Origin of the sequence: Herbiconiux liangxiaofengii, from assembly GCF_041927335.1 — a bacterium.
GTDB classification, from domain to species: domain Bacteria; phylum Actinomycetota; class Actinomycetes; order Actinomycetales; family Microbacteriaceae; genus Herbiconiux; species Herbiconiux liangxiaofengii.
In genome coordinates this window covers 111911-195652 of sequence record NZ_JBHFHD010000014.1, presented here as the reverse complement: position 1 = coordinate 195652, position 83742 = coordinate 111911, and the positions used below count along the sequence as shown (strand labels likewise).

72 protein-coding genes and 1 pseudogene (1 of these 73 running past the window's edge) are annotated in these 83742 nt (G+C 67.3%); 48 read left to right on the top strand and 25 right to left on the bottom strand.

The features are described from left to right. Nucleotides 1-2018, bottom strand: a pseudogene (locus ACEXOR_RS15365) (hypothetical protein); the annotation flags it as partial. A gap of 351 nt (nucleotides 2019-2369) precedes the next feature. Here ACEXOR_RS15365 and ACEXOR_RS15360 point away from each other — a divergent pair. Both ACEXOR_RS15360 and ACEXOR_RS15355 read left to right on the top strand, forming a co-directional pair. Continuing rightward, the gene (locus ACEXOR_RS15360; RefSeq protein ID WP_374850593.1) at nucleotides 2370-3794 is read left to right on the top strand and encodes a helix-turn-helix transcriptional regulator; all 1425 of its coding nucleotides are present in this window, start codon (nucleotides 2370-2372) and stop codon (nucleotides 3792-3794) included. Between the two features lie 155 nt (nucleotides 3795-3949). Continuing rightward, entirely contained in the window at nucleotides 3950-4444 is a 495-nt protein-coding gene (locus ACEXOR_RS15355) for a hypothetical protein (RefSeq protein WP_374850592.1), read from the top strand. A 121-nt stretch (nucleotides 4445-4565) separates the two neighbouring features. On the opposite strand, the gene ACEXOR_RS15350 is transcribed toward ACEXOR_RS15355, so the two are convergent. Together ACEXOR_RS15350 and ACEXOR_RS15345 are read right to left on the bottom strand one after the other, a co-directional pair. Continuing rightward, nucleotides 4566-6128 carry a GMC family oxidoreductase gene (locus tag ACEXOR_RS15350; protein ID WP_374850591.1) on the bottom strand — a complete coding sequence of 521 codons (1563 nt, stop codon included), beginning with the start codon at nucleotides 6126-6128 and terminating at the stop codon, nucleotides 4566-4568. Next, a complete protein-coding gene (locus ACEXOR_RS15345) occupies nucleotides 6125-7798 on the bottom strand; it encodes an alpha/beta hydrolase (RefSeq protein ID WP_374850597.1) in 1674 nt (557 codons plus the stop codon). Before ACEXOR_RS15345 ends, ACEXOR_RS15350 begins: the two co-directional genes overlap by 4 nt. Nucleotides 7799-7981: 183 nt before the next feature. Between ACEXOR_RS15345 and ACEXOR_RS15340 the strand changes: the two genes are divergently transcribed. After that, nucleotides 7982-8761 carry a lysophospholipid acyltransferase family protein gene (locus ACEXOR_RS15340; protein WP_374850590.1) on the top strand — a complete coding sequence of 260 codons (780 nt, stop codon included), beginning with the start codon at nucleotides 7982-7984 and terminating at the stop codon, nucleotides 8759-8761. A gap of 574 nt (nucleotides 8762-9335) precedes the next feature. Continuing rightward, complete coding sequence (locus tag ACEXOR_RS15335; RefSeq protein WP_374850588.1) at nucleotides 9336-10091, top strand: hypothetical protein; 756 nt, start codon at nucleotides 9336-9338, stop codon at nucleotides 10089-10091. A 130-nt stretch (nucleotides 10092-10221) separates the two neighbouring features. On the opposite strand, the gene ACEXOR_RS15330 is transcribed toward ACEXOR_RS15335, so the two are convergent. Both ACEXOR_RS15330 and ACEXOR_RS15325 read right to left on the bottom strand, forming a co-directional pair. After that, nucleotides 10222-11943, bottom strand: coding sequence for an ABC1 kinase family protein (locus ACEXOR_RS15330; protein ID WP_374850587.1), 1722 nt, complete (start codon nucleotides 11941-11943; stop codon nucleotides 10222-10224). A gap of 5 nt (nucleotides 11944-11948) precedes the next feature. Next, complete coding sequence (locus ACEXOR_RS15325; RefSeq protein ID WP_374850586.1) at nucleotides 11949-12506, bottom strand: PadR family transcriptional regulator; 558 nt, start codon at nucleotides 12504-12506, stop codon at nucleotides 11949-11951. A gap of 263 nt (nucleotides 12507-12769) precedes the next feature. On the opposite strand from ACEXOR_RS15325, the gene ACEXOR_RS15320 reads away from it, so the two are divergent. From ACEXOR_RS15320 to ACEXOR_RS15285, 8 genes are all read left to right on the top strand, one after another. Further along, nucleotides 12770-13705, top strand: coding sequence for an ABC transporter permease (locus tag ACEXOR_RS15320; RefSeq protein WP_374850585.1), 936 nt, complete (start codon nucleotides 12770-12772; stop codon nucleotides 13703-13705). Beyond that, nucleotides 13705-14487: an ABC transporter permease gene (locus ACEXOR_RS15315; protein ID WP_374850583.1), complete on the top strand. Its 783-nt coding sequence runs from the start codon at nucleotides 13705-13707 to the stop codon at nucleotides 14485-14487. The genes ACEXOR_RS15320 and ACEXOR_RS15315 overlap by 1 nt, the downstream gene beginning before the upstream one ends. A gap of 84 nt (nucleotides 14488-14571) precedes the next feature. Then, a complete protein-coding gene (locus ACEXOR_RS15310; RefSeq protein WP_374850582.1) occupies nucleotides 14572-15645 on the top strand; it encodes an ABC transporter substrate-binding protein in 1074 nt (357 codons plus the stop codon). Between the two features lie 37 nt (nucleotides 15646-15682). After that, complete coding sequence (locus ACEXOR_RS15305) at nucleotides 15683-16855, top strand: ABC transporter ATP-binding protein (RefSeq protein WP_374850581.1); 1173 nt, start codon at nucleotides 15683-15685, stop codon at nucleotides 16853-16855. After that, nucleotides 16852-17664, top strand: coding sequence for a carbon-nitrogen hydrolase family protein (locus ACEXOR_RS15300; protein ID WP_374850580.1), 813 nt, complete (start codon nucleotides 16852-16854; stop codon nucleotides 17662-17664). The genes ACEXOR_RS15305 and ACEXOR_RS15300 overlap by 4 nt, the downstream gene beginning before the upstream one ends. A 2-nt stretch (nucleotides 17665-17666) precedes the next feature. Beyond that, nucleotides 17667-18338 carry an RraA family protein gene (locus tag ACEXOR_RS15295; RefSeq protein ID WP_374850579.1) on the top strand — a complete coding sequence of 224 codons (672 nt, stop codon included), beginning with the start codon at nucleotides 17667-17669 and terminating at the stop codon, nucleotides 18336-18338. 53 nt (nucleotides 18339-18391) lie between these two features. After that, nucleotides 18392-19114: a 3-keto-5-aminohexanoate cleavage protein gene (locus tag ACEXOR_RS15290; protein WP_374850578.1), complete on the top strand. Its 723-nt coding sequence runs from the start codon at nucleotides 18392-18394 to the stop codon at nucleotides 19112-19114. A 36-nt stretch (nucleotides 19115-19150) separates the two neighbouring features. Beyond that, complete coding sequence (locus ACEXOR_RS15285) at nucleotides 19151-19654, top strand: Lrp/AsnC family transcriptional regulator (RefSeq protein ID WP_374850577.1); 504 nt, start codon at nucleotides 19151-19153, stop codon at nucleotides 19652-19654. Here ACEXOR_RS15285 and ACEXOR_RS15280 read toward each other — a convergent pair. Beyond that, nucleotides 19638-20153 carry an Lrp/AsnC family transcriptional regulator gene (locus ACEXOR_RS15280; protein WP_374850576.1) on the bottom strand — a complete coding sequence of 172 codons (516 nt, stop codon included), beginning with the start codon at nucleotides 20151-20153 and terminating at the stop codon, nucleotides 19638-19640. The genes ACEXOR_RS15285 and ACEXOR_RS15280 overlap by 17 nt on opposite strands. A 112-nt stretch (nucleotides 20154-20265) precedes the next feature. Here ACEXOR_RS15280 and ACEXOR_RS15275 point away from each other — a divergent pair, with 112 nt between their 5' ends. The 3 genes from ACEXOR_RS15275 to ACEXOR_RS15265 are packed head-to-tail and all read left to right on the top strand — an operon-like array spanning nucleotide 20266 to nucleotide 27925. Further along, nucleotides 20266-20973 (top strand): hypothetical protein, encoded by a 708-nt coding sequence (locus ACEXOR_RS15275; protein WP_374850575.1) that lies wholly within the window; start codon nucleotides 20266-20268, stop codon nucleotides 20971-20973. After that, nucleotides 20970-27476: an RHS repeat-associated core domain-containing protein gene (locus ACEXOR_RS15270; protein WP_374850574.1), complete on the top strand. Its 6507-nt coding sequence runs from the start codon at nucleotides 20970-20972 to the stop codon at nucleotides 27474-27476. The genes ACEXOR_RS15275 and ACEXOR_RS15270 overlap by 4 nt, the downstream gene beginning before the upstream one ends. After that, nucleotides 27470-27925: a hypothetical protein gene (locus tag ACEXOR_RS15265; protein ID WP_374850573.1), complete on the top strand. Its 456-nt coding sequence runs from the start codon at nucleotides 27470-27472 to the stop codon at nucleotides 27923-27925. The genes ACEXOR_RS15270 and ACEXOR_RS15265 overlap by 7 nt, the downstream gene beginning before the upstream one ends. A 275-nt stretch (nucleotides 27926-28200) precedes the next feature. Here the strand turns inward: ACEXOR_RS15265 and ACEXOR_RS15260 are convergent, their stop codons facing one another. Together ACEXOR_RS15260 and ACEXOR_RS15255 are read right to left on the bottom strand one after the other, a co-directional pair. Beyond that, complete coding sequence (locus ACEXOR_RS15260) at nucleotides 28201-33909, bottom strand: fibronectin type III domain-containing protein (RefSeq protein WP_374850572.1); 5709 nt, start codon at nucleotides 33907-33909, stop codon at nucleotides 28201-28203. 174 nt (nucleotides 33910-34083) lie between these two features. Further along, a complete protein-coding gene (locus tag ACEXOR_RS15255; RefSeq protein WP_374850571.1) occupies nucleotides 34084-35826 on the bottom strand; it encodes a DUF4407 domain-containing protein in 1743 nt (580 codons plus the stop codon). A gap of 182 nt (nucleotides 35827-36008) precedes the next feature. Here ACEXOR_RS15255 and ACEXOR_RS15250 point away from each other — a divergent pair, with 182 nt between their 5' ends. The 4 genes from ACEXOR_RS15250 to ACEXOR_RS15235 all read left to right on the top strand — a co-directional run bounded on the left by ACEXOR_RS15250 (nucleotide 36009) and on the right by ACEXOR_RS15235 (nucleotide 39086). Further along, complete coding sequence (locus ACEXOR_RS15250) at nucleotides 36009-36611, top strand: helix-turn-helix domain-containing protein (protein ID WP_374850570.1); 603 nt, start codon at nucleotides 36009-36011, stop codon at nucleotides 36609-36611. Beyond that, nucleotides 36608-37153 carry a DUF6036 family nucleotidyltransferase gene (locus tag ACEXOR_RS15245; protein ID WP_374850569.1) on the top strand — a complete coding sequence of 182 codons (546 nt, stop codon included), beginning with the start codon at nucleotides 36608-36610 and terminating at the stop codon, nucleotides 37151-37153. The genes ACEXOR_RS15250 and ACEXOR_RS15245 overlap by 4 nt, the downstream gene beginning before the upstream one ends. 114 nt (nucleotides 37154-37267) lie before the next feature. Continuing rightward, nucleotides 37268-38383 carry an LLM class flavin-dependent oxidoreductase gene (locus ACEXOR_RS15240; RefSeq protein ID WP_374850568.1) on the top strand — a complete coding sequence of 372 codons (1116 nt, stop codon included), beginning with the start codon at nucleotides 37268-37270 and terminating at the stop codon, nucleotides 38381-38383. Next, nucleotides 38376-39086, top strand: a complete 711-nt coding sequence (locus tag ACEXOR_RS15235) for an NADPH-dependent F420 reductase (RefSeq protein WP_374850566.1) — start codon at nucleotides 38376-38378, stop codon at nucleotides 39084-39086. Before ACEXOR_RS15240 ends, ACEXOR_RS15235 begins: the two co-directional genes overlap by 8 nt. A 28-nt stretch (nucleotides 39087-39114) precedes the next feature. Here ACEXOR_RS15235 and ACEXOR_RS15230 read toward each other — a convergent pair whose 3' ends face one another. Both ACEXOR_RS15230 and ACEXOR_RS15225 read right to left on the bottom strand, forming a co-directional pair. Then, nucleotides 39115-40758, bottom strand: a complete 1644-nt coding sequence (locus ACEXOR_RS15230) for a hypothetical protein (protein ID WP_374850565.1) — start codon at nucleotides 40756-40758, stop codon at nucleotides 39115-39117. Between the two features lie 105 nt (nucleotides 40759-40863). Next, nucleotides 40864-41574 carry an NYN domain-containing protein gene (locus tag ACEXOR_RS15225; RefSeq protein ID WP_374850564.1) on the bottom strand — a complete coding sequence of 237 codons (711 nt, stop codon included), beginning with the start codon at nucleotides 41572-41574 and terminating at the stop codon, nucleotides 40864-40866. 342 nt (nucleotides 41575-41916) lie between these two features. Here ACEXOR_RS15225 and ACEXOR_RS15220 point away from each other — a divergent pair, with 342 nt between their 5' ends. From ACEXOR_RS15220 to ACEXOR_RS15210, 3 genes are all read left to right on the top strand, one after another. Further along, on the top strand, nucleotides 41917-42876 hold the full coding sequence (locus ACEXOR_RS15220) for an alpha/beta fold hydrolase (RefSeq protein ID WP_374850563.1): 960 nt from the start codon (nucleotides 41917-41919) through the stop codon (nucleotides 42874-42876). 85 nt (nucleotides 42877-42961) lie between these two features. After that, nucleotides 42962-43222 (top strand): hypothetical protein, encoded by a 261-nt coding sequence (locus ACEXOR_RS15215; RefSeq protein ID WP_374850562.1) that lies wholly within the window; start codon nucleotides 42962-42964, stop codon nucleotides 43220-43222. Nucleotides 43223-43255: 33 nt separating this feature from the next. Next, entirely contained in the window at nucleotides 43256-43480 is a 225-nt protein-coding gene (locus ACEXOR_RS15210) for a hypothetical protein (RefSeq protein ID WP_374850560.1), read from the top strand. A 5-nt stretch (nucleotides 43481-43485) separates the two neighbouring features. On the opposite strand, the gene ACEXOR_RS15205 is transcribed toward ACEXOR_RS15210, so the two are convergent. Continuing rightward, nucleotides 43486-43845, bottom strand: coding sequence for a DoxX family protein (locus ACEXOR_RS15205; protein ID WP_374850559.1), 360 nt, complete (start codon nucleotides 43843-43845; stop codon nucleotides 43486-43488). A 101-nt stretch (nucleotides 43846-43946) separates the two neighbouring features. Here ACEXOR_RS15205 and ACEXOR_RS15200 point away from each other — a divergent pair, with 101 nt between their 5' ends. The 7 genes from ACEXOR_RS15200 (at nucleotide 43947) to ACEXOR_RS15170 (ending at nucleotide 47172) form a co-directional block, all read left to right on the top strand. After that, nucleotides 43947-44348 (top strand): winged helix-turn-helix transcriptional regulator, encoded by a 402-nt coding sequence (locus ACEXOR_RS15200; RefSeq protein WP_374850558.1) that lies wholly within the window; start codon nucleotides 43947-43949, stop codon nucleotides 44346-44348. Between the two features lie 10 nt (nucleotides 44349-44358). Next, the gene (locus ACEXOR_RS15195) at nucleotides 44359-44568 is read left to right on the top strand and encodes a hypothetical protein (protein WP_374850557.1); all 210 of its coding nucleotides are present in this window, start codon (nucleotides 44359-44361) and stop codon (nucleotides 44566-44568) included. Nucleotides 44569-44655: 87 nt separating this feature from the next. Further along, the gene (locus ACEXOR_RS15190) at nucleotides 44656-45147 is read left to right on the top strand and encodes an immunity protein CdiI family protein (protein WP_374850555.1); all 492 of its coding nucleotides are present in this window, start codon (nucleotides 44656-44658) and stop codon (nucleotides 45145-45147) included. A gap of 123 nt (nucleotides 45148-45270) precedes the next feature. Further along, a complete protein-coding gene (locus ACEXOR_RS15185) occupies nucleotides 45271-45396 on the top strand; it encodes a hypothetical protein (RefSeq protein ID WP_374850554.1) in 126 nt (41 codons plus the stop codon). A gap of 171 nt (nucleotides 45397-45567) precedes the next feature. Further along, nucleotides 45568-45708, top strand: coding sequence for a hypothetical protein (locus ACEXOR_RS15180; RefSeq protein ID WP_374850553.1), 141 nt, complete (start codon nucleotides 45568-45570; stop codon nucleotides 45706-45708). A 171-nt stretch (nucleotides 45709-45879) separates the two neighbouring features. Next, entirely contained in the window at nucleotides 45880-46080 is a 201-nt protein-coding gene (locus ACEXOR_RS15175) for a hypothetical protein (protein ID WP_374850552.1), read from the top strand. Nucleotides 46081-46812: 732 nt separating this feature from the next. Beyond that, nucleotides 46813-47172 (top strand): hypothetical protein, encoded by a 360-nt coding sequence (locus ACEXOR_RS15170; RefSeq protein WP_374850550.1) that lies wholly within the window; start codon nucleotides 46813-46815, stop codon nucleotides 47170-47172. 823 nt (nucleotides 47173-47995) lie between these two features. On the opposite strand, the gene ACEXOR_RS15165 is transcribed toward ACEXOR_RS15170, so the two are convergent. From ACEXOR_RS15165 to ACEXOR_RS15150, 4 genes are all read right to left on the bottom strand, one after another. Further along, on the bottom strand, nucleotides 47996-49186 hold the full coding sequence (locus ACEXOR_RS15165) for a hypothetical protein (protein ID WP_374850549.1): 1191 nt from the start codon (nucleotides 49184-49186) through the stop codon (nucleotides 47996-47998). Between the two features lie 16 nt (nucleotides 49187-49202). Further along, on the bottom strand, nucleotides 49203-51434 hold the full coding sequence (locus ACEXOR_RS15160; protein WP_374850548.1) for an ATP-binding protein: 2232 nt from the start codon (nucleotides 51432-51434) through the stop codon (nucleotides 49203-49205). 3 nt (nucleotides 51435-51437) lie between these two features. Then, nucleotides 51438-52610: a hypothetical protein gene (locus ACEXOR_RS15155; RefSeq protein WP_374850547.1), complete on the bottom strand. Its 1173-nt coding sequence runs from the start codon at nucleotides 52608-52610 to the stop codon at nucleotides 51438-51440. Nucleotides 52611-52769: 159 nt separating this feature from the next. Then, nucleotides 52770-54149 carry a DNA cytosine methyltransferase gene (locus ACEXOR_RS15150; protein ID WP_374850546.1) on the bottom strand — a complete coding sequence of 460 codons (1380 nt, stop codon included), beginning with the start codon at nucleotides 54147-54149 and terminating at the stop codon, nucleotides 52770-52772. Between the two features lie 90 nt (nucleotides 54150-54239). Between ACEXOR_RS15150 and ACEXOR_RS15145 the strand changes: the two genes are divergently transcribed. Further along, a complete protein-coding gene (locus ACEXOR_RS15145) occupies nucleotides 54240-55256 on the top strand; it encodes a hypothetical protein (protein WP_374850545.1) in 1017 nt (338 codons plus the stop codon). Between the two features lie 682 nt (nucleotides 55257-55938). On the opposite strand, the gene ACEXOR_RS15135 is transcribed toward ACEXOR_RS15145, so the two are convergent. Both ACEXOR_RS15135 and ACEXOR_RS15130 read right to left on the bottom strand, forming a co-directional pair. Next, on the bottom strand, nucleotides 55939-57741 hold the full coding sequence (locus tag ACEXOR_RS15135; RefSeq protein ID WP_374850543.1) for a DNA/RNA helicase domain-containing protein: 1803 nt from the start codon (nucleotides 57739-57741) through the stop codon (nucleotides 55939-55941). Continuing rightward, complete coding sequence (locus tag ACEXOR_RS15130) at nucleotides 57728-58051, bottom strand: nucleotide pyrophosphohydrolase (RefSeq protein ID WP_374850542.1); 324 nt, start codon at nucleotides 58049-58051, stop codon at nucleotides 57728-57730. The genes ACEXOR_RS15135 and ACEXOR_RS15130 overlap by 14 nt, the downstream gene beginning before the upstream one ends. Nucleotides 58052-58258: 207 nt before the next feature. Between ACEXOR_RS15130 and ACEXOR_RS15125 the strand changes: the two genes are divergently transcribed. The 5 genes from ACEXOR_RS15125 to ACEXOR_RS15105 all read left to right on the top strand — a co-directional run bounded on the left by ACEXOR_RS15125 (nucleotide 58259) and on the right by ACEXOR_RS15105 (nucleotide 65723). Then, the gene (locus tag ACEXOR_RS15125) at nucleotides 58259-58816 is read left to right on the top strand and encodes a hypothetical protein (RefSeq protein ID WP_374850541.1); all 558 of its coding nucleotides are present in this window, start codon (nucleotides 58259-58261) and stop codon (nucleotides 58814-58816) included. 46 nt (nucleotides 58817-58862) lie between these two features. Next, the gene (locus ACEXOR_RS15120) at nucleotides 58863-59501 is read left to right on the top strand and encodes a hypothetical protein (RefSeq protein ID WP_374850540.1); all 639 of its coding nucleotides are present in this window, start codon (nucleotides 58863-58865) and stop codon (nucleotides 59499-59501) included. Nucleotides 59502-59696: 195 nt separating this feature from the next. Continuing rightward, nucleotides 59697-60353 (top strand): hypothetical protein, encoded by a 657-nt coding sequence (locus ACEXOR_RS15115; protein WP_374850539.1) that lies wholly within the window; start codon nucleotides 59697-59699, stop codon nucleotides 60351-60353. 212 nt (nucleotides 60354-60565) lie between these two features. Next, a complete protein-coding gene (locus ACEXOR_RS15110; RefSeq protein ID WP_374850538.1) occupies nucleotides 60566-61963 on the top strand; it encodes an HNH endonuclease signature motif containing protein in 1398 nt (465 codons plus the stop codon). Between the two features lie 418 nt (nucleotides 61964-62381). Next, on the top strand, nucleotides 62382-65723 hold the full coding sequence (locus ACEXOR_RS15105; protein WP_374850537.1) for a cell wall-binding repeat-containing protein: 3342 nt from the start codon (nucleotides 62382-62384) through the stop codon (nucleotides 65721-65723). Between the two features lie 20 nt (nucleotides 65724-65743). Here ACEXOR_RS15105 and ACEXOR_RS15100 read toward each other — a convergent pair whose 3' ends face one another. Next, complete coding sequence (locus ACEXOR_RS15100) at nucleotides 65744-66475, bottom strand: SDR family oxidoreductase (RefSeq protein ID WP_374850536.1); 732 nt, start codon at nucleotides 66473-66475, stop codon at nucleotides 65744-65746. Between the two features lie 126 nt (nucleotides 66476-66601). On the opposite strand from ACEXOR_RS15100, the gene ACEXOR_RS15095 reads away from it, so the two are divergent. Both ACEXOR_RS15095 and ACEXOR_RS15090 read left to right on the top strand, forming a co-directional pair. Next, nucleotides 66602-67021 (top strand): MerR family transcriptional regulator, encoded by a 420-nt coding sequence (locus ACEXOR_RS15095; protein ID WP_374850535.1) that lies wholly within the window; start codon nucleotides 66602-66604, stop codon nucleotides 67019-67021. Between the two features lie 91 nt (nucleotides 67022-67112). Further along, nucleotides 67113-69026 (top strand): cell wall-binding repeat-containing protein, encoded by a 1914-nt coding sequence (locus ACEXOR_RS15090; protein WP_374850534.1) that lies wholly within the window; start codon nucleotides 67113-67115, stop codon nucleotides 69024-69026. A gap of 11 nt (nucleotides 69027-69037) precedes the next feature. On the opposite strand, the gene ACEXOR_RS15085 is transcribed toward ACEXOR_RS15090, so the two are convergent. Beyond that, entirely contained in the window at nucleotides 69038-69619 is a 582-nt protein-coding gene (locus ACEXOR_RS15085; protein ID WP_374850533.1) for a TetR/AcrR family transcriptional regulator, read from the bottom strand. 82 nt (nucleotides 69620-69701) lie between these two features. Between ACEXOR_RS15085 and ACEXOR_RS15080 the strand changes: the two genes are divergently transcribed. The 3 genes from ACEXOR_RS15080 (at nucleotide 69702) to ACEXOR_RS15070 (ending at nucleotide 71279) form a co-directional block, all read left to right on the top strand. Beyond that, nucleotides 69702-70583, top strand: a complete 882-nt coding sequence (locus ACEXOR_RS15080) for an SDR family oxidoreductase (RefSeq protein ID WP_374850532.1) — start codon at nucleotides 69702-69704, stop codon at nucleotides 70581-70583. A gap of 107 nt (nucleotides 70584-70690) precedes the next feature. Continuing rightward, a complete protein-coding gene (locus tag ACEXOR_RS15075) occupies nucleotides 70691-70972 on the top strand; it encodes a type II toxin-antitoxin system RelE/ParE family toxin (protein WP_374850531.1) in 282 nt (93 codons plus the stop codon). A gap of 10 nt (nucleotides 70973-70982) precedes the next feature. Beyond that, the gene (locus ACEXOR_RS15070; protein WP_374850530.1) at nucleotides 70983-71279 is read left to right on the top strand and encodes a HigA family addiction module antitoxin; all 297 of its coding nucleotides are present in this window, start codon (nucleotides 70983-70985) and stop codon (nucleotides 71277-71279) included. Nucleotides 71280-71313: 34 nt separating this feature from the next. Here ACEXOR_RS15070 and ACEXOR_RS15065 read toward each other — a convergent pair whose 3' ends face one another. Further along, the gene (locus ACEXOR_RS15065) at nucleotides 71314-72564 is read right to left on the bottom strand and encodes an MFS transporter (RefSeq protein WP_374850529.1); all 1251 of its coding nucleotides are present in this window, start codon (nucleotides 72562-72564) and stop codon (nucleotides 71314-71316) included. 126 nt (nucleotides 72565-72690) lie between these two features. Between ACEXOR_RS15065 and ACEXOR_RS15060 the strand changes: the two genes are divergently transcribed. Next, a complete protein-coding gene (locus ACEXOR_RS15060; RefSeq protein WP_374850528.1) occupies nucleotides 72691-74100 on the top strand; it encodes a hypothetical protein in 1410 nt (469 codons plus the stop codon). Between the two features lie 7 nt (nucleotides 74101-74107). On the opposite strand, the gene ACEXOR_RS15055 is transcribed toward ACEXOR_RS15060, so the two are convergent. From ACEXOR_RS15055 to ACEXOR_RS15040, 4 genes are read right to left on the bottom strand one after another with little or no spacing between them, the layout of a single operon-like run. Continuing rightward, nucleotides 74108-74521 (bottom strand): twin-arginine translocase TatA/TatE family subunit, encoded by a 414-nt coding sequence (locus tag ACEXOR_RS15055; RefSeq protein WP_374850527.1) that lies wholly within the window; start codon nucleotides 74519-74521, stop codon nucleotides 74108-74110. Between the two features lie 24 nt (nucleotides 74522-74545). Next, the gene (gene tatC, locus ACEXOR_RS15050) at nucleotides 74546-75316 is read right to left on the bottom strand and encodes a twin-arginine translocase subunit TatC (protein ID WP_374850526.1); all 771 of its coding nucleotides are present in this window, start codon (nucleotides 75314-75316) and stop codon (nucleotides 74546-74548) included. Continuing rightward, complete coding sequence (locus ACEXOR_RS15045; protein WP_374850525.1) at nucleotides 75313-75510, bottom strand: twin-arginine translocase TatA/TatE family subunit; 198 nt, start codon at nucleotides 75508-75510, stop codon at nucleotides 75313-75315. The genes tatC and ACEXOR_RS15045 overlap by 4 nt, the downstream gene beginning before the upstream one ends. Nucleotides 75511-75548: 38 nt before the next feature. Continuing rightward, entirely contained in the window at nucleotides 75549-76553 is a 1005-nt protein-coding gene (locus tag ACEXOR_RS15040; RefSeq protein ID WP_374850524.1) for an intradiol ring-cleavage dioxygenase, read from the bottom strand. A 274-nt stretch (nucleotides 76554-76827) separates the two neighbouring features. Between ACEXOR_RS15040 and ACEXOR_RS15035 the strand changes: the two genes are divergently transcribed. The 7 genes from ACEXOR_RS15035 (at nucleotide 76828) to ACEXOR_RS15005 (ending at nucleotide 82976) form a co-directional block, all read left to right on the top strand. Continuing rightward, complete coding sequence (locus tag ACEXOR_RS15035; RefSeq protein WP_374850523.1) at nucleotides 76828-77949, top strand: ABC transporter substrate-binding protein; 1122 nt, start codon at nucleotides 76828-76830, stop codon at nucleotides 77947-77949. A 106-nt stretch (nucleotides 77950-78055) separates the two neighbouring features. After that, a complete protein-coding gene (locus ACEXOR_RS15030) occupies nucleotides 78056-78862 on the top strand; it encodes an ABC transporter permease (protein ID WP_374850522.1) in 807 nt (268 codons plus the stop codon). Continuing rightward, complete coding sequence (locus ACEXOR_RS15025; RefSeq protein WP_374850521.1) at nucleotides 78859-79689, top strand: ABC transporter permease; 831 nt, start codon at nucleotides 78859-78861, stop codon at nucleotides 79687-79689. Before ACEXOR_RS15030 ends, ACEXOR_RS15025 begins: the two co-directional genes overlap by 4 nt. Further along, a complete protein-coding gene (locus ACEXOR_RS15020) occupies nucleotides 79686-80522 on the top strand; it encodes an ABC transporter ATP-binding protein (RefSeq protein WP_374850519.1) in 837 nt (278 codons plus the stop codon). The genes ACEXOR_RS15025 and ACEXOR_RS15020 overlap by 4 nt, the downstream gene beginning before the upstream one ends. Nucleotides 80523-80560: 38 nt before the next feature. Continuing rightward, complete coding sequence (folE, locus tag ACEXOR_RS15015; RefSeq protein ID WP_374850518.1) at nucleotides 80561-81157, top strand: GTP cyclohydrolase I; 597 nt, start codon at nucleotides 80561-80563, stop codon at nucleotides 81155-81157. Then, on the top strand, nucleotides 81154-81972 hold the full coding sequence (locus ACEXOR_RS15010; RefSeq protein WP_374850516.1) for a creatininase family protein: 819 nt from the start codon (nucleotides 81154-81156) through the stop codon (nucleotides 81970-81972). Before folE ends, ACEXOR_RS15010 begins: the two co-directional genes overlap by 4 nt. Then, entirely contained in the window at nucleotides 81969-82976 is a 1008-nt protein-coding gene (locus tag ACEXOR_RS15005; protein WP_374850515.1) for a LacI family DNA-binding transcriptional regulator, read from the top strand. The genes ACEXOR_RS15010 and ACEXOR_RS15005 overlap by 4 nt, the downstream gene beginning before the upstream one ends. Nucleotides 82977-83004: 28 nt before the next feature. On the opposite strand, the gene ACEXOR_RS15000 is transcribed toward ACEXOR_RS15005, so the two are convergent. Beyond that, nucleotides 83005-83742, bottom strand: partial view of an IclR family transcriptional regulator gene (locus tag ACEXOR_RS15000; protein WP_374850514.1) — the 3' portion only. The gene runs 120 nt beyond the window's last position; only the last 738 of its 858 coding nucleotides appear in the window; its start codon lies off the right edge, out of view — the gene reads right to left on this strand; it ends in the stop codon at nucleotides 83005-83007.

Genomic DNA, 83742 nt, shown 5'->3' with positions numbered 1-83742 from the left:
GTCGAGTCCTTCACGTCAGTCGCGTCGTGCGAGTCCGTCGAGTCCTTCACGTCAGTCGCGTCGTGCGAGTCCGTCGAGTCCTTGGAGTCTGTGGAGTCCTTCACGTCGGTCGCGTCGTGCGAATCCGTGGAATCCTTCGAATCGGTCGGGTCCTTAACATCCGTCGCGTCATGCGAATCCGTCGAGTCCTTGGAATCGGTCGAGTCCTTGACATCCGTCGCGTCATGCGAATCCGTCGAGTCCTTGGAATCGGTCGAGTCCTTCACATCGGTCGCGTCATGCGAATCAGTCGAGTCCTTCACGTCAGTGGAATCCTTGACGTCCGTCGCATCGTGCGAATCCGTGGAGTCCTTCGAGTCAGTGGAATCCTTCACATCCGTCGCATCGTGCGAATCGGTCGAGTCCTTCACGTCAGTCGCATCGTGCGAGTCCGTGGAGTCCTTCGAATCAGTCGAGTCCTTCACGTCAGTCGCGTCGTGCGAGTCCGTCGAGTCCTTCACGTCAGTCGCGTCGTGCGAGTCCGTCGAGTCCTTGGAGTCTGTGGAGTCCTTCACGTCGGTCGCGTCGTGCGAATCCGTGGAATCCTTCGAATCGGTCGGGTCCTTAACATCCGTCGCGTCATGCGAATCCGTCGAGTCCTTGGAATCGGTCGAGTCCTTGACATCCGTCGCGTCATGCGAATCCGTCGAGTCCTTGGAATCGGTCGAGTCCTTCACATCGGTCGCGTCATGCGAATCAGTCGAGTCCTTCACGTCAGTGGAATCCTTGACGTCCGTCGCATCGTGCGAATCCGTGGAGTCCTTCGAGTCAGTGGAATCCTTCACATCCGTCGCATCGTGCGAATCGGTCGAGTCCTTCACGTCAGTCGCATCGTGCGAATCCGTGGAGTCCTTGGAATCGGTCGAGTCCTTGGAGTCAGTGGAGTCCTTCACGTCGGTTGCGTCGTGCGAATCCGTCGAGTCCTTCACGTCCGTGGCGTCGTGCGAGTCCGTGGAGTCCTTCGAGTCAGTCGAATCCTTCACATCCGTCGCATCGTGCGAGTCGGTCGAGTCCTTGGAGTCTGTGGAGTCCTTCACGTCGGTCGCGTCGCGCGAATCCGTGGAGTCCTTCGAATCAGTCGAATCCTTCACATCCGTGGCGTCGTGCGAATCCGTGGAATCCGTGGAATCCTTCGAATCCTTCACATCCGTGGCGTCATGCGAATCCGTGGAATCCTTCGAATCAGTGGAGTCCTTCACGTCCGTGGCGTCGTGCGAATCCGTCGAGTCCTTCGAATCAGTCGAGTCCTTCACGTCCGTCGCGTCATGCGAATCCGTGGAGTCCTTCGTGTCCGTCGAGTCCTTCACATCAGTGGCGTCGTAGGAGTCGGTCGAGTCCTTGGAGTCGCTGGCATCCAAAGAGTCCTTCGAGTCCGCGGCATCCTTGGAGTCCGTGGCGTCCTTCGAGTCCGCGGCATCCTTGGAGTCGGTAGCGTCCCACGAATCCTTCGAGTCCGCCGCATCCTTCGAGTCCGCGGCGTCCTTCGAGTCCGCGGCATCCTTGGAGTCGGTCGCATCCCACGACGCGTCAGTGGCGTCCTTCGAGTCCGCGGAGTCCGTGGCGTCGTGCGCGTCGGACGCGTCGGTGGTGGTGGTCGTCGTCGAGACGGCCGGGCCGGCCGGCGCCGCATCGGCGGGTGCCGCCGGGGCTTCCGGGGCCTGGGCCGGAGCGGAGTCGGCCGCCGGGGCGTCCTGGGCCGGGTTGGAGTCAGCCACCGATTCGGAGGATGAGCCCTCGGCGGATCCGCCCGTCGGCGTCTCATCCGACGACGGAGCAGAAGCAGGAGCACCTGCAGCAGAAGCCGAACCCGCATCCGCCGAGCTGGCCGGCGCCGCGATCGGCGCGGCATCCGTTCCCTCGGCCGCGAAGGCAGCCGTCGGCCCGCTGGCCAGTGCCAACGCGCAGGCGGCGACAACAGCCCCCCACTTGAGTGTGCGCATCCGGTCGTTCGGCGCACCGCGTTCGTTTCGTCGCTTCATGTCGTTCCTCCCACAGGGATCGGTTCAGCCCGAAGCGCGCGTGATTGCCGCGCAGGGGCATTGGCTCGTCATCGGGCACTCGATGTAGCGGAAGCGGTCAGCAGCTAGCTGTCGGACACGCGAACCGGTGTGGAACGCGTGACCCCGCCGAGGCGGACATCGGATTCAGGTCAGGTTGAGATTCCCGCCCGAACTCCACTCGTCGAATGGGCCCGAAGGCAGGGATCGCTCACGACATTGCTGCGATTGGCCGATTACGGCACGGTGCTCCCTGGGTGATTACACAGGGGAGATGGCGGGTGACTACTATCCGCATAAGATGACCAACGGGTGGGGATCGGGGATGACGACGTGACACGTGATGAGGTGCTCGAGCGCCTCGGCGAGCTCACCCTTCAGGGGGTGGTGCGGCGGCGCGCGGGTGATCTGTCGGCCGCCGTCGAATCGGTGCGCACCTGTCATCGACTGCTCGACAGCCTCGACGACGCCGACGTCTTCGAACTCGGCCCCGACCTGGTGGCCATGCGTGGCGAGTGGGCGCTCACCGCCACTCTCGAGGGTGACGAAGGTCTCGCTCTTCGAGGCTGGGAACGGCACTGGGACCAGGCCGAGCGATTCGACCTGGCCGAGCACCGCGGCATGGCCGCGGCATCCGTCGCCCTGGTTCACGCCTTCAACGGCGACCGCCTCTACGCCACCATGTGGCTCGAGCGGGCGGATGCGTGGCCGAGCCCCGAGTCGACGCCGCTCGCCGCCGTGGCCCGGGCCACCCTCGCGCTCGACGAGCTCGACTTCGAGCAGGCCGAGCAGCAGCTGGCGGATGCCGAAGCCCTCGCGACCTCGGAACGGTGGGCGGCGCTGGCATTCGTGGAGGCCAGGCTCGCATCGATGCTCGGTAAAGAGGGGTCGGGCACCGCACGTCTCCGCGCGACCTGCCTCGCCCACTACCCCAAGCAGTGGTCGGGGGGCGCGAACTGGCAGTTGATCGATGCCGCCACGCAGCTGCTCGACCGGGTGAACGCGCGGGCGGCCGGGGCGCCGCGGGGTGGCTCGGCGTGCTCATCGGTGACCGCCTACGCCGACCTCGCGCTGGCGCTCCGGGCCATCGACGACGGCGACGTCGAGCGGGCGCGCACGATCGCGGCGGCCGATCTGGACCGGCCGACCGCGTCGCTGCGCACGACCGCGGGGATGCGACTGGTGCTCGCCGCGACGGCCGGGCTCGACGGGGCGACGACGGATGCGGCCGGCTCGAGCGCCGGGTCGTCGGGTGCGCCGGCTCCGGTCAGCCCGGGTGCAGCTGGAACCCCACCGACGTCGCGCCCGAAAGACGTGTCGACAACCACAGCCCCGCAGGCGGTGCTGGCCGCGGCGAGCACCGCGGGTGCGGTGCTGGCGGCCACCGAGTTGGCCGAGGCGGCGTTGGAGACCGTCCGATCGGAACGCCTCTACTACCTGCTGCCGCTCTTCCCGCAGGAGATCGTCCGGTCCAGGGCCGCTCAGCACGACGATCTGCTGCCCTACCTCTCTCGCACCCTCGACCCGGAAGCCGACCAGACTCCCCTGACCAAGCGCGAACGCGAGGTGCTCTGGTACCTCGCACAGGGTTACCGCTTCGAGCAGATCGCGGCGGCCGAGTACATCTCGGTGAACACCGTGAAGAGCCACGCGAAGAAGCTCTACCGTCGGCTGGGCGTGAACGACCGTTCGGCAGCCGCGCGATACGGCGAGGCCAACCCGTCGGAGACACTGGCGCCGAGCGCTGAAGAGCACTGAGCCACGCGAGCCTGCCTGCCTGCCTGCCTGCCTGCCTGCCTGAGCAATTCGTACTCAACCCCGTCCGATTTGATCGACAGCTGTAGTTTCTATCGATAGTGTATGTCGCGATGACCGGGTGCCATGCGGCCCTGGCGGAGCGATTGGAGACGCCGATGGCCGATTGGCCGAACTGGGCAGGCGACCTTCCCACCTGGATCACGACCGTTGCGGTGGCGATCGCCGCCATCCAGTACCTCCACGAGCGCAGGCGTCGGCGTCAGGAGGCCGAGCGGGAGGCACGGCAGCAGGCCACGAACCTCACGGCGTGGACGGTGACCGACGCGGGCGAGCTCCGGCACTACGGCGTGCGCCTGTCGAACACGTCGGGATCCACCTTCCACGACGTGCACATCGAGACTGTGATGCACGGGTCGCCCGTGCGGGGCCCGATCAGGCTCTTGATCGTGCCGCCCGGCGACTACTACATCGGGCTGGCCGAGAAGAATGCGCCGTACCCGTGGCAGTTCGCCCGAGCGGTCGAGGAGCACGACGGCGCACTGCGCCCGTACATGCAGACCGACCAGTACCGCGTGACGTCGATGCGCTTCAGCGACAACCTCAACCAGACCTGGGTCACCGACGACCGGGCCGTGCTCGTCGCCCTCTGACCGCCCCCGCCGCCCGGCCCGCGGCGCGGCTTCGCGCACGCGTGGCGACCGCCGAGCCCGTAGGCGGGTCGGACTGCGTTCCGCGTGCGGCAAGCCCGCGGGCGCGGCGCGGCGGCAGGCCTCAGCTCGCGGTCGTCGTCGTCGTTCCTAGGAAGCGGTCGGCCGTGCGCAGCGCCATGGCCATGATGGTGAGCGCCGGGTTGGCGATGAGGGAGCTGGCGAAGGTGGAGTTGTCGCTGATCCAGAGGTTCGGGATGTCATGCGACCGCCCGTCAGGGTCGACCACCGACCGACCCGGGTCATCGCCCATGCGGCAGGTGCCCACGGTGTGGGCCGTTCGCGCCAGCACCCGGGTGCTGGTCGCCCCGGCCGCCTCCACGATCGACGTCATCACGGCGATCGCGTGCTCGTCGATCGCCTTCTCGTTCTCGCCGGCCGAGAACAGGATGCGGGCCTCCGGCATGCCGAACTCGTCGAGTTCCGACGACAGTTCCAGGTAGTTGTCGTCTGAGGGCAGGCACTCCGCATTGATGCCGACGCCGGCCGAGTAGGGGTACTGGTCGAGGGCGGCCATGAGGTCGGCCCCCCAGAGTCCGCCGCCGCGGGTGAGCGAGGTGGCGAAGGTGAGGGGCATCACACCGAGGCTCTGCATGAGGTAGCCCCCGGCGAAGCCGGCATCCGCCGGTCTCACCATGTCTTCGCTGATGATGGACGAGGGGTAGCCGCGGTAGCCGCGCATCTCGGTGTCGAAGGTGCCCCAGACCTGGGTGGCGCCGTGGGCCATGAAGTTCTTGCCCACCTGGCCGCTGCTGTTGGCGAGGCCGGTGTGCAGCAGCAGACGCGGCGTCTCGATGCCACCACCGCTGAGAACGAGGTTGGCACAGCGTTGACGGTGGTCGACGCCGTTCTGGCGGTAGACGACCGCGGTGACCTTGCCGCTCGCGTCGGTCTCGATGCCGTGCACCATCGCACCCGCCCGGATCTCAGCACCCGAGGCCACAGCCGCGGGCAGGTATGTGGTGTCCATGCTGGCCTTCGCGGCGGTGCGGCAGCCTTGGTGGCAGTTGCCGCACGAGACGCAGGCCTGCCGATGGCCGGCGTGTGGCTGGTGGCGGTCGCGCGTGATGACGGCGGCGGGGGCGTCGGTGGCTCGGATGCCGACGGCTTCACAGCCGCGCATCATCATGTCGGACGAGGCGTTGCGGAGGGTGGCCGGGTAGTCGTAGCGCCGAGCCGGATCCCACGGGTAGTCGGCGGGGCCGGAGACGCCGATCGCCCTCTCGGCGGTGCGGATGTACGCGGTGAGCTCGTCGAAGTTCACTGGCCAGTCCTCGCCGCGGCCCGAGTCGGACTTGAGCCGGATGTCGGCGCGCTGTGGCCGGGGGGTGAACGCTCCCCAGTGCAGGGTGGAACCGCCGACGCCTCGGCCGCTGTTGTTCTGGCCGAAGGCGGTGGGGTCGGTGCCGCCGCTGAGACGCTCCGACATCCAGTTGATCTCGACCGCCTCGGTCTCGTCGGGCGTGTAGTGGTGGGGCTCGAAATGGGGGCCGGCCTCGAGGGCCACGACCCGAAGGCCCCGGGCGGCCAGGGCCGCGAGGAGCGGCGCTCCACCGGCACCCGTGCCCACGACCACGGCGTCGACCACGTCGTTCTCGCGGTGCTGCTGCATTCCCGTCACGTTCATTCCTCCGCCCCTCCCTCGTTGCCGGCTGACGCACGCGTCGCGCCTGCCGAACCACCCACGCGGTCGGCCGACGCGTCGCCGCCTGTGCGAAGACCCGCCGCGGACGCGGAGTGCGCGGAGGGCGCGCCGGCGGAGGGCGCGCCGTGGGAGGGGGCGCCGTGGGAGGGGGCGCCGTGGGAGGGGGCGCCGTGGGAGGGGGCGCCGTGGGAGGGGGCGTGAGACAGCATCGACCCCGCGTCGCCTCCCGGCGCCCCGCTCGAGCCGAGGTCGACAGCCGCGTGCCGGGCCCGGCCGGGCGCGCCACCGGGCCGGGGCTCCCACGCCTCCCGGGTGCCGGCCGCCAAGAGCTGGAACCCCTGCTTGCGCACACCGTCTCCCCCGGTGGCGAAACCATCGAAACCGACGCGCGCCATCGAGGCCGGATGCGCGAGCCAGTGTCGCGCCAAGTCGGCCCGGGCGTCTTCGAACCAGTCCGCGAACTGCGAGGGCGACAAACGAGCACCCGGGGGCTCCCACCGGGAATCGGCCACGGCACGGAGCCGTTCGTCCTGCTCATCTGCCGGGAGCTCCTCGAAGCCGTGCAGCCCTTCCAGCGCGAGTGCGTAGGCCTCCCGGTCGGCGGGCAGTCCGGCGTTCCGCCATCCGTCGCCCGTGCCCGCGTGGAGCTGAGCATCGAGTCGGGCCGCCAGGTCGATCTGCTCGCCCTCCTGCGGAACCACACGATCGGCCACTGCGCGCAGCGTGCGGAACGCCTCGACCGTCAGCACCTGAGGCGAGTACGACGGGTCGTCGGCAACTGAACGCCGAGCCAGGATGCCGCGGGTGCGCGCGCTGGTGTGCGACGACGCGATGAGCGCCGCCGTTCCGCGCGGCACGGCGGGGCCGACGCCGGCCACCTCGCCCCAGAACGACGCGATGACGGCAGCGATCTCGTCGGGCTTCTCGAGGGGCAGCAGATGTGCCGCTCCCTCGATCACCTCGAAGCGGGCCCGCGGATAGAGAGGCCCGTTGAGAGCGGTCTGCGCCTGCGGCCCGAGATCGCCGTCGTCGCTGCCACTGACGATCAGCGCCGGCAGCTCGAGCGGTTCGACGGACGCGCTCCAGTCTTCTTCGCTCCCCCGCCGCAGCCAGGCGACCCACGCCGACGCATCGGTGCGGGCCAGATCACGCACGACGAGCGCATCGGCCGACGGCGGCAGCGGCCCGGCTGTATTGGCAGAGATGAACGTGCGGGCGTCCTCGCCCGTCACCGGGCCGGACTCGGCCCACCCGATCATCCGCTGACGCCGTTCCTCCTCCATCGGCTCGGGCGACACCGGCGACCCCGCCAGCAGCACTACTCCCGCGAGGCCGAACACCGGAGCCTCGCCCGAGAGAGCCCGGGCGGCCACCAGCGAGGCGATCTTGCCGCCCATCGAGTGGCCCACGAGCAGCCATCGGCTCGGGGATGCGAACGCGATGCGCGAGACCACGAACTCCACGATCTCCTCCACGGTGGCCGCACCCCTCGGCGCTTCGTCGCCGAACCCCGGCAGATCGAGGCCCAGCACGTCGAACGTCGATGTCAGCCGCGACGCCACCTCGATGAACGCGTCGCGACTGGAGCCGAGTGCGTGGAGGTAGACGAGGGTGGGCCGGTCGCTCGTGCGAACCGCAGCTGAAGGTGTGATCGGAGTGCTCTTTCATTCGCGCCGAGTGCGTCGTTCGCCAATCTAGTCAGATCGTCGACAACGGCAACGAGCGGGCCACGATCTGTGGAGAACCGCTTCTCCACAGCCGGGGATCACGAGAGTTCGTGCACAGATCGGTGCTTCACCCCAGCGGCTCCCACCAAACCCTCGTACCGTAGAACCATGACCCGCCCCCGCCCCGAGCCCGTCTACGCCACCGCCATCGTCCTCGGCCGCACGCTCTTCGCCTCGTGGCGTCTGCGGCGCCACGCCACCGGCCTCGAGAACCTGCCCGCCGAGGGCGGTGCCGTCATCGCCATGACGCATTTCGGCTACCTCGAGTTCGCGCTGGTCGAGTGGCAGACCTGGTTGCACAACCGCCGCCGCATCCGGTTCATGGCCACCAAACGCGCCTTCGACAAGCCGGTGGTGGGCTGGCTGCTGCGGGGCATGAAGCACATCGAGGTCGACATGTCGGCCGGTGGTGGCGCCTACGAGCAGGCGGTGGCGGCGCTGCGTCGCGGCGAGCTCATCGGCGTGTTCCCCGAAGCCGGGGTGAGCGCGAGCTTCACCGTGCGCGACCTCAAGAAGGGCGCGGTACGTCTCGCGGCCGAGGCCGGCGTGCCGGTCGTTCCCGTCGCGGTCTGGGGCGGTCATCGCCTCCTCACGAAAGGCAGAAAGCTCCGGATGCGCGACCGACTCCGCGTGCCCGTCCACTTCGCCGTCGGTCGGCCGATGACGGTCACTGCGTCCGACGACCCGGCCGAGGCCACGTCCCGGCTCCGCTCCACGCTCACCGAGCTCACGGAGCAGCTGCAGCGCGACTACCCGGTCGACGGCACCGGCCAGTGGTGGCAGCCACGACACCTCGGCGGCACGGCCCCCACACCCGACGAGGCCGCGGCGGCCGACGCGGCCCGCGATGCCCGCCGAGCGGCCGAAACCGACTCCGAGCGCGCGTAGAACACGACGGCACTCCAGTTCCCTCCGTCGACAGCCCGGGAGGGGCCGGCACCGCGGATCGCGCCGTTACACCGGCCTCCATTGAACACGCTAAATCGAAGCCCGGTGACTTCCAATCGCTCTTGAGGTTGAGCTTGGGCAGGGACGAAGCTGATCATCAAAGCCCCACCCGCCAATGATCATGCGTGCACGGTATTGACGGTCGATGCGAGCTCGCTTCACTTCCTTCGTGGTGAACCTATCGCTAACCGGTTTGAGTATTGGCGGGGCACTAGTCGCCGGACCTGCACACCCGACAACGGCCTAACCATGGCCATCGCACTCAGCGCCGGAGCCGCGATGCGAATTACAGTGATCCGAGTTGCCCTGACGCTTCCGCAGGACAGGGCGCCGCTTCGCTACGACGCGACCTGGGTCCGAAGTCATAGGCACACCATCGACATCACCATCGTGCTGGTGCCGAGGAGCCTAGCCACCTACCCCTCGTTCTCAATCTTGAGTGACGTTCAGATTTCGAACCGCGGCCCCATAATTTAGTCGACATATGATGATCATGGTGCGATAGGGTTCGATTGTGCCGAAGACGTTAGAACCAAACACAGTCCTCGACGGATTCTTGAGGAACACGCGAGCGTCGATGGAGCGATACATCGCCCTTTACGAGGCGCTTGAGTGGGACAAGAAGACACTGGCGCTGCGCCGAGGACTCACGTCAGATGTGGCGTTCCGGCTCGGCTCAGAGTGGGAGATATTTCAGCATCAATGGTTTGTTGCAGCTATCCACAAGAAGCAGGGCAAGTTCCGCTCCAACCTCGAAAAACGACTGCACGATGGCCTATCAAAAGCGGGGACCGGAAGCATCCTGGAGATTATGCGTCCGGGAAGCACCGAGATGCTCGAGAGGCTGAGCGCATCGCAAATCGAGCAGTTAGTCGATCCAGAAGGCTACAACGTCTCCTTCAAAGACAACGTCACATGGATAAAGAAGGCCGACCTTGACCTTGACCCGTCATATTGCACCCTAATTCGATCCATCGCCTCGACACCGTCTGACGCCTGCATCATAGACCTGGTAAAGGGCCTGCGAAACGCTATCGCCCACGGCAGTGGCGGGAGCCTGGTCAAACTGAATTCGCTAGTCCGCGTCCGCCAAGAGGGCGAGGACCTGGGCATAAGTGGTGATGTGAACAAGTTGCTCGTGAGGGACACGAAAGCCGTGAAGGACATTTCCGCGTACCTGCATCGGTATCTCGAGACCAAGGGCGTTCGAAGAGTCGTCTTGTTGCATCAGCGGATCGAAGAGATCGCGGAACGGTTGCGCATCGCATGATGTAGAAGTCTTGTCTTGAGCTCCTCGTCAGGCGGCTCAGCGCCCGCGACGCCCTCAGCACCCGCGGCACTCGCGACCCAAGCTCAGCGCCCGCGGCGCCCTCGGCGGGCGTCCCGCGCGCGACCCGAGCTCAGCGCCCGCGGCGCCCCGAGAACACCGCGTGCACGAGCGGCACCACCGACACCGCCATCAGCACGGTGCTCAGCACCAGGTCGTCGGCCCGCAGCACCGCCCCGGCGATCAGCAGCGCCCCGAACAGCAGCGCCGACACCACACGACCCGCCACCCGCTCGAGCCGCCCCACCCGCCGCTCCACCTCCGGGCTCCGGAACGCGACCGACCCGTCTTCGATGCGCGTCACCAGCTCGTCGAGACGCCCCGGCAGCCGCAGTGCCACCCGGGCGCTCTCGAGCGCCCGCGCCCCGACATCCTGAACCAGGTTGCCGCGCTCCTCGCGGATGAGCTGCTGCGCATACGGCTCCACCGAGTCCCACAGGTTGAAGGCCGGATCCAGAGCGCTGCTCACTCCCGAGGTGAGCGACATCGCCCGGATGATGAGCAGGAAGTTCTCGGGCAGCTGGAACGGCAGGGCCCGCACCACATCGGCGAACTGCACCCCGAACTCGCGGAACTCCCGCGGGTCGACCTCGCGCAGCTCCGCGAATCCCATCCCCCCGAAGCGTGCGAAGAGCTGCGTCATGGCGCGCTCGAGCTCCGTGGTGTCGGCCGAGGGCAGCAGCACGCCGAGGTTGCGGGCCGCGTCCACGAGGCCCTTGCCGTCACGGGATGCGGCGGCGATGAGCATGGTGCGGAGTCCGGCGCGCATCGTCGGCGCGACCTCGCCCATCATGCCGAAGTCGATGAACGTGAGCTTCCAGGCTGGCCCGCCCACCGCATCCGGAGCCGGCGCCAGCGGCGTCACGAAGATGTTGCCTGGATGCGGGTCGGCGTGGAAGAACCCGTTCGTGAACAGCTGGTCGAACATCACGGCCGCGAACACCGGGGCCACCTCGGCCGGGTCGATGCCCGCCGCCAGCAGTGCCGCGTGATCGTTGATCTTGATGGCGGTGACGTCTTCGAGCGTCAGCACCTTGCGCGTGCTGCGCTGCCACACCACGGCCGGCACGCCGACGCGCGGATCGGCCGCGAAGTCGGCGGCGAACCGCTCCGAGTTCGCCGCTTCGTGCAGGTAGTCGATCTCTTCGAGCGAGGTGGTGGCGAACTCCTCCACGAGCGCCGGCGCATCCACCCGCGAGTACACCAGCCGCACGTGGCTCAACCACTGCCCCACGCGCCGGAGCGCAGCGAGGTCGACCCGCACGATCTCGTCGATGCCGGGCCGCTGCACCTTGATGACCACGGCCGACAGCCCGGTGTCGGTCGCATCCGCCGCCGCGAGCCGGGCGCGGTGGGCCTGCCCGAGCGAGGCGGCGGCCACGGGAGTCTCGTCGACCCAGTCGTACACGCTCGTCAGCGACACCCCGAGCTCAGCCTCGGCCAGCTGCCGGATGAGCGGGAACGGCACCGCGGGAACCTCGTCCTGCAGCCCTTCGAGCTCCTTGGTGATCTCAGGCGGCAGAACGTCCAGGCGCGACGACATGAACTGCCCCACCTTGATCATCAGCCCGCCGAGATCGACGGCCAGCACGTGGAACTTCCGCGCGAAGCGCTGCATCCGCCTGGTGCGCGTGCGATCCGCGACGCGCTGCAACCCGATGCGCGGCAGCAGCAGCTCGAAGAACCACGTCACCGCCAGGTTCCACCCGGCGAAGCGCAGGATGCGGTTGTAGCGCGCGCGGGCCACCCGCGCCGCGGGAACCTCGTCCCCGCGGTCGGGTCGGACCGTGCTCACCCGGGTCAGTCCTGGGCGAGGATCGCGTAGAGCCGGCGCCGAGCGTCGTCGAGCTCCTTGACCGCCTGCGCGACCTGCTCGGGGGTGCCGGTGCGCCCCACCTGGGCGGCGGCCTGGGCGAGCTCGAAGCCGGCCTTGGGCAGGGCTCCGTGGTCGCGCTTGCTCTCGCCCTCGCTCTCGAAGTCGCCGGTGACGAAGGGAGACTTGGTGCCCTCGCTCGCGGCCACGACGATGCCGGCCTCGGTGAGCGCATAGGTCTTGCGTCCGTTGGACTCCTCAGCGCTCACGAGACCCTCGTCGGAGAGCAGCTGCAGGGTCGGGTAGACCGATCCGGCGCTGGGCTTCCAGCTGCCGCCGGAACGCTCCTCGATCTCGTGGATGATCTGGTAGCCGTGCATGGGCTGCTCGGCGAGGAGCGCGAGCACCGCGGCGCGCACGTCGCCCTTGCCGACGCGGCTGCCGGCCTTCTTCTCGAAGCGGGAGCGGAACTGCTCCATCGCCTGCCAGATGCTGTCGGCGTTCATGCCGGCACCGAATCCGCCTGTGGGGAATGAGTTGCTCATGGTGACCTCCGTCGTAGATCGTGAACGATACCCAACGATATGCCTGAGCGACACCGAACGATACCCGGCCGCGCGAGTGTGGAGGCAACCCGCAGGAACCGGTGTGCGGCGACCGCTGCGAAATGCGTCAACACGAAACACGCCACCTGCGGATTTCGAGGCCCGCTCCGCACAGCGCCCCCTCCGGGTATCGCAGGATGGACGACAACCGATGGGACACCCCGTCCCGTCCCGCCCGAACACCCACACCCGAGGAACGATCCGTGAACGCACCGAGAACAGCCCCCCGAGGCCGCTTCGCGCCGTCGGCCGCCGGCTACCTCATGCTGCTGCCGGCTCTCGCCGTGATCGTGCTGCTCGTCGTCGTTCCGATGCTGGTGATCGCGCGGGACAGCTTCGCCGTGAGCGACCCGCTCGGCGGCAACCTCGGCGGGTTCACGCTCGCCAACTACGAGAAGCTGGTCGACCCCGTCTACCTGAAGACGCTGGGCTACAGCCTCGGGATGGCGCTGCTCAACGCGGTGGTCTGCACCGTCGTCGGCTACATCGTGGCCTACTACATCGCCACCCGGAAGGCCTCGCTCCAGCCCGTGCTGCTGGTGCTCGTGATCATCCCGTTCCTCACCGACTTCCTCGTGCGCACCTTCGCCTGGATCACGCTGCTCGGCACCGGCGGCCCGTTCATCTCGCTGTTGCGCGCGTTCGGCGTCGACGCGCAGTCGCTCGTGCCCTCCCAGCTGGCCGTCACGCTCTCGCTCCTCTACGCCTTCCTGCCGGTCGCGGTGTTCCCCATCTACGCCGCCATGCGATCGATCGACCCGAGCCTCAAGGAGGCCGCCGCCGACCTCGGGGCCGGCTGGTGGCAGACCCACGCGCGCATCTTCATCCCCCTCTCCTCGTCCGGACTCGCCTCGTCGGTGATGCTGACGTTCGTGCCCACGCTCGGGGTGTTCGTCATCCCGGTGCTGCTCGGGGGCGGGAAGGACCCGCTGGTCGGGAATCTGATCGTCACCCTGTTCACGGAGTTCCGCAACGAGCCGCTGGGAGCAGCTCTCTCGATGGTCGTGCTCATCCTGATGCTCGCCTCGGTGGCCGGGGTCGGGCTGCTGCTCCGGAACGGCGCCCGCCGCAATCGCGCCGCCGAACCCGCAACCCGCACCGCGCGACCCGCAGCCCTCACGACCCGAGAGGAGGCATGATGGACCGCCTCACCTCCTGGATCGCCCGACTGGTGTTCGTCTTCCTCTACCTACCCATCGCCGCGTTGATCGTCTACTCCTTCAACTCCTCGGAGGTGAGCTACCGCTTCGACGGGTTCACGTTCCGCTGGTACGCCGAGTTGTTCGCCGACGAGATGCTGCTCGACTCGCTCCGCACGAGCGCGATCGTGGGCCTCATCGCAGCCCTCATCGCCACCACCATCGGGTTCCTCACCGCGTTCGCGCTGGTGCGGTACCGGGTGAAGGGGCGGGCGTTCTTCCTGGGCGCCATCCTGATCCCGCTGATCGTGCCCGAGATCGTGCTCGGGGTGTCGTTGCTCACCGTGTTCAGCACGGCCGGCATCCCCACCGGGCTGCTCACCCTCGTACTCGGCCACGTGGTGATCACGCTTCCGCTCGCGACACTGGTGCTGATGGGGGCGATGAGCTCGCTCGACCCGAGCCTGTCCGAGGCGGCCACCGATCTGGGGGCGTCGCCGTGGGTGACGTTCCGGCGGGTGCTGTTCCCCCTGCTGCGACCGAGCATCCTGGCCGCGTTCCTGCTCAGCTTCACCACCTCGTTCTCGAACATCGTCATCTCGACATTCACCGCGGGCGTCGGCACCACCACGCTGCCGCTCCGCATCTATTCCACCCTGCGCACCGGCCTCACCCCCGAGCTGAACGCGCTCGGCACCCTGCTGGTCGTGGCGACCCTCGGCGTCATCCTCGTCGTCGGCGTCTCGCAGATGCGCCGCATCCTCGCCGGCCCCACCCCGTAACACCCCGCACCACCGCACGACACCACCCGCACCACCGCAGCCCCACCCTCCTGCACCACTCGACCCCTAACGAAAAGACACCCCATGAACAAGAAGGTCCTCACGCTCGGCGCTCTGACGCTGGCCTCGGCCACCCTTCTCGCCGGCTGCTCCGCCGGCGGCGACGCCTCATCCACCGGCGCGGCCGGCAGCGGCACGCTCTCCATCTACGCCTGGGCGGGCGAGATCCCCGACTCGGTGATCGACGGCTTCGAGAAGGAGACCGGCATCACGGTCACCGTCGACACCTTCGACAGCAACGAGACCATGATCTCCAAGCTCGCCGCCGGCAACTCCGGCTACGACGTGGTGGAGCCGAGCCAGTACGCCGTGCAGCTGATGGTGCAGCGCGATCTGGTGGCCGACATCGACCAGTCCAAGCTCGAGGGCTTCGACAACCTGGCCGAGAAGTTCGTGAACCCCTCGTTCGACCCGAACAACGAGCACTCCATCCCGTGGGCCTGGGGCACCACCGGCATCCTCTACAACGAGGCCTGCACCGGCGCACCCGTCACCGGCTGGAAGGACATGTGGAACCCGGAGTACACCGGCAAGGTCTACATGCTCGACAACATGCTCTCGGCCTACATCGCCGGCCTCCAGGTGAACGGCCTCTCGGCCACCACCACCGACGAGGGCGACATCGAGACGGCCACGAACTCGCTGCTCGAGCAGAAGCCCATCCTCGGCGGTTACAACAGCACCAACTACGCCGACCTCGTGGGAACCGGCGACGCCTGCATCGCCGAGGCCTACTCCGGCACCACCTCGGCCACGGCCGTGGCGAACAACCCCGACGTGCACTACATCATCCCCGAGGAGGGCGGCACGCTCTGGACCGACAGCTTCTCGATCGTGAAGGGCACCGCGAACGAAGACGCCGCGTACCAGTGGCTGAACTACACGCTGCGCCCCGAGGTGGCTGCGCTGGTGACGGATGACGCGTCGCTGGCCTCCACGAACGCCGCCGCCCTCGACCTGGTGAAAGACCAGAGCCAGGTCGAGAACCCGGCCATCTACGCACCGGCCGACTCGCTCACCAACTCGGAGTTCATCGTCGACCCCGGAGACGCGCTGGCGTTCTTCCAGGACGGCTGGACCCGCGTGCGCGCCTCCTGACCCTCTTCACGCGGAACAACCAACGGAACGAGCACCCATGAACACCACCACCGAGTCGCCGGCGGTGAGGCTCACCGGCCTCACCAAGAGCTTCGGAGCCAACCAGGTCGTGCAGCCCCTCGACCTCGAGATCGGCCGCAACGAGTTCTTCAGCATCCTGGGCCCCTCAGGCTGCGGCAAGACCACGCTGATGCGCATGATCACCGGCTTCGAGACGCCCACCGGTGGCTCGGTGGAGCTCGCCGGCCAGAACGTCGACCGCGTTCCCACCAAGTCGCGCGACCTCAACATGCTCTTCCAGAGCTACGCCCTGTTCCCCCACCTCTCGGTGTACGAGAACGTGGCCTTCGAGCTGCGGGTGCGCCGCACGCCGAAGCGCGAGATCGACAGCCGGGTTCGGGATGCGCTCGACCTGGTGAGGCTGGGTGCGTTCGCCGAGCGCAAGCCGGGCGAGCTCTCCGGCGGCCAGCGCCAGCGGGTCGCGCTCGCGCGCGCCGTGGTCGGACGCCCCGCGGTGGTGCTGCTCGACGAGCCGCTCGGCGCCCTCGACCAGAAGCTGCGCAAGGAGATGCAGTTCGAGCTCAAGCGCATGCAGCGGGAGGTGGGAATCACCTTCATCTACGTCACGCACGACCAAGAAGAAGCGCTCACCATGAGCGACCGCATCGCGGTGATGAGCGAGGGCCGGGTGCTGCAGGTTGCGAGCCCCACCGAGATCTACGACGCCCCCGTGTCGCGCTTCGTCGCCACGTTCATCGGCAGTTGCAACGTGCTCGACGGGGTGGTGGATGCCCAGGGTCGCTCGGTGGTCGTGCCGGGCGTGGGCGAGCTGCCCGCCTCGGTGCCGGCGGATGCGCATCCGGGCACGGGCGTGACGCTCGCCATCCGCCCCGAGCGCGTGACGATGGCCCCCGCTGCAGCTGCCGCGGCCGGCAGCACCGCTCCCCTCGGCGCGATCCCCGGAACCCTCGTGGAGCGTGTCTTCCTCGGCGACGAATGGACCTTCCACGTGCGCCTGGCCTCCGATGCCGTGATGACGGTGTCGGTGCCGAGCGGCGCCGAGGCCGCCGCGCTGGGCGCCATCGCGAACGGTTCCCCCGTGGTGCTCTCCTGGGCCGCCTCCGACGCCCGGGTGCTGCCCGCCGACGGCTCGCCGGTCGCCCCCGCCGACTCGGCGGCATCCGCCCCGACCTCCGAGGTCGCCGCATGAACCCCTCTCTCGCTGCCGCCGTGGTGCAGCTCGCACCGACGACCGACGCCGCCGCCAACCGCGAGGCGATCGCCGCCCTGGTGGCCGACGCTGCCGCCGCCGGCGCCCGACTGGTCGTGCTGCCCGAGGAGTCGATGCTGCTGGCCGGCGAGGTGGAGGGGTCGCTCGGAGCGATCGTCGACGCCGAGTGGCCGCTCTTCCTCGCGCGCCTGTCGGAGCTGGCGGTGCAGCACGAACTGTGGATCATCGCGGGCGGCTACGAGCCGGCCGGCACCGATCGCCCGTTCAACACCCTCGTCGTGGTGAATCCGCGCGGGGAGCACGTCGAGAGCTACCGCAAGCTGCACCTCTACGACGCCTTCTCCTACCGCGAGAGCGACTACGTCACCGGGGGCTCCGAGGTGCCGCCGGTGGTGCTGATCGAGGGCGTCGCGGTGGGCCTGGTGAACTGCTACGACATCCGCTTTCCCGAGCTCAGCCGCGATCTCGTGGCGCGCGGCGCCGACGTGCTGTCCGTGTCGGCGGCGTGGGTGGCGGGCGCACGCAAGGAGGAGCACTGGGCCACTCTGCTCACGGCCCGGGCCATCGAGAACACCTGCTGGGTGCTGGCCGCCTCGTCGTCCTCACCCGAGTGCATCGGCAACAGCCTGGTCATCGATCCGCTCGGCGTCGAACGCGCCGGCCTCGGGCCCATCAGCTCGGGATTCGAGGTCGTCGAGATCTCGCTCGACCGCACCGCCGAGGTGCGCGAGATCGTGCCCTCGCTGGCCAACCGCCGCCTCGTCTCCACCGTCACCGTTCAGGAGTAACCGTGCCCTTCACCTCCGGCCCCGCCCCCGCGCCGCTCGATTCCGGGCTCGTGGCGAAGCTCGAACGCCTGTCGTTCCCGACGCTCGGCCACTACCTCGAAGAAGGTTTCGCCGACTTCGGCATCCGTCGTCTCGCCGGTTCGACGCGAGTCGTCGGCCGCGCCGTCACCGTGCGCATCACCGGCCAGGACTCCACCGTGCTGCACCATGCGGCCGGCTGGTGCGAGCCGGGCGATGTCTTCGTCATCGACACCGGCGGCGACACCCGGCACGCCCCCGTGGGCGAGGTGCTCGCCGCCACCCTCTCGTTCCGTGGTGCGCGCGGCGTGATCGTCGACGGTGTGGTCACCGACCTCGACGAGGTCGAGCGGTTCGGCCTGCCCGTCTACGCCCGCGGCTCGAGCGTGCTCACCACCAAGCTGCTGTCGCTGGATGCCGGCGGCGTGAACATCCCCGTCGTCTGCGGCGGGGTCGCGGTGAACCCGGGCGACGTCGTGCTCGCCGACCGCAACGGCGTCTTCTTCGCCCCGGTCGCGGTGGTCGAGGCCATCATCGACACCGCGCTGGCCGACGACGCCGAGGAGCCCGAGCTCGTCGAGTCCCTCCGCCAGGGCGCCCACCTCGGCGACCTCACGGGCGCGAGCGAGGCCGTCGCCGGTTTCGGCGCATCCTGACCCCGCTCGGGCCGCGACACCCACATCACCCCCTCAGAACCACGGAGCACCACATGCTGATCAAGGCCGCCATCAACGGAGGCCGGGGCCGCGACGAGCACCCCGCCATCCCCCTCACCGACTCCGAGATCGCCGCCGCCGCCGCCGCGGCCGTTGCCGCCGGAGCCGACGTGGTGCACGCCCACGTGCGCACCCCCGACGGCGGCCAGAGCATCGCGCCCGACGCGGTCGCCGCCATGGTGCGCGCCGTTCGCGCGGTCGACCCGTCGATCGTCATCGGCACCACCACGGGTCTCTGGACCTGTTCCGGCCATGCCGAACGGATGGCGCACCTGGCCGCGTGGCCGGTCGAGGCGCTGCCCGACTTCGCCTCGGTCGCCTTCTCCGAGGAGGGTGCCGCCGAGGCCGCATCCCTCGTGGTCGAGCGCGGAATGGTACTGGAGAGCGCCGTCTGGCATCTCGACGAGGTGCCCGCGCTGCTGGCCTCGCCGACCCTGAACGAGAACGTGCGTATCCTGATCGAGCCCGAGGACGAGGGAGCCGAGGCCGCCGTCGCCCACGCCCGTGCGATCGCGGCCGCCCTCCGCGCGGGCGGCGCCACGGCGCCACTGCTGTACCACGGCTACGACGCGACGGCCTGGCCGGTGGTGCGCGCGGCCATCGCCGACGGCGTCGAGGTTCGCGTGGGCTTCGAGGACATGCTCGTGCTCGACGACGGCTCCCGTGCCCCCGACAGCGCGGCGATGGTCGCCCTGGCGCGCGCGCTGGGCGCCTGAGTCGCCCGCCGCGACCGACTCGGGGATAATCGGCCTATGGCGGCAGACGATCTGGATCGGCGGCTCGTCGAGCTGCTCGGCGAGGACGGTCGGCGCGCCTACACCGACATCGCAGGCATCGTGGGGGTGTCGGAGGCGACGGTCCGTGCGCGGATCCAGCGGCTCACCTCCGACGGCACGCTGCGCATCGTTGCCCTGTGCAACCCGCTGACCCTCGGTCACCAGTCGGTGCGCCTGCTGCTCACGGTGCACGGCGCGAGCCCGCGCAACGTGGCCAAGTCGCTCACCTCGCTGCCGATGATCGGTCACGTGGCCCTCACCTCCGGCGCCCACGACATCTACCTCGAGGCGACGCCTCGCGACCTGGGCCAGCTCGCCGACCTGCTCGACGACATCCGGCGCACCCCCGGCGTGGCGAAGATCGACCAGTTCGTGCTCACCCGCCTGTTCAAGGACTACTCCTGGAACGGGCTGCGCGACCAGTCGGGGCAGCGGGCGGTGGGCGGCTCGGTGGGTTCGAACCCTAGCCCTCAGGCCTGAACCCGGCCGACGGATGCGGCCGTGTCGGCCGCCCCACCGGTTCCCGGAAGCCCGACCAGACGTACTCGTCCTTGATCACCTCGAGCACCGCCGCCGTCTCGAGCACGTCGATGCCGGTGATCGACCGCACGGTGTCGGTGAGCAGCAGGTTCATCTCGGACTGATCGGCGCACCGCACATCGGCGCTCAGGTCGAACGAGCCGATGCACGACCCCACGTACTTCACCTGCGGCAGCGCGGCGAGCGCCCGGGCCACCGACTCGACGGTGGCGCCCCGCACGCGGATCGACAGGTGCGCCTCGACGTAGCCCATGCGCGGGCTGTTCGGCATGCCCACCACCTGCACGACGCCGAGTGACAGCAGCCGGTTGTACCGCTGCCGCACGCTGCCCTCGGTGAGCCCGACGTAGCGCGCGATCTGACCGAACGACCGCCGACCGTCGAGGCGCAGCTGATCGATGATCTTGCGATCGATCACGTCGATGGCTTCGAGCTCCACCCGCCCATTCAATCACCCCTCGCGGTCTCGACATTTGCTCATCTTGTCGATGCCCTGCTATGGTCGCCCCGTCAGTTGGGGAACGGACAGCGGCTGAAGCAGACGGAGCCTCGTGGCATCGCAGTCCCCTGCCCACTTCCCATCCATCCTCCGAGTCGCCCTCGGAACCCTGCTGGTTCTGCTCGGTTCCGCACCTATTTCGATCGCCTCGGCTCCGCCCACCTCGGCGGTGCGCCTGGACGTTGTGACCGCCCAGCCGGTTTCCTCAGAGTCGTCCTGCCGTACCGAGGCAGACGCCGCCGACTGTGACGTCGACCGCGACCGCATTCCCGATCTCGTGGAGCGCATGGTCTGCGCCGATCTCACCTGCGCCGACGGCACGGAAGACACCGATAGCGACGGCATCGCCGACTGGGTCGAGGTGTCGGTGTGCGACAACTCGACCTGCGCTCACCCCGACCGCGACTCCGACGACGATGGCATCCCCGACTTCGCCGAGATCCTCACCTGCGGCGACGCCACCTGCTCGAACTCGCGGGAGAACCGCGACGGAGACGCCGCCACCGACTGGGCCGAGACCGTCATCTGCGGTGACCCCACCTGCGCTACCGGGCTCGAGGACTACGACTCGAACGGCATCGCCGACGCGGCCGAACTGCAGGCCTGCGTGCGCGAGGTCTCCGGCCTGGCTCTCACCGGTTCAACCATCGCTTGGGCCGCGATCCTCGGGGCACTCAGCCTCATCGGTGGCGGGCTGCTGCTCCGGATGCGGCGAGCACGTCGTGCGCGCACGCTCGCCATCGAAGACACCGTCTCGTGATCGTCACCACTCACCTGAGTCGTCGCGTGCGACGGCGCCGACGGCTGCGTGTCCCAGGCGCCATCGTGCTGTGCGCCGCGCTCGCACTCGGCGCCGGAGTCACGCCGTCCATCGCCTCTCCGGCGATGCTGGCCGAGCGCCTCGCCCAGCGAACCCTCGACCACGTGCGCGACGCCGCGGCTGCTCTGCCCCTCGCGCCCGACGAGCAGACGCCCGAACCCGAGCCCATCGCCAGCGGATCGATCGCGCCCGAGACCGAATCGACCATCACCGCTGAATCGACCGGAGCCTCGGTCACGTTCTCGGGCCGAGAGCTCGCCGACCCGCTCGAGGTCCTCGTCACCCAGCCCGACACGCTCGGCGAACGGATGCTGCAGTCGGCCCAGTCCGAATCCGGCGGGCTCGCAGCCTCCCGCGTTCTCGAAATCACCGCAACGTCGCCCGAGGGAACTGAGGTCACGCGTTTTCCAACCACCTTCACGAGGGTCGGCGTCCCGACCGATCCCGCCGATGCCGACGCCTCGTCCGGCAGCAACTCCGGCACCGGTTCTCCTGACGCGAGCCCCTCCGCCCATGCCATCGACGTGATCCCGGGTATCCGCCTCACGCTTCCGGTCGACGATGCGGCCGTCGCCGAGCACGATCTCGATCCCTCCACCCTCACCATCTACACCCGCGAACACGACGGCACTCCGTGGCGTCCGATCCCCTCCTACTTCGATGCCACCACGAACGCGGTCAAGGGTGAGCTCGATCACCTCTCCCAGTTCGTCGTCATCGGTATCCCGAAACGCGCCAGCCCTCGGCCCCGCGTGGTGCTCGACCCCGACGACGATCTCGGCTGGGCCACCACCCCGGCTCCGCCCGTCACCGAACTCCCCTACAACATCGCCCTCGCCCAGGGCGTGCGCGCGCTGCTCGCCGTCCAGTGTCTGGCCGACGTCACGATCACGCGAGACGACCCGGCCACCCCCGTGGTGTCCCATTCGATGCGAGCCGCCATCGCCGCCGCCCGTACTCCCGACGCCACCGTCACGCTGGCGTTCGACGCCGCCACGGGAACCGCCTGGGACACGGGGCCGACGTCCGGCGGCAGCAAATCGTATCCGCGTGGCAACGCCGACGACAACGCCCTCGGCGACTCCTTCGTGAGCACCCTGCCCGGCTATACGGGGCGGCCCGCTCGGATCGTCGGCGATCCGCGCTACCCGGCTGCCGACTTCGCCGGCCTTCCGGGAGCAGTCGCCCACCTCGAGACCCTGTATCTCGACAACAACTACGACCGCGGCGTCATCGACGACCCTGCCGGCTTCCAGGCCATCGTCAACGGCACCGCCAAGTCGATCGGCGATTATCTGGTGAGTAGAGGCGCGAACTGCACGAGCCCCGTCACAGGCGGCTGGCCGGCCCCGCCGAGCGCTGCCGAGCTCGAGCGTTGGCGCAGCCTCGGCTACCAGAACAACCAGACCTACGGCGCCGATCCGGTCTCGTTCTCCACCGGCAACCTCGTCGAAGACGAGCCGATCTTCGAATTGACGGGCCCGGGCGATCAGGTCATCGACCTCACACTGATTTACAACTCGCAAGACGAGCGGGAGTCTCGCGCAGGTCTCGGTTGGACCTTCGGCGTGGGCGCCCGAGCCCAGCGCTTCGACGACGGTTCGGTGCTGATCGTGCGTGGCGACGGCGCGAGTTTCGTCTTCCGGGGCGACGGTGGTGGTGGCTACACTGCCGAGGCGGGCCTCCGCCAGTCGCTTCGCGAGACCGGTGCGGGCCAGCTGCTCCTCACCGACGCGCAGACGGGGGAGAACTGGGAGTTCGACGCGGCCGACATCGACGGCATCGGCGAACTCGCGCGCCACGTCGACCGCCAGGGCAACGTCACCACCCTCCGCTACGGCGCGCCCGTCGATGCCGACACCACACATTTCATCCCGCTCATCGGGATCACGGATGCCGGCGGCCAAACGATCGCCGTCGAGAATGACTCCACCGGACACATCACCGCGTTCGTGCACCCGGACGGCCGCCGCTGGACGCTCACCTACGACTCCGGCTTCCGGCTCACCGCGATCACCGCGCCCGATGCCCGCACACGAACGTTCACCTATGACGCGGGCCACCGGCTTGTCACCGCCATCGATGCGGCCGGCGTCACGGACCTCCGCAACGAGTACGACGCATCCGGCCGAGTCGTGAAGCAGTTCGACGCCCAGAACAACGAGCGGCTGTTCGCTTACTCGACCACCCCTGGCGGTGGCTCCACGGTCTACACCGACAATGAGGGCAATCAGACGAGCTTCGCCTACGACGCGCATCACTGGATCACCGCACGGACGGACGCCGTCGGCAACACCGCTCACTACAGTTACGACACGGCCGGCCAGGTCATCGGCTACGAAGACGAAGCGGGCCGCACCTGGTCGTACACCTACGACTCGGCGGGCAACGTCACACGTGAAGTGCAGCCGAACGGAGCCGTGGTTCTCTCGACCTACACGCCCACAGGCGAGCTGGCGTCTCGGACGGATGAGGGCGGCCCGTCTGGAGCACCACGCACCACCGCATTCGAGGTCTCGCCACGCGGCCAGGTGACCGGAGTGGTCCAAGCCGACGGAACCCGCCTCACGAACACCTACGACGCGTCCGGGAACCTGACGTCGGCGGCGACGCCTTCCGGCGCGACGACTCGATACACCTATGACGATCGCGGCAATCCGACCTCCTCGACCGACGCTCTCGGCGCCACGACGTCCCTCACCTACGACGCAGCGAACCGCGTGACCTCCATCACGGATGCACTTGGCGCCACCACCGTCATGCAGTGGGATGTCGGCGATCGGCTCACCTCCCGCCGCGACGCCCTCGGCGGCACCAGCAGCTACACCTACGATGCGAACGACCGCCTCACCTCGTCGACCGATCCGACCGGGGCCGTCACCCGGTACGAGTGGGACGACCTGTTCCGCCTGGTCTCGGTCACCGGCCCGGCCGGTGCGACCACTCGCTACGAGTACAACCGCGAAGACGAGCTCGTCGCCTCGACCGACCCACTCGGGGCGGTCACCTCGTTCGCGCTTGACGACCTCTACCGCGCAGTGGAGATCACCGACCCGAACGGCTCGGCATGGAGCCGCAGCTACGACCCGGTCGGCACTCTCGTCTCGTCGACTGACCCGCTCGGCGCGACTACCCGGTACGAGCACGACGAGATGGGTAACCTCCTGCGCGAGACCAGCCCGGTCGGCCTCGAGACCCGTTCGACCTTCGACCTGGTCGGCCGCCAGACATCCTCGATGGACGGCGCCGGCAACACGACCCGCTACGCGTACGACCTGCTTGACCGGCCCGTCTCGGTGACGGACCCGTCCGGCGCGGCATCGCGAGCCACCTTCGATGTCGACTCCCGCCTGGTGGCCTCCACCGATCGGCGTGGCCAGACCTCGACGTTCGAGTACGACGCGGCGGGGCGTCTCGTGTCGATCACCGACCCTCTCGGCGCCGTGACTGCATCCGTCTACGACCTGGCCGGGAGGGTCACCTCGCAGGTCGATGCGCTCGGACACACCAGGACTTTCGACCACGACCGGCTCGGCCGCACCACCACAGCGGCCGATCCGCTCGGCCGCACGACCATCTTGTCCTACGACGCCGCGGGGCGACTTCTGTCGACGACCGATCCACTCGGCCACACCAGTGCCCAGGCGTACACGTCAACCGGAGCGGTGGCGTCCCGAACCGATCCGACCGGGGCGGTGCACTCCTTCATTTACGACGCCGCCGGGAGACAGACGTCCATGATCGACCCGCTGGGCACCGAGACCCGCTACGCCTACGACCCGGTCAGCCAGCTCACGGCCGTGACCGAAGCGTATGAGGCGCTCGCGCGTCCGGATGCCGACACGAACGTACGGACTTCCTACGAATACACGGCCACCGGCCTGCTCGCCCGCGCCACCGACGCCAACGGCAACGCGTCCATCTACACCTACGACGACGCCGGCCGCCTCGCCTCCGAGACCAACCCGCTCGGCTCTGCGTGGAACTACCGTTACGACGCGGCCGGGCGCCTCGAATCGCAACTCGACGCACAGGGGCAGACCACGTCGTACGCCTACACTGCCCGCTCGGATGTCGCGGAGGTGCGTTACCCGGGCGCATCCGGTCCCGGCACGGTCGCCTTCGAATACGACGCGAACCAGCAGCCCATAGCGATGACCGATGCGACGGGTACCACAGGCTGGACCTATGACCCGCTCGGTCGCGTGCTCTCTCAGATCGACGGCACGGGCGCCCAGCTCGACTACTCCTACGATCAGGCCGGCCGGCTCACATCGCTGGGCCTCCCGTCGGGTACGTTGATCGGCTACGAGTACGACGACGCCGGCCATCCGTTGGCAACCCGGTCGCCCTGGGGCTCGATCGCCTACACCTGGGATGCGGCCGGCAACCTCGCCTCCCAGCTCAGATCGACCGGACTCTCGACCTCGTACGCCTACGACGACGCCGACCGGGTGACGCAGATCGCGCACCACGAGCCCACGCCTGCACCTGCTGCGGGGGTCGAACCCGCGCATCCTGGAACGGTGTCGGCCAGCCTGACACCGTCTCCTCTCTCTCACTCTTCGACACCGGTATCCACGATCGTCGACCGGTGCACCTCGGCAACCGGCTACCTCGCGACTCGCTCGCTACCCGAGACGGGTTCACCTGACGACTGTGTCAAGGCCGCCGACTATCTCGATCGCCGCACGGCGCCCACTGCTCCGAGCCCGCTCGAATCGGTCGCCTCACTGACTTTCGACTACACGTACGACGAATCGGGAAACGTCACCACGGCGACTCGAACCTTGGCCCCCATTCCCTCGCCGGCGATCGCTCCGACCGATGCCCGTTCCTACACGTACGACGCGCTCAACCGCCTCACCGGCAGCACCCGCTCTGACGGCTCGACGGCGACCTACGGCTACGACGCGGCCGGCAACCGCACCTCCTCCACCTCGACGGGACCGACGGCCGCGATTACCGTCACCGCCCAGTTCAACAAGGCGAATCAACTGGTCGCGTCGAACACCTCGTCATCAACAGGTCGGACGGCCGCCGCATATGACTACGACCCGAACGGAAACCGCACGTCACAGAATGAATCGGGCATCACGACGGACTTCGGTTACCAGGCCGACGGCCGTCTCACGTCGGTCACCCGCGAAGGCCGCTCCTCTACCTATGCCTACGACGGACTGGGCCGCCAGGTCGCCACCACCGAGACCTCGCGGCACGGCACCTCGGAAGAGAGCACGACGTGGAACGGGATCACTCCGATCCAGACCACCACCTCTTCCGGCACCACCGCCCTCGTCACCGACGCGCTGGGAGAGCTGGCCTTCGAGGCCGACCTCCCCTCGGCCGACCCCGCATCCTGGATGCTCCTGGACCGCCTCGGCTCCACAGTGGCCCAGGCTGCAGGAGCCTCCCTCACTCAACTGGCCATCTACGACGACTGGGGTGGCCAATCCTTCGACACCGCGTCGTGGACATCACCAACCGGCTTCACCGGCGAAGCCACCGACCCGGGTTACAACCTCAACACCTACCTCTCCCGCACCTACGACCCCGCCACAGGCACCTGGCTGACGCCGGACTCGTGGCGCGGCCTCCTCACCCACCCTCAAACGGCGGCCCGCTACGCCTACGTCACCAACTCTCCCGCCACCCTCATCGACCTCGACGGCAACCGCCCCTGGGACCCAGCGGTCTCAGTCCAGGGCAAGTCGGGAGGCTCCTGGGCCTACCAACCGGCCACCCAGGGCCGTTCCTCCTCAGCCACCGCCAGCGACCACTACGCGGCCCGCGCCCAGGGCCTCCCCACCGACTACTACTACTCCGGCGGCGGCAGCGGCTACACCGGCGGCGTCATTACCGATGACAACTGTCATCCACAAGCTGCCTGCCGCAGTGCTGAGTCGATGTCTATACGACATCGACTTGCCAAACGGACTCCAGGTATCGGTCTAGACCCCTGCGCACTCGACCCAGTCGGGTGCTTATGGCGAGATGCGGCCGTCAAGTTCGACGAGGCGCGGGAATGGCTTGGTAGAGCGGCCGGCTTTCTGCGGGACGCGGCAATCGTCGGATTCAATAGTCTCGTGGAGCTGGGGAAGATTTGGGCTACAGCCCCGCGCTCGATCAAGAACTTCGCTACGTCGGTGTCACGCCTGGGAAAGTTCATCCCTGTAGCGGGAGCGGTGTTTGCCGGCGTGAACATGGGTCTGGAGTGGGACGACCAAAACACCTGGGGCAATACGAGGAACGGTATCGGTTTCGGTATTGCATCCGTAGAGGTCGGATCTGGTCTCCTGACTCCGCTCGTTCTTGCACCTAGCCCGGCATTGGCAACTATTGGAGTTGGAGCGGGCGCCGTCGCGTCGGCATCTTCCATCGCGGGAATCGCATGGGACAGTCTGGACCTCGTCTGGGACTGGGGAGAGGAGTACGCGTGGTGAAGAAGAATCAGACGCCATCGAAGCGAGGACGACGACCAAACCTCCAAGCTCCTTGGTCGGAAAAGGGTTGGTACTCAGATGAATACGAGGCGGCACGGGATCCTGAGGTCGAACGGGTAGTTGAACAAGCAGGAAGGTCGCTCCACCCCTACGGGTACAAAGACAACCGCCCGGGGCTGGCTATTTCGCCCGTATTCCACAACCCGTACCTCAATCTGCCTCTGACGGGTGTCTTTGTGTGGGGCGGTCTGTTTCTGTTCGAGAAGCTTCGCGACGACGCCTTCGTCGCAGCGGTGGTTTGCCTGATCTTCTTCTCACTGGTTGCACTCATCGGCGTGGTGATGAGTGCCCTCCGAGCACCGGGATGGCATCGGGCACGACGGGATGTCCGTGCCTACATCGCCGAGCACGGAGGACCTTTCCCGCCCGAGCTTCTGTGGTACCGATAGCGCGACGGCGTTCAGCCCCACAGCCTCGGTCGACCTGCTGATTCGGATGATGGTCGCGCAGGGTCTGGTCTAGACCACGCAGGTACCTAGCGCTGCCGCCTAAGTCACACTCATTGCCACGGCGGACTCGTTCCGGATGGTTTCAGTCCCCGCCGTCTCTAGGTTGCTCCTTGTTCTACTCGGCGCAGCGTCAAGCATGATGATTGCCGCAGCACCCGCGCGATAGGGCAACCGCCTCGCGGGCTGCGCAACGGGCGGCGGCGCCGACCGCACGCTCACCCGCACCGCACCAAGTCCTTCACCGCCTGCCCGAGCGAGTTCGGCCCGCCGATCAGCGTCACCTTCGTCACCCCCTGCTGCGCCATGGCGTCGAGCGCCACGCCGGGTACGCAGTCCTGGCGCGACAGGTACACCGGCGCGTCCACGTGCCCGGCCCAGGCCGAGCCCGACAGCGCGTCGGGGAAGTTCAGCCCCGTCACGAGGAAGGCATGGTCGGTGCTCCCGAAGGCGTTCGCGTTGATGTTCGCCGAGGCCTCGAAGCGGTCCGCACCGCCGCGGCGCACCACCGATCCGAGCGACTTCAGCGACGCCTCGACTCCGGTCGAGACGGATGCCGGACCGCCCGCGATGGTGATCGACGTGGTCTTCAGGCTCGCGAACAGGGCGGCGGTCGGGCTGTCGACCGCTGACGCTCCCCCGTTCACCAGCACCACCGGGCCCCCGGCCGTCGCGGCGGCGGCCCCGGCACTCAGCGCGTCGGGGAAGTTGGCTCCCGTCGCCACGTAGGCCGCAGTGGCCCCGCCGGCGCCGAAGGCGTACTGGGCCACGTTCCGGGATGCCTCGTACCGGTCAGCCCCGCCGAGCCGCACCGTGTTGGCCTGCAGCGCCTTGAGCTGCGTGAACACCCCGGCCGAGACCGAGTTCACGCCGCCCACCACCACGATCTTCTGCGGTGCCAGCCGCTGGATCTCGGCCTTCACCTCGGGCAGCAGCGTGGTGTTGGGGGTGAGCAGAAGCGGGCCGCCCTCTTTCGCCGCCGCGGGGCCGGCGCTCAGCGCATCCGGATACCCCGCGCCCGTCACCACGTACACGACGGGTGCTCCCGAGGGGTAGGCCTGGCCCGACACGTTCACCGCGGCCGCGTAGCGGTCGGCGCCCGACACCCGCGTCGTGGTCGGCTTGCCGGCCGTGGGAGTGGTGACCGCCGCCGACTCCGTGGCCGGGCCCGTGCCCGCCGAGTTCACGGCGGCGACCGTCACCGTGTAGGCGGTGGCCGGGCGCAGTCCCGTGATCGTGGCGCTGGTGCCCGACACCGTCACGACGGCACCGGCCACGACCGAGCCGCCCGACCGCACCGTCACCGCGTAGCCGCTGATCGCCGCGCCGCCGTTGCTCGCCGGCGCCGTCCAGGTGGCGGACAGCGTGGTGGCGCTCTCCGCCTTCACCGCCGGCACCCCCGTCGTGCCCGGCGGCACGACCACCGGCGTGGTGGCCGGGGTGGTGATCGCAGCGGATGCCGCCGAGAACGCCCCGAGGCCAACCGCGTTGTGCGCGGCCACAGTGAACGTGTAGGTGGTGGTGGGGGCCAGGCCCGACACCGTCGCACCCGTGCCCGAGACGGTCACCGCGAGGCCCGTCACCTCGGTGGAACCCTTGAACGTCTTCACCGTGTAACCGTCGACGGCCGAGCCGCCGTCGCTCGCGGGCGCCGTCCAGCTCAGGGTGGCGGCGGTCGGCGAGGTGGCCGAGGCCGTCGGCTTTCCTGGCGCCCCGGGAACGGTGGCCACCGGTCCGGTGGCGGGGGTGGTGAAGGGTGCGGTGGTGGCCGCTCCGGTGCCCGCCACGTTCTTCGCCGACACCGAGACCACGTAGGCGGTCTTCTCCGCGAGGCCAGAGATGGTCGCGCTCAGTCCGGAGACCGAGACCACGGCTCCCGCCACCGGGGTTCCGCCCTTGGTCACCGTCACGTCGTAGCCGGTCACCGCGGATCCGCCGTCGTCGGCCGGAGCGCTCCAGGTCACCGCCGCCGAGGTGGAGGTGGGCGTGGAGACGGCGAGCGCGCCCACGGCTCCCGGCTTCGCGACCGCCGAGGTGGTGATGCTCGCCTTCGGCGAGGCCTTCCCGGTGCCCACCGCATTCGTCGCCGCCACGGTGACGCCGTAGACCGTGCTGGGCAGCAGGCCGCTGATGCTCAGGCTCGTCACATTGCCGATCTGCACGGTGCGCACGGGTGCCGACTGGCCGGGGGCGTACACGTTCACGGTGTAGCCCGAGATGGCCGCGCCGCCGTCGGCGGGGGCCTTCCAGGTGGCGGTGAACCCGCTGGCGGTGGCCTTCGACAGGGTCGGTTTGGCGGGGGTGGAAGGCACCGTCGCCGGTACCGTGACGGTGAGCGTCGCCGCCGTCGAGGTGAGCGTGGTGCTCCCCTGCTTGAACACCGCGCGGTACTTCGTGCCCGAGAGCTCCACGTCGGGGGCTCCCAGGTAGAGCGTGGTGTCGGTTGCTCCGCTGATCGTGGTCCACGACCCGCCTGCGGTCTGCTTCTGCCAGCGCACGGTGGGCAGCGGGGTTCCGGCGGCGTAGGCCGTGAACGACACGTCGGTTCCGCTCTGCACGCTGACGGATGCGGGCTGAGCGGTGATCGCGAACGCGTTCACCAGCGTCTGCTCCGGCTGGCGGGCCATCTCGCCCTCGGCCAGCGCGGGCAGCGACACCGACGCATCCGTCTGGCTTCCGGTCACCACGCGAACGGTCGTCGCGTCCTGAAGCGTGGCGGCGCCGCCCGACCAGGTGGTGCGGTGGTTCCAGTCGAAGTAGTACACCGCGTAGTCGCCGGCCGGAACCGGGGGCGTCGCGAAGACGCCGTTCTGGTCGGCGCTGGTGGTGATGCCCAGCAGGGTTCCCTGCGCGGCGGCCGAGAAGATCGCCTCGGCACCGGTGGCCGCCGGGGCGACGCCGGCCTTGCGGGCGAGACCCACCGAGGCGTACGGGATCGGGTTGCCGAACTCGTCGCGCACCGTTCCCACGATCGAACCGCCGAGGGTCATCCGGGCATCGATGCCGGTGGCACCCTCCAGCCCCACCTCGAGCGGGGTGGCCTGAGTCTCGGATGCGGCCCGGTCGTACCACTGGGTCACATACAGGCCGCCGTAGTTCTCGTACACGATCCGGTAGGTACCCGCGGGCACGCCGCGGAGGGCGTACTGGCCGGAGTACGAGCTGACGTAGTACACCCGGCCGCTGGCCACGTTGGTGGCCCGCACGCTCACGTTCGACAGCGGCGCGGAGTTGTTGGCGGCCACCGTGCTCCCCGAGATGGTGACGCCCTTGTTCAGGGCGACCAGCACATCCGTCAACCCCGCCTCGGGCACGTCGACCGACACGCTCGCCGGGGAGTAGTCGCCGTTCGTGACCTCGGAGGTGATCGTGTACCGGCCAGGCGCGTCGACGCCCTGCGTGAAGCGGCCGTCGTTGTCGGTGTAGGTGTACACGCTTCGGGCACTGGTGACGATCGACAGCCTCTGGTTCGGCACGGGAGCACCGCTGACCGCGTCGATCACGCGCCCGGTGATGGGGATGCCGTCCAGCAGCGCCGCGTCGATGTCGGTGAGGTCGGTCTCGCTGGATTCGATCACGAGCGGGGTGGCGGTCTGCTCGTCGGCCGCCTCCCACCACTGGGTGCGGTACGGCGTCGCGTAGTCGTTGGGGGTGAAGCGCACGAAGTAGGTTCCGGGGTCGAGTTCGGAGAAGCGGTACCGGCCGCCGCTGGTGTAGGCCTGCTCCACCCAGCTCATGCCCCATTCGTTCTGCTGGAAGAGGGTGACATAGGCGGCCACGGGCTGGCCGCTCGTCTCCGACGTCACGAAACCGCCGATGAAGCCGCCTTCTGGCGCGATGACGATGTCGATTCCGGAGGCGCTCGATCCGGCCGCCACCGCGATCGGGGTGGCGTCTTCGAACCGCGCGGCATCCCAGTACCGTCGCCCGAAGTCGCTCACGAAGGCGCTCGCGATGTACGAGCCGGCGGGCAGCGCGGTGCTCTTCCAGCTCACTGCGGAGGAGCCGAAGCCAGAGATCTGCACGTCTTGAACCCAGGAGTTGTTCTGGTCGTAGATCGACACGGTGCCGCCGAAGGGCCGGTCGGCCAGCGCCACCGACACGCTGCCGGAGATGTTGCCGCCCGCGGTCATCACCAGGTCCGCATCCTCGTAGCGGGTGCTGACGGAGACGTCGATCACCGTCGCATCCTCCTTGGTACCCGACGGCGAGAACCACGAGCCGACGAGCGAGTCGGTGGCGCGCGCGGCGACCACGTAGTTGTTCGCGGAGAGTCCCTCGAACCGGTACGAGCCGTCGCTGGCGGTCGTCGTGCTCCACGCGGGGAGGAAGAGGTCGTCGGCCGTGTAGAGGTCCACCGTGATGCCCGCCACGGGCTTGGCGGCGGTGTCCTTGACCACACCCGAGACGGCTCCGCCGAGCGCGGCGAAGTTCGCGGTGGCGGTGGCGCCGACGGCGACGGTGATGGGCGTCGCGCCGTCGAGAGTGAACGCACCGTCGAAGTACTGGGTCGCCCGGTCCTCGACGGAGTACTGGAGGCGGTAGGTTCCGGCCGGAGCGATCAGCTCGTACGACAGGTCACCGTTGTAGGGAGAGTTGGTGGCGGTGGCCACCGCTGTTCCGGCGGCGTCGAGGGCCGTGATGGTGGCCGTGCGGAGGGTCGGAGCGGTGCTGGGCACCGTACCGACGATCCGCGCCACGTCGAGCACGGCGTCGATGCCCGTGATCGTCTGCGGGGCCCCCGTCTTCACGGTGATGACCTTCGCGGTGTCGCGGGTGGATGCGCCGTCGTAGTACTCCGAGAACGACCGGTAGACGAAGCGCACCGCGTAGTCCCCGGGCGGGACGGTGGGGAACGAGTAGGAGCCGTCGGCGGCCACACCGGTCGACTCACCGTATTGTTGGCCGGCCGGAAGGAGCTCGACGTAGAGACTGCGGTTCGCGTCTGGCCAGGGAAGCGTCACTTTTCCGCTGATCGACGACACCCGGGGCAGCACCGCATCGATGCCGGTCACGGTCGCCGGCACCCCTTGAGTGAAGGTGATGGGGGTGGCGGCGGCGAACGTCGCCGCGTTGTTCCAGTACACGAAGGCGGCGCTGCCGCGGGCGAACTTCACCACGACGCGGTCTCCGCTCGGTACCCGCGCCAGGTAGGTGCCGTCGGCAGCGGTGCGGGCCGAGCCCAGGTACTGCTGGTTCGCGGCATCCTGAATCGTCACGTCGACACCCGCCACCACGGCCCCGAGGTCGTCGGTGACGGTGCCGGTGATCACGTGGTCGGCATAGCGCATGACGGCGTCGATGCCGGTGGCGGGGGTGCCGTAGGCGAGGGTGACGGTGCGGGACTCGGCTTGGGTGGCCGCTTGGTCGAAGTACTGGGTCAGCATCCCGTCGCCCTGGAACGAGACGATGTAGTCGCCCGGGTTGGTGGCGAAGGCGTAGGTGGATGACTCACCCGGCGTCAACCGCACGCTGCCGCCGGAGTAGCTGGGCGAACCGATGCGGGTGAGCGACACCTGCATGTAGGTCGGTTCGGAGAGCTCGGCCGGGGGCGTGATCGTGCCGGTGACGACGGCGCCCGGGTTGAGCGCGATGTCGATGGTGGTGTCGGCGCTGCGCTCTGCGCATCCCGCCTGGTAGGTGCGCCAGCCCTTGGCCGCGTTGTCGGAGACGACGCAGCCGTAGGCGCCCGCCGCAACCACGAGGCGGTAGCGCCCGTCGGTGCCGGTGACGGCCTTCACGTCGGGACTCGTCCCGTCCGACGCACGCCAGACGACGTCGACGGATGGCAGGGGCGACGTGGTGGCCGAATCGGTCACCACCCCCGAGATCGTGATGGTGGTACCGGCGGCCTCGGCCGGCTGCGCGGGCCCGGTGGCGACGACGGCGAGCGACACGGCGGTCGCCGCAGCCAGCACCCCCGCCACGACAGAACGGAAACGGCGCGAGGCCGACCACAGATGAGTTCGTCGAGCCACAGCGACCAGTCCCCCAGGTTCACGGGCCGCCCCCACGGCCACCCGATCCTGATGCTAGGGCGTCACGAGCTCGCCGAACAAGGCGAACGGGCGGATCGCCCCGAACGGGGGGCGCTGCCCGCGTCAGATCTGGTCGGGCAGCCCCGCGCGGCGCAGGTAGGCCGCCCGGTCGGTGTTCCGCGGCAGCGGACGTGTGGCGACGTCGTCGGGGCGGCGAGCCGCATCGGTCCCACCCGCGACGGCACCGGAGCGCTCGGTGTCGGCCGACGAGTCCTCATCGCGGAACAGCTCGTTCAGTTCGGAGACGCCGTCGTCCGACCCGGTGCCCGCGTTCTGCCGGGCCGGTTCTCCCGGCTGGGTCCAGCCCCGCGAACGCGCGAACCCGAACGGGCTCCCCGCCCCCCGCGGCTTCGCGGGAACACGCGGCCCGGCGACGTCGCGCGAGCGCGGGGCCTCCAGAACGTCGGTGGCCCCCGTGCCGTCAGCGGCCCCGGCTACCCCGTTCTCTGCCTGCTCCGACGAACCCTCCGACGCCTCGAGATCCCGCTCCCACTCCTCCATCCGCGACGCCGCCCGCGCCCCGGCGTACGACCCCCACACCTCGAGCGCCCGCGAGATCACGGCCTCCTGCTGCTCCAGCACGGCTTGATTCACCCGTTTGCCGAACTCCAGCTGCCGCTCGGCCCGGTCTTCGGCCACCGACACCTGCACGCCGGCCTCCACCTCGATGGCACGGGCCCGCTCCGACGCCCAGATCGCCCCACCCGACACCTCGCCGTCCTCGCGAACGTCGACGAGCCGGTCGTACGCGGTCGGCCCGCCCAGGTTCGCGAGCACCTTCACGATCACCGGCAGCAGCTCGATGCACACGAACAGCGCCGCGATCATGATGTGCGCCACGTTGAGCAGCGCGTTCGCCTCCCCGAGCCGGAACAGCGCTGACAGCCGCGACAGCAGCCCCGCACTGTTGTCCACCGCGCTCGAGTAGGCCGCCTGCTCCTGGTCGCGCTGCGACTGCGCGGTCGCGAGCGTGGCCTTGTCCGACTCCAGCTGCGCCTTGGCGGCGTCGAGCCGGCTCTGAGCGGATGAGGCCAGGTTCGACGAGGCGGCCGTCTCCGCAGCCTGCTCGGCCGCCTTGGCCGCGTCGAGCCGGGCCTGGGCCGCATCCAGAGCCGCCTGTTTCGAGGCCGTCACCGGCCCGTCGCCGCGCACGCCGGTGCCGCCGCTGCCGTCGATCTCGGCCAGATAGGCCGCCTGGGCCGCGTCGTAGGCCTGCTGCGCGGCAGCGGTGGCGGCCACGGCGGCGGCGTAGTTCGGGTCGGAGGAGAGGTCGGTCTGCAGCCCCTTGTCGACGATGGCCTGGTTCGCGGCGATCGACGCTTCGAGCGTGGGAATGGCGGCGAATCTCGGGTCGGCCGCCATCCGCTCTTCGAACGCCGCCTTGTCCTCGGCCTGCATCACCTGGATCTCGGAGTTGATCTCGGCCGAGAAGATCTGCAGCGTCAGCGGGGTGGAGATCACGGTGCCGATGATGAGCGCCAGCGCCACGCGCGGCAGGGCGAGCGCGATGTTGCGCCACACGCCCTTCTGCTTGGCCATACCGATGATCAGCAGCCGGTCGAGGTTCAGGATGATGGCACCCCAGAACACGCCCACGAGCACGGCCACCGCGATGGGGGCGCCGAGCGCCATCTTCAGCGCGAACGCCGCCGACACCGCCGAGAGAAAGGCCGTGCTCAGGATGACGCCGCCCATGGCGACGAACCGTGCGCGGTCGCCGGGCGCATCCTGCAGCACGTCGAGGCGGGCGCCGCCCAGCCACGCCATGCCGTTCGACACGGGGTTCGAGTTGTAGCGACGAGCCATTCAGCGGCGACCTTTCGGGGAGGTGACGTCGGTCAGAACCCCGGATGCGCGCACAGCGCCCCCGACACGTCCAGACACGAGGTGCGAAGCTACCGCACCCGCATCTGTGTTCCCTGGCACGCGCCTGAGGCCGGGGTTGGATCACGCCGCAATGTATAGTTATAGCTATACAAGGAGCGTGAATGTCAGACTTGATCCGATCCACGAGAGCGCGTCTCGGGCTGTCGATCTACGATCTCGCGAATCGTCTGGGCGTCACGGCCGGGGCGGTTTCGCAGCTCGAGCGGTCGGAGCGGGTGGGAACGATCAAGCTGTCCTCCCTCGAGCGAGCACTCGCCGTTCTGGGCGAACGACTCGACGCCTCGACGGTACCGATGACGATGGCCGACCGGCACCTGATGAGCGCCAGGACCGCTGCAGAAGCCATCGGCGCCGAGCTCGAGGCGGCGGACACCTCCGCGGCATTGAGACTCACAACACAAGCCATCGACCATTTTCGACAGGCTCGAACCGAGAACGAGATCGCAGATTTCCTCAAGAAGCCGGCCGAGATCCTCGACAGCCGATGGGACACCCTGCTCGCGACAGCCGTCGCTTGGGAGGCCGAAAACCGCGGCATCGCTCCCCCACATTGGACGAAGAAACCGCGGCTCGAGGGCGAATGGGTTCCCGGCCCTGACGCCGACTACTCAGATGAGTACCTCGCACATCTCAAAGTCACAGCAGAGCCTGCCTTCCTGAACAAGGGAATCATCATGCGCGCTCGCGACCTGACCTCGGCATGACGGAGTCGCGGCTCTTCACGAGCGATGAACTACGCGCACTCCTCGATGAACTCGGGGAACGCATCCAGCGTCGTGGGGAATCGGTGGACGCCTACCTCGTCGGAGGAACCGCGATGGCGATCGGACTCGGGTCACGCCGCGCGACCGAGGACGTGGACGGGTGGTTCAAACCATTCGCAGTGGTCGAACGCGAGGCCGCCGAGATGGCTCGGGAGCGTGGACTCCCCGACGGCTGGATCAACCAGCGCGCGTTCGCGTTCATGAGCTTCGAGATCGACGACACCGATGCGCGTTCCATCGAGATCGGCGGCCTGCACGTGCGCATCGCGTCACCGCGGTTCTTACTGGCGATGAAGATGGCGGCAGGGCGATTGAAGGATCACGATGACATCGTCGCGCTCATCCGCCACCTGGAAATCGTCGACCCGGACGAGATCGTGGAGCTCACGTTCGAGGTCTTCGGCGACAACGGCGTCACCCTCACCGACAGCCGCGCGAGCGTTCGGCTGCAGGCAGAAGAGATGATCAGGCTCGCACGCTGACGGCGTGCTGCCTCGTTCGACCGTTGCCAAGTGGGAATCTTTGACACCCGCCTCTAGTTGACACGTCAATAGAGCACGGGAATCCGTGACACGACAGGCACAAGGAGCACCCCCATGACCGCTGGTTCGATCGAATTCGGACTGAACTCGTTCGGCGACGTCCCCACCGACGGCGGCCGCACCCTCTCCGACCCGGAGACCGTGCGACTGCTCGTTCAGGAGGCGAAGCTCGCCGAGCAGGTGGGCCTGGACGTGTTCAGCCTCGGCGAGCACTACCGCGAGGGCTTCGTCGACTCGGCCACCCCGGTGCTGCTGGCCGGTATCGCCACGGCGACCGAGCGCATCCGTCTGGGCACCGCCGTGACCGTTCTCAGCACCAACGACCCGGTGCGCCTCTACAACGAGTTCTCCACGCTCGACGCGCTCTCGAACGGCCGCGCGCAGCTGGTGCTCGGCCGCGCATCCCAGACCCAGTCGTTCCCCCTGTTCGGCTACAAGCTCGAAGACTACGAGCAGCTCTTCGAGGAGAAGCTCGAGCTGTTCATGAAGCTGCAGCGCGAGACGCCCACCACCTGGGAGGGCACGGTGCGGGCGCCGCTGGTGAACCAGACACTGCACCCCACCATGCGGCCGGGCGGCATCCCCACCTGGATCGGCGTGGGCGGCAGCCCCGAGTCGGTCATCCGGGCCGCCCGCTACGGCCTGCCCCTCATGCTCGCCATCATCGGCGGCCAGCCCGAGCGCTTCGCCGGTCATGTCGACCTCTACTTCCGGGCACTGAAGCAGTTCGGTCAGCCGGTGCAACCGGTGGGCCAGCACGCACTGGGCCTCATCGCCGACACCGACGAGGAGGCTGCCGAGACCTGGTGGAACTCGTGGCAGCCGATGGTCACGCAGATGGGCCGCGAGCGCGGTTTCTACCCACCCACCCGCGAGCGCTACGACCTCGAGCTCGCCACGGGCGCGCTGTTCGTGGGGTCGCCCGAGACGGTGGCCCAGAAGATCGTGCGCATGACGAGCGAGCTGCAGATCAGCCGGTTCGACCTGAAGTACGACATCGGCGGGCTGTCGGTGGATGCGCGCGCCCGTACGATCGAGTTGTTCGGCACGCGGGTCGCGCCGCGCGTGCGGGAGCTGCTCGCGCAGCAGGCCCAGACCGAGCAGCGCACCGGGCAGCGCACCGAGCAGGAGCCGCTGCCGCAGCAGCAGAAGGAGACCCCGAATGTCTGACCAAGCGACCCTCCCCACCATCGGCATCCTCGGCGCCGGCAAGGTGGGCACCGTGCTCGGCCGCCTCTTCCTCGCCGCCGGTTACCGCGTGCTCATCGCGGGCTCGGGCAGCCCCTCGAAGATCGCGCTCATCATCGACGTGCTCGTGCCGGGCGCCACCACCGGCACGGCTGCGGAGGTCGCGCGCGACGCCGACGTCGTCATCCTCGCCCTCCCCCTCGGCAAGTACCGCAGCATCCCGGTCGACGAGCTCGAGGGCAAGCTCGTCATCGACGCCATGAACTACTGGTGGGAGGTCGACGGCATCCGCGACGACCTCAACGACCCCCGCGTCTCGACGAGCGAGCTCGTGCAGTCGTTCCTGCCCACCTCGCGCGTGGTGAAGGCCTTCAACCACATGGGCTACCACGACCTCGACGAGGGCCCTCGGCCGGCGGATGCGCCCGGCCGCCGCGCCATCGGCATCGCGGGCGACGACGAGCTCGACCTCGCCGACGTGGCCACCCTGGTGAACGCCTCGGGCTTCGACCCGGTGCGCGTGGGCACCCTGCGCGAGAGCATCAACCTCGAGCCGGGCAGCGCGCTCTTCGGCGCCAACTTCGACGCCGCGGGCGTTCGGGATGCGGCGGCAGCCTTCCCGAGCACCGAACGCGGACAGGCGGTGACGTCGGCGCGCGCCGCGGCGGACGTTTCGCAGCCGTAGACCCGCTGCCTGAGGCGCTCACCTCGTCTCAGCTCGAGGGCTTGTCGTCTCGTCCACGTGACGACGTGATGTCGCCCAGGAACTCCTCGAACGACGGGAACATCCGCTCTCGCGACACCCGTTCCGCCTCGACGCCGATGCGCAGCACGTCGCGCAGCGGCAGCGCATCCGCGTCGAGGTCGGCCTTCAACCGGGCCATCCGCTCGAACGGCGACGGCGACGGCGGGGCCGACCCGGAGCCCGACCCCGCATCTCCCCCACTCACCGGCGCCAGCGAGATCCCCATGGCGGCCTCCAACGGAGCCAGATCGGGCACCACCCCCAACGACGACGGCACCTCGGGCGCCGCCACCGCGATCCGCGCGGGCGACGGCACGGGCAGCACCCGCACCACCTCCGTCACCGCCCCCACCGACCCGTGCGCGTTCGACGCCCGCACCCCGATGCGCCCGCTCTGCCGCGCCGTGAACCGCTCCAGCACCACCCGTCCGCCCACCTCGCGCCGGATGTCGGCCCGCCCCGGCATCTCGATCACGAGCTCCTGGGCGCCGTCGACCTCCACCTCGAGCCGAACCTCATCCCCCTCGGCCACCAGCGCCGGGCTCACCGAGACCCGCCGAAGAACGGGCGCCGACAGGTTCGCCATCAGCACCCCGCGCAGGTACGCGTACCAGTCGGATGCGCTCGGCCGGCCCGCCGCATCCTCCCCGAGAGCGGCCCGCATCATCCGCTGCCCGGTCTCGTCGAGCACCGCGTCCACCCGCGAGGCGTCGCGGCTCCGCTCGAGCCCGTCGCCCGCCGGCGCGAGCACCCGCAGAATCAGCAGTCCCAGCTTGTACCGGTCGGTCTCCACCGTCTGCACCGACGGTTCGCGCGACATCGAGACCTCCGGATGCCCGTCCCCCTCGTCCGCCACGTCGAACGTCGACGGCACCGCCCACCCCGCGCTGTTGCGCTGCACGGTTCCCTCACCGGCGAACGCGGCCCCGTCGCATCCCACCACGAACGCCTCGGCGACAGCGCCCATGCCTGCACCGGTGCCGCCGTCGCCCACGCCGCCGTCGCCCACGCTGCCGTCGTAGCCCCCGACTCCGAACAGCACCGACCGCTCCGACAGATCCCCGAACACCACTCCCCGCCGATGCACCAGCTCGAGCAGCAGACACACCCGCGCCAGCACGGTCACCCGCGCCACCGCGTCGCGCTCGCCCACGGCCACAGCCCCGGCCCGCCGCGCCCGTTTCGGCGCGACGACGAGCCACTTCGCATTCTGGGTCACCTTGCCCGAGCCGGGCTCATCCGCCGGCAGGTAATAGAAGGGATGCGCGGCCAACGGCACGAGGCACCCCACGACCTCGCCGTCGTCCCCCTCCACCACGGCCAGCGGCCAGGCGGCCACGCTGTCGAGCAGCGCCCGCTCGCGCGCCTCGAGCCCCCACCGCAGGGCGACGAGCCGCGACAGGATGGCCGGGTCCCAGTGCGGCGTGCTGCGATCACGGGCCCGCACGAACGCGAGCCCGCCCTGGTGCCCGGGCACGGTGAACGCGTCGAGCCGGTGCACCTCGGTGGCCGCCCCGCTGCCGATCAGCGCCCGCGAGCCGAGGTCGGCCTCCCGCACGCGGATGCCCGCGGCCCGCGACACCCGCTGCTCCTGCTCCACACCATCTGACACGAGGAGCGAAGCTACCCCATCCGCATCCGTGTTCCCTGGAGCGAGTTCGGGCCTTCGACGATCGACGCCCCGTCGGCGCCGCATGGCCCGCACAGTATCGGATGTTCAGCGGTGCTTCGGCAGGTGATGTCCCGGCTTCGGAACGGGAATGGAAAGGGTAGCGACGTCAACCGGCTGCTGATCTTCGAACATCGCGGGCTTCCACTTCGCGGGCCGGGAGTGAGTTGCAGTTGGCCCGTCAACCACATCGGGTAACTGAGCTTCGCGGAGTCGTTGCTGCCCGATCACGAAGGAACTGGGCATGAGCTTGAGCAGCTCTTCCGACTTTCTCTTGGGCGGGAAGAACGCGATGGAGAAGAGATCGGGCCTTTGAGACTGGATGAGCTTGATCGCCGGTACCAAGTCACTATCGGCGCTGACGATGTAGAGGTTCTCCGCTTCGCCGGCAAGTGCGTCGGCAACCAGAGCGACGGCGATGTTCACGTCGGTCTCTTTCTCCTCGTACGACCGCCACGTCGCGCCGCAGGTTCTGCAGACCATGTCTTTTCGTTGATATCGACCGCGGATGACCTCGATTCTGCCTGGATAGGCCGCTTCAAGGGCGGAGATGTATTCGGCGTGACGCCCCTGAGCGTCCGGCTCATCAATGAGTGCGGAAGTGAAGTACTTCACTCGGATCAGTTCGGTCGTCGGCCGCAACCGTTCCAGCAGGCGAACCAGGTCGAGCCAGAGATACCGGTGGCGGTACGCGTCGTGGATCCCGTTGTACAAGTTGAATCCGTCGACGTAGGCGATCGCACTTTGTGCCATTGACATGGCCCCCTTCGAATACCCCCGCGGTGCCCGCAATGGTAGTGTCTTGACCACACCCCGCGTAGGTTCCTAACAGACTTGCGTTTGACGGCCCCGCAAGGGGCCGTCGTTGTTTAATAGGCTCCCTGATGGCCGGGCCGTTTAGAACAGCCAGGTGGAAGCGCCTCGGACAGTGATGTCTCGCCGTGCGCCTCGCGTGGTGCCCAGGTACCACCCGGAGGCCGACGGCTCTCCCCCGCCCGGCGGACACCGCTCACTCCCCCGCCGGATCCGCCCCGCGCCCCCGCTCGCGAGGATGGGAGTACCGCTTCACCCGGGCGGCTCAGCTCGACCCGAACGGCAATCGTGAACAAACCCGCCAAGATCACCCTCATCTCTGCAGCCGCTCTCGTCGGCGCCCTCACGCTCGGCCTGGTCGCCACGACCACCGTGAACGCCGTCGCCACCGCCTCAGAGGCCGACGAACTCCAGCCCTACGGCCAGCTCGTGCCGGTGGATGGCAAGAACCTGAACGTGGTGCTGAGCCAGGATGCGCCCGCCTCGGCAGAGACAATCGTTCTGCTGCCCGGCCTCGGCACCGCCTCGCCCGGCCTCGACTTCGCGCCGCTCGTACGCGAGCTCGACGACGAGTTCCGCGTGGTCGTGGTGGAGCCGTTCGGCTACGGACTGAGCGATCAGACCGACGCACCCCGCACATCCGCTGCCATCGCCGGCGAGGTGCACGAGGCCCTGCAGGTTCTGGGCATCGACCGGTACGTGCTGGCGGGCCACTCGATCGCGGGCATCTACGGCCTCGAGTACCTCAGCCGCTACCGCGACGAGGTCACGGCGTTCGTGGGCATCGACACCAGTGTTCCGGGCCAGCCCGGCAGCGACGAACCGACCTCGGTGGAGGGCATGGATGCCCTGAAGCAGCTCGGCATCCTGCGCCTGCTCTCGGCGCTCGCGCCCGGCGCGTATGACGGCCTGCCGGCCTACGACGACGCGGCCCGGCGCCAGCTGGCCATCCTGAGCAACCGCAACACGATGACCCCGACCCTCATGGACGAAGTGACCCGCACCCCGGCGAACTTCGCCGCGTCGCACTCGCAGACGTTCCCGCGCGACCTCCCCGTGCTGCTGTTCGTAGTGGCCGACGACCCCGAGGTGCCGGGCTGGGTGAAGCTGCACGAGGCCCAGCTCACCCAGGTCGACCGCGGCGAGCTCGTGCCGCTCGAGGGCGGGCACTACCTGCACCACACGAAGTCCGCGGAGATCGCGGCGGCGATGACGGAGTTCCTGGGCTCGGGCCAGGCAGCTGAATAATTGTCAGCACTGAGCTAGCGTGTCAGTCGGGGGATGAACGAGGTCGTCGGTTCTGACGGCTGCCGTCAACCGACCGGAGAATCTGATGCCCCCACTTCTGACCGCGCGCCAGCTCTTCGTCATGGGCGTGGTGCTGACCACCATCGGCTCAGCCCTGGCGCTCGTCACCGACGGATGGCTGGCCCTGCTCTTCGAGTCGGCCGACTTCCCGCACGCGGTCGCCGGCAGCATCGCCATTCTCGTCCGCGAGATCACGATGACGTTGGGGCTCGTGCTGGTGGGCGTGTCGTTCCTGGCTCGCCGACTCGAGGACGGTTCTCCCTCATCGGGTGACTCGCGCAGCTGACCCGCAGCCCACCAACGGTGCGAGACTGCGTCCATGGATATCGAGCAGTGGTGGCCGAGGCTGAGCGCCCAGACGCGCGAGTGGCTGACAGCGCACAACGGCGAGGTGGTTCCGGCGGCATTGGTGAGCGAGATCACCGAGGCGGGTGGCGGTTCAGCCGCCGGCGCGTGGTGGGTCGGAGAGTCCGATTCCGACGGGATCGCCCTGTCCGATGCGGCGATCGACTGGATCGAGGAGACCGCGAACGGCGAGCACTGACCGCCTCAGAGCCACACCGTCGCCAGCCACACCGCCACTCCCGCAAGAATGGCCAGCACGACGTTCATCCACACCTTCTCGCCGCGCCGAAGGTGCACGACAGCCGCACCCACCTGCACGAGCACGAGCCCGACAGCCGCCGCGAGGGCGAGCCACGGCAGGATCCCGACAAGCGGCGGAACGATGAGCCCGATCGCCCCGAGCACTTCGAGGCCACCGATGACCCGCACGGCACCGAGAGGCATGTCGTCGACCCACCCCATCATGGGCCGGAGCGCCTCCCTCGACCGCGCCACCTTCATCCCGCCCGAGTACACGTAGAACACGGCCAGCAGCCCGGCGACGATCCAGTAGGCGATCAGCATGGCGAACCTCTTCCTTTGGTTACGATCAGTAAGCATCGCAAGCATGGGCGAGATCGATGGGCCTTACAAAAGGCACACGCGTGTAACGAAGGGGCGAGCGGATGTCGGACTACGAGAAGGTCTGCCTGATCCGAGGTGACCAGGGCCGCGCCATCCGGGCACTGCTCGACCGTGTCGCCGACAAGTGGACCCTGCTCGTGATCGCCACCCTGCACGACAACCGCCTCCGTTTCACCGACCTGCAGCGGAGCGTGCCGGGCATCTCGCAACGGATGCTGTCCCGCACGCTCCGCCATCTCGCGGATGACGGTCTCGTGACCCGCACGTCGTTCCCCGAGGTGCCGCCCCGGGTGGAGTACGAGCTGACGCCGAGGGCGAGGACCCTGCTACCGCACGCGATCGCGCTTGCGGACTGGGCGGTGGAGAACATCGACTCCGCCTCGGCCGAGCCGGGCGAAGAGGATCACGCCCGGCGCAGTCGCCCGATCGCGGAAGGCGAGTAGCGTGACCACCATGACAAGCAGAGCCGGGCGCACGGCGCTCATCATCGTCGGTGTCGTCGCCCTGCTGGTCGGAGCCCTCTTCGCGGGCCAGGGCGCGAACCTCATCCCCGGAAGCTCCATGACGGGCGACCGCACCTGGCTCTACATCGGCCTCGCCCTCGCGGTCGTCGGCGCGGTGCTCCTCGTGGTGGGACTCCGGCGTCGCAAAGACGGCCGCTGAACCGCATCGATCGCCTCTCCCGCACGGGATCCTCATAGTCGTCGTAACGCAGACCCTCGAGGTACGGCGCGACGTAGAGTGTCGGCCATGGATGAGGCGCCGTTTGTCTACGCCACGGATGTGGTTCGAGTGTTTCCGGATTACGCCGGCTCCGTGATCTGGTTCAGCGAGCCGCTCCCCTACCCCGAGACACGACTGATGCCGGATCTGATCGCGCTGCTCCAAGACTGGGAGGGGCAGTACTACGCCGCTCTCGACGACGACCTCCACTGGCGTGCCTCGGTGTCCCTGCAGGACTTCAGCACTCGTGGACTCGAACTCGCTCGCGCGGTCTCTGTTGAGCTCGACCCCCGCTTAGCCGTCGAGTACCGCTCTTTCGAAGACCCGAAAGCTATCGCTCGGCTTCGCAGCGAGCACCCGGCCACGAACCCCGCGGCGGAGGCAGCGTTCCTCGACCGCGCCGACCGAGCCCGAGCCGAGTGGGCGGAGACCCGTGCCAGCCAGGCGGCACGTCCCGACATTACGCCCGGGTGGTATGCGCGAAGCCCGCGCTCCGGCGCGATCTTTCGACCGCGCTAACGCTGGCGTAGGTCTTCCACACGCCATCGTTTGTGCAGACGATGATCGTCGCTGCAAGACGGCGGCCATCAGAACGGTCAGAGGTTCCAGGTCTCCATCATTACGCGCAGCATGGCAAGCGGCATGCAGTTCCGTCGACTCGACCTGTTCCCACGCGAGGCGCAGCCCGCGCTCGGTCAGCAGTTGGGTGAAGAGCTCACGCTGGGTTCGGCCGTTCCCTTCGCAAAACGGATGCGCAAGTTCCGCTAATAGTAAATGTAGGCCAGCCTGCCGGCGATTTCGGATGCCGAAGGTCATCGGGCGGAGTGTCACCAACCTCATGGCCCAATACACCTAGCCCCAGAGCCCGCGACTCTCGAACCCGCACTATCGTCCGTGCGGGCCCTACCGCTGCATGACGACGTCTATCCCCTGGCCTCGATGAGAGCAACGATCTGCGTCGACTGCGATGGTTCGATCACCCAGATCCGCGTCCTCGACTCGCCGACTGCCAGCCTGGTGGCGCTGCAAGACTGGGCCATCGACACCGACAGCCAACGGCTCGTCCAGAACGGCAACTAGTTCGCGATCGGGCCCCGCCAGCACGTCGAAGATATCGCCGCCCTAGCCGAGGTCCCACTGCCACCGATGCAGTCCGTGCCGGTTCCACCCAAGGGCTACCAGCCGGACCCGCTCGACGAATGCGCTCAGTTCGTGAGCAGCACTGCCTACACGTAGTCGACGGATTTGTCGATGTTCGACTCCGACAGAGCCGCCTTCGAAAAGGTTCTCCCAGGCGTCACGGCCGAAGTCGAGTCGATGCTCCGGAAGCCAGGTTCAGCCGAACTCCGAGGGCTGGCTCCGGATGATCTGGCCTTCGAATCCGAGTTCTCACGTCTGGGCCCAGACGTGAAGTCGTTCTGCCGCAACTCCTCGACAGCCGACCCCAACTGAACGGACCGCTAATGCCCCCACGCCTCACAGCCCGCCAGATCTTCATCACGTGCATCGTTCTCGCAGCGATTGGAGCCGCTCTGGCCTTGGTCGCCGACGGATGGTTGACGGCGATCTTCCAATCGGCCGATGTCCCTCCCGCAATAGCCGGCTCCATCGCAATCATTGTCCGAGAGATCTGCATGACCCTCGGGTTGGCTTTGATCGGTGTCTCACTCCTGGCCCGAATTGTGGAATCGGCCGCCCAAGGCAACGAGAGCAGTAGCTGAAAGTCACGAGCTCGTCCCGCGCTTCGGACGACAACCCGAGGGCCACGTCTCCCATACCGAGATCACGAAACGCGATGTCGATCGTCGCGGGGGATTCCGCGGGCCTCGCAGAGCCCGACCTCAGGAGCGAGGCGCTGGCAGTCCTCGGCGGCAAGCGGACGACGGAGGCGATCGGCCCGACGCGGCACCGGCGTGGGGTTCGGAGAATGGCCGCTTAGAGCGGACAAGCCCCACCTAGTCGGACCACCTCGGCTGACCCATTTCAGATCCGGTCGCCGTTCCCAATGAAATCCACATACGTGGCGACCATGTCGTGGAGCTACACCTATCTCTTCTGCACCGAAGACCGACGTGAAAATCGCCGTTGCAACTGAGTTCGAGGCCGCATTGACCTCGCCGATAAGCTCGTTCAAACAGTCAAGTAGTCGGGGGCACCATGGGTAATTTGGGGAAGTACCAGCTGATGACTACCGTGGCCAAGCGGGTCGGCGGACCAGTGATGCTGGGTCTCATGACTGCTATCGGCGGGTATGTCGGGCTTCGATCGGCGGAAGCCGGTGGAAGGATGATCTTCAAGAGAACTAGAACCGCTGCCAAAATGAGCAGTACAGCCTGCCCTCAGAAGGGCTTGAGCTTTGAAGTGGCCGAGCAAGGTGAGGCCGGTGGCGGACTTACCCTTCGGCCTGGTGATCAGTACACCGTGCTCGAGGGAGACGGAGATTCAATCTTAATTGAGGTTTCAGGCAACCCGAGCAACCCGTATTTTGTGTCGGGCGCGCTCCTTGAGTCGATATCTGACTTCGTCTCAGATCAGGCGGTCTGAGGCGCACAAACCTCGCCCATCCGATCAGCCAACTAGAGAGTCACTAGTCGGAGTCGCTAGAGCGGCGCTAGAAGAAGCGGAGAGCATGCAATCCCGAATCAATGCCGAGTCCCGCCACTCGACGCAACTCGTTTGGATGCGATGAAACAAGCGATCGCCACCTCACGCAATCGAAGTCCTTCGGTTTCTGGATCTGTCTCCGCGTGATTGTGGACTCAGAAGCACCTAGACCTGGCGGATGTCTCATCGCCCTGCTTTCCAATCCGCCTAGTGGAACTTCGGGTCAGCGAACACTTTCCCGGGTCGAAATGGCGAGAGAGGATCTTGGGTTTCGTACTTGCATCAGCGTCAATTTGTTCAGCCTTGCCAGCTATCGGACTGGCGAAATCTCCCAACTCGGAATTGATCCTGCGCCCTGGCAAGCAGCTAGGGAAGAGATAGGTACCGCACTGGACTGCGGCGATGCTGTTCTACTTGCATACGGTTGTTCAGAGCCCAGCGGGGCCGCCCGAAAACACTTCCAAGAGCAAGTAAAATGGGTAGGCAGCGAGATTCTCCGCCGCCATTTGCCAACCTGGGTCGTTGGAGGGCGAACTATGCACCCGTCTCGTTGGAATCGGCATACGTTCGCGGCTAATCCAGCAGTCCCCTTCAGAGACGCACTCAGACGCGCCTACGTCAGATTGGACGCACCTTTGGTGGAAGAACCATTGAGCTGATCAGCTCGTAGCTGAGCTCAATCCACGAGCGCGAATGTATGGTCGATCATCCGACGTGCCGCATATATCGAGCGGACCGCCATCGCGAACTTAGATCGGCTCGGTCACATCACCGTGGGTACGTCCACAATTGGTGATGCTGGAGTCTGGCCCACCTTGTACATTCCTGGCAAGACGGCGGGTAGTCCCTCGCTGATTAGGTAAATAGCGTGCCGCTGCTGAACGTAAGTCACGTACGGAGTCAATAGTCTCCCCAATCGATACTTTGAGACGGTCGACCAGGAAAAGGTCTTTAGGGTGCCGAAGTCGAATTTATAAGCCTTGCCGTCGTGAAGTACATCGATCGTCGCCGAACGCGTTTCTTTGTTTCGTTTACTGCGAAGCCCGCCGGGTTTCTGAGTGTCGAGCACGTTCTCCGGGAGACCCCGAATCAGGTGTAGCCGCACTTCGGCTCTGGTTCGCCCGCGGATTGTGTAACAGGCCGGTGTAATGTTCATCCAGATCGCACCATCCGGATCACTCTTCCGCCACTTTCCGAAGAAATCCCCCGGCATGATCGTCGACCTGTAGAGGCGTTTCTCCGGCAACACGCTCCGACCGTGAATGACCTTTCGCTGCGCCTCACTGTTGTCCCCAAGCGTCGCGCTAGCGAGCAACGCGTCGTCGAATGCGACCGGATCTACTCGATGTTGAAGGTTTCCAAACAGGGAATTGACAATGTCGTATCCAGGGTCCGTACCGTCTTCCCGCGCGGCCTCCAAAATGTACACGAGCCAGTCCGTCCCAAGGACGTCCAAGTCGATAAACATGCGATTCTTGGCAGCTTGGTACTGCTGCTCCCAGACTCGAAAGGTGGAGAGGATGGGATCTTTCGCGACGAGGAGCTCGAGCTTCGGCAGTAGGTCATCGTCATCCTTCTGAAGGATACGCACTCGGCGACCGAGGCTGTCCACCGGGAATCCCTCAACTGCCCTCAGCACTTTCTCTATCTGATTTGGTTCATCAGCACTCACGATAAACACCGGACAGAAATAGCGCTCCAACAGGCTGACTAGAAAGTCGATCAGCTCACCCCTTTGAGCGTCCGCGGCCATGTCGGGGATATGTACGTCCTCAATACGGCCTTCAGGTTCGGACAAGTTCCAGTCCAAGACGACGAGTGAGAGCCCATCCCAGTGGTCGAGGTGTTTGCTCGGAGGCACTTCCTTATACGCCGCGACAGGTCGCCCTTGAAATCGCAGCGCTTCGTAGAAGGCTTTCGCGTGTGTCTGGTCCGTCGCGTAGTCGTCGTCCACGAACACTACTGAACCCTCAAGAATCGACACGTGACTCCTTCATCTCGCCGAACCGCACTACGAACGTTGCACCTGGTAGCTCTCGCAGATCTCCGGTCCGCTCCAGAGCAATGGAAAAGCCACCTCGAAGCCCATTCTGGCGGGCAATGTAGAGACCGAGACCCTTTCCTTCTTCGCCTTTGCCCGAGTAGAACGGCTCAAAGAGGAACGGCGCATCCTGATCTTTGACGCCCGGCCCGTTATCGGTGATGACGAGAGTTGATTCGTCCGGCGTGAACGCGCGGATGATACGGCTCTCCCCGGCAGGCATCAGCTTCGAGATCAGCCAGTACGTCGCATTGTCGACCAGGTTGATCAGCAGCTGAAGGATCGCTGCCTCAGTTGCGACGGCGCGGAGGTTGGCGACTGGATCAATGTCGAACTCAATATTCTTGCTTCGGTGAAGGCGATCGTAGATCGACTTAACCCTTTTAAGGGCCTGGACGACGTCTTGTTCACTCTGTTTCTGACGAGTGGATACGAAGAGGCCCTGGACATCCCGAAAACGGGATGACACGAACTCTAAGCGCGTCACGAGCTGGGTAGCCATTGCATACACTGGCTCGCGAATGAGATCTAGGAGCTTTAGCTCAGCGACGATTTGTCGAGCCGACCGGAGCGCTTCGCTCCCCGCAAGAATCAAATCATGAGAGGCAGTCTCAACCGAGAGCCCGACACCGGCTAGCTGTTCAGTCCGCGCCAGTTGCATTGACGAAAGGTCACGCTCCGCGCTAAGTGCCTTTTCCAGGTCGTCCAGATGCCTGACAGCCTTTTTCGGCAGATCTGCTTCGTTGCGAAGGGCCTGAATATGCCTATCGATTCGGTGCTGCTTTAGATCGAATCGTTTCGCTCTCGACTTTGCATCAAGATGAGGCTGGTACTGCTGGCGGAGGTATCGGAGGATCGTACTTACTAGCGCCTTGAAGTCCGCAATGGCGGCACCCGCCTCGATCAGACCCTCGCGACTCGTTTTGTCACGCAGTTGCGGATTCTCTGCTTGAGTGATCGCGACGTACCCTACGGTTTGGTCATTACTTAGAGCCCGGCCTGCGCCTTCAGTGCCGCGCGTTGCATCGATCTCTAGCCAATCGTCGTCAGGATCGCCGTAAGGATAAACACGAATTCCGTCCCGATACAGGTAGATCCGATGATCCTTGATTAGGTCGCTTTGCTCCGAATCAAGCCGGTTCGCATCCGGCGCCACGCGGTCGAGGTCGAAAACGTAAAACTCAAAGTTGAACGAGCCGCAACTGAACTCTGGACGGGTGTCGAGCGGAAGGTCTTTTGCCTCATCCTTCAGGAACCGATCCTTGAACGGCTTGAGTCCTCTGACTTCTCCGTCGTCGACACTGAGGACGACACTTCGCTCATTCAAGCGCAAATCAAATGTCCGCTTTTCAGCGTCGAAGCGACCATCTCGAACCTTCAGCACGGCGTGCTCCAAAGCACGCTCGAAATCTTCCGAGCGCTGTCTTCCGAGCTGAAGATCGACTCCGTCGCGCAGAAACACTACTTCGAAAGCCCCCTGAGTGGCGCCCCCAGCAGGTTCGCCCCACATGAGCGGCTGGAGCCGATTCAGATCGTCGAAAGCTCCCTGCACCAAGCGTCGGTTCCAATTCGCTCGAATGTGGGAGATCGCAAGTTGAGTACCATGCGTGGACGCAGCGATTCCGGATCCGTTGAATACCGTAGGAGAAGAGATGTCATGGAGGGCAGGAACATCCTCGAGGTAGAGGTCCATCGCGATGGATTCCTGAGCACCGGGCTCCTCGTCTAGCAATGAGATGTCGACCACGAGGGTTGTCTCGCGATCGTGTCCGATCGCACGCGTCACCAGAGTTACCTCGCTTCCGAGCTTGAATGTCGCGAACCGCCCGATCCCCTTCTCTCCTTGAAGAACGCGGCCGAGTGTGGTTTTGGGCTCGTTTCCCTTTGCCAACTTCTTGCTTGGCGTCGCAGGATTCATCCATGCGGTGCGGACAAGTTCGTCCGTCATACCAATGCCATCGTCGGTAATGGCAATGGTGGCGCCCGGGCCTGGGGTGAAGTTGTCTGCAAAACCCCGAAAGTCCACAAGAACGCGAGTTGCATCGGCGTCGTAGGCGTTCTTAACAAGTTCCACCAAGGCGACGCGTTCATTCTTGATGAGCTGCTCACCGAGCATGGTGAGGAGTCGCGCGTGCGCCCTGAAGCCTAACTGTTCGGGCATTCGCTACCTCGCCATGGTCAGGACAACTTCATCCCGCATACGCTTAGCGAGGCTGGAGTCCGCACTCTTGGTGTTGATCGCCATGTAGCGACTGCTCGCGGGAATAGGTCGCACCTTCCGATCGCCGAAAGAAAAACCTGCGTGCTCCATTGCTCGACGCGTAATCACGTCGTTTCTGATGTAGTTCCCTCTAAGGGTCGAGTTGCCCACTACAAGGACTGCGGTTCCCCCGGGCTTCACTTTCGAAGCAAGCTGTCCGGCGAACCCGATGCAATCGTGCGCGAACCGTTCGAGCATTGGGCGTCTCAGAACTGACTTGTCCACTGCTTCAGCCTCAATCGTATCGATGATCGATCCTACGATTTCAGAGGCGTCGTGATCGAGTCCGCGTTCCGCTCCAATACTCGAGCTTCGTCGAGTTCGGAGCTCAGAGATCGTGTAACCAAACCAAACGAGTGCGAGCTTATGACCGCGAAGGTAGTCGAGCGCATTGAGGTAAGGAGGAGACGTTACGGCAATATCTACCGAGCTGTCGTCGACGCCTTCAAGGTCGCGAGCGTCCCCGAGATTTACCCTGCCGGTTCCGGTGAGGGTCCGACGTTCAAGCATTCCGGTCAATTGCTTCACTGAGCGCTGAAACCCGCCAAATACGTCGTACTCCGACTCGAGGCGCACCCGATGGGGCCTGCTGTGAGACGTGTCTTGGGCCAGTGATGCTTGCGAACTCTTCGTGACGATGATCCGACTTATCGCGAGCCGAAGCGCGAGCTGCACATCGCCATCGTCCAGATCGCTTATCGCGGTCGTCAAATCAATAAGTTGCTGCTTCTGTTTCGAAGCGAACCAATAGTCGACAAACTTCTCTGATTCGGGATCAACACCCCAGGGAGCGATGCCGCTTGTGCGCGTGGCGCGGTCGACTACGTCCTTCGCACACGCGGAAATTTCCGAAGTTTCAAGTGTGGTGATGGTGAGTTTTGACATCATGACGGCAAGCGGGTCGATATCAACCCCGACCGCGTTGTGGCCACGCTCCATAGCTGCGGCCAGAACCGTTCCCGATCCGCACATGGGATCGAGGACCGTGAGCACTCGCTCCTCGAGCACAGGTATGGCGTTCAGTGCAATGTCGGGCGCCATCCGCGCCGGAAAAGGATGGATCGTACGTGCGCTCATCCATGGCCCCTTGCTGGCTCGCCGTTCAGTATCAACATCATCTTGGCAGGTGGAAACGTCGTGATCCGGCATTTGCCAGACTTGGCCAACGGCACTCCCCCTGATCAAGATGCATGTGCGGCCCCTCGGCGCAGAGTACAGGTGCCGGCATCGAGCTTGTCAAGCGGAGACAACGTTGCGCTGAGTCTTGCGACCCATGTAGCCAAGCTGGCTCATGAGTGCACGGACAACGGCTTTCCCTAGTTCGAGCGGAACTGCGTTCCCTAATTGGCGTTGCACATCTGCGCGAGAGCCCACGACGTTAAAATCGTCGGGGAATGACATGAGTCTTAACATCTCGTTGACTCGGAGTCGCCTAGCTCTCTCATCGCCAGACGACGTTGGCACATTCTCCCAATGGAAGGGACCGACCCAAGGGCCGGGCTGCGCCTGAAGTGTGGTGGAGGGCCTATTGGGGTCAAGTCGGAGGAGGAAGGTCCAGTACCGACTTCTCCATTCAAAATGATTGCGGCCGCCATAACGTTCGGTGTGCCATAAATAGTTCTGGCCAGGCGGAATCTCAGCTGCGAGCTGCCCGAAATTTCCGTCAACAATCTCATCCTCGGTCGCGCGGTCGAGAAGGGGCAGACCGAAGAATGCCTGCGCCGCAGTAACGTGCGGGATCTTGCTGGTATCAACGACGCGGGTGTGTTCGCTCCAGCCGGAGTGAGTCGGCTCCGGGAACACAAACTTTTCGCCATCACGACGGCCGACGACGAAAACGCGGCGCCGTAGTTGAGGGACGCCGTAGTCCGCAGCGAGGAGAACTTTCCACTGAGGGTTGTATCCGAGTTCGCTTAGGCTCCGAAGAAGCCGTTCAAACTGCGCCTTATGCGTCTTGTAAGTCAAACCCTGCACGTTTTCGAGGATGAATGCCTCAGGGCGGGACTCGCGGACGACGCGGACGTACTCGTCGAGCAGAGAGGCATTTGGGTCTCGACTTTCGCGCTTTTGCTCGAGCCAGAATCCGGACTTGCTGAACGGCGTGCATGGAGGACCACCAACAACGAGGACGGGTTCCTTCTCCCGCAGACCCCCGGCGGCAAGGATCTCCTCGGTCGAAACGTTGCGAATGTCACCGGTCAACGTCGCGGCACCGTCAAAGTTGGCTTTCAGCGTTCGTAGTGCGGGTTCGTTGTAGTCCGTCGCGATCGAAACCCGTAGAAGTCCACCGCCAAGATCCTCAGGCTCTAGTGGTTCGGAGTCCGCTCGCTCGACAGCGAGATCCAACCCTCCTGCCCCGGAGAACAGGCTCACGACTGGGAGCTGCTCGCCCATATGCCATCTCTTTTCTATGAACGCGCACACGGCCCAATTTGGGAGCCGTGTATGTCTGACCAGTATCGTCGAGACGAGTCTGCCGATAACCACCGACATGCCCAGCGCAATGTGCGGGGTTGGTGGACGGTTCGGGGAGAAGGGGTCTCTGTGGAGAAAGAGTTGCTCGCTGGACGAGACTTCGGCGAGGTCTATCGAGTTCAGGCACGCAGTGACCTGCATGCGTTTATCCTTGACGCCGTTCGAGCTTCTGGCGGTCGCGTTATTTACGCCAGTGACGCAAATCGCGCACCGATCTATGTCGGGGTTCAGATGGACTCCGACGAGCGAATCGGCGTGCTCATCTACCCTTTCCGCGTAACGCGAAACACCATCAGAAACCGCCCGACTGACGAAGTCCGTGGCCAACTTCGATACGGTGCCGAGAGATCGTGGAAACAGGAGCATCCGATCGGATCCGATGCCGCCGGCGTGGACGTGACTATCGTTGTCGGCGTCGATCTTGACGACGGCGTGATTATCGGTCTGGATGCGAATCTTTGGAATCCGTTACCTATGGGGATTTCCTTCTACGCCAAAGATCTCGAAATCGAGCAGGCGAAGAAGGCGGGCTGGCATGTATGGGAAAAGATCAACCGCGCAGGCACAAAACGCAGCGAACCTCGCTCGCCGACGAACCTCGAAACAGTAGTCGCGTTCCGGCCTGATCGTCTGATCGACTATGTGCGATTGGAACGCCGCGCTTCGTCGATGCACCTTGACCAACCTTTGCGGTATTCAGCCGCCGTCAGAATCGCGCAACCGGCAGAAACAGCCGAGGCGCAGAGTCGCCACGTATTGGAGGAGCAGTTCGCCCTGACGAGCGAACAGATTCTTGACATTATCGGCGGGCGCAACCGTCTTTCAGTCGCGGTCCGGGGCGGGGTCGCGGAGTTCCATCTGGAGCATTCGCTCCAATCAGCACCGGATGTAAGGGCGGTAGAGCGGCTCGATGTGGACGCAATGCACGACTTCAACGTGGTTCTGTCGAACGGCCAGGCCCTGCGGATCGAATGCAAGAACGCCAGCCCAAAGAGGTCGGCCAGCGGCTCCTTCAAGGTCGAAGTGCAGAAGACTCGTTCCTCGAAGGGCGACCCTGCGTCCCGCTTCTATTTGGCCAATGGATTCGATGTCGTAGCCGCGTGCTTGTTCTCTTCAACCGGAGAATGGGAGTTCCGATATGGACTGACTTCTCGCATGGCGCGACACAAGCACTTTCCTGATCGACTCGCTCCGATCCAGACCATCAACGACGAATGGACAACAACCCTTAGCGCTCTCAGTGATTAGCCGCTCGCCGTTCTCAATCCCAATCACAACATAGATTATGGATGCTTCCTCAGTTCTCGCCTGGACCAAATCTCGTCGGCGCAATCTTCCGAGCATGCCTTCCATGGCATCAGGCGTTCAGCGCGCGAGATCCGGATTCCACAATGGCGGCAACGCACGAGGCGAAATGAGTGAGGTGCGCGAGGTGCAGTGGTCATGATTCTCCCTGGATATAGCGTTCGAGGCCGAGAGAAACAACGAGATTGAGATCGTCACTGTTCGACTCGGATTTAGTGATAGCTGCAGTCCAGAGCTCCGCGGAGACTTCGACTGCGATGAGATGCATTGTCGGTGTCATGACAGCAGTTTATGCGATGTCATGACACCCCACAAGGGTCAATGTCATGACACCATTGGGCTATGCCGAACCAGCCCAAAACCCCCATGAAGTCGTTCCGAATCTCGGAGGACCTATACCGCGCTGCTCTTCGTAAGGCGGAGGAGGAAGGGAAGACGCTCAGCGATGTTGTGCGTGAGGCGCTCGAGAAGTACGTCCAGCGAGACTGACTGCAAAAACAATCGTTTTGGGCACGAGGTTGCCGCTGGCACGGGACTGTTGACACGAACTGGGCCAGCTCACGGCTAGCCAGAAGAACACCTATCTGACGCCGCTGGGGACCTCAGTTAGCGCTGGCCGTACTCGTCAACGTGCCAAAACGCGAGAATCGGCGTCTGGCATGAGCTGCCACAGGTGCTCTCGAAGTGCCGGGTCGTGGACGTACAGGTAGGTACCCCGAATGCCCCGCGTGAGGAGCACCGCATAGACGTTCCGGATGTACCAGAGCAGGTCGTCGTCGGAGTAGATGCGGCCGAGCGCCTTGTTCGCCTCCTTGCCCTTCTTGTCGAAATACGAGGCGCGGTCGACGACGATGCGACAGGTAGTCGTGTCGAAGCGGAGATCGGGGCCGATGATCACGCCGGCGTAGTTGAGGTCGTAGCCCTGCACCGTGTGGATCGAACCCACCTCGTCGAGCGAACCCGGCGACGCGATCCAGTCGGTCTGGGTGCTGTTCCAGCGCATTCGCAGTTCGCCGATCTCGATGTCGTGGCCCGGCTTGTTGCCCTTCGTCTTCCACTCCCAGGCGTAGCCCGCGACCAGGCGTGAGAGGCCGACTTCGCGGTCTCGGTGCACGATCTCCGCACGCATCTCGGAGACGTCGTCGAACATCCGGAAGTCGTAGTCGCCGAAGTCGGGGACGGATGCGAGCGGCTGCGAGCCTGACCCCGGTGCGGCACCGAGCATCCGTCTGACGTGACCGACGTAGTCGGAACCGGCGCGCACCCTCATCTGCGAGAGAAGGGGGTGGTGATGGTCGGCTGCCTTGGCGTCGGCGACGAGCCGCTCGAGAGCCTCGATCGGAATGTCGGCCGGCTTCACGCTCTGCGCGGGGTCGACGAGGAAAATCTGGTGAGCGCTCTTGGCCGTGATCCAGTCGAGCTGGGTCTTCGACGTGTCATCGTTGCCGAAGAGCTTCGTCGTGATGTCGCGGAACTTGATGTTCAGTGCCGCCGCCGGCTGGTTCGCACGCTGGTTCAGGCGATGGGTCTCGTCGACGATGAGCAGACCGTAGTCGGTCGCCGACTCCCCCACGTCGAACGCCGTCAGCACCATCGACGGGTCGAGACCGGGGGTCTTGCGGAAAACCCTCTGCACCGATTTGTGGAGCGACTGCTGCGGGATGACGAAGCCGATACGGAGGTCGCGGAGGAGCATCCGGTGCTCGTCGGTGAAGAACTCGGAGAAGAGGGAGTCGCCGTCGTCGTCGAGGGCGTCGAGGGGTGTGGACGCGCGGATGTCGGCGAGCAGCTTGAGCAGGTAGATCGCGACGACGGTCTTGCCGGTGCCGGGGTCGCCCTGGATGACCGTGGTGCTGCGGTCGTTGCTGCGCAGGTCGTCGAAGAGGCTCTTCACGACGCCCTCGACCGCGAAGGCCTGGTCGTCGGTGAGCGACTTGAAAGGACTCAGCTTGAAGAGATCGCTGTTGATGATCTCGGGGATGGTGCGGGTGAAGACGCCGTCGAGCTTCAGGCGGTCGAAGATGGCGTCGAAGCTGTCTTGATAGAAGGCGCGGTTGTAGTAGTCGGCATTCACGATGCCGTCGTTGCGGTTGAGCACCTCGAAGGCGCCGTCGCCGCTGAGCATCTCGATGAGGAACGACTCGAGGTCGAGGCAGACGGACTTGTTGAAGGTCTCGTCGAGGATGACGCGGAGGTTGGTGAGGTGGCTGCGCTCGATGCTCGCGAGGTGCTGGCGCATGCGGGTGGCTACGTTGAGGGATTCGCCTACGTAGATCTTGCGTCGATCGGATGCTCGGCCTGCGGTGGCCTTGTCGTCGTCGAGGATGTAGACGACCGGCCAGTTGGTGATGCGCTTGTCGCCGCTTCGCGCCCAGTCGCCGACCTCGTCCTTATCGAACGGGAGGCGGACGATCTCAGAGCTGGTCATACTTCGCGGACGTGCCGCGGGACTTCTCGACGGGGTACTTCTCGCGGGTCTTGGCGAGCTTGGCTCGGACGACGTCGTCGGGGTTCAGCTTGAGGCGGGCGGCGAGGAGGTAGGCGTAGGTGAGCACGTCGGCGAGCTCGTCTTGGATCTGCTGCTCGTCCGCATCCGGGGACCACTGGAAGAGCTCGAGCAGCTCGGCCGCCTCGATGGAGATGCTCTTCGCGAGGTTCTCGGGGGTGTGGAACTGGGCCCAGTCGCGCTCGGCCACGAAGGCGGCCAGGGCTTCGTGGATGGTGGGGGTGACGGGCATATCTGCAGGCTATCGTGCCGGTTTCACCTTACGGGCAAGTGGGTTACAATTCACGTATTAGTAAATCTGGCATTTACAAACTAGAGAATGTCGGCATTCACCGAATAGTGAATACGGGAGGGTGTGATGAGGTCCACTGAGATCGTCCATCGCACGCTCGCTGACTCCGCTTTGCAGGGAACTCGACGTTGGGCCAGTCTCGCCGACTTGGCTCACGCATCCAGATGCTCGGTCGGTAATGCGTTCAAGGCCACCCGCCACCTCGTCGATATCGGAGCGGTGTCGACGCTCTCGCGCGGTGGTCTGAGCGTTCTGGATCCCGAGCGGGTAGTGGCTGTGCTGGCGGCCGAGAGGCGCCTCGCGAACGACACCGTGGCGATGGTGTCGCGATCATCCATGCCTGACCTGCTCGGGCGTCTGCCGCTCTACGCACTCGGCGGCACCGATGCGGCAGTCCATCATCTCGGGGGCCGCAACACCATCGCCGATCGCGGGCAGCGTCTCGTCTACATTCTCGAGAAGGACGCGGACAAGGTGCAGCCTCATGACGCTGACCCCGACCTCGGCGATGAGGAGACCGTTCGCATCGTCGTCATGGACGAGGTCGCTCAGCGCGCGTGGACCAGCGGCTATGCGAGCTTCGCGCAGACGTACGCCGACCTCTTCTCACAACCAGGGTGGCAGGCCGCTGAGTTTCGACGCGCTCTGTGGCGCACTGCGTTCGAGGTCGACGACTGGTCGCAATCGGAGGCAGCACGTGCCTGATGCTCCGCTCGGTGGAGACCTGCATCTCCACGCACTCATCGACCACTTGGGCCACGATCTCGACCCATCCATCCTCATCGGCGGCTGGGCGACCTACGAACTCGTCGGCGGCGAGATCAGCAAAGACATCGACCTCATCATCTTCTCCGACGAAGTTCGGGCGAAGATCGAAGAAAGTGTCACGGATCTCAGCAAGAGCAGCCACCTCCAAGGTCAGAAATGGCGAGGGACCATCGAGGGCGTGCACCTCGACATCTACCTCCCCCATCAGTCCCAGCTCGGGGACAAGCTCCGCCTTCGCGTCGAAGTGCTGGCGAAGTACGTCGAGCCCGCGGCCCACAAGGGGTGGAGGCTTCTCACCATCGAGGCGCACACCGTCACGAAGCTCGCCGCCATCCTCGACCGACCCGACAGCCTGAAAGGCCAAAAGGATGCGGGTGAGCTGCTCCGGCTGATCAAGCGCGGCGTCGACGCCCGGGGTGCGTGCGATGTCCTGGTGGATGCGACAGCCGGCCCGATCGAGGACGTGCCGGAGTACATCGAGCGCGCCTTCCTGCTCATCGCAGAGAAGAGTGGAGCCAACAAGGCCGACCGGAGGATGCTCGATCGACTTCGTCGCGAGTGGGTCGATGCTGCGCAGGACGCGGTTCGGGTCGACGAGCGCGTGCTGCCGTCGTTCGATTGAGCTCTCGGCGCATGACTGCGACGACGTCGGTGTGAAACACCAAGCCTGCGGGTTGGTGTTCGCGCGGGCTGCGGCCGCGGGTTGCACACTCGAACTGGGGGTCGGCGTCGGTCGCCGAATACGGGTGTAGCGCTTTCGAAGAAGGGTGTGGCACCGATAGCGTCCGGATAGAGGTCGAAACCACAGGGGGCAACGATGGTGACCGAGACCGATTCAGAGGTTGAGCCGGCTGCGGGTTCAGCGGCACCCGTGCCGGAACCTTCTCCTACAGCTGCGGTGGAACCCGTCGCTGCACCTGCGCCGGTCGACCTCGGTCTTCTCATCGGCGACCTGGATCAGGCGATCGCCACCAATCGGCGGCTGGCGAAGTGGCTCCTCATCGCCGGCGCTGTCGCCTCGATCGTCGTCCTCGTTGCGCTCGCCCTCCTCACTCAGGAGGCCGTCAAAGTCTTGTCGTCGCCGGAAGCTGAAGGCAACTACATGCTCGGCGCCTACGAGATCCTCCGGGGTGCTGCGTACGCCGGCCTTGCCGGTTCGATTCTCTTCGGGCTCTTCACGCTGGGTCGCGCGGCGCTCGACCAGGCGACCAGGTACGAGAAGCGCAAGATGGCCGCCCACTTCATGCAGAGCGTCACGCGGCGGTTCGACAAGCAGATCGGCGACGGCACCATCAAGTTCGAGGAGATCGTCGCCATCATCGATGCGTGGAGCAGCATTGTCGAGTCGGCCTTCACGAAGGTGAAGTTCGGCAGCCGCGAGCCGCAGCCCTGGGCCGTCGATGTGACCAAAGAAGGGGCGTCGTTCCGGTCGGGGGCGAGTGAGGGAGCGACGAAGAAGTCGTCTGGGTCGTGATTGTCGGACGGTTGATCGCTGGGCAGGATGCGTTGAAGGGGTTTGGCGTTGTCGTCGACTCGTTTTCAGAAGGTGTCGTGATCCGGGCGTCGATCTTCCGGTTGTGGTCACCCGTTCTGACCCTCTTGAATCGTCCGAAATCAACCGCAGGATGATCCCCTCGGAGTGAAGATAATCGAGCTTTCATCAGCCATTTCTGATAGAATCTCATCATGACTACAGCCCTCCGACTCAGAGAGATCGCAGACGATCTCCGAGGCGTTGTGGGCGAAGCCAACGGTGGTCTTGCGGGGCTCCACGATGACCAGTTGCTCGAGCTGATGGCCGCTATCGAGGCCGTCGGGCGGGTCGTCGGAGCAGGTCAGGTGCGGGTCGCCGGAGAGGTCGGGGTGCGGTCGCGAAGCGAGCTCGGCGACGAGGGGTTGAGTCGGGGGCAGAACTTCACAAGCCCGGTCAAGCTCGTCGAGAGCGTCACGGGAGCGTCGGCTCGCGAGAGCAAGGCGCGGCTCGAGCTCGGGCGGCGGCTGCGCGGGGCGGTGCTGCTCGGTGGCGGTGAGGGTCCGGCGCCGTTCCCGGGTGTCGCGCAGGCACTTGATGCGGGCCGCCTCGGCGTCGAGGCCGCCTCCATCATCACGCGTCAGTGCAGCGAGCTCGCCGTGCGTGGGTGTTCGCCCGACGTCGTGGCCGGGGCCGAGCAGACCCTCGTCGACGAGACCGTCGCTCGGGGCCTCGCGGCCGACCAGACGACCAAGCTCGCCATCCGGATTCGCGAACTGCTCGACCCCGACGGCGCCGAACCGAGGGATGCGGTGCACCAGCAGCTGCGGTCACTCACCATCGCGCAGGCGGCCGACGGCATGATCCGCGGCAAGTTCGCCCTCACGCCCGAGCAGGGCGGGGTGTGGCTCGCGAGCATTCAGGCGCTGCAGAGCCCGCGGGTGTCGGGTTCGGCGGCCACCGGTCCGCGGTTTCTCGACGAAGAGGAATTCGCCGCGCACACCATCACCGCCGACACCCGCACGCAGGCGCAGAAGAACGCCGACACCGTCACTGAACTCATCGCCCGCGCCACCGGCGCCGCCGACATGCCCCGCCTCAACGGCGCCACCACCACGGTCAACGTGCACATCACCCTCGACGACCTCGAGGCAGGCCGCGGTGTCGGCTGGATCGACGGCATCGACGAGCCGGTTCCCGCCTCGACCATCGCGCTGCTGCGCTGCCACTCCCCCATCGCCGCCACCCTCTTCGGAGACCGGGGCGAGGTGCTCTACCACGGCAAGACGCGGCGGCTCTTCAGCTCGGCCCAGAACCGGGCCCTCGCAGCACGAGACGGCGGATGCGTGTGGCCCGACTGCGACCGGCCCCCGTCGTTCTGCGAAACGCACCATGCAGACGAATGGGTCTCCGACGATCACCCACCGGGGCGCACCGACATCGACAACGGCGTACTGCTCTGCCACTTCCACCACAGCCATTTGCACAAGTCAGCCTGGAAACTCGTCATGCGCACGGGCGTTCCCCACCTCATCCCACCGCGCTGGATCGACATCGCACAGACGCCGATCCCAGCCACCCGCCGACGCACCATCCAACGCCCGGCCGCCTGATCCGGCGCAGTCGCCAGCGAAAGCCGGCCACGGTCATCGTGGGCAAGCGCGAAGCGCGCGGCAGTTCCTGTCGGGGCCGGCGCTTGAGCGTTCCGAGACACGGGACTGCCGCGCGCTTCGCGCTTGCCCACGATGGTCATGGCTGGGTCGGTGAGATCGGCCGGTGGTGGGCGGGCCGGTCTGGAAGAGCTGGTTCAGAACCGATCGTTTGCTTTGGTGCGCTCGCAGCGATCACCAGTGCCCGAGGGTCCGGCGTACCCGCGGTGACCGAGACGATCCGGCCCCGCGCAACCCGACTTCACGTGCCATACCAGTCAGGGTGCCCCGTTTTGGGGCACAAGCATCCGTTGTGGGGCGGAAACTGGACACCCTACGTTTGTCGAAGAGCGCAGGGGGTGCGCCCAAAGGGGGACGCGCAATGACTACTTCACACAGTGGCGGACGATTCACCGACGGTGGGAAGAGCGGCAGGCGAGGCATCCGCTCGCTCATCCGGCTCGTCGCGGTCGGTATCACCGTGGGGTCGCTCATCGCTGCTGCATTCGCCGTTGTGCCGTCGGCGCCGACCGCTCCGGCTGAAGCCAGCCATAATCGGGCCGGTCAGATCCATTGGGAGCGAGGAGCAGGAGCCCTCGAGGCCGTGTTCACGATCGAATTCGTCGCTCGAGCCTCCTACTACGGCCTCACCAGTGCCGGCCAAGAGTTCGAAGACCCCAATTTCGAGTTCGGCGATGGTGAGAGCACCCTTCCGGCCTTCACGGTGCGCGATGTCGATACGGCCAATGACATCCTCTATGCCAGCGCTACCGTCAACCACAGCTACCTCGAGGCCGGGCCGTACACGGCCACTCTTTCGAGCTGCTGCCGCCTCAGCAGCCCTGACCACATCAACAACCCCGACGGCGACTACCGCATCACCACAGTGGTCGATCTCACCCGCACCTCGTCGAGTCCGACGAGTTCGTTCGCCCCCATCGTCGACTGTGAACGCGACGCTCCGTGCACCTTCAATGTGACGGCGACGGATGCCGACGGCCAGTCCCTGCGCTGGCGACTTGCTGGCCCCTTTGAAGCCGGTGCCGGCTTCACTCAGCCAGGGCCTCCGGATGCGTCCTTTGCGGCCAGCATCGATGCCTCGACCGGCCTCTTCCGCTGGGACACCACCGGAGCCAGGAACAACGACGACGGCGACGAGAACACGGTTGACGACCCGCCCTCGTACTACTCGACTCAGGTCGTGATCGAAAAGGTCATCGGCGATGTCGTCGTGGCCTCGGTGGCCGTCGACTTCCTCATCCGGCTCACCACCGTCGGAAGCACCGCCGCATGCCTCGATACCGATAACGACGGCAACCCCGACAACGACGGCGACAGCCTGTGCGACAACTGGGAGACCACCGGCATCCCGATCGACGACCACGACTTCCCACTCTGGGATCTGAACGGCGACGGCACAATCGGCGCCGACGAGAAAGCCGACCCGAACATTCCTGACATCTACGTCGAGATGGACTACATGGCGGGCTGGCGTCCGAAGTCGGCGGCCATCGCCAACGTGATCAGGGCCTTCGAAAAGGCGCCGTCGCCCGTACGCCTGCACATCGCACTGGCCCCCGCACCGATCCCGCACTGGAACGGACTCGCCTTCTCCTGCCACGGCACCTGCCCGGACGGGGTCGCGCGGTTCTACGACCTCGCTGTGCAGTACTTCGGAACGCCGGAGGAGCGGGCCGATGACCACGCCGACCTGGTGCTCAAGGCGAAGCGGCAGAGCTTCCACTACGGCATCGTGGGAGACGAGATGTGGAGCCTCAACGGCGAAGGAGTTCTCGCTCCATCGGGATCAAGCGGTATGGCGGAACTTCCCGGCAACGAGTTCATGATCACCCTCGGTGGCCTGTTCAACGACGGCGGTACCGTCGACCAGCAGGCTGGCACCCTGATGCACGAGCTGGGCCACAACCTCGGGCTCCATCACGGTGGTGGCGACGATGTCGCGTGCAAGCCGAACTACGTGAGTGTCATGAACTACTCGCGACAGTTCTCGGCCGGCTACGACACCGCTCGCAAACTGGACTATTCGCGAGACAAGCTACCCACCCTCGACGAAGAGTCTCTCGACGAGAATGTGGGACTACGCGGTTCCTTGGGCGACTGGGTCGCGTACACCAACGACACCTGGTGGACCACCGCCCAGGCGAAAGGCCCGATCGACTGGAATGACGACAAAGACGCCTACATCTTGTTCGGCTTGAACCCGATCAACAAGGATCCAGTGGGCGTCAACGTCAACGACTTTCAGACCGGACCGTGCACAGGCGCGGATGACGGCGCCGGCAAGACACAACTCGTCGGCTACGACGACTGGGACAACCTGGTTTACGACTTCCGCGCCACCACCGACTTCGCGCCCGGCGTGCACGCCAGCACCACCACCTACGAGGAACTCCCCGCCGACGAGGAACGGATGGCTCAGGACACCGACTCCGACGGCGTGAACGATTTCGACGACAACTGCCTCGACCTCGCCAACCCCGATCAGACGGATGTCGACGGAAGCGGTTTCGGTGATGCCTGCGAGCCCGGCGAGATCGAGCTGCTGCAACCACCTGTCGTGACCGCCCCCGGCGAGGGTGCCGAGGTGAGCATCCCGTTCACCGTGAGGGGTACCGGGGCAAATGGCGCGTCCATCACCGTGATCGGCTCAGGAGGCTCCACCCTCTGCACGGCGACAGTGGATGTCTACGGAGAGTTCGCCTGTGAGGTGACGTCCAGCACGACGACACTGGATGTCACACAAGCGCTTGAGGGCTACCCCACGCCCGCGGCCACCCACGTCGAGGTGAGGATCGCCCCGAGAACCCCGACCGTCAGCCGGATCGGTGGAGCAGATCGCTACGCCGTGGCGGCCCAGATCTCGCGGCAGCGCTTCGAGGGTGGGGCCGAAACGGTCTTCGTCGCCAGCGGTGCGAACTTCCCCGATGCGCTGTCGATCGCCGCCGTGGCCGGAGCTGCCGGATCGCCGTTGCTCCTCGTGTCGCCGGATGATGTCCCGGCCGTCATCGCAGAAGAACTGGACCGCCTGCATCCCTCGCGCATAGTCGTGGTCGGTGGTCCTGCATCGGTAAAACCCACTACGTTCGACGCCCTGAAGACCAAGGCTCCTGCAGTCTCTCGCGTAATCGGCGCTGATCGGTACGAGGTGTCGCGAGCTCTGATCTCAGCGAACTTCACGTCGGCCGATACCGTCTACGTCGCCACCGGAAAGACCTTCCCCGACGCCCTCTCGGCCGCTTCGGCGGCGGCAACGGCAGATGCCCCGGTTCTGCTCGTTCCCGGCGACACGTCGTCGCTGGATCTCGCCACGAAGTCGCTTCTCACGTCTCTAAATCCGACTGAGATCGTCATCGCGGGCGGACCGAACTCTGTGAACACTGCCACAGAGAAACAGTTGGCGGCGATCGCCCCGGTCACCCGCCTCGGCGGAGCAGACCGGTTCGAGGCCTCCCGCTCCATCAACACCGCCGCGTTCACGGGCGTCGAAGACACGGTCTTTCTGGCCACCGGCAGCAATTACCCGGATGCGCTGGCCGGGGGTGCTGCCGCCGGCTCGATGACGGCGCCCCTGTTCGTCGTGCGCACGAACTGCATCCCGGCTCCGACGCTGAGCGCGATCAGGGAGATGAACCCTGCGCACATCGTGCTGCTCGGCGGGCCGGTGTCGCTCACGGCGGAGGTGGAGGCCCTCAAGCCGTGTTGACCGGCGCCCCCGGGCGTGCCTCAGTCGCGGGACCCCAGCGACGAGGCGTAGAAGTCGGCCGGGTCGTTCGCCAGCGACGCCTTCACCAAGCGCGACCAGTCGTCGGCCAGAACCTCGATCGCGCCCGACTCCACACCGTCCAGCGAGGCCGCCGCCACCGAGCGCGGGGTGATCTTCGGGCCGTCGTAGCCTGCCATCATGTCGGTGTCGGCCGCGCCGAGGTGTACGCCCTGCACCAGGGTTCCCTGGCCGGCCAGCTCGAGACGCACGCCGTTCGTCATCGCCCATTCGGCGGCCTTCGCCACCGCGTAGCCGTTCGCGCCGTTGGTTGAGAACCAGGACAGGGCCGAGTTGATGTTCACGATCGCTCCCCCGCCGTTCGCCCCGAGCACCGGTGCGAACGCGCGGATCACGCCGAGGGTTCCGAAGAAGTGGGTGTCGAGCTCGCGGCGGACGCCCTCGAGGTCGTTCTCTCCCAGCAGGTTGGCACCCGTGGTGATGCCCGCGTTGTTGATGAGGAGGGTGATGTCGGAGGCGCGGGCCGCGGCATCCGTGATCGACGCCTGGTCGAGCAGGTCGAGGCGCAGCACTTCGACGCGCGGGTCGGTGAACTCGCCGTCGTTCACGGCCTCGGGGCGGCGCACGGCGGCGTAGACCTTCGCCGCTCCCCGCTCGAGCAGCTCGTCGACGAAGCTGCGGCCGATGCCGCGGTTGGCGCCGGTGACCAGGGCTACGGATCCTGCGATGTTCATGGGTGTCCTTTCACGTGGGGCAGCCGCGGGCGCGGGTGCCATCCGCCGACTACGCTAAGACTTCACGTTGACGTCAAGGGCAAGTCGGGTTCGACGCTCACGGCGAACAGAGAGAACGGATGCTCGATGAGCGACATGCGGATCGGCGAACTGGCCGGGCGAGCGGGAGTCAGCACGCGGGCTCTGCGTTACTACGAGGAGCAGGGCATCCTGTACTCGGAGCGCACCCCGAGCGGGCAGCGGGTCTACGGCGAGGCGGCCGTCGACCGGGTGCGGCTCATCCAGCACCTGTTCTCGGCGGGGCTGGCGAGTCGCACGATCGCGCTCATCCTCCCCTGCGTCGACACCGGGCATGCGCCGCCCGAGATGCTCGGCAGCCTGTACGTGGAGCGGGAGCGCATCACGAGTGTGATCGCCGACCTGGAGCAGGCGCGGCGGCGGCTCGACGAAGTCATCGAGCTAACCGAGCATCCTGTGGCCGCCGACTGCGAGCGGGTGCGGGATGGGGCCGGGCGCACGTCGGCGATTCTGGAATCGGTGGCGTAGGCAGTCGCTGCACCAGCGCAAAGCCGCTAGCTGAAGGCGTGGATAATGGGCTCTGGTCGAGGGGGTCGGCCAGAACCAGGGAAAGCGGCCGATGAATACGTGGCGAACGACGATCAGTGGCGGAATCGCTGTACTAACCATCACTGCAGTCCTGGCAATCGGCGCTGCACCGGCCACAGCCGGATCGATCGCCGAATCTCCGGTCTCGGTCACCGGCCCGTCGGTCGGGAAGATCGTGGAAGCGACCGTCGACAGCCAGCCCTTCTACTACGCCGCAGGCGAGGACTACTTCCCACGAGCGCACGCTGCCCATGCCGAGATCGACCGGCTCACCCCGTCGATTCGATTCGAGCTCTCAGATCGTTTCGCGACGGGAGCCTCCGGCACGGTGGATTGGTCGGTAGCCGGCGCTGACGAGCTGAGCGGCTCGGTCACCCTCAATGCCGCGTCTCAGTCGGTCAGCATCCCGCTGACGGCAGATTTCTACGATCTGGCAACCGAGACGCCGCTTGGTCCCTCGACCGTCATCCTGACGCTGAAATCGCATAAGGACGCACCCGAGGGGCTCTCGTCGCAGCCTCTGAGGTTCTCGGCCCACATGAATTCGGGCTGGTCGAGCGTCGCGCAATACCGGATCGGTCTTCGCTCGCCGGCGAAACCCCCGCTCGAGCCCGCGGCGCAGCTTGTGGTGGGTGCAGATGCCTACGTGGATCTCGCGAACTCGCTTGACCGCGGGTACTGGGCCACGGTGCCCGAAACGGCTGTGATCGATTCGACGACCTCACTTCAGTTTCAGGCCGACACCGTGCTGTGGGATCGCGACCAAGAGGCGCCCATCGTTCGCGTGGAGAAGCCGTGGCTCGACGAGACCTGGCAGCAGGGGTCCAGCGCATCCCTCGGCAGCCCCGAATTCTCGTCGGACAAGTCTTCCGTCACCATCACCTCACAGCTCTGGGGCGATGCCCTGACCCCATTCATCGACGGTAAGGGCTTGGCCCAGATCTCAGCCGGTACGACCACTGCAATGGGCGGAGGAACGACCGTCACGACGGTAGCTCCGGTCGGTACCACCACGTCGATTCCCACCGTCAGCACTACGCGCCTTTCCGGTGGCGACCGCTATTCGGGCGGTCTCATCGACTCCATCGCCGCGTTCCCGAACCGTCCTCGCACGGTGTACCTCGCGTCCGGCACTGTTTTTGCCGATGCGCTGAGCGCGGGTCCAGCCGCCGTGCGGCATGGCGCGCCATTGCTCTTGGTTCAGCCGCACAACTATCTGCTGTCGGAGTACCTCGAATGGCTCGAGCCTGAAGAGATCGTGATCATGGGCGGTCCGGCTACGCTCCCGGATGACGTCGTGCAGGACCTGCTGTCCCAGTCGAGGCTCGATCCCGCGTCTTACCATCTGCGGCGCGATGCCGGACCCGACCGATACTCCGCATCATTGGCGATCTCGGCCGCTGAGTTCGCCGACGGCGCCGATACAGCGTTCCTCGCCACCGGAGCGACCTTCGCTGACGCGCTCACCGCCATACCCGCTGCAGCCCATGACGGGTCTCCGGTCATCCTCGTAGCGGGCGAACGTTCGAACCTCGATTCCGCCACCCTCGCCGAGCTGCGACGACTCGGGGTGTCGAAGGTGGTCATCGCCGGAGGACCCGCGAGCGTGTCGCCCGGAATCGAAACCCAACTGGAGGGGCTTTACCCGGGATCGGTCGTTCGCTTCGGCGGCGCTACGCGATTCGAGGTGGCCGAAAGCATGAATGCCACGTACTTCCCCGAAGCGACGACCGCCTACATCGCTACCGGAGCGAACTTTCCGGATGCCCTGACCGGAGGGGTGCTGGCGGGCGTGAACAACGCGCCGCTGCTGCTCTCTCAGGCTGAGTGCATTCCCACCGTGACCTGGGATCGCATCTCACTGTGGAAGCCCGGCAAGGTCACTCTTCTCGGCGGCGTCAACAGCCTCGGAGCGCAGCTGAAAACCCTGCCCCGATGTAGTTGACCTGGTTCGCGCTAGCGGAGCTCGGCCGCCGCCGCCCGCAGCTCGGCGAAGGCCGCACGCGTGTAGGTGACGAGCTCGCCGGGGGTGTCGTCGTGCGACGGGTCCGACCAACGGCGGTAGCCGAGGCCGAAGGCGAGCACACCGAGCTCGGCCGCCACCCGCGCCGCCGGGTCGAGCACACCGCGCTGTTGCAGCGCATCCGCCATCGCCGCCGCCAGGCCGATGCTCTTCATCGCGTTGCGGGCACGGAGCTCGTCGTTCGCCTCGATCGCCGCGTGCAGGCGGGGGCCGAGGCCGCGGTTGAAGTCGGTCATCGCTCCGGATGCCCGATCGAGGCCCGCGCCCACCGCATCGAGGGGGGTCGCGTCATCCGGAGCCGCCAGGATGCCCTCGGCCAGCAGGCCGCTGAGCATCTCCTGGCCTGCCGAGAGCAGCTCGCGCTTGTCGCTGAAGTGGCGGAAGAAGGTGCTGCGGGTGAGTTCGGCCCGCTCGGCGATCTGCGCCACGGTGGTCTCGTCGTAGCCCTGCTCGGTGAAGAGGTCGAGGGCGGCCTCGACGAGCCGGTCGCGCGCATCCGGTTTCCATCTGGGCATGGTCACAGTCTACGCGATGGGACATGTGTCCCATCAGCGTGCTACGGTGATGAGACATTAGTCGCATCACCTGGAGGTTCCCATGCGCGTATTCATCACCGGCGCCACCGGCCTGATCGGCTCGGCCGTCGTGGCCGAGCTGCTCTCGGCCGGGCACTCCGTCACCGCCCTCACCCGCTCCGAGGCATCGGAGGCCAAGGCCGTCGCCGCCGGCGCGGACACGGTTCGCGGCACGCTCGTCGACCTCGACGTGCTGCGCGACTCCGCCCGGCAGGCCGACGGCGTCATCCACCTCGCCTTCGGCAACGACTTCAGCTCGGCCGAGGCACTCACGCGGAACATCGCCGAGGAGTCGGCGGCCCTCACCGCGCTGGGCGAGGCGTTGGTGGGCACCGGTAAGCCGCTGGTCACGGTGTCGGGCACACCCTGGATCTCCGGTCGCGCCTCGACAGAGGACGACCCGCTGCCCACCGACGGCCCGGTCGGCGGGCGCGGCATCACGGTGAACCGCACGCTCGGCCTCGCGTCGCAGGGCGTGCGCACGTCGGCCATCCGACTCCCCCGCACCGTGCACAACGACGGCGAGGGTGGATTCGCGGGGCTCCTCACGGGGTTCGCCCGGCAGAGCGGCGTCGCCGGCTACCCGGGCGACGGCACGCAGCGGTGGCCGGCCGTGCACGCACTCGACGCGGCGGTGCTGTTCCGGCTGGCGCTGGAGGAAGCGCCCGCCGGCAGCGCGTGGCACGCGGTGGCGGACGAGGGCGACACGGTGCTCGACATCGTCACGGTGATCGGGCTGCGGCTCGGGCTGCCGGTCGCCGCGCGTGCGGTGGAGGACTTCGGGCCCATCGGGCCGGTGTTCGCGACCGACCAGCCGGCGTCGAGCGCGCGCACGCGGGCCGAGCTCGGCTGGGAGCCGACGCATCCGGGGCTGCTGGACGACCTGGAGCGACTCGAGCCCTGAGGCGCGCGGGCCGGTCGGGCTCGCGGGGTCACCTCGGGAGAGACCGCAGGACATTGAGGAGAGACTACTCATCTAGCTACTAGTAACGCGGCCCGTTATCATTGATCATGATCCACTCATTCGTCGACACCAACACGGAGCGGGTGTGGAACCGGCAGCATGTTCGCCGTTTCGGCACCGATCTCCAGCGAATGGCGAACCGCAAGCTCCTCATCCTCGATGCGGCTGAGGATCTGAATGAGCTTCGCATCCCGCCCGGCAACCGACTCGAGAAGTTGTCGGGCGATCGAGAAGGGCAGCACAGCATCCGAATCAACGACCAATGGCGCATCTGCTTCGTCTGGACCCCCACCGGCCCGGCCGGCGTCGAGATCGTCGACTACCACTGAGAGGGACGTCATGGGCACCGCGCACGCACCGATTCATCCCGGGGAGATCTTGCTCGAAGAGTTCCTCAAGCCACTGGGCATCAGCCAGTACCGGCTGGCGCAGACCATCAACGTGCCTGCTCGGCGCATCAATGAGATCGTCCACGGCAAGCGCGGCATCTCACCCGACACCGCAGCCAGGCTCGCTCGCGCGTTCGGCACCTCTGACCGCTTCTGGACGAATCTGCAGACCCGGTACGACCTCGAACTGGTCACCGAAGCCAAGACCGAGGAGCTCGATCGGATCGTTCCGCTGCTCAGCGCGTAGAGCGACCCACACGTAACATTCTCGGGGCCCGGGGTCAGGCGGCGGCGGGGCGGGGCTTGAGCGACACCAGGAGGAAGGCGCCGAGCACCGCCGCGGCACCGCCCGTGAGCAGGGCTGTCTGCACGCCGATGCCGTCGACCAGGAGGCCGCCGACGATGGCGCCGAGCGCGATGGCCAGCTGGAACGTGGCCGACTGCAGGCCGCCGACGCTCTCGAGGCGGGTGGGTTCGGCACGGGCCATCCACGTGGTGAGCGTGGTGGGCACGGCGCCGAATCCGAAGCCCCACACCGCCACCGCGGTGACGATGCCCGCCGTGGTGCCGCCGGCCAGCGCGAACGTGACCATGGCGGCGCCGAGGGCGACGGGGAAGATCAGCACGGCCACGCGCATCCGTTTGTCGGCGAGGGGCCCCGCCACCAGGTTGCCCGCGGTGACGGCGATGCCGTAGACCACGAGCAGCAGGGAGAGCTGCGCGGCGTCGAGACCGCCGATGTCGGTGGCGGCCGGTCGGATGTAGGTGAAGCCGGTGAAGTGGCCGGCCGCGATGAGCGCGGTGGCGAGCAGGCCGAGCAGGATGAGGCGGGAGCGCAGCGTGTCGAAGAGCGGGCCGAAGCCGGGCGCGCCCGTGGAGCGCACCGACGGCAGCACGAGCAGCTGCACGAGCACGGCCACCACTCCCACGCCGGCCGCGAGCACGAACACGGCGCGCCAGCCCCACAGCTCGCCGAGCCAGGTTCCGAGCGGGATGGCCGCGACGGTGGCGAGGGAGACGCCCACGTTCACGACGGTGAGGCCGCGTCCGAGGCGAGCGGGCGGCACGAGGCGGGCGGTGATGGAGATGGCGAGGGCCCAGAATCCGCCGAGCGAGATGCCGAGGAGCACGCGCGCCGCCAACAGGACGGGGTACCCGGGTGCGATCGCGACGAGGAGGTCGGAGACGACGGCCAGCGCCGAGAGGCCGAGCATGAGGTAGCGGCGATCGACCCGGGGCAGGAGCACCGGGATGGTGAGGCCCGCGATGGCAGCGACGATCGCCGTGGTGCTGACGGACTGGCCGGCCGTGCCCTCGGTGACGCCGAGGTCGGCCGCGATCCGGGTGAGGAGGCTGGCGGGCAGGAACTCGGCCATCACGATGGCGAAGACGCCCAGGCCCAGCGAGACGACGCCGAGCCAGGAGGTGGGGGTCTCGGGGGCGGTGGTGCCGGTGCCGGCCGGGCCCCGAGCGGCCGACGGGGCGGTCGCGGTCGAGGCGGTGGAGGTCGAGGCGAACTCGTTCGAGGTCATGACGGAGTACAACCGGCGGGTGCCCACATTCTTCCCGGCATCGTCATCGACATCCCGGCTGACGACGGTGGCCGACTCGCGCGAGCACCGGATGCGCGGGTTCCGGCGTCCGTGAGACGGTGGAGTATGTCGACGCCCAGCAAGACTCCCGTTCGCATCGGCCGCAGTCCGGCCGTGACCAGCTGGAAGCTGATCGCGCTGGTTTCGGCGATCGGCGCAGCCGTGCTGGGGTCGTTCGCGGCAGCGGGGTTCGTCGTGCTCGGAGCGGGCGAGTGGAGCTGGGTGGCCGGCTTCCTCACCACCTGGCTGCTGCTCGGCGGCGGCATCGCCCTCAGCGTGCACATCGCCTACGGAACCATCACGTGGCATCCGGAGCAGCGCCTCGCCTCTCTTCGAGGTCGCACCGTCGCCATCGACACCATCACCGAGGCCTGGCGCACGGTGTCCACCGGCAACGGGGCGGCGTACGTCATCTACCGATTCGTCTCGACCGACGGCCCGTCGGTGCGGGTGCTCGTGGCCGGGCGGCCCATGAAGGGCCTCGACACGGCCGGGCTCGAGAACCTGGCGCGGTTCGTGCGTGAGCTTCCGCTGGTGGTTCCGGATGCCGCGGCCGACCCGATCGGCGACCCGACCGCCGGGCGCGGAGGTGCAGACACGCCCGCCCTCACCGATCGGCAGCGCGCCGCGGCCGTGTCGCTCACCACCGGCGGAGGGAAGTCGCGCGTGGGGCGGGAGACGCTGCTCACCGAGCTGGGCGCGGCAGTCGATCCCACGGCGGCGGGCAGTCCGGATCCGGCGGCACCGGGGTATCAGTCGGCGACGCACTCGAACGCCGGACGCGCGAGCATCTCGGCCGGCGAGGCCGATCGGCTGGCCGCCCGCTGGGATGCCGACGACGACCACGCCGCCCGGATGCTGCTCGCCGAACCCCGGCCGGCGCGCACGGTTCGGCGGGTGTTCTTCTGGGTGCTGGTGGCCGTGATCGCCGCCGCGGTGCTCGTGCTGATCCTCGCGATCGTGCAGGAGGAGGTGGGGGGCGACCTGCTCGGGTCGGGCGACGATGAGCTCATCGGGCTGCTGATCGTGGGCGGGATGCTCGGGGCGGTCGTGGCGTATCTGGCGTGGTGCGCGGCGGCGGATGCCGACGTGCGTCAGCGGCGTCGGCTGGGTGAGCGGTGGCTGGAGGAGCGGGCCGCGGATCGCGGGGATTCCGCGGCGGCCGGTCCCGGCAGCGTTCGCGAGCGCGGGCTGGCGTTCCCGCTGCTGGCGGCGTGGGGCGAGCCGTCTCGCCGCCTGTTCACCGCGGGGGCGTTCGCCGTGTGCCTGATCGGGCTCTTCATGGCGATCGGGTCGGTGTTCTTCTTCACCGACGACGCGCCGGTGGCCGGGGTGGTCGTGCTCGTGGCCGGAGTGGGGCTGGTGGTGGTGTCGGTGCTGATGTTCCTTCGGGTGCAGCGCCGTCGTCGGGCCGACGCCGAGCAGCTCGTGGTGCTCGGCGGCTGGCGGTTGCTGCCGCCCGAGGTGCAGGACTGACGGCGGTTCACGCGGAGCGTCCGGCGCCCGGACCGACGCGGGCGAGCATCGCCTCCTGCCAGCCGCCGGCCGCGACGAGCGGTTTCGGTGGGTCGACGTCCGGGTCGACCGCGGCGGAGTCGCTGGCGGCAGGCTCGACCTCGGCAGGCTCGTCCGCAGCAGGCTCGTCATCCGCCGTGAGCGCGTCGCGCACGATGCGCCGCGGGTCGTACTGCCGCGGGTCGAGCCGCTTCCACTCGGCCGGGTCGAAGTCGGGGCCGAGCTCCTCGGTGACCCTGGCCTTCGCCGACTCCGTGAGGTCGCGCACGGCCCGCACGAACGACGTGAGCTTCGCCGCGTAGAGCGGCAGCCGCTCGGGGCCGATGAGGAACGCCGCGATCACGGCGATGACCAGCAGCTTCTCGATGGTGAGTCCGAACATCCTGATCTCTCCTGGGGTGGGGCGTCAGACGCCGACGAGGTCGACGGCGGGGTGGGGTTCGGCCGCGGCGAGAGCCTCCCGGCGGGACACGGCCCGGTCGTGCAGCACGGCGATCGCCGCAGCCACCGCGAAGAGCAGCGTCATGGGTACGGCCAGCAGGAACATCGACGCCAGGTCGGCCGCCGGTGTCGCGACGGCGCTGAACAGCACGATGCCGATCACCACCACCCGCCAGCTGCGCACCACGGCTGCGCCGGGCAGCACGCCCACGAGATTCAGCAGCACCACGAACACCGGCAGCACGAAGGCCACGCCCACCGCCAGCACGAGCTTCATGACGAAGTCGACGTAGTACGTCGCCACCAGCACGGTGCTGTCCTCGGCCGGGGCGAAACCCGCCAGCAGCTCGACGATGTGCGGGAACAGCGCGAATCCGGTGGCACAGCCGCCCACGAACAACGGCACGGCCGCCGCGAGGAAACCGAGCGTGTACCGCTTCTCTCGACGGGTGAGCCCCGGCACGAAGAACGCGAACAGCTGGTGCAGCCACACCGGGCTCGACAGCGCCACCCCGGCGAACAGGGCTATTCTCACCTTCAGGTCGAAGGCGGCGCTCACGCTGTCGTAGTTGAGGGTCGCGTTGCGCGACTGGGCCAGCGCCTCGATGGGCGCGCGGAGCACATCGAGGATCAGGTCGCTCAGCAGGTAGCCGACCACCACGCCGACGAGCAGGGCGATGGCCGACCGCACGGCGCGTCGCCGCAGCTCGCGGAGGTGGTCGGCGATCGTCATCATCGCTCGGCGGGCTCGGCCACGTCAGGCACCACCGCCGGGGATGACGCCGGGTCGCGCACCTCTGACTTCAGGATGCGCGCCGACTCGCCGAGGCTCTTGGCCAGGCGGGGCAGCTTCGCCGCCCCGAAGAACAGGAGCACGACGGCCAGCACGATGAGGGCGTGCCAGCCGGTGAGGTTCTGGAGGAGTCCCATGATGTCTTCTTTCTCGAGTGGTGATGAGTGGATGCGGGTCAGCTGGTCGGCGGGGTTCCGCCGGGAGCACCCGACGGAGGAGTCCCTCCGCCGCCGCCCGCGCCGCCGCCCGAGGGCGCCGATCCGGCCGTGGGCGTGGTGCTCGTGTCGACGCGCACCGTGAGCGACACCTTGTAGCCCGACGTCGCATCCCCCGTCACCGTGGCGAGCTGCAGCGCACCGCCGTCGTCGCCGAACACGTTGTCGGAGTCGAGCGTCACCTGCGCGAGGTTGCTGCTGGAACCCTCGTAGCCCGAGAGCGCGTAGACCGTCTCGCAGACATCCTGGGGCAGGGCCACCTGCGAGGTGGCGATGGCGTTCGCCGAGTCGGTGATGTCGTTCACCGTCGGGTACACCTCGAAGTGGATGTGCGGCCAGCGGCCCGAGTAGCAGGCCGGGAAGATCGACGTGTACGACACCGATCCGGTGCTGTCGGCCACCTGCACACCGCGCAGGTAGGTCTCGTTCTCGATGCCGCTGGAGTACATCGAGTAGTTCCCCGACGCATCGCAGTGCCACACGTACACGGCCACGTCGGCGAACGGGGCGTCGCCGTTCGCCATGTCGAGCACCGTGAGGGAGAGCGCGATCGGCACGCCGCTCGCCGTGGCACCGCCGCCGATGCTGGAGCGGATGTCGCTGCGCACGACGCCCGAGGTCTCCAGCACGTCGGCGCCGTTCGAGCCGTCGCCCGGGTACGGACCGGCCGTCTCGTCGGGGATCTCGGCGGCGGGGAGCCCGCTCGTGGTCGCCGTTCCCGTCGATCCGGATGCGGTGCTGCTCGCCGTGCCACCGGACGAACTGCCGGCCGCGGTCGTGCACGCGGCGAGCGCCACGGCCCCGAGGCCGAATCCGGCCACGCCGAGCACGGCCCGGCGGCTGATCAGGGTGCGGATGTCGAAGGCGACTCCCTGGTCGACCACCTCCTCGTCGACGCGGTCGAGCAACCGGCCCTCGTAGGCCGGGCCGTCGGGGGTGGACGTGGGTTCGGGGATTCTGCTCATGGCTGCCTCGCTGGGTTGGGCGGATGGGGTGATGCGTTCCACTCTCGGTGAGGCCGCCAAGCAGATCCGATGAGCGACCTATGACCCTGCTATGACTCCGGATGCGTGGCCCGACCGACGAGAACCCCCGCCGTCGCGAAAAGATACGCGCGTGAAACAGTTCGCGTAGTTTCACGAAACGTAAAAGGTTTACGTTGAGCGTGGTCCTGCGATCGAGATGGAGGTCTCTATGACGAACCCGACCGAGCGCGCCGCACACCCTGAGGCGCGCGACATGAGCACCACCCGCACCCGCACCACCTCCCGCACCACGTCCGCTCCCCGACTCCGTTCGCGACGCATCCTCGCCGCGACCGTGGGTCTCGCTCTGGCCGCCACCCTGGCCGCCTGTTCCACGAGCGCTCCCGCCGCCACCACCGAGACGGACGCCTCCGGCGCCGGGGGCTTCGGTGACACCGGCATCGCCCTGAGCTGGATCAAGAACTACGAGTTCGCCGGATACTTCTACGCCGACAAGAACGGCGACTACACCGACAACGGCTTCGACTCGGTCGACGTGATCGCCGGCGGCGGCACCACGAACTCGTGGGACACCGTTCTCGCGGGGCAGGCCATGATCGGCCTGGCCTCCGACCTCACGGGCATCACCGGCGCCATCGACGACGGCGCACCCCTCGCCATCATCGGCGCGCAGTTCGTGAAGAGCCCGGTGGGCTTCGTCTCGCTCGCGGGCAAGCCGATCCGCTCCGTCGCCGACCTCGCCGGCAAGAACATCGGTGTCGACGCGGGCGGAAAGCTCGCCGTCGAGGCGGTGCTGAAGGCCAACGACCTGCCGGCCGACACCGTGACGTTCACCTCCGTGCCCGCCGGCATCGACCCGCTCATGAACGGCGACGTGGATGCCCTGATCGGCTTCCTGACGAACTACCCGCTGGCCGTCGAGGCCGCGGGCGGCGACGCGGTGACGCTCTCCTTCTCCGATGCCGGCTACGCGCAGATGGGCGACGCCGTCGTGGTCTCCAAGGACACCCTGGAGAACAACCGGGATGCGCTCAAGGCCTTGATGAAGTCGGTGATCGAGGGCTGGAACAGCGGCCTGACCGACGGCCCGCAGGGCATCGCCGACATCGCCATGGAGTACGGCGGCAGTGAGAACGACCTCGACCCGGCTCTGCAGCTGAGCTCGGCGACGGTTCTGCCCTCGTTCATGCTCACCGACGACACGGTCAAGAACGGCATCTTCACCATCTCGCCCGACCTGGCTCAGCAGGCGGTCGACTCGCTCGGCGCCGCCGGCATCGACACCAGCACCGACTCGCTGTTCGACCTCTCGCTGCTGAAAGAGGTCTACGAGGAGAACCCCGACCTGGTGCCGGGCTTCACCGTTCCCGAGTGACGCGATCGGGGGCTGCGCAGAGCGCGGCCCCCGCATCCGCCGCCGAACCCACCCGACCCGACCCGCCCCGACCCGAACGCCGGAACCACACCGCGGAGGAGGCCCCGTGAGAACCCGCAGCAAAGCCCTCACCCCGACCCTGCTCGGCATCGGCGGCGTGCTCGCCGTCGTCGTGGCGTGGCACCTCGTGGCCACCTTCGTCTTCACCCGGCCGAACGGCAGCTACGGCGCCGTTCCGCCGCCGCTCGCCGCGTTCGCCCGGGTGGGCGCGGATCTCGTCGACCCGGCCTACTGGAACGGCATCGCCGCCACGGCGGGCGCCGCGCTCACCGGCTACCTGCTCGCCATCGGCGTGGCACTCGTGCTCGGCGTGCTGGTGCTGCTGGCCCCGCGCCTGGAGTCGTTCGCCAACCAGCTCGGCGTGGTCGCGGCCTGCATCCCGGTGGCCGCGATAAGCCCGATCGTGGTGCTGCTCTCCCCCACCGGAAGCCGTGCCGTGAGCGTGGTGCTGGCCCTGCTGGCCGTGGAGTTCCCGATGATCATCGGGGTGCTGCTGGGCCTGCGCGCAACCTCCCCCGGGCAGCTCGACCTCGTGCACGCCTACGGCGGCGGCACGATCACCGCCATCCGCAAGGTGCGGCTCATCGCCGCCATCCCCGCCCTGCTCTCGGCGCTCAAGATCGGGGCGCCCGCCGCCTTCCTCGGCGCGATGACCGGCGAGTTCTTCGCCGTCGGCGTCGACTCCGGAGCGGGCCGGCTGCTCATCTCGCAGCAGTACGCGGGCGACTACGTGGGCATGTGGGCGATCGCCATCCTGGCCAGCGTGGTGTCGGCCCTCGGCTACGGCGTGATCGCCGTGGTCGCGCGGTGGCTGGCCCCCTGGACCACCCACTCGACGGGAGGAGCCCGATGACCCGGCTGCGCGCATCCCTCCCCGGCGTCGTGACGACGCTCGTCACCCTGCTCGTGCTGCTGGCCGGATGGCAGCTCGCCATCACGGTCACCAGCGTGAGCCCGTACCTCACGAAGTCGCCGGTGGACGTGTGGAACTACCTCTTCACCGACGGCGCGTTCTCGCCCGACTCGGCCGCCGAGCGCCGGGCGGCCCTGCTGCCGATGATCGGCGTGACGGTGTACCACGCGGGCATCGGCCTGGTGTTCGGCGTCTCGCTGGGGCTGGTCGGCAGCGTGCTGATGTCGGTGTCGCGCACCCTGCGCGCCATGTTCCTGCCGTTCGCCCTCGTGCTGCAGACGGTTCCGCTGATCGCCATGGCCCCCGTGATCTACGCCGTGTTCGGCTCGGGCGTGGTCACCGCCGCGGTGATCGCGGGCGTGGTGACGTTCTTCCCGCTGCTGATGAATCTCAGCACCGGACTCTCGGCCGCGAGCTCCGAGACCGTCGACCTCGTGCACGCCTACGGCGGCGGACGGCGGCAGCTGCTGTTCGCCGTGCAGCTGCCGGCGGCGCTACCGTACCTCTTCGCGGGCCTGAAGATCGCGGCCCCGGCGGTGATCTCGGCGGCCACGCTGTACGAGTTCCTGTTCTCGTTCGAGGGGCTCGGGGCGAACCTGCTCACCAGCCGGTCGTACTCCGACTACGGGCTGCTCTGGACCCTCGTGGTGATCACGATCGCCCTCGCCCTCGCGGCCTACGGGCTCGTGGTGCTGCTCGAACGGCTGGTGCTCGCCGGCCGGTATCCCCCCGAATCCACCCTGGCCCGCCGAGGAGGCTCCCGATGACCAGCAATCACGCTCGAACCGAGACCGGCACGCACCGGGCGACGGACACCGGCACCGAGCCCGGCGCCGGTGCGGCTACCGACGCCGGCGTGCAGCTCACGTCGCTCACCCGTGACTTCCGCACCCGCTCCGGGCCGGTGGTGGCGGTCTCCGATGTCGACCTCGCGACACCCAAGGGCTCGTTCCTGTCGCTGCTCGGCCCGAGCGGCTGCGGCAAGTCGACGATCCTGCGCATCCTGGCCGGGCTCGACACCCCGACGAGCGGAGAGGCGACCGTGCACGGCAAGCGGCCCGCGCAGATCCGGAAGGACAAGAGCCTCGGCATCGCCTTCCAGGATCACGCGCTGCTGCCGTGGCGGAGCGTGGAGAAGAACGTGCGCTTCCCGTTCGAGGTGGCCGGCGTGCCCTACGACAAGGCCTGGGTGAGCGAGCTGCTGCACCTGGTGGGGCTGGAGGCGTTCGCCGACGCGAAGCCCTGGCAGCTCTCGGGCGGCATGCGCCAGCGGGTGTCGATCGCCCGGGCGCTCGCCCTGCGGCCGAGCGTGCTGTTCCTCGACGAGCCGTTCGGCGCCCTCGACGACGTGACCCGGCAACGGCTCAACCTTGAGCTGCAGCGGCTCTGGATGGAGCAGCAGGCCACCACCGTGATGGTCACCCACGGCATCCAGGAGGCGGTCTTCCTCTCCGACTACGTGGCCGTGATGAGTCCACGCCCCGGCACCATCCGCGAGGTCATCCACGTCGACCTGCCCCGGCCGCGCACCATCGACATGATCTCCTCGCCCGAGTTCCACTCCTACGTCGACCGGGCCACCCGGCTGCTGTTCCACTGAACCCGTCGTACCCGTCCCACCAGAAAGCAGGCACTCCCATGACTCTCGTCACCGCCCCGGCCTCCGCCGCCTCCGCTCCCGACCTCGACGCCGCCGAACGCGCCGTGCGCGACTACATGGCGGCCATCGGGCTCGACGTCGACCACCCCACCCTGCTCGACACCCCTCGGCGAGTGGCGCACGCCGGGCTCGACCTCTACTCCGGCCTGGGTGGCGACCCGGGCAAGGCGCTGGGAGGCGGCGAACCCATCGAGGGCGTGTACCCCGGCCCGGTCTCCGTGCGCGACGTGCCGTACTCCTCGATCTGCGAGCACCACCTGCTGCCGTTCAAGGGCGTGATCTCGGTGGCCTACCTGCCCGACCGGATGCTCGCCGGCATCGGCGACTTCGACGCCATGATCCGCGTGCTCGCCGCCCGCCCGCAGATGCAGGAGCGACTGGCAGACGAGATCGCCGAGACGGTGGCCGAGACCCTCGGCGCCAAGGGCGTGCTGGTGCACCTGACGGCCGAGCACGCCTGCATGTGGGCCCGCGGCGAGCGCACCGTCGGCGCCGAGGCGCACTCCCTGGCGTCGCGGGGCGTCTACGACCAGGGCGCCGAACGAGCCGAGGCCCGCATCCTGATCGGGCTGTGACCGTGGCCCCGCCGAGCGACGTCACCTCAGCCCAGGTGGCCGCCGTCGCTGCGGCCGGCGGCGTGGCCGTGCAGCCGATCGGCGCCGTCGAGCAGCACGGGCCCCATCTGCCGGTGACCACCGACGCGATCGTGGCCGAGGCCGTCGCCCGGGAGGCCGTGGCGAAGCTGCCGGCATCGGTTCCCGCGTGGCTGATGCCCGTGCTCTCGCTCGGGCTCTCGCCGGAGCACGTGGGCCGGCCGGGAACCGTGTCGCTCTCGGCGAGCACACTGCTGATGGTGTGTCTCGACCTCGGCCGGGCCGTGAAGGCCAGCGGCATCGATACGCTGGTGTTCGTGAACGCGCACGGTGGCAACCCCGATCTGCTGCGGGTGGTCTGCCGCGACATCCGCGTCGACAGCGGCGTGCGCGCCTACCTGGTGCACGCCCCCGAACTCCCGCTCCCCGGGTCGCTGACCGAGCGGATGCCGCATCCCGAGCTCGACGTGCACGCCGGTTTCTACGAGACCAGCGTGATGCTGGCCCTCGAGCCCGGGGCCGTCAGGCTGTCCGAGGCCGTGGCCGACGGGTTCGCGGTCGCCCCCGAACTGGATCGGCGACGGCACGTGTCGCTGTTCGGCGGCGTCTCGTTGCCGTGGTTCACCGACGACCTGTCCGCATCCGGGGTGATCGGCGACCCCACCGGCGCGAACGCCGAGTGGGGTCGCGCGGCGCTCGACGTGCAGACGACGGCGCTCGCCGAGGCGATCACCGAGCTCGCCGGTTTCGAGTACCCGCCCACCGGCGCCGCGACCACGGGGACGATGCCCGCATGACGGAATCGACCCGCACGCCCACCCTGCAGGACGTCGCCCGGGCGGCCGGGGTGAGCCTCGCCACCGCGAGCAACGCACTCTCGGGCAAGCGGGGAGTGAGCGCCGAGCTGCGCGAGCGCGTGCTGGAGGCCGCGAAGCAGATCGGCTACCCACGCGGTGGCAGCGCCCGTGCGCGTCGCACCGAGCACGTGACGGTGGGCATCGTGCTGCCGGATGTGCGGAACCCCGCCTACGCCGAGCTGGCACACGCCTTCGAGCGGGAGGGCCAGCAGCGCGACTGGTCGCTCGTGCTCGCGAGCTCGGACTACGAGCCCGCCAAGGAGCTCGAGGCGCTGGAACGCCTGATCGAGACCACCGACGGCGTGGTGCTCTCACCGAGCCGGCCGCCGCGCTCCGGGGTGCACCGGCTCACCGCGAGCCCGGTGCCGATAGTCACCTGCGACGAACCGGCCGACTCGGCCCTCATCGGCGCCTCCGTGCGCACCGACAGCTTCGGCGGCGGACGGGAGGCCGCCCACCACCTCGTCGACCGCGGCGGAACCCGGTTCGGCATGCTCGGCGGCAACGGCTACTTGCCGTCGACCCAGGAGCGCCGCGAGGGGTTCCTCGCCGGCCTCCGCGATCGCGGCGTGCCCGACTCGGCCGTGCACGTCGTGGGCGACGTCTACGGCATGGACGGCGGCCAGTCGGCCATGTACGAGCTGCTCGAGCTCGACCCCCGCGTCGACGCCGTCTTCGCCGTGAGCGACATGCACGCCGTGGGCGGCCTGTTCGAGGCGCAGCAGTCCGGGCGCTCGGTGCCCGGCGAGCTGCTGCTCTGCGGCTACGACGGCATCGGCTGGACCCGCAAGATCTCGCCGACCATCACCACCATCCGACAGGACTGGGCGGCCATCGCCGAGCGCGCCATGGACTACCTCAGCGTGATGATCGCGGGAGGCGACGGCGGCCGCGCCGTGCTGCCGGTGCACCTCGTCGAAGGAGAGTCGACCAGGGCGCTGTGACCGCGCATCCGTCGACGGTCGACGGGAGTCAGCTGCGGTCGGCGATCACCGCGCGGAAGGCCGCGGCGCCCGCGCGCACCGCCTCGGCGATCTGCGCCTTGTGCTCGTCGGTGAGCCGGTAATCGGGCGCCACCACGGTGAGCGCCCCCACCGAGATGCCGTTCGTGTGCACACTGGCCGCCGAGGCCCACACCCCGCGGTCGACCTCGCCCGCGCTCTCGGCGTAGCCGGTGGCGCGCAGGGGCTCGAGGTCGAGCTCGAGCTTCTTCTTCTCGGGCTTGGACAGGGCCGGACCCAGGCGGTTGAAGTACTGGGTGAGCTTGGCCGGAGTGAGCTCGCTGAGCAGCAGCTTGGCCGCCGCCCCGCCGTAGAGCGGCATCAGGTTGCCGGGCTGGAACGAGATGGAGATCGGGTGGTCCGACTCCGCGATCGCGAGGCACACCGCCGAGTCGTTCACCCGCCGGAGGTAGAGCGCGGTCTCCCCCGTCTCCTCCGCCATGCGGTTCAGGATGGGCTGCACCTGCGCCCGGAAGTCGATGGTGGTCTCCGCCGCGCGCGACAGGCGCAGGATCTGCGGGGAGAGCACGAACCGGCCCTTCTCCCGCTCCTCGATCAGGTCGAGCTCCCGTAGCAGCGAGATGTACCGGTAGGCACTCGGCACCGAGATGTCGTGCTTCTCGAGCACGTTGTCGACGGTGAGCTCGGGGGTGTTCTCGCTGAACTCGAGCAGGATCTGCAGGGCCCGCCGGGCGCTGTCGACGCCCTT

Excerpts from the sequence above, each read along its gene's own strand:
- ACEXOR_RS15110 (WP_374850538.1), top strand. The coding sequence starts at position 60,566 with ATGACTACAGCCCTCCGACTCAGAGAGATCGCAGACGATCTCCGAGGC.
- ACEXOR_RS15195 (WP_374850557.1), top strand. The coding sequence starts at position 44,359 with ATGACAAGCAGAGCCGGGCGCACGGCGCTCATCATCGTCGGTGTCGTC.
- ACEXOR_RS15245 (WP_374850569.1), top strand. The coding sequence starts at position 36,608 with ATGACGGAGTCGCGGCTCTTCACGAGCGATGAACTACGCGCACTCCTC.
- ACEXOR_RS15055 (WP_374850527.1), bottom strand. The coding sequence starts at position 74,521 with ATGTTCGGACTCACCATCGAGAAGCTGCTGGTCATCGCCGTGATCGCG.
- tatC (WP_374850526.1), bottom strand. The coding sequence starts at position 75,316 with ATGATGACGATCGCCGACCACCTCCGCGAGCTGCGGCGACGCGCCGTG.
- ACEXOR_RS15225 (WP_374850564.1), bottom strand. The coding sequence starts at position 41,574 with ATGTCAATGGCACAAAGTGCGATCGCCTACGTCGACGGATTCAACTTG.
- ACEXOR_RS15350 (WP_374850591.1), bottom strand. The coding sequence starts at position 6,128 with ATGAACGTGACGGGAATGCAGCAGCACCGCGAGAACGACGTGGTCGAC.
- ACEXOR_RS15310 (WP_374850582.1), top strand. The coding sequence starts at position 14,572 with ATGAACAAGAAGGTCCTCACGCTCGGCGCTCTGACGCTGGCCTCGGCC.
- folE (WP_374850518.1), top strand. The coding sequence starts at position 80,561 with ATGACTCTCGTCACCGCCCCGGCCTCCGCCGCCTCCGCTCCCGACCTC.
- ACEXOR_RS15135 (WP_374850543.1), bottom strand. The coding sequence starts at position 57,741 with ATGACCAGCTCTGAGATCGTCCGCCTCCCGTTCGATAAGGACGAGGTC.
- ACEXOR_RS15285 (WP_374850577.1), top strand. The coding sequence starts at position 19,151 with ATGGCGGCAGACGATCTGGATCGGCGGCTCGTCGAGCTGCTCGGCGAG.
- ACEXOR_RS15190 (WP_374850555.1), top strand. The coding sequence starts at position 44,656 with ATGGATGAGGCGCCGTTTGTCTACGCCACGGATGTGGTTCGAGTGTTT.
- ACEXOR_RS15075 (WP_374850531.1), top strand. The coding sequence starts at position 70,691 with ATGATCCACTCATTCGTCGACACCAACACGGAGCGGGTGTGGAACCGG.
- ACEXOR_RS15170 (WP_374850550.1), top strand. The coding sequence starts at position 46,813 with ATGACTACCGTGGCCAAGCGGGTCGGCGGACCAGTGATGCTGGGTCTC.
- ACEXOR_RS15175 (WP_374850552.1), top strand. The coding sequence starts at position 45,880 with ATGTTCGACTCCGACAGAGCCGCCTTCGAAAAGGTTCTCCCAGGCGTC.
- ACEXOR_RS15200 (WP_374850558.1), top strand. The coding sequence starts at position 43,947 with ATGTCGGACTACGAGAAGGTCTGCCTGATCCGAGGTGACCAGGGCCGC.
- ACEXOR_RS15155 (WP_374850547.1), bottom strand. The coding sequence starts at position 52,610 with ATGAGCGCACGTACGATCCATCCTTTTCCGGCGCGGATGGCGCCCGAC.
- ACEXOR_RS15160 (WP_374850548.1), bottom strand. The coding sequence starts at position 51,434 with ATGCCCGAACAGTTAGGCTTCAGGGCGCACGCGCGACTCCTCACCATG.
- ACEXOR_RS15325 (WP_374850586.1), bottom strand. The coding sequence starts at position 12,506 with ATGAGCAACTCATTCCCCACAGGCGGATTCGGTGCCGGCATGAACGCC.
- ACEXOR_RS15315 (WP_374850583.1), top strand. The coding sequence starts at position 13,705 with ATGGACCGCCTCACCTCCTGGATCGCCCGACTGGTGTTCGTCTTCCTC.
- ACEXOR_RS15045 (WP_374850525.1), bottom strand. The coding sequence starts at position 75,510 with ATGGGACTCCTCCAGAACCTCACCGGCTGGCACGCCCTCATCGTGCTG.
- ACEXOR_RS15070 (WP_374850530.1), top strand. The coding sequence starts at position 70,983 with ATGGGCACCGCGCACGCACCGATTCATCCCGGGGAGATCTTGCTCGAA.
- ACEXOR_RS15300 (WP_374850580.1), top strand. The coding sequence starts at position 16,852 with ATGAACCCCTCTCTCGCTGCCGCCGTGGTGCAGCTCGCACCGACGACC.
- ACEXOR_RS15115 (WP_374850539.1), top strand. The coding sequence starts at position 59,697 with ATGGTGACCGAGACCGATTCAGAGGTTGAGCCGGCTGCGGGTTCAGCG.
- ACEXOR_RS15305 (WP_374850581.1), top strand. The coding sequence starts at position 15,683 with ATGAACACCACCACCGAGTCGCCGGCGGTGAGGCTCACCGGCCTCACC.
- ACEXOR_RS15290 (WP_374850578.1), top strand. The coding sequence starts at position 18,392 with ATGCTGATCAAGGCCGCCATCAACGGAGGCCGGGGCCGCGACGAGCAC.
- ACEXOR_RS15090 (WP_374850534.1), top strand. The coding sequence starts at position 67,113 with ATGAATACGTGGCGAACGACGATCAGTGGCGGAATCGCTGTACTAACC.
- ACEXOR_RS15145 (WP_374850545.1), top strand. The coding sequence starts at position 54,240 with ATGGACTCCGACGAGCGAATCGGCGTGCTCATCTACCCTTTCCGCGTA.
- ACEXOR_RS15040 (WP_374850524.1), bottom strand. The coding sequence starts at position 76,553 with ATGAGCAGAATCCCCGAACCCACGTCCACCCCCGACGGCCCGGCCTAC.
- ACEXOR_RS15020 (WP_374850519.1), top strand. The coding sequence starts at position 79,686 with ATGACCAGCAATCACGCTCGAACCGAGACCGGCACGCACCGGGCGACG.
- ACEXOR_RS15340 (WP_374850590.1), top strand. The coding sequence starts at position 7,982 with ATGACCCGCCCCCGCCCCGAGCCCGTCTACGCCACCGCCATCGTCCTC.
- ACEXOR_RS15080 (WP_374850532.1), top strand. The coding sequence starts at position 69,702 with ATGCGCGTATTCATCACCGGCGCCACCGGCCTGATCGGCTCGGCCGTC.
- ACEXOR_RS15005 (WP_374850515.1), top strand. The coding sequence starts at position 81,969 with ATGACGGAATCGACCCGCACGCCCACCCTGCAGGACGTCGCCCGGGCG.
- ACEXOR_RS15185 (WP_374850554.1), top strand. The coding sequence starts at position 45,271 with ATGCAGTTCCGTCGACTCGACCTGTTCCCACGCGAGGCGCAGCCCGCG.
- ACEXOR_RS15240 (WP_374850568.1), top strand. The coding sequence starts at position 37,268 with ATGACCGCTGGTTCGATCGAATTCGGACTGAACTCGTTCGGCGACGTC.
- ACEXOR_RS15215 (WP_374850562.1), top strand. The coding sequence starts at position 42,962 with ATGCCCCCACTTCTGACCGCGCGCCAGCTCTTCGTCATGGGCGTGGTG.
- ACEXOR_RS15355 (WP_374850592.1), top strand. The coding sequence starts at position 3,950 with ATGGCCGATTGGCCGAACTGGGCAGGCGACCTTCCCACCTGGATCACG.
- ACEXOR_RS15210 (WP_374850560.1), top strand. The coding sequence starts at position 43,256 with ATGGATATCGAGCAGTGGTGGCCGAGGCTGAGCGCCCAGACGCGCGAG.
- ACEXOR_RS15180 (WP_374850553.1), top strand. The coding sequence starts at position 45,568 with ATGAGAGCAACGATCTGCGTCGACTGCGATGGTTCGATCACCCAGATC.
- ACEXOR_RS15105 (WP_374850537.1), top strand. The coding sequence starts at position 62,382 with ATGACTACTTCACACAGTGGCGGACGATTCACCGACGGTGGGAAGAGC.
- ACEXOR_RS15205 (WP_374850559.1), bottom strand. The coding sequence starts at position 43,845 with ATGCTGATCGCCTACTGGATCGTCGCCGGGCTGCTGGCCGTGTTCTAC.
- ACEXOR_RS15060 (WP_374850528.1), top strand. The coding sequence starts at position 72,691 with ATGTCGACGCCCAGCAAGACTCCCGTTCGCATCGGCCGCAGTCCGGCC.
- ACEXOR_RS15085 (WP_374850533.1), bottom strand. The coding sequence starts at position 69,619 with ATGCCCAGATGGAAACCGGATGCGCGCGACCGGCTCGTCGAGGCCGCC.
- ACEXOR_RS15255 (WP_374850571.1), bottom strand. The coding sequence starts at position 35,826 with ATGGCTCGTCGCTACAACTCGAACCCCGTGTCGAACGGCATGGCGTGG.
- ACEXOR_RS15130 (WP_374850542.1), bottom strand. The coding sequence starts at position 58,051 with ATGCCCGTCACCCCCACCATCCACGAAGCCCTGGCCGCCTTCGTGGCC.
- ACEXOR_RS15235 (WP_374850566.1), top strand. The coding sequence starts at position 38,376 with ATGTCTGACCAAGCGACCCTCCCCACCATCGGCATCCTCGGCGCCGGC.
- ACEXOR_RS15095 (WP_374850535.1), top strand. The coding sequence starts at position 66,602 with ATGAGCGACATGCGGATCGGCGAACTGGCCGGGCGAGCGGGAGTCAGC.
- ACEXOR_RS15065 (WP_374850529.1), bottom strand. The coding sequence starts at position 72,564 with ATGACCTCGAACGAGTTCGCCTCGACCTCCACCGCCTCGACCGCGACC.
- ACEXOR_RS15035 (WP_374850523.1), top strand. The coding sequence starts at position 76,828 with ATGAGCACCACCCGCACCCGCACCACCTCCCGCACCACGTCCGCTCCC.
- ACEXOR_RS15100 (WP_374850536.1), bottom strand. The coding sequence starts at position 66,475 with ATGAACATCGCAGGATCCGTAGCCCTGGTCACCGGCGCCAACCGCGGC.
- ACEXOR_RS15150 (WP_374850546.1), bottom strand. The coding sequence starts at position 54,149 with ATGCAGGTCACTGCGTGCCTGAACTCGATAGACCTCGCCGAAGTCTCG.
- ACEXOR_RS15250 (WP_374850570.1), top strand. The coding sequence starts at position 36,009 with ATGTCAGACTTGATCCGATCCACGAGAGCGCGTCTCGGGCTGTCGATC.
- ACEXOR_RS15025 (WP_374850521.1), top strand. The coding sequence starts at position 78,859 with ATGACCCGGCTGCGCGCATCCCTCCCCGGCGTCGTGACGACGCTCGTC.